The 90,793-nt window shown below is 70.0% G+C and carries 67 protein-coding genes and 3 pseudogenes; 18 read left to right on the forward strand and 52 right to left on the reverse strand.

Annotation, left to right across the window (positions count from 1 at the left end; genetic code table 11):
* The 6 genes from GPY60_RS11640 to GPY60_RS11665 all read right to left on the reverse strand — a co-directional run.
* On the reverse strand, positions 1 to 590 hold a 590-nt coding region (locus GPY60_RS11640), incomplete at its 3' end, for a patatin-like phospholipase family protein (protein WP_197283646.1).
* Complete coding sequence (locus GPY60_RS27710) at positions 578 to 700, reverse strand: DUF2277 family protein (protein ID WP_156687830.1); 123 nt, start codon at positions 698 to 700, stop codon at positions 578 to 580. The genes GPY60_RS27710 and GPY60_RS11640, both read right to left, overlap by 13 nt.
* A 183-nt stretch (positions 701 to 883) precedes the next feature.
* The gene (locus GPY60_RS11650; RefSeq protein WP_156687831.1) at positions 884 to 1,957 is read right to left on the reverse strand and encodes an ABC transporter ATP-binding protein; all 1,074 of its coding nucleotides are present in this window, start codon (positions 1,955 to 1,957) and stop codon (positions 884 to 886) included.
* A 2-nt stretch (positions 1,958 to 1,959) separates the two neighbouring features.
* Positions 1,960 to 2,802: a carbohydrate ABC transporter permease gene (locus GPY60_RS11655; RefSeq protein ID WP_156687832.1), complete on the reverse strand. Its 843-nt coding sequence runs from the start codon at positions 2,800 to 2,802 to the stop codon at positions 1,960 to 1,962.
* Entirely contained in the window at positions 2,789 to 3,742 is a 954-nt protein-coding gene (locus tag GPY60_RS11660; RefSeq protein WP_156687833.1) for a carbohydrate ABC transporter permease, read from the reverse strand. The genes GPY60_RS11655 and GPY60_RS11660 overlap by 14 nt, the downstream gene beginning before the upstream one ends.
* Positions 3,739 to 5,061, reverse strand: a complete 1,323-nt coding sequence (locus tag GPY60_RS11665; RefSeq protein WP_156687834.1) for an ABC transporter substrate-binding protein — start codon at positions 5,059 to 5,061, stop codon at positions 3,739 to 3,741. The genes GPY60_RS11660 and GPY60_RS11665 overlap by 4 nt, the downstream gene beginning before the upstream one ends.
* Positions 5,062 to 5,341: 280 nt before the next feature.
* Here GPY60_RS11665 and GPY60_RS11670 point away from each other — a divergent pair, with 280 nt between their 5' ends.
* Complete coding sequence (locus GPY60_RS11670; RefSeq protein WP_156687835.1) at positions 5,342 to 5,692, forward strand: DoxX family protein; 351 nt, start codon at positions 5,342 to 5,344, stop codon at positions 5,690 to 5,692.
* 10 nt (positions 5,693 to 5,702) lie between these two features.
* On the opposite strand, the gene GPY60_RS11675 is transcribed toward GPY60_RS11670, so the two are convergent.
* Positions 5,703 to 6,512, reverse strand: coding sequence for a nuclear transport factor 2 family protein (locus GPY60_RS11675; RefSeq protein WP_156687836.1), 810 nt, complete (start codon positions 6,510 to 6,512; stop codon positions 5,703 to 5,705).
* A 1-nt stretch (position 6,513) separates the two neighbouring features.
* Entirely contained in the window at positions 6,514 to 7,074 is a 561-nt protein-coding gene (gene pncA / locus GPY60_RS11680; protein ID WP_156687837.1) for a pyrazinamidase PncA, read from the reverse strand.
* A gap of 98 nt (positions 7,075 to 7,172) precedes the next feature.
* Between pncA and GPY60_RS11685 the strand changes: the two genes are divergently transcribed.
* Complete coding sequence (locus GPY60_RS11685) at positions 7,173 to 8,204, forward strand: DoxX family protein (RefSeq protein ID WP_156687838.1); 1,032 nt, start codon at positions 7,173 to 7,175, stop codon at positions 8,202 to 8,204.
* A gap of 60 nt (positions 8,205 to 8,264) precedes the next feature.
* Here the strand turns inward: GPY60_RS11685 and GPY60_RS11690 are convergent.
* The 3 genes and pseudogenes from GPY60_RS11690 to GPY60_RS11700 all read right to left on the reverse strand — a co-directional run.
* A pseudogene (locus tag GPY60_RS11690) lies at positions 8,265 to 8,729 on the reverse strand (gluconokinase); the annotation flags it as partial.
* Positions 8,730 to 8,752: 23 nt separating this feature from the next.
* Positions 8,753 to 10,756, reverse strand: a complete 2,004-nt coding sequence (locus GPY60_RS11695) for a DUF7064 domain-containing protein (protein ID WP_156687839.1) — start codon at positions 10,754 to 10,756, stop codon at positions 8,753 to 8,755.
* Between the two features lie 18 nt (positions 10,757 to 10,774).
* Positions 10,775 to 12,280: a carboxylesterase/lipase family protein gene (locus GPY60_RS11700; RefSeq protein WP_156687840.1), complete on the reverse strand. Its 1,506-nt coding sequence runs from the start codon at positions 12,278 to 12,280 to the stop codon at positions 10,775 to 10,777.
* Between the two features lie 88 nt (positions 12,281 to 12,368).
* On the opposite strand from GPY60_RS11700, the gene GPY60_RS11705 reads away from it, so the two are divergent.
* Positions 12,369 to 13,043: a hypothetical protein gene (locus GPY60_RS11705; protein WP_156687841.1), complete on the forward strand. Its 675-nt coding sequence runs from the start codon at positions 12,369 to 12,371 to the stop codon at positions 13,041 to 13,043.
* A 54-nt stretch (positions 13,044 to 13,097) separates the two neighbouring features.
* Positions 13,098 to 13,856, forward strand: coding sequence for a hypothetical protein (locus GPY60_RS11710; RefSeq protein WP_156687842.1), 759 nt, complete (start codon positions 13,098 to 13,100; stop codon positions 13,854 to 13,856).
* Here the strand turns inward: GPY60_RS11710 and GPY60_RS11715 are convergent.
* Positions 13,853 to 14,818 (reverse strand): SDR family NAD(P)-dependent oxidoreductase, encoded by a 966-nt coding sequence (locus GPY60_RS11715; protein ID WP_231639591.1) that lies wholly within the window; start codon positions 14,816 to 14,818, stop codon positions 13,853 to 13,855. The two genes, GPY60_RS11710 and GPY60_RS11715, sit on opposite strands and share 4 nt — an antisense overlap.
* Positions 14,815 to 16,080: a cytochrome P450 gene (locus GPY60_RS27045; RefSeq protein WP_156687844.1), complete on the reverse strand. Its 1,266-nt coding sequence runs from the start codon at positions 16,078 to 16,080 to the stop codon at positions 14,815 to 14,817. Before GPY60_RS27045 ends, GPY60_RS11715 begins: the two co-directional genes overlap by 4 nt.
* An 88-nt stretch (positions 16,081 to 16,168) precedes the next feature.
* Between GPY60_RS27045 and GPY60_RS11725 the strand changes: the two genes are divergently transcribed.
* The gene (locus tag GPY60_RS11725) at positions 16,169 to 16,795 is read left to right on the forward strand and encodes a TetR/AcrR family transcriptional regulator (protein ID WP_156687845.1); all 627 of its coding nucleotides are present in this window, start codon (positions 16,169 to 16,171) and stop codon (positions 16,793 to 16,795) included.
* 5 nt (positions 16,796 to 16,800) lie between these two features.
* On the opposite strand, the gene GPY60_RS11730 is transcribed toward GPY60_RS11725, so the two are convergent.
* The 5 genes from GPY60_RS11730 to GPY60_RS11755 all read right to left on the reverse strand — a co-directional run bounded on the left by GPY60_RS11730 (position 16,801) and on the right by GPY60_RS11755 (position 35,642).
* The gene (locus GPY60_RS11730; RefSeq protein ID WP_370462696.1) at positions 16,801 to 17,622 is read right to left on the reverse strand and encodes a mycofactocin-coupled SDR family oxidoreductase; all 822 of its coding nucleotides are present in this window, start codon (positions 17,620 to 17,622) and stop codon (positions 16,801 to 16,803) included.
* 638 nt (positions 17,623 to 18,260) lie between these two features.
* Positions 18,261 to 19,568 (reverse strand): cytochrome P450, encoded by a 1,308-nt coding sequence (locus GPY60_RS11740; RefSeq protein ID WP_156687847.1) that lies wholly within the window; start codon positions 19,566 to 19,568, stop codon positions 18,261 to 18,263.
* Positions 19,569 to 19,856: 288 nt separating this feature from the next.
* The gene (locus tag GPY60_RS11745) at positions 19,857 to 22,430 is read right to left on the reverse strand and encodes a sugar epimerase family protein (RefSeq protein ID WP_156687848.1); all 2,574 of its coding nucleotides are present in this window, start codon (positions 22,428 to 22,430) and stop codon (positions 19,857 to 19,859) included.
* Positions 22,431 to 22,433: 3 nt separating this feature from the next.
* On the reverse strand, positions 22,434 to 34,910 hold the full coding sequence (locus GPY60_RS11750; protein WP_156687849.1) for a type I polyketide synthase: 12,477 nt from the start codon (positions 34,908 to 34,910) through the stop codon (positions 22,434 to 22,436).
* 369 nt (positions 34,911 to 35,279) lie between these two features.
* Positions 35,280 to 35,642 carry a hypothetical protein gene (locus GPY60_RS11755; protein ID WP_156687850.1) on the reverse strand — a complete coding sequence of 121 codons (363 nt, stop codon included), beginning with the start codon at positions 35,640 to 35,642 and terminating at the stop codon, positions 35,280 to 35,282.
* A 170-nt stretch (positions 35,643 to 35,812) separates the two neighbouring features.
* Between GPY60_RS11755 and rbpA the strand changes: the two genes are divergently transcribed.
* Positions 35,813 to 36,148 carry an RNA polymerase-binding protein RbpA gene (rbpA, locus tag GPY60_RS11760; protein ID WP_023364597.1) on the forward strand — a complete coding sequence of 112 codons (336 nt, stop codon included), beginning with the start codon at positions 35,813 to 35,815 and terminating at the stop codon, positions 36,146 to 36,148.
* Between the two features lie 28 nt (positions 36,149 to 36,176).
* Here rbpA and lnt read toward each other — a convergent pair.
* From lnt to GPY60_RS11780, 3 genes and pseudogenes are all read right to left on the reverse strand, one after another.
* Positions 36,177 to 38,977, reverse strand: a pseudogene (gene lnt / locus GPY60_RS11770) (apolipoprotein N-acyltransferase).
* Entirely contained in the window at positions 38,970 to 40,517 is a 1,548-nt protein-coding gene (locus GPY60_RS11775) for an amidohydrolase (RefSeq protein WP_156687893.1), read from the reverse strand. The pseudogene lnt and the gene GPY60_RS11775 overlap by 8 nt, the downstream one beginning before the upstream one ends.
* A 94-nt stretch (positions 40,518 to 40,611) precedes the next feature.
* Complete coding sequence (locus GPY60_RS11780) at positions 40,612 to 41,109, reverse strand: FxsA family protein (protein ID WP_156687853.1); 498 nt, start codon at positions 41,107 to 41,109, stop codon at positions 40,612 to 40,614.
* 73 nt (positions 41,110 to 41,182) lie between these two features.
* On the opposite strand from GPY60_RS11780, the gene GPY60_RS11785 reads away from it, so the two are divergent.
* Positions 41,183 to 41,887, forward strand: coding sequence for a dienelactone hydrolase family protein (locus GPY60_RS11785; RefSeq protein ID WP_156687854.1), 705 nt, complete (start codon positions 41,183 to 41,185; stop codon positions 41,885 to 41,887).
* A 7-nt stretch (positions 41,888 to 41,894) separates the two neighbouring features.
* Here the strand turns inward: GPY60_RS11785 and GPY60_RS11790 are convergent, their stop codons facing one another.
* The 4 genes from GPY60_RS11790 to GPY60_RS11805 form a co-directional block, all read right to left on the reverse strand.
* Positions 41,895 to 42,743: a type 1 glutamine amidotransferase domain-containing protein gene (locus tag GPY60_RS11790; RefSeq protein ID WP_156687855.1), complete on the reverse strand. Its 849-nt coding sequence runs from the start codon at positions 42,741 to 42,743 to the stop codon at positions 41,895 to 41,897.
* Positions 42,744 to 42,746: 3 nt separating this feature from the next.
* The gene (locus tag GPY60_RS11795; protein WP_156687856.1) at positions 42,747 to 43,136 is read right to left on the reverse strand and encodes a PPOX class F420-dependent oxidoreductase; all 390 of its coding nucleotides are present in this window, start codon (positions 43,134 to 43,136) and stop codon (positions 42,747 to 42,749) included.
* Between the two features lie 102 nt (positions 43,137 to 43,238).
* Positions 43,239 to 46,814: a cobaltochelatase subunit CobN gene (cobN, locus tag GPY60_RS11800; protein ID WP_156687857.1), complete on the reverse strand. Its 3,576-nt coding sequence runs from the start codon at positions 46,812 to 46,814 to the stop codon at positions 43,239 to 43,241.
* 3 nt (positions 46,815 to 46,817) lie between these two features.
* The gene (locus GPY60_RS11805) at positions 46,818 to 47,486 is read right to left on the reverse strand and encodes an alpha/beta hydrolase family protein (protein ID WP_197283648.1); all 669 of its coding nucleotides are present in this window, start codon (positions 47,484 to 47,486) and stop codon (positions 46,818 to 46,820) included.
* A 105-nt stretch (positions 47,487 to 47,591) separates the two neighbouring features.
* Here GPY60_RS11805 and GPY60_RS11810 point away from each other — a divergent pair, with 105 nt between their 5' ends.
* Complete coding sequence (locus GPY60_RS11810) at positions 47,592 to 48,416, forward strand: SDR family oxidoreductase (protein ID WP_156687859.1); 825 nt, start codon at positions 47,592 to 47,594, stop codon at positions 48,414 to 48,416.
* Positions 48,417 to 48,419: 3 nt separating this feature from the next.
* Here GPY60_RS11810 and GPY60_RS11815 read toward each other — a convergent pair whose 3' ends face one another.
* A complete protein-coding gene (locus GPY60_RS11815) occupies positions 48,420 to 49,877 on the reverse strand; it encodes a flavin-containing monooxygenase (RefSeq protein WP_156687860.1) in 1,458 nt (485 codons plus the stop codon).
* A 72-nt stretch (positions 49,878 to 49,949) separates the two neighbouring features.
* On the reverse strand, positions 49,950 to 51,713 hold the full coding sequence (locus GPY60_RS11820) for a nuclear transport factor 2 family protein (RefSeq protein WP_156687861.1): 1,764 nt from the start codon (positions 51,711 to 51,713) through the stop codon (positions 49,950 to 49,952).
* Positions 51,714 to 51,828: 115 nt separating this feature from the next.
* Between GPY60_RS11820 and cobG the strand changes: the two genes are divergently transcribed.
* From cobG to GPY60_RS11835, 3 genes are read left to right on the forward strand one after another with little or no spacing between them, the layout of a single operon-like run.
* Positions 51,829 to 52,965, forward strand: a complete 1,137-nt coding sequence (gene cobG, locus GPY60_RS11825) for a precorrin-3B synthase (protein ID WP_156687862.1) — start codon at positions 51,829 to 51,831, stop codon at positions 52,963 to 52,965.
* Between the two features lie 9 nt (positions 52,966 to 52,974).
* Positions 52,975 to 53,601 carry a precorrin-8X methylmutase gene (locus GPY60_RS11830; RefSeq protein WP_156687863.1) on the forward strand — a complete coding sequence of 209 codons (627 nt, stop codon included), beginning with the start codon at positions 52,975 to 52,977 and terminating at the stop codon, positions 53,599 to 53,601.
* Positions 53,598 to 55,076 carry a precorrin-2 C(20)-methyltransferase gene (locus tag GPY60_RS11835; protein WP_156687864.1) on the forward strand — a complete coding sequence of 493 codons (1,479 nt, stop codon included), beginning with the start codon at positions 53,598 to 53,600 and terminating at the stop codon, positions 55,074 to 55,076. Before GPY60_RS11830 ends, GPY60_RS11835 begins: the two co-directional genes overlap by 4 nt.
* A gap of 4 nt (positions 55,077 to 55,080) precedes the next feature.
* On the opposite strand, the gene GPY60_RS11840 is transcribed toward GPY60_RS11835, so the two are convergent.
* From GPY60_RS11840 to GPY60_RS26610, 4 genes are all read right to left on the reverse strand, one after another.
* Complete coding sequence (locus GPY60_RS11840) at positions 55,081 to 55,701, reverse strand: flavodoxin family protein (protein WP_156687865.1); 621 nt, start codon at positions 55,699 to 55,701, stop codon at positions 55,081 to 55,083.
* A gap of 46 nt (positions 55,702 to 55,747) precedes the next feature.
* Positions 55,748 to 58,693, reverse strand: a complete 2,946-nt coding sequence (locus tag GPY60_RS11845) for an MMPL/RND family transporter (RefSeq protein WP_197283650.1) — start codon at positions 58,691 to 58,693, stop codon at positions 55,748 to 55,750.
* On the reverse strand, positions 58,690 to 59,121 hold the full coding sequence (locus GPY60_RS11850; protein ID WP_156687866.1) for an MmpS family transport accessory protein: 432 nt from the start codon (positions 59,119 to 59,121) through the stop codon (positions 58,690 to 58,692). The genes GPY60_RS11845 and GPY60_RS11850 overlap by 4 nt, the downstream gene beginning before the upstream one ends.
* A 258-nt stretch (positions 59,122 to 59,379) precedes the next feature.
* Positions 59,380 to 59,682 (reverse strand): PPW family C-terminal domain-containing PPE protein, encoded by a 303-nt coding sequence (locus GPY60_RS26610; protein WP_197283652.1) that lies wholly within the window; start codon positions 59,680 to 59,682, stop codon positions 59,380 to 59,382.
* Between GPY60_RS26610 and GPY60_RS27050 the strand changes: the two are divergent.
* A pseudogene (locus tag GPY60_RS27050) lies at positions 59,596 to 60,216 on the forward strand (DUF2275 domain-containing protein); the annotation flags it as partial. The gene GPY60_RS26610 and the pseudogene GPY60_RS27050 sit on opposite strands and share 87 nt — an antisense overlap.
* A gap of 168 nt (positions 60,217 to 60,384) precedes the next feature.
* A complete protein-coding gene (sigC, locus tag GPY60_RS27055; RefSeq protein ID WP_231639593.1) occupies positions 60,385 to 60,939 on the forward strand; it encodes an RNA polymerase sigma factor SigC in 555 nt (184 codons plus the stop codon).
* Here sigC and GPY60_RS11860 read toward each other — a convergent pair.
* Genes GPY60_RS11860 through GPY60_RS11875 form a run of 4 tightly spaced genes read right to left on the reverse strand, consistent with a single transcriptional unit; the run spans position 60,936 to position 64,379 of the window.
* A complete protein-coding gene (locus GPY60_RS11860; protein ID WP_156687868.1) occupies positions 60,936 to 61,661 on the reverse strand; it encodes a cobalt-precorrin-6A reductase in 726 nt (241 codons plus the stop codon). The two genes, sigC and GPY60_RS11860, sit on opposite strands and share 4 nt — an antisense overlap.
* Complete coding sequence (gene cobM / locus GPY60_RS11865; protein ID WP_156687895.1) at positions 61,661 to 62,416, reverse strand: precorrin-4 C(11)-methyltransferase; 756 nt, start codon at positions 62,414 to 62,416, stop codon at positions 61,661 to 61,663. The genes GPY60_RS11860 and cobM overlap by 1 nt, the downstream gene beginning before the upstream one ends.
* Complete coding sequence (gene cbiE, locus GPY60_RS11870; RefSeq protein WP_156687869.1) at positions 62,413 to 63,582, reverse strand: precorrin-6y C5,15-methyltransferase (decarboxylating) subunit CbiE; 1,170 nt, start codon at positions 63,580 to 63,582, stop codon at positions 62,413 to 62,415. Before cbiE ends, cobM begins: the two co-directional genes overlap by 4 nt.
* A gap of 50 nt (positions 63,583 to 63,632) precedes the next feature.
* Positions 63,633 to 64,379, reverse strand: coding sequence for an SDR family NAD(P)-dependent oxidoreductase (locus GPY60_RS11875; protein WP_156687870.1), 747 nt, complete (start codon positions 64,377 to 64,379; stop codon positions 63,633 to 63,635).
* A gap of 35 nt (positions 64,380 to 64,414) precedes the next feature.
* On the opposite strand from GPY60_RS11875, the gene GPY60_RS11880 reads away from it, so the two are divergent.
* Complete coding sequence (locus tag GPY60_RS11880) at positions 64,415 to 64,828, forward strand: F420-dependent biliverdin reductase (protein ID WP_156687871.1); 414 nt, start codon at positions 64,415 to 64,417, stop codon at positions 64,826 to 64,828.
* Positions 64,829 to 64,890: 62 nt separating this feature from the next.
* Here GPY60_RS11880 and GPY60_RS11885 read toward each other — a convergent pair whose 3' ends face one another.
* The 4 genes from GPY60_RS11885 to GPY60_RS11900 form a co-directional block, all read right to left on the reverse strand.
* Positions 64,891 to 65,106, reverse strand: a complete 216-nt coding sequence (locus tag GPY60_RS11885; protein ID WP_156687872.1) for a hypothetical protein — start codon at positions 65,104 to 65,106, stop codon at positions 64,891 to 64,893.
* A gap of 25 nt (positions 65,107 to 65,131) precedes the next feature.
* Entirely contained in the window at positions 65,132 to 67,621 is a 2,490-nt protein-coding gene (locus tag GPY60_RS11890; protein WP_156687873.1) for a WXG100-like domain-containing protein, read from the reverse strand.
* A 107-nt stretch (positions 67,622 to 67,728) separates the two neighbouring features.
* On the reverse strand, positions 67,729 to 69,999 hold the full coding sequence (locus tag GPY60_RS11895; RefSeq protein WP_370462698.1) for an alpha/beta hydrolase-fold protein: 2,271 nt from the start codon (positions 69,997 to 69,999) through the stop codon (positions 67,729 to 67,731).
* 5 nt (positions 70,000 to 70,004) lie between these two features.
* A complete protein-coding gene (locus GPY60_RS11900) occupies positions 70,005 to 71,126 on the reverse strand; it encodes a M24 family metallopeptidase (protein WP_156687875.1) in 1,122 nt (373 codons plus the stop codon).
* Positions 71,127 to 71,239: 113 nt separating this feature from the next.
* Here GPY60_RS11900 and GPY60_RS11905 point away from each other — a divergent pair, with 113 nt between their 5' ends.
* On the forward strand, positions 71,240 to 72,196 hold the full coding sequence (locus tag GPY60_RS11905) for a 5'-3' exonuclease (protein ID WP_156687876.1): 957 nt from the start codon (positions 71,240 to 71,242) through the stop codon (positions 72,194 to 72,196).
* Between the two features lie 13 nt (positions 72,197 to 72,209).
* Here the strand turns inward: GPY60_RS11905 and GPY60_RS11910 are convergent, their stop codons facing one another.
* The 11 genes from GPY60_RS11910 to dop all read right to left on the reverse strand — a co-directional run bounded on the left by GPY60_RS11910 (position 72,210) and on the right by dop (position 84,288).
* On the reverse strand, positions 72,210 to 72,956 hold the full coding sequence (locus tag GPY60_RS11910; protein ID WP_156687877.1) for a DUF4333 domain-containing protein: 747 nt from the start codon (positions 72,954 to 72,956) through the stop codon (positions 72,210 to 72,212).
* A 65-nt stretch (positions 72,957 to 73,021) separates the two neighbouring features.
* On the reverse strand, positions 73,022 to 75,802 hold the full coding sequence (locus GPY60_RS11915; RefSeq protein ID WP_156687878.1) for a DEAD/DEAH box helicase: 2,781 nt from the start codon (positions 75,800 to 75,802) through the stop codon (positions 73,022 to 73,024).
* 90 nt (positions 75,803 to 75,892) lie between these two features.
* Complete coding sequence (gene tatC / locus GPY60_RS11920; protein WP_370462700.1) at positions 75,893 to 76,756, reverse strand: twin-arginine translocase subunit TatC; 864 nt, start codon at positions 76,754 to 76,756, stop codon at positions 75,893 to 75,895.
* Positions 76,757 to 76,895: 139 nt separating this feature from the next.
* On the reverse strand, positions 76,896 to 77,150 hold the full coding sequence (tatA, locus tag GPY60_RS11925; protein ID WP_156687880.1) for a Sec-independent protein translocase subunit TatA: 255 nt from the start codon (positions 77,148 to 77,150) through the stop codon (positions 76,896 to 76,898).
* A gap of 72 nt (positions 77,151 to 77,222) precedes the next feature.
* Positions 77,223 to 78,197, reverse strand: a complete 975-nt coding sequence (locus GPY60_RS11930) for a helix-turn-helix transcriptional regulator (protein WP_156687881.1) — start codon at positions 78,195 to 78,197, stop codon at positions 77,223 to 77,225.
* Positions 78,194 to 79,204 (reverse strand): helix-turn-helix transcriptional regulator, encoded by a 1,011-nt coding sequence (locus GPY60_RS11935; protein ID WP_156687882.1) that lies wholly within the window; start codon positions 79,202 to 79,204, stop codon positions 78,194 to 78,196. The genes GPY60_RS11930 and GPY60_RS11935 overlap by 4 nt, the downstream gene beginning before the upstream one ends.
* Before the next feature lie 201 nt (positions 79,205 to 79,405).
* A complete protein-coding gene (gene pafA / locus GPY60_RS11940) occupies positions 79,406 to 80,764 on the reverse strand; it encodes a Pup--protein ligase (RefSeq protein WP_156687883.1) in 1,359 nt (452 codons plus the stop codon).
* 91 nt (positions 80,765 to 80,855) lie between these two features.
* The gene (prcA, locus tag GPY60_RS11945) at positions 80,856 to 81,602 is read right to left on the reverse strand and encodes a proteasome subunit alpha (RefSeq protein WP_156687884.1); all 747 of its coding nucleotides are present in this window, start codon (positions 81,600 to 81,602) and stop codon (positions 80,856 to 80,858) included.
* On the reverse strand, positions 81,599 to 82,483 hold the full coding sequence (prcB, locus tag GPY60_RS11950) for a proteasome subunit beta (protein ID WP_156687885.1): 885 nt from the start codon (positions 82,481 to 82,483) through the stop codon (positions 81,599 to 81,601). The genes prcA and prcB overlap by 4 nt, the downstream gene beginning before the upstream one ends.
* Positions 82,480 to 82,674 carry a ubiquitin-like protein Pup gene (locus GPY60_RS11955; RefSeq protein WP_156687886.1) on the reverse strand — a complete coding sequence of 65 codons (195 nt, stop codon included), beginning with the start codon at positions 82,672 to 82,674 and terminating at the stop codon, positions 82,480 to 82,482. Before GPY60_RS11955 ends, prcB begins: the two co-directional genes overlap by 4 nt.
* A gap of 105 nt (positions 82,675 to 82,779) precedes the next feature.
* Positions 82,780 to 84,288 carry a pup deamidase/depupylase gene (dop, locus tag GPY60_RS11960; protein ID WP_197283651.1) on the reverse strand — a complete coding sequence of 503 codons (1,509 nt, stop codon included), beginning with the start codon at positions 84,286 to 84,288 and terminating at the stop codon, positions 82,780 to 82,782.
* Between the two features lie 164 nt (positions 84,289 to 84,452).
* Here dop and GPY60_RS11965 point away from each other — a divergent pair, with 164 nt between their 5' ends.
* Together GPY60_RS11965 and GPY60_RS11970 are read left to right on the forward strand one after the other, a co-directional pair.
* A complete protein-coding gene (locus GPY60_RS11965) occupies positions 84,453 to 85,664 on the forward strand; it encodes a hypothetical protein (RefSeq protein ID WP_156687887.1) in 1,212 nt (403 codons plus the stop codon).
* Positions 85,665 to 85,674: 10 nt separating this feature from the next.
* Entirely contained in the window at positions 85,675 to 86,307 is a 633-nt protein-coding gene (locus GPY60_RS11970; RefSeq protein WP_156687888.1) for a hypothetical protein, read from the forward strand.
* On the opposite strand, the gene GPY60_RS11975 is transcribed toward GPY60_RS11970, so the two are convergent.
* Both GPY60_RS11975 and arc read right to left on the reverse strand, forming a co-directional pair.
* Positions 86,304 to 88,079 carry a hypothetical protein gene (locus GPY60_RS11975; protein ID WP_156687889.1) on the reverse strand — a complete coding sequence of 592 codons (1,776 nt, stop codon included), beginning with the start codon at positions 88,077 to 88,079 and terminating at the stop codon, positions 86,304 to 86,306. The two genes, GPY60_RS11970 and GPY60_RS11975, sit on opposite strands and share 4 nt — an antisense overlap.
* Before the next feature lie 34 nt (positions 88,080 to 88,113).
* Positions 88,114 to 89,943: a proteasome ATPase gene (arc, locus tag GPY60_RS11980; protein ID WP_156687890.1), complete on the reverse strand. Its 1,830-nt coding sequence runs from the start codon at positions 89,941 to 89,943 to the stop codon at positions 88,114 to 88,116.
* Positions 89,944 to 90,239: 296 nt separating this feature from the next.
* Between arc and GPY60_RS11985 the strand changes: the two genes are divergently transcribed.
* Positions 90,240 to 90,793, forward strand: a 554-nt coding sequence (locus GPY60_RS11985; protein ID WP_156687891.1) for a hypothetical protein, incomplete at its 3' end; no start/stop codon positions are given.

The raw sequence follows: 90,793 nt of genomic DNA on the forward strand, positions 1-90,793 counted from the left end.
GCTCTCGCGGTGGCGGGGCCCACCCGAATGGGTTCGAACACATAGGGAATCGCCGCCGAGGCGTGGACCGCGCGCGCCACCGGGAAGTCGTCCGGGGTGATGCCGTAGTCGTGGAGGTCCCACGGAATGCGAACCAGCCGGCGCCGGGACAGGTCGCTCGCCGTCACCACCAGCGACCAGGCGAACTGTTCCGGTTCTTCCCCGGTGCGCAGGTCGCCGAAGGTGTGCACGCCAAGATCGGCGAGCAGGCCGGCGAGGAGCCGTTCGAGATAGTCGCCGCGGTAGACACCGTCGGACATCAGTAAGGACAGTCCCCCACCGATCAGCGGTACCCGCCCGATCATGCTGCGGTCCAAGAACTTCCGATAGTCGATCGTGCGCATCACCTCGGCGAGCCGCGTCATCGGCTCGCCCGCCGCCTGCAGCGCCGCCACCAGCGACGCGACGATCGCGCCCGCGCTGGTCCCGGCGACGCGGGGAAACCGGTAGCCGGCCGCGGTGAGGGCGTCCACCGCCCCGACCAGACCGATCCCCCGCACGCCACCGCCCTCACACACCAGGTCGACTGAGGACGCGCTCACGGACGGCATGACGACCTCGTCCGGAGGGCCTGGCGCGGGTGCCGGCCTGCCACGCCCGCAATCTCGGTCAGAGTCGCGGGTGGCTCCAGCTTGCGAAGCTCGGTGATGCGTCGGCACATGTCTACAACGATAAGCGCGTGTGCTCGTCGGCGGTGGTGCCGATCGAGCCCGCGCTCAGCGCACCGAACCTGCGCTCAGAGCGAAGATCCGCCCGCGCCGACGCGCTGGGTGCAGTTTCGGCGCGCTGACCGCAGTCTCGATGCGGGGGCCTTGCGAATGAAGGAGCGGGCCTCGGCGAATGCTCACCAAGAAATGCGACGGCCGTCGGCGCCGAAGAAATGCAGGTGCCCGGGTTCCGGATGGAGCCGCACGCGGCTGCCCTTCTCGGGCGGGTGACGCCCGTCGGCGCGCGCGACCACGGGCCGGTCGATGACTTTCCCGGAACCCGTGATGCGGCCGTAGATGTAGGCGTCGGCGCCGAGTTCCTCGACGACGTCGACCTCCATTTCGACGCCCATGCCCCCCAGTTCGAAATGCTCCGGCCGGACCCCGACGACCACCTCGCTCGCCGTCCCGGCGATCTCCCGGGGCACCGGGATCGGCCAGTCCCCCAGCCACACCGACGAATCCATGATCGGGAGGGTGAATAGGTTCATCGCCGGCGACCCGATGAAGCCCGCGACGAACACGTTGTCGGGATTGCGGTACAGCTCACGGGGCGGGGCGAACTGCTGCAGCACGCCGTCCGACAGCACCGCGACGCGGTCCCCCATCGTCATGGCCTCGACCTGGTCGTGGGTGACGTAGACCGTGGTCGTCTCGAGCCGCCGCTGCAGCGCGGCGATCTGGTTGCGGGTCTGCACCCGCAGTTTGGCGTCGAGGTTCGACAGCGGCTCATCCATGAGGAAGACCTGCGGGCGGCGCACGATCGCGCGGCCCATCGCCACCCGCTGGCGCTGCCCCCCGGACAGGTCTTTCGGCTTGCGGTCCAGATACGGTTGCAGGTCAAGGAGTTTCGCGGCGTCGAGGACGCGCTCGGAGATCTCGGCCTTCGGCGTCTTGGCGATCTTCAGCGCGAACCCCATGTTCTGCGCCACCGTCATGTGGGGGTACAGGGCGTAGTTCTGGAAGACCATCGCGACGTCGCGGTCTTTCGGGTCGACGTCGGTGACGTCGCGCTCGCCGATCCGAATTCGCCCCGAGTCCAGCGTCTCCAGGCCCGCGACCATCCGCAGCGAGGTGGTCTTGCCGCAGCCGGACGGCCCCACCAGCACCACGAATTCGCCGTCCCCGACGTCCAGGTCGAGGCCGTCGAGGGCGGGCCGATCCGTCCCCGGGTAATGGCGCGTCGCCCGCTCGAAAACCACCGAAGCCATGACTACCCGTTCATTCCGGTGACGGCGATGCCGCGGACGAAGGACCGCTGGGCGAAAGCGTAGATGACGACCAGCGGCACCATGATCACCATCGACGCCGCCATGATCACCGGCCACCGCGCGACGTACTCGCCCCGCAATCGCACCAGCCCGAGCGTAAGGGTTGCCAGGCTGTTGCGCTGCAGCATCAGCAGCGGCCACAGGAAGTCGTTCCACACGTTGACCCAGGTGAGCACCGCGAGCACCATGACGGCCGGCCGCGCGTGGGGCAGCAGGATCCGCCAGTAGATCTGCCAGGGCGAGCAGCCGTCCAGGATCGCGGCCTCCTCGAGATCCGTGGGCAGTGTGCGGAAGAACTGGCGCATGAGGTAGGTGCCGAACGCGCTTCCGAACAGGCCCGGAACGATCATCGCCCACGGCGTGTCGACCCAGCCCAGGGTGCGCATGAGGATGAACTGCGGAATCACCGTGACGGTGAGCGGCACCATCAGCGTGCCCAGGTACAGCACGAAGAGCGTGTCGCGGCCGCGAAACTGCAACCGCGCGAAGGCGTATCCGGCGAGGGAGCAGAAGAACACCTGCCCGGCCGTGACGCAGGCGGCGTAGACGACGGTGTTGACGAACATGCGCCAGAAGGGCATCAGCGTGAAGACCTCGGTGTAGTTCGACCACCGCGGGTGAGCCGGCAGCAGCCTCGGCTCGGTCACTTCCCCCTCGTTCTTCAGCGATCCCGACACCGCCCAGGCGATGGGAAACAGCCAGCACCAGGCGATGGCGATCAGGGCGGTGTAGAGCAGGAGCCCCCGAAAGACGTTGTGCCTGAACACGCGCTCACCGGAGACCACGGGAGGCCTCCAGGGAGCGCTGCCGGGTGAGGCGCAGTTGGAGCACGGTGAGCACCAGCAGGATGCCGAACATCACCCACGCCAGCGCCGACGCGTAGCCGAACTCCAGGAAGGAGAAGGCGTGCTGGAACAGCATGATGCCCAGGACGTAGGTGGCGCTCTCGGGCCCGCCATTGGGGCCGTTGAGCACGTAGACCATGTCAAAGGCCTGGAACGCGTGGATGATCGAGATCACCACCACGAACGACATCGCCGCGCGAATCAGCGGCATCGTGATGAACACGAACTGACGCACCTCCCCCGCGCCGTCGATCCGCGCGGCCTCGTAGAGGGTTTCGGGCACGCCCTGCATGGCGGCCAGCAGGATGACTGTGGCGAACGGGACGCTCCGCCACACGCTGACCGTGCACAGCGACACCATGGCCCACTTCGGGTCCACCAGCCAGGGGACCGGCCCGATGCCGACCCACCCGAGCATGATGTTGAGCAACCCGTTGTCGGTGTTGAACACGAACTGCCACACCACCGCCATCACCACCGACGAAATGGCCAGTGGCAGAAATACAATCGTCCTCACCACCCCGATCCCCCGGGCCTTGCGGTTGAGCACGCCGGCGACGACGAGGCTGATGAGCAGCGTGGGGACGACGGTTCCCACGGTGAAGACGGCGGTGTTGCGAATCGCGATCAGGAACAGCGGATCGGAGGTGAAGAGCTCGCCGAAGTTCTTCAGCCCCACATACTTCGGCGGCCGGAAGATGTCCCACCGCTGGAAGCTCATGTACAGCGAGAAGCCGAGGGGAAACAGCATGAACACCGCGACCGCGGCCAGGTTGGGGGCGACGAAGAGCCGGCCCGCGCGGCCGCGCCGGCGCGCGGGACCCGTTGCGCGCGTGCGGGTCACTGGCCCGGGTGTGGCGGGAGCGTCGACCGATGTCATGGGGTGCGCAGCACCTCGTCCACGGCGGGCGACAGCGCGGCGAGCGACGTGGCCGGGCGGGAACCGCGCAGGACGGGGCCGAACCCGCGGTCCATGAGCGCGACGACCTTCTCCCACGCGGGGGTGACCGGGAGCCCGTCGGAATGCTGCGGTCCCTGCGTGAGCACGGCGACGTTGTGTAATCGCTGGTGCGCCTTGGCGAATCCGGCCGAATCGAGCGCCGAGCGGAGCACCGGTACGAAGAGGCTGGATTCGCCGATCAGGGCCTGCCCCTCCGGTCCGGTCGCGAACTTCACGAACTCCCATGCCTGCTCCTTGCGCTGACTGCTCGCGGAGATCGCCAGGCCGGTGCAACCGATGTTGGAGCGGGCGGGCTGCCCCGCACAGCGCGGCCCCACGGGAAGCACCGTCACGTCGAAATCCAGGCCCGGCGCCCGGATCAGGGTCTGATAGCGCCAGTGGCCGCCCATCGCCATCGCCGCCCTGCCCGACGCGAACAGGTCCGGAGTGGACATCGACTGCACCTCGGACGCGTCGGGCGCCACCTTCTGCCTGTTGGCCAGGTCGGCGTAGAACTGCACGGCCTCGATGAAGGCGGCGTCGTCGAAATTGAAGTGCGCCGGGTTCTTCAGCGGGGTGGACCACGGCACGCCGTTGTTCATGGCGAACAGGCCGGCCGAATAATACGAGAACCACATGTTGACAAAGCCCCACTGCGAAACCCGCCCGGCCCCGTCGCGCTTGGTCGAGGCCCTCGCCGTTTCGAGGAATTCGGCCCAGCTCCACGGGTGTTCCCAGGCGGTCGGGGGCGCGGGCACCCCGGCCTCGGCGAAATGGCGTCTGTTGAAGAAGAGGAAGTTGCCCGACCACTGCTCGGGCAGCGCGTACTGGCCCCCGTTGAAGGTGAAGCTGTCGTAGAGCGGCCCGATGCCGTCCGACCTGAGTTGGGCAGCGAAGGCCGGGTCGTGGGCCAGCAGCGTGTTCAAGTCCAAGAGCACTCCGCGTTCGGCCAGTTCGGCGTAGGTGAGGTCCCAGGCCATGAGCACGTCCGGGCATTTGCCGCCGGCGCAGAACGTCGACAGCTGCTGCATCACACCGGGCGCCGACAGCACCGGCCGGACCTTGATGTCCGGATGGCGGCGCTGGAATTCGTCGATGATGCGGACCCTGGCGTCGCGCTCGTCTGGGTTGGCCGCGAAGAAGAAGGTCAACGCGTCGTCGCCTGGGGCGCAGCCGCCGGCCCAGGGCGCGAGCGAAGCCGCGGTGAGCGCCCCCGCACCCCGCAGCAGGGTGCGCCGCCCGAATGGCCTATCGAGCATGGCACTCCCCGTGGACGGCGACCGGTGTAGGCGACCGGCTTTCGCCATCCTTGGTACCCGATCGGCCTGAGATCTTCCTGGGTTTCGCTCGGAACACCGCGATGCGATCAAGAGGTCACCTTTTCCGCGTCCACGACGTCAACAAGGTGACCGCCTTCGTCGAGCTCTCTATCGCAAAGGGGACCGTGACCATGACGTCATCGATTGTGCGCCGCCACGCGCCGCGTGGCCATTCTGCTTACCGGCCCGGAAACGGCCGCCCAGCAACGGGTTGCCGGCGATGACCGCCGGGTACGCCGCGATCACGCTGGCGACCGCGGTCATCACCGCCGGGATCGCCGTCGCCGACCTCGTTCCCGCCGGTTTCGTGCTGGCCAACTCGGCCGAGGTGGGGGTGTCGCGGTCCTGGCTCCCGGCATTGGCGGCACTCAAGCTGGCCGGGGCCGTCGGTCTGGTCGCGGGGCTTGCCGGACTGCACGCCCTGGGCATCGCGGCCGCCGCGGGGCTGGTCCTGTTCTTTGTCGGCGCGGTCGTCACACATGTGCGGGCGCGGGTTTTCCACAACATCGCATTCCCCGGCGCCTACCTGGGCATGTCGGTCGCGACGCTGGCCCTGACGCTCGCGCACTGACCGGCGGCGCTCAGGCGGGAAAGTAACGCACCCGGTCGATCGTCGCGCACTGCCATCCCACGTCGGCGAACAAAATCGCGCGCCGCCGACCCGAGTCCAGGGCGACGACCACCGTGCGCCCCGCTCCGATCGTCTTGGTGTGGCGGGCCCCGTGGAGCCGGTCGACGAGGTCGGCCGTCTCGAGTGGGTCGTCATCGCCCAAAGTGATTGACGCCGTTGGCGACAACGCGCGACCGGCGACGCGGCCGTCGCCCCGGGCGGCTGCGTCGAGGAACGTTCGCACCAGCTTCTGGTGCCGCGCGCCCACCCGCCGGAAGCCGGTTATGAAACCCGCCGCTCCCCCCGGGCCCTGGTTGCGCAACAACCCTCGCGACAGCTGCAGGGCGGGCGTTACGGCCCGCGACCCGGTCCGCAGGAACTGCAGCATCATCGCGGGCAGTTCCCAGTACGCCCGCAACTCGCCAATAAGCAAGCGACCGTTGGACTCTCGCAGGTCGTAGCGGAGGAACGCAGGTATGCGCATGGTCACCGCGGCACTCATCGCCACCTCGAGCTCGAGGTCGCGCAGCACGACGTGGCCGGCCAGGGTGTCCGCCACGATGTCGAGATCGCGATGGAAGGTGATGTGACGCGGACCGATGAAGGTGTCGTAGAAGCGGCCGATCTCCGCGTGCCCCACATGCGGCCGCGAACCCACCGGGTCTTCGACCCTGCCGTCGGGCGCGAACAGCCCCACCCACGCCGCGCGGTCGTGCGCCGCGGCCGCCTGCGGGGACCGCTCGACCGCGGCCAGCAGTTCGTCCCGGCTCACCGCCGGCACCCTAGAAGCCCCCGACGAGCTGCACGCCGGCGTCCCGCATCCCCTCGGCGGCCGCGGCGGCGGAGTCGGGCGCGACGGCCGCGGTCAGGTCCAGCAACACCCTGGTCTTCAGGCCCGCCCGGGCGGCGTCCTCGGCGGTGCGCCGGACGCAGTAGTCGGCGGCGATGCCGACGACGTCGACCTCGTCGACGCCCCGCCGGCGCAGCCACTCGAGCAGCGGCGTCCCGTGCTCGTCGACGCCTTCGAAGCCGCTGTAGGCCGCGCCGTGTTGGCCCTTGCGGAAGACCGCCTCGATGCGGCTGGTGTCGAGGCGCGGATGGAACTCGGCGCCCACGCTGCCGGCGACGCAGTGCGCGGGCCAGGACGACCGGTAATCCGGCCGGTCCGAGAAGTGGGCGCCCGGGTCGACGTGGAAGTCCTGGGTCGCGACGACGTGCCGGTAGCCCGGTTCGGTGGACAGGTAGTCGTTGATGGCCGACACCACGGCCCCGGCTCCCGTCACCGCCAGCGAGCCCCCCTGGCAGAAATCGTTCTGCACGTCGACGATGATCAGCGCCCGCACGCACTCCACCCTATCGTCGTCCGCGCTACAGAGTGCCCCCTAGCTGGGGCGATAGGTCAGGCGGTTTGCTCACCGGCCTGCCGGGTAATTTGACTGCCATGTTGATCCGCAGAATCGCGCGACCCCTTTTGTCAGCGGTATTCATCGGCCAGGGAATCGACTCGCTCCGCAATCCCAAACCGGCGGCGGAGGCCGCGGCGGCCGCCGTGGACGGGCTTCGGGCGTTGCCCGACCCGCTGGGCAGCAGCATCCCCAGCGACCCGCAGACGTTCGCCCAGATCACCGCCGCCGTGCAGATCGGTGGCGGCCTCCTGCTGGCCACCGGCAAGGCGCCGCGCGTGGCCTCGGCGGCGCTCGCCTTCACCGTGTTGCCGGCCAATCTCGGCGCACACATGTTCTGGAGCGAGAGCGACCCGCAGCGTAAGGCCGAGAAGCGTCAGGCCTTCCTCGCCGACCTGAGCCTGCTGGGCGGGCTGATGATCGCGTCGGCGGACACGGCCGGCAAGCCGTCGCTGGGCTGGCGTGGCCGCCGGGCGGCCGAGCGGCTGTCCGAGCGGGTCTCTTCCGCGCTGCCCGGGTCGCATGACGGGCCCGACGCCGACTTCGGCGAACTCGGGGAGAAGATCGTGCACGGCCTGCAGGTCGGTGCCGAGCGCGGACGCGAGCTGGCCAGCACCGCCGCCGAACGCGGCGCGCCCTACGCCGAGGCCGCGCTCGAACGCGGACGCGAGCTGGCGAGCACCGCCGCCGAACGCGGCGCGCCCTACGCCGAGGCCGCACTCGAACGCGGACGGGAACTGGCCAGCACGGCGGCCGAACGCGGCGCGCCGCTGGCCAAGAAAGCGCGTAAGCGCGGTGAAGAGCTCGCCGACACGGCCGCCGACCGGGCCGCCTATCTGGCGCTCAAGGCGCGCGCACGCGGCGAGGAGCTCGCCGACGAGGCTGCCGACCGGGCCGCGCCGCTCGCAAAGAAGGCCCGCAAGCGCAGCGAGAAGCTGGCCAAGCAGGCCCGCAAGCGCAGCGAGAAGCTGGCCGAGGAGGCCCGCAAGCGTGGCGAGGACTTCGCCGACACCGCCCGCGCGCGCGTCGAGGACCAGGTCAGCACGGGCCGCCGGAAGCTCGGCGTCTAATTCGGACGGCCTTCCAAGGTCCGAACCACGAAGGCGCGAGGGCTCACCACGACCCTCAAAGCCCTCGCGCGCGAGGAAGTCGTCGACGATGGCACCGACGTCCTGGTTGACGTCGACGGCCGCGCCCGCCTCGTCGGTGCCCAGCGGCTCGAGGGCGGCCAGCTGCGATTGCAACAAGGTGGCCGGCATGAAGTGGCCGGTCCTGGCGGCCAGCCTTCGCCCGATGACCTCGGCCGAACCACGCAGGTGCAGGAACTCGACGCTCGGACAGTGGCGCCGCAACTGGTCGCGGTACGCGCGTTTGAGCGCGGAACAGCTCACCACCCCGCCGCCGCGGTGGTCGGCCAGCCACTGGCCGACCCTTTCCAGCCAGGGGTAGCGGTCGCCGTCATCGAGCGGTTGGCCGGCCGCCATCTTCGCGATGTTGGCCGGCGGGTGCAGGCTGTCGGCATCCACGAAGGGCACCCCGAGCCGCCGGGCGAGCTCGGCGCCCACGGTCGACTTGCCCGACCCGGAAACGCCCATCACGACGATCGGTGGACGCGCCCTCACCGGTTGTCGGTCAGGTTGCGGTTCCACTCCAGCCACCCGACACCGCTGCGGCCGTCCGCCGTGCGGAAGGTCGCCCACACCCGGGGAAACTGGCTCACCCTCCCGTCATCGGCCGTCAGCAATACCGGCGCGTGACCCCGCACCGCCACGTCCGCGACGATCTCGCCCGGCCGGAGCGTCAACGTCGCCGCCTCCGGTAACCCGTTGGCGCCGAACGACTCCCGCGAGTCGACGGTCTGCACTTCGGTGACCTCGCCGTCGGCGCCCTGGATATAGCCGATGCTGAAGGCCGGCGCGCCGGGGATCCGGATGTTCACGCCGTGCAGGTGCGTCCCGTCGTCGAGATGCAGCGCGCTCCAGATCCAGTCCATGCTCCACCAGTCGCGCACGCCCCACGAGTGGTCGCGCTGTCCGGGAACCGACTCGACGGCATAGCGGGTGCCGTCCACGGTGACGCTGCCCGACACCGTGCACGGGATCTCGTAACGCGTCGTGACCCGGTAGGTGTACGGGGTGCCGTCGGTCGCCCAGACCAGGTTCATCTCGAGCTCGACGGGAGTGCCGGGCTCACCGCGCAGCAGCGCCGCCGGATCGGCGTAGGCCTGTGCTTGGGCGCGCACGTCGACGCGATAGGTGCGCAGGGGGTCGGGGGCGGCGTGGCCGATCTCGAAGGTGTCGGCGCAGACGGCCCACGGGTCGGCCGGGAGCGGGACCTGCGCGTCGACGGCCACGGTCGGCAAGTCGGGCCCGCACAGCAGGGCGTGCACCCACGCCTGCCGCTGGTTGGCGACCAGGCCCAGGCGGAACCAGCCGCCCAATCCCTGTGCGGCGTCGACGAAGTCGGCGTACCAGCTCTCGCTCCACAGCGGCTCGTCGGTCGGGGTGTGGGCCAGCTCGTCGTCCTCCGACGGGCTCAGCGGCTCGGGCGCCACCGCCGCCGGCAGCGTGGCCAGCGCGTCGGTGTCCAGCACGTGATCGCAGTGCCGCTGCAGCATCGTCATGAACATCCGGTCGCCGCGCTCGGTGCGTTCGACCAGCATGGACGAGACGATGGCCATCATCACGCCGAAGAAGCTCTGCCGGCGGACGCCCTCGGCGACGTCGGCGCGGGCGAGGGGCGCGTCGGGCCCGAGCGCCTCGTGGTACGCGCTGAGCAGGGCGTCGTAGTGCGCGCGACGATCGGGGGTCGCGAGCGCGCAGCCCAGGAAGTAGGAGAGGTCGGTCAGCGCCGGGCCCCACGACACGGTCTGCCAGTCCACCACGGTCAGCGGGCGGTCGGCGCCCTCGGTGCCGAACAACATGTTGTCGAGCCGGTAGTCGCCGTGCACCAAACCCTGAATCCGGCCCGGTTCCGACTCCTGCGCCACATAACCGTCGAACGCGGCCACGAGCCGCTCGCACACCACGCGGTGTTCCGGTGCGATCTGGTCGCCGTAGCGCTCGACGAAGCCGGCATACAGCGGCGCGACGATCGCCTGGCTCAGCGGCGACTCGCGGTTGAGCCACGGCGCCTCGGCCAGCGCGGAGTCGCCGAGCAACGGCCCGTGCAGCCGGCCCAGTTCGACGACACCGAGGCGGGCCTGTTCGATGGTGGCGCCGGCGATTTCGTCGCCGACGACCGCGGGCCCGGCGTCGCCGAGCAGGAGGTCGAACGCGCCCGTCGCCGTGTCCACCGCCGCGTGATAGCACGGCGCGACGGGACCGCCCAGGCGCGGCGCGATGTCGCCGTAGAAGCGGACCTCGCGCTCGTAGAGTCCGAGTGCGGCGCCGGTCTGGCGGCTCACCGGATCGGTGGCCGCCACCTTCAGGACGACGGATGCCGGACCGGACGGCTCGGCGTCGGCGTAGGTGAGCCGGATGCGGTAGCACTCGCTCATCTGGCCCGTACCGATCCGCTCGACCTCGAAACCCGCGACGGGTCCCGCGCCCAGCGCCGCCGTCAGCCAGGCAGCCGTGAGGTCGCCGGGGCGTTCGATGATTTGCTCGGTCTCGGCGTGCATGACGGTCAGCGTGCCAGGTCAGCGCGCCAGTGAGAAGCCGTCCCAGGCCATTCGGCGATGCGGATGCGGATCGAATTCGATGCGGCTCTTGCGGTCGAACACCATGACGGCGCGGTCCTCGACCGTGTAGGCGGGCCAGTCGTCGCCCGGCACCCCTGAGTGGCTGAAGGACCGCCACCGCCGTTGCACCTGGTTGCTGACCTTCAACGCGGCCCGCCGATCGGCCGCCGCGGTCAGCAACGCCCCGAACCTCGTGCGGTAAACGTCGAACACGGCCAGCAGCTCGGTCGCGTGGGTGGCGCCCAGACCCGACCAGCGCAGTGTGCGCGGCGCGTAGTCGTACCGGTAGAGGTAGGTGGGCGCGTGGGTGCCGTGCGCCTCGGCGATCTGCCACGCCGCCGAGCTGAACGCGAAGTCGCCGCCCAGCTGAATGCACGCCGACGGCGCGGGATAGTTCGGGTAGGCGGCCGTGATGCGTTCGCGCGCAGCCGGTTCCGCGTCGGCGAGCAGCTCCTCGATCATGGCCTGGTTCGTCGGCAGCATCCGCAGGAAGCGGGTGAACAGGCGTCCCTCCTCGGCGTTGGTCCCGACGATGAGCGGCACCCGATGCGCCCGTCCCGCGCGCATGGCCTCCACGGGGTCGACGGGCACGCAGTCGTCCCCGAATACCGGTCCGATCGGGAAGGCACCCAGCCGGTCCTCCATGCCCTGGTCGATGAGCCGGTGCTGGGCGTCCACCAGCTGCGCGGCCGACACCTGCATGAGCGTCTCGGCGGCATTTTGGGGGCGAGCGCCGAGCAGCTCGGCGAACCGCGCCGCGAAGGCGGCGGCGGTCTCCCGCGAGCGCACCATCCCCGACGCCGGGCTCTCGGAGATCGCCCGGGCGAAAAGCCCTTCGGCGGCGGGCACCGCCAGCAGCGTGGCGGTGATGTGCGCGCCCGCGCTTTCGCCGAAGATGGTGACCCTTTCCGGGTCGCCGCCGAATTCGGCGATGTTGTCGCGAACCCACCGCAACGCCATCACCAAATCGCGCAGGTACAGGTTGCTGTCGATGGGCGTGTCGGGTGTCGAGAGCGAGGACAGGTCCAGGCAGCCCAGCGAGCCCAGCCGGTAGTTCACCGACACGTACACGCAGCCGCGGGGGGCAAGCGCGGCGCCGTCATACAGGGGCGTCGCCGAGCTGCCGAGGATGTAGCCGCCGCCGTGGATGAAGACCATGACCGGCAGCGGTTGGTCCGCGGGGGCCTCCGGGGTCACGACGTTGAGGGTGAGGCAGTCCTCGCTCATCGGCTGGTAGCGCCCGACCCCGAGCATCGTGTATTTGCGCTGCTGCGGTGCGCAATTGGCGAAGCCGTGACAGTGCCGGACGCCAGACCATGGCGCGGCGGGCTCTGGCGCCCGGAACCTCAGCCGCCCCACCGGCGGCCGCGCGTACGGGATCGATCGCCACCGGTTGACACCGCCGCGGGTGAATCCTTCGACGGTTCCGGCGGTCGTGCGGGCGCGGACGGTGCGCTCATGCATATTCCGACGGTAACCGACAGGGTCGCCGCGACGCGCGCGCAAGCCCCTGTGCGGGCCGTTTTCGGAAAGTGGCGGCTAGCCTTGCGGAATGCGGATCGCCGGGCTGATGGCAGCGTCGTTGCTGGTTGCCGGCTGCTCGCACGCGGTGGACGGCCACGCCGGGCAAACGCCGTCGACACCAGGGAGCGCCGCCCCGTCCACGGCGGCGCCGAGCGGGGCGCCCCCGCCGTCGAAGGCACCCGCCGCGGGCGCCGCGATGTCCGACGTCGTCGCCTGGATCGGCGCGGCCCATCCGGCGGACCCGGCTCGCTATCACAGCGTGGTGCGCGAGGGGGTGACCACGCCAATCGGCGACGACGTCGCCTTCACGGTGAAGGCCGCCCAGGCCTCGTGCACGACGGATGCCAAACACACCGGCGCGGCATTGGTCTGCCTGGTGAGCCTGACCAGTCCCCCGCCGCGACCGGAAACCGCCTACGGCGACTGGAAGGGCGGTTGGGTCCAATTCGACGGAACGGGCCTGCAGGTCGGCGCGGCGCGCGGCGACCCGGGCCCCTTCGTCAACGGTGACGGGCCCGAATTGGCCAACGGGGACAGCCTGTCCTTCGGCGATTACCGCTGCCGCGCCGACCAGGCCGGGCTGTTCTGCGTGAACTACGCCCACCAGTCGGCCGTACGGTTGGCCCCCGACGGCGTACAACCCTTCGGTTGCCTGCGGTCGGCGCCGCCGCCGGACGGCATCGGCATCGCATTCAGTTGCTGACCCGACCCGCGCAAGGAGCTACGCAGGGGCGTCTGGGCGTGCGACGATTTGCCAATGGACGCCGACGATCCCGAGCAACACATTGCCGAGCTGGAACATGAGCTGGCCCAACGGAGGCGCATCGCCGACTTGGAGCGTCAGATAGCCGAGGCGAAGGCGGCCGCCGGGCCGCCGGAGGCGGAAGACGGTGGCGACGCCCACGCGCGCCGGTACGCGGAGGCGCTGTGGGCGGGCTTGGCGTCGGGGCGGCCCGCGGGGCCCGACGGGCCCTCCGAACCGGAGCTGGCTCAGCACCGGGAGGCGTTCATGCGTGCCGCGGCGCAGGCGGGTCTGTCGCAGGAGCAGCTCGACGACATCTTCAAGCGCGGCAAGGCGACGATCAAGGTGAACCACTCGGTGGTCTACTCCGGCCCGCAGGCCACACCCTGGTACGGCGCCACTACCGCCGCGCGGCCCGGGATCCGGGACGGCATGCAGCGCGGCGCCAACCTCGTCGGGGGGATACTCGGGTTCCTCGGCATCTGCGTCGGAGGTGCTGCGGCACTGATTGCGGCGATGCCGTCGAGCGCGTTGTGGATGAGCTCCATCGTGTGCAGCAGCGGCTACCACCTGACGTACGGGACCTCTGACTACAGCTACAAGCCCGGCCAGTCCGGGACCAGTGTCAGCTTCGAATGCGTCGGCGGCGCCGACTCCTACAGCCCGGCCTGGTTCGTGATCGACTTATTCCAGTCGTTGTTGGTGATTTTGGTGGTTGGTGCCGCGGTGATCATCGGCCGGATCATCTGGAAACGGTTGCGGCCGAGCGGCTAGTCACCCTGTTGCCCGATGACGGCGAAGAGCTCGCTCATCTCGTCGCCCGGACCGCTCGGCACGGTGTAGCCCACTTCGTCGCGGATCTCGTGCAGGTGGTCGCGGACGTCCTCCACGGACAGCCGGGAATGGTAGTAACCCTTCGTCCTGGCGATGAAGAACCGCGCGACATGCCCGGCGCCGACGGTGTAGATCTCTCCCGAGACCGGGCAATCCCGGTGGGTCAAGAACGCGGCCACCGGCGCGACCAGCGCCGGGTCGAGTTTCCGAAGATACTGCGCCACAAGGTCTTCCAGCACCGCTTGCGACGCCGTGTCGTGCGGCTGACCGGCCCCGGCGACGGAGTGCGCCAGCATCCGGGTGTACGCGATCGGCGCGATGGCGTTGACCTTGATGCCATGGGCGGCCCCCTCGGCGGCGAGCACCCGGGTGAAGCCGATCAGGCTCGTCTTGGCGGCGCCGTAGTTGCTCATGCGTTCGGCGCCGAGGATTCCGGCTGCCGAGCAGGTGTTCAGTATCCGGCCGTAACCCTTCTCGCGCATGCGTGTCCACGCGGGCCGCGTCACATAGACCGCGCCCTTGAGGTGTACGTCGATGAGGGGTTCCAGCCGTTCGGCGGTCATGTCCTCGAAAGGTGCGTCTCCGACGATGCCCGCGTTGTTGATCACGATGTCGACGCGCCCCCAGGCCTGCAGCGCGGTGTCGATGATCGCTTGTCCGCCTTCGGGAGTCGTCACGCTATGGGTGTCGCCGACCGCGTCGCCGCCGCGCTCGCGTATCTCGTCGGCGACGGCGTGAGCCGCCGCGACGTCGCCGCCATCCCCGGTCACCGACCCACCCGTGTCGTTGACCACGACGCGGGCCCCGCGGGCGGCGAGCAGCAACGCGTATTCCCTGCCGAGGCCACCACCGGCGCCGGTGACGACGGCGACCCGGTCGTCGAAGCGCAGCTCGTCGCTCACCAGGTGACCGGCAGTTCTTTCATGCCGTAAATGTCCGCTTCTTTGAATGTGAGCCGATCCGGGGACACGGCGAGCTTCAGTGACGGCAGCCGCCGCGCCAGCGTCGCGAAGGCGACCTGCATTTCGACGCGGGCCAGGTTCTGCCCGATGCATTGGTGCGCGCCATACCCGAAAGCCAAGTGGCCGCGCGTGTTCCGTTCCGCGTCGAGCTCGTCGGGATTGTCGACGAACTCGCCGTCCCAGTTGCCCGCCGGCAGGTTCATCACGACCATGTCCCCCGCGCTGATCGGCTGGCCACCGAGCACGAAGTCTTCCGTCGCCACCCGGTCCACCTGGGCGTGCACGATGCTCAGATAGCGCAACAATTCCTCGACGGTATTGGCGACGAAGTCGTGATTGTCGGCTTGTCCGAGTCGTTCGAAAACATCGGGATGCTCGAGCAGCGCCACGGTTCCCAGCGAGATCATGTTCGCGGTGGTTTCGTGGCCGGCCAGCATCATGATCGCACCGTTGAGCGCTGCCGTCCCCCGGTCGAGCTGGCCGGTCAGCACGTGATCGGTGACGAGGCGGCTGAGCAAGTCGTCTTGCGGCGATCGCGAGTCCGGCGCAGCCGGGCGACGCGGGTCGCCGCCATCGGGGATAGCGTCGTGCTCCCTGCGCGCGACCAACTCCTCGATGTAGGAAAACATCGCCCCGAGGGATTCCGCCCTCTGCGCGTCGGACGTCTTCGTCTCCAGACCGAGGGTGCTGTGGTGCTGAAAGAAGTCGAGGTCTTCCGGCGGCACCCCCAACAGGAGAGCGATCACCAGAGACGGAATCGGCAGGGCGAAGTCGCGTACCAGCTCGGCGGGCGGGCCCTTGCGGATCATCTCGTCGAGATGCTGGTCGACCAATTCCTGAATTCGCGGCCGCATCGATTCACAGCGTCTGAAGGTGAAGTCCCGAGTCAACATGCGCCGCAGTCGATGATGCTCGGGATCGTCGATCCGGGGAAACATCACCGGGGCGGCTTCCTCGGAGCCGGCCGGCTTCAATAACGCAGGAATGGTGTCGGCGGAGAGACGCGGATCAAGCAGCGCCGCTCTGATGTCCCGATAGCGGCTCACGATCCATGCGGGCCGGCCGTGGTACATCGCGCGTCGGAGCCCGGGTTGCGACCTCCAATCGGCGAATTCGGGCGGCGGCGCGAGCGGACACCGCGCGGCACGTGAGGCCGGGATGACTGGAAGGTCGGTAGCGGAGCACTCGGAAGTTGTTGACATTCACCACGTTCCCGTTAACTGTCAGTGTTCTGCCAATTGAGCGTAGAGGCACGTTTATTGGCAGTCAACTGTCAGTTATGCTGACCGGGTGACCGCCGTCGAGGACCGGCCGTTGCGCGCGGACGCCGCCCGCAACGCGGAGCGCATCCTGCGCGCCGCGCGGGCCGTCTACGGCGAACTGGGTCCGGACGCGCCCATGGAGGCCGTCGCGCGCCGCGCGGGAGTCGGCGAGCGGACGCTCTACCGCCGGTTCCCCACCAAGGCCGACCTGGTTCGCGCAGCCCTGGATCAAGTCGTCGCCGAGGATCTCACCCCGGTGATCGAGGCCGCGCAGTTGATGAACGACCCGCTGCGGGGCCTACACGAATTGATCGAGGCGGCAATAGGACTCGGCGCCGGCGAGCGCCACCTGCTGACCGCGGCGCACCGGGCCGGGTCGCTCACCGCCGACATCTCCGACTCACTGAATCAGGCGCTCGGCGAGCTCGCACGTCGCTGCCAGCAGGCCGGGCTCGTTCGCGCCGACCTGGTCGCGGACGACCTCCCGCGCCTGATCGCGATGCTCTACGCGGCGCTCCCCACGATGGACCCCGACAGCGATGGCTGGCGGCGCTACGTGGCCCTCGTCATCGACGGGATATCCGTCTCCGGAGCTGGCCCACTCCCCCCGGCCCCTCCCCTGCGGATCTCCGAACCCAGCAGCTGGCGGGTGTAGGCGCCCTAGCTGATCGTGACCCCCGCGTCGACCTTGAACTGCAGTCCTGTCACCCATCTGGACTCGTCGGAGAGAAGAAAGAGGACTGCGTTGCTGACATCCACCGGCTCCACGGCCGGCGTGGGCATCGCGTTGACGAAAAGCGGGATCAGGTCGGACCGTTCCTCGCCGAGGAGAGGTCCAAACGATGGCGGGATCATCCCGGTGGGCACACCGGTCGGAAGAACGGTGTTGACGCGCACGTTCTGAGCGGCCAGCTCGTTGGCGAGCGCCAAGGTCAGTCCGATCACCCCGTATTTCGATGCGGTGTAAGGAGTCTGCAGCGGAAAGCCCTTGATGGCCCCGGCGGAGCTGATGTTGACCAAGCTGCCGCCTCCCTGGGCGAGCAGGTGCGGTATGGCGGCGGCACACGTATTCCACACCCCGATGAGGTTCACATCGACCACCGCGCGCCACTGGGCGGCAGTGGTCTTGTCCCACGCCGCCACCGTGAGCACCCCGGCGTTGGCGACCGCGCCGTCCAGGCCCCCCAACTCGGCGACGCCGTCGTCGACCGCGGAGCGCATCTGTTGCTCGTCGCGAACGTCCGCGACGCGGGTCACGCAGTGGCGGCCCAATTCCCGCACCAGGCGCGCTGTTTCGTGGAGATCCTGTTCTGTGGCCAAGGCATACTCGAGCTCGGGAAGAGATTGGCAGATGTCGACCAGGATCAGATCCGCTCCCTCTTCCGCGAGTCGCACCGCATGGCTGCGTCCCAAGCCGCGGGCCGCGCCGGTGATGAGAATGTGTTTGCCGGCAACACGTCCCCCCGTGGATGACGCCGTCACCAGAACAGGCCCCGCATGGTCGCGGACTGGAAAATCTCCTCCGCAGCGATCAGTCCCTGCGGCGCGCGGGCTACCCAATCGATCGCAGTAGCTGCCGATCTTCCCGGCACTGCCCGCGTGCATCCAACCAACTCGAGATCGGGTCCACCGATGATTGCGGGCAGCGAACGCCGCCCCGCGTTGCCGATGGATGATTGAATGGCTCTGCGCACTAACGGTTCTCCTTCGCCACTTCGATCGGTAGTCAGGTACCGGCAGACGGTACGCCGTTTCGAGGTCCTCAACGTCGCGGCTACCGGTCGGGTTCGTGAATCGCTCGCCTCGAAACTACAGTGATGCACGGTTTGATCCGCGGCTCCGCAGGACACGCTGCCGGTACAACACGCTCGCGTTGAAATAGGTCAGGTAAACCACTGTGGCGGCCACGGCGGCTCGACGAGTGCGAGAATTGAGAAGCGCCAAGCCCAGGCCCGCTTCGATGCTGCCGTTGATAAGCACGTGGGCGCGAATGCGGTCCGCGAAGGCCATTCGATTCACCGATTCGAATGCACTCGGGCGCAGCAGGTGCGCGATACCGGACGCCGTGAGTCCCAGTCCCCCTAGCAATGCCCAACTCTCGGATCGGGTACGTCCGGGCTTCATGGGGTCGACCTCTCGTGGAGAACGACGGGAAGGCGGGTGGGGCCACGCAGAGAGCTGTTGGTGGACCACGTTGTCGGTCCGGTGAGCGAGACGCTGGACACGCGGTTGACCAGTTCACGGAGAACGGCTTGCGCCTCCATCCGTGCCAGCGGCGCTCCCAGACACAGGTGTGGACCATAGCCAAAGCCGACGTGGTTCCGTGGATTTCGGTCCGCGCGGAAGGTGTTCGGGTCGTCGAAGACGAGTGGATCGCGGTTCGCCGCTCCAAATGACAAGAGCACGCGTGAACCCCATGGGATGGTGACATCGCCTACGTGGTAGTCGGCACGGGTGTATCGGTAGAGGTTTTGAATGGGGCTGGTGTAGCGGACGTGTTCTTCGATGGCCTGAGGGATGAGGTCGGGGTTGGCGCGGATCATGTCGTATTGATCCGGGTGGTGGGCGTAGGTGTGGAGCATCCCTCCGAGAAGGTTGGTCGTGGTCTCGTTGCCGGCGATCAACAGCAAGATGGCGATGTAGAACAACTGGTTGTCCGTCATTGCACCATCGGCGCTGTGCGCCAACAGGCGCCCGAGGACGGTGTCCGATCCCTTGAGGTGTCCCTTCGCGAATTGTTTCAAGAAGTAGCGGCGCAACGCTACTGCGGCCCGCATCGACCGGGCCGTACTCGCAACGCCTTTCACCGAAGGGGTGAAGTTGATGATTTGGGTGGCTTCGTCTGACCAGCGGCGGAAGTCGGCGATGTCGCTCTCGGGGACGCCGAGGATGGCGGCGATGACGCGAAGAGGCATCGGGATTGTCAGCCGCTGCACGGCATCGCAGTCGCCGGCGGCGATCATGTCATCGACGAGTTCGGCGGCAAGATCATCGATGATGCTGCGCCAACTCTCCAGTGCACCTTTGGTAAATGCCGGCTGGACTTGTTTGCGCAGGCGGCTGTGCTGTTCACCGTCGGTGACCACGACAAGATCGGCGACCATCCGTACTCGGGTCACTCCATGGCTGCTGGTCACCTGATCTGTGTCGCGTAACGCTGCGCGGACGTCGTCGAGTCTGTGCAGAATCCATGTGGCACGCCGGGGGTTGTAATGGACACGTCCGCTGCGGTGCAGGGCGTCGTAGGCGGCGTGGGGCTGCGCCGCGACGGCCGGGTCCAACGGGTCATAGTCGGTGTTGATCGCACCCGTCCACCCCGGGTAGCCACGACTGCGTGTGCGGATCGCCGCCGCGACGTTCAATCGCCCCGCTGAAATGAACGGCGACAACAATGCGCCAGAACTCTCAGCGGCCTTCCCGAGCTTCACGATGAGCGCACCTTTCGCGGCAGCAGTGGTCTTAGCGTCAGTTCCGGCCGCTGGGCGGTCAATAGCCGGCAGCGAAGTTGAGAACGCCGCGCACCGGGTTGAAAGGCACTTCTGGCCGCAAAATCGGCAGTACCTGCGCACACCTATGAGACATTGAGCGCAATGTGTCTCGCGGTGAGAGAACGGATTTGTTGTTTCTCGGTGCCACACCTCGCTACGCAGACCGACCCGCCTCACTCGAGCCTGACCTAGACGACCATTGCTGGTGCGCCAAGGAGACCGAGCCAGCTAAGTGGCCACGTCGAGCACTCGTATCTCGCCCGTCGTGCCGTCGACCTCGACGAGGGCCCCCGACGGCAACGCCTTGGTCGCCCCCTGGACGTCCACCACACAGGGAAATCCGAACTCGCGGGCTACCACGGCGGCATGCGACATCGGGCCACCGAGTTCGGTGACGACGGCCGCGGCGTAGCAGAAGGCGGCGGTGTATCCGACGTCGGTGACCTCCGCGACGAGGATCTCGCCGGGTTGGAGGTCGTCGATGGTCTCGGGCCGAACGATCCGCACCCTTCCACGCACGCGTCCACCGCAGACGCCGACCCCGTGCAGGGTCTCTCCGCCGGACAGCGCGGGACGCGACGCCACGGTGGGCTGCCATCGCCCGCTGAACACCGTCGGCGGGGAGACGGCCGCGAGCCGGCGCCGGTCGGCCCGGCGCCGCGCCACCAGGGCTGCGGCATCCGCGGGGAGCGCGTCGAGCTCGTCGATCAGCAGATAGAACACGTCATCGGCGGTGCCGACCTCGCCCGCCGCGACCAACCTGCGCCCGTACTCGCGCAGCAGGCCCCGCAGCACCCAGTTGGCGCGCACCACCTTGTCGCGCCGGACTTCGCGGTCACGGAGCTGGAAGGCCGCCAGCCGCCCAAGGGGTCTGGCGCGCAGCGGGATTCGGGGATGCCGGGGCTGCGGCGCGGGCGGCGCGCTCATCGCCCGGGACACCATCCGAATCAGAAGCTCGGGATCGTCGGCATAGCTGGGCGACAGCATCTCCAGCTCCGCGGGGCCGCGGTGACCGATCAGCGCCAACTCGCGTAGGACGGCGGCATGGAATTCGGGGGCGTCGACGGCCAGCTTGTCGAGGCGCTCCCCCGGTTCGGCCAGCAGCCGAACGACATTCGGGTCGCGTTCCGCGGCGCGCACCAGCCGGTGCATCGCCTCGACCGAGCGGGCGCTGGCCAGTTCGGGCCCCGCCGGTGGTGCGGTGCTTCTCCCGCAGAGGGCACGCAGCAACACGTTGAACGCGGCGCACAGCATGAACGACGCCGAGGCCAGCACCCAGCCGTGCACCACATGGTCGCGGGCGAGGACGATCAGGCTCAACAGGCGGCGGTCGTCGAGTTGGGCGAGGTCGTCACCGGCCAACTCCTCCAGTCGATCGACGTCGGCCACGAAGTCGCGAGTGTCGGCCGACGAGCCGGAACTCAGGCCCACCAGGTTCACCCCGAAGACCCCGATGTTGCGCACGGTACGCAATTGCCTTCGCAGAGGGCCCGTTTCGGATTCCAGGCGCTGTTCGCCGAAGACCGGCAGCGACGCCATGCTGGGACCGAAGAACCCGCTGTTGCTGACGATCATCGACGGCTTGGCGAACGGCACGGTCTCGGCCATGAAGTGCGCCGACGTGATCGCCCCGTAGAGCCGGTGGGCGAAGACGGCGACGGTGCGCATGGCGATTTCGCGCTGGATCATGCCGCCGGGCCGCAGCCGTTCCGCAATGGTGACTCCGCCGGCGCGCAGCCCGCGCACGGTCGCCGACGCCGACGACGGCGAGAACGGGCCGGGCAGCGCCTCGGAGAGGTTGGTGGCCAGGAAGGTCGGGAAGCGCGGGTCGATCGGGGTGTCGAACTCCCCGTTGTCCGCCTCGGGCCCGGCCAGTTCGGGCACCACGCCGTCGGGGGCCGGCGCGTCGACGGCGGGTAGGTCGGGAACGTTGGCGAGCCGCCAGGGCAGCGACAACGTGCGCCCGCCCATGGTCACTCGACCCCGCACGGCCAGCGCGAAATCCTCGACGCATTCGTTCGCGTCCCATGCCGGCCGGAATCCCCACCGCTCGCGCATCTTCGAGGTGTCCATCAGCGGGGCGCCCTGCACATACCGCAGCGCCGCGGGCGCGGAGCCCGCACGGACGACGCGGCGCCCGAGCGACGCCGCGATCTGCCCGAAGGTGAGCTCGCCGGGGGCGGCGAGATTCACGGGGCCGCTGGCGATCTCGCGGTCGACGACCGCGCGGTTGATCAGCCGCAGGGCGTCGTCGAGGTGGACGACCTGCAGGCGGCGGTCGGCCGACCCGCCGGGAAACGCCGGCATCGCGAAGGCCCGGCGCACCCAGTTGTCGACGCCGCGGCCGAGGATCAGCGCGGAGCGGATCGCGATCCATTCCACGCCCGACTCCGCGAGCATGCGTTCCACGTCTGCCGTCGATCGGCCGTCGGGGTCGGCCGGGGCGAGGGCGTCCCGCTCGGTGTGGAGCGTGCCTCCCCCGCCGTAGACGTGTGGCGACGACACGAAAACGATTCGCCGGACACCGGTCTCGGCCATCGCAGCCAGGACGTTGCGGGTGCCCCCGACGTTGACCTCGTCGGCGCCTCGCGCCCACGCGCAGTGGGCGACGACGTCGGCGCCGGCGACCGCGCGGTTGACCGCATCACCGTCCCGGATGTCGGCCGCGACGAATTCGGCCCCGCTCGACCAGCTTTCGGGTCGATGACGGGCCAGGCCGACCACCTCGTGGCCTTGATTGAGCAACCGGGCGGCGAGCCCGCGGCCGAGCACACCGCCGGCCCCGGTAATCGCGATCTTCACCGGCTACTCGTCGTCATCGTCGCGCAGCGCCGCGTTGACCAGGGCGTCGAGGTCCATGCCCGCGATGTCGGTTTCGGTGGTCGCCGCGGTGGACGCGGGACCGCCGCTGTCGGACTCATCGGCCAACGCGAGCAACAGGTCCAGCACGCCGGCCTGGCGCAGGCGCTTGACCGGGATGGACCCCACCACCCGCTGGATCTCGGCCTCCCCCGGCGCGGCCGCCGCGACGCGCTCCTGCGACGAGCCGATGAGTTCGGAATACATGTAGCCGGCCAGGGCCGCCGAGTTCGGGTAGTCGAAGATGAGCGTCGGCGACAGCGGCAGTCCGGTTGCGGACTTGAGCCGGTTACGCATCTCGACGGCGGTCAGCGAGTCGAAGCCCAACTCCTGGAACGCCCGGTCCGGGTGAATCGCCTCCGGGCTCGAGTTGCCCAGCACCGTCGCGATGTTGGAGCGCACCAGGTCCAGCAGCACCGCCTGCTGCTCGTCCTCGGGCAGCCCTTCGAGGCGCTGCAGCAGAGCCGATTTCGACTTCGCGGCGGCGAGCGAGTCGTCCACCTGGCGCCGGGTCGGCGCGTTGATCAAATCGACGAACATCGGCGGCAGCGTTCCGCTGTCGAACTTGACCCGCAGGGCGGCAAGGTCGATGTGGGCGGGCAGCATGAACGGCTCGTCGACGATCAGGGCGGTGTCCATCAACGACAGCGCCTCGTCGGAGGACATCGCGACGATGCCGTCGCGGCCGAACCGGGCGCGGTCCGCCGCACCGAGCGCGCCCGTCATCGCACTGGCCGCATCCCACAGGCCCCAGCCCAGCGAGATCGCGGGCAGCCCCTGCCGGCGCCGGCGCACCGCCAGCCCGTCGAGGAACGAGTTGGCCGCCGCGTAGTTGGCCTGCCCCGACGCGCCGGCCAGGCCGGCCATCGACGAAAACAACACGAACGCCGCCACATCGGTGTCCCGGGTGAGCTCGTGCAGGTTCCACGCCGCGTCCACCTTGGCCCGCAGCACCGCATCGATCCGTTCCGGTGTCAGCGAGGAGATCACCGCGTCGTCGAGCACCCCGGCGGCGTGGATCACCCCGGACAGCGGCCGCTGCACGGGAATGTCGGCGAGCACCTTCGCCAGCGCCTCCCGGTCGGCCGCGTCGCAGGCCACCACCTTGACGCGCGCGCCGCTTGCGGACAGCTCGCTGACCAACTCGGCGGCCCCGGGCGCGTCCAGACCGCGGCGGCTCACCAGCACCAGATCGCGTGCGCCGTGCCGCGACACCACGTGCCGCGCCAACGCCGACCCCGCCATTCCGGTCGCCCCGGTGATCAGCACAGTCCCCGCCACCCACGCGTCCGGCAGGGTCATCACGACCTTGCCCACGTGGCGGGCCTGGCTCAAATAGCGCAACGCCGCCGGCGCGCGCCGGATGTCGAACCGGGTCACCGGCAACGGCCGCAGCACGTCGTCGGCGAACAGAGCCGCGAGCTCGTCGAGCATCTCGGCGATCCGGTCCGGCCCGGCCTCGAACAGGTCGAACGCGCGGTAGCGCACGCCGGCGTGGTCCCGCGCGACGGTCTCCGGGTCGCGGATGTCGGTCTTGCCCATCTCCAGGAACATCCCGCCGGGGGCGACCAGGCGCAGGGAGGCGTCGACGAAGTCACCCGAGAGCGAATCGAGCACCAGGTCCACGCCTCGCCCCCCGGTGACGGCACGGAACTTGTCCTCGAATTCGAGGCTGCGCGAGTCGGCGATGTGATCGTCGTCAAAGCCCATGGCCCGCAACGTGTCCCATTTCCCGCGGCTCGCCGTGGCGAACACTTCCAGACCCAGGTGGCGGGCCAGCTGCACCGCGGCCATTCCCACCCCGCCGGCAGCGGCGTGCACCAGGACCCGCTGGCCGGCCGTGACACCCGCCAGATCGACCAGGGCGTAGCGCGCGGTGGCGAACACCACCGAGGCCGTTGCGGCCGCGGTGTGCGACCACCCGGCCGGCACTTTGACGAGCAGCCGATGATCGGTGACGGCGACCGTTCCCGTCCCGTCCGGGAACAGCCCCATGACGCGGTCGCCGACCGCGAAACGCCCGTCGGCGGAGACCGTTTCGACAACGACGCCCGACGCCTCGATGCCCATGACCGCGTCCGGGTCGGGATAGAGGCCGAGCGCGATCATGACGTCGCGGAAGTTGGCGGCGATGGCCGAGAGGGCGACGCGCACCTGACCGGGGCCCAGCGGCGCGTCGGCGTCGGGGATCCGCTCGATCCGGAGGTTCTCGATCGTGCCGTGACTGCTCATGCCCAGCCGCCAGGCGCCGCCATCTGGCGGCACCAGCAGAGTGCCGACGGCGCGGCTGCCGAGCACCCGCGCGGTGTAAACGGTTCCGTTGCGCAGCAGCACCTGTGGTTCACCGACCGCCAACACCGACGCGACCGCGTCGGCATCCAGCGGGGCATCGGTGTCGACGAGCACGATGCGGCCCGGATGCTCGGTCTGGGCCGACCGCACCAGCCCCCACACCGCGGCGCCCGCGAGGTCGGTGACATCCTCCCCCGGCAACGCCATCGCGCCGCGGGTCGACACCACCAACGTCCCCGCGCCGTCGCGGGCCAGCCACGACTGCAGCACCGGCAGCACCGCCCGAGTCGCCGCGTGCACCTCCGTCACGACGTCACCGGCCACCGGCTCGCATTCGAACAAGACCGCCGACCGGTCTCCCTCGGCGCCGTCGGGTTCCGTTGCGCCCCAAGCACTTAGGGACACGGACTCCACCGCGGTCACCGGCTGAGCCGACCAGACGACCTCGAAGAGCCGGTCGGGACCCGAATTCGACACGGCGGCAAGCAGTTGCCGATCGGTGACCGGCCGGGCCACCATCGACGCCACCGACAGGACCGGCAGCCCCAACCCGTCGGCGAGTTCGATGGACACGGCCGACTCGCCCACCGGCAGAATCCGCGCACGCACCCCCGTCGCGCCAGCGGCGTGCAGGGACACCTGCTGCCACGAGAACGGCACCAGCATGGACCCTTCGGCGATTTCGTCGCCTTCGGACGCCAGGATCACCGCGTGCAACGCGGCATCGAGCATCGCCGGGTGGACGCCGAACCCGGACACCGACACACCCGCGTCGGCGGGCAGACTCACCTCGGCGAACACCTCGTCGCCGCGACGCCACATCGACGTCAGGCCCCGGAACGCGGGCCCGTAGCCGTACCCGCGCTCGGCCAACCGCTCGTACCCGTCGCCCACGTCCACCGGAGTCGCACCGGCGGGCGGCCACGCCGACAGGTCCGCACCGGGCTGCACGGAGCCGGCGCGCAGGACGCCCTCGGCGTGCAGCAGCCACGCGGCGCCCGCCTCGGCACGCGAAAACACCGACACCGAGCGGGCACCCGAATCGTCGGCGCCGCCGACCATCACCTGAACCGCGACCGATCCGCCCTCCGGCAGCACCAGCGGGGCGGCCAGATTCAGCTCGTCGACGATCCCGCAGCCCACCTCGTCCCCGGCGCGGACCGCCAGCTCGACGAAGCCGGCGCCGGGGAACAGCACCACGCCACCGACGGCGTGGTCGGTCAGCCACCCTTGCGCCGACGGCGACAACCGCCCGGTGAGCACGACCCCGCCCGACGCCGGCAGCTCCACGACGGCGCCCAGCAGGGCGTGTTCGCCGGCGGCCAGCCCCAGACCCTCGGCGTCGGCGGGGGCGCCGTCGCCCGAGAGCCAAAAGCGCCGCCGCTCAAAGGCGTACGTGGGCAGCTCGACGAAATTCGCCGCGCCGAGCGGTCCGCGCCAGTCCACGTTCATTCCGGCGACGAACCCCTGCGCCACGGCGTTGACCAGCGTCGCCGGCTCCTCGCGGTCCTTGCGCAGGGCCGACATCGTCACGACGGGGGCGTCGGCCAGCAGTTCTTCGATCGATGCCGTCAGCCCGCTGCCCGGCCCCACCTCGAGGAAGCGGTTCCCGCCGGCCGAATGCACGAACCGCACGCTGTCGGCGAATCGCACGGCTTCGCGCACGTGCCGCTTCCAGTACCCCACCGAGGCGAAGTCGTCGCCGGCCGGCTGGCCGGTCACGTTCGAGACGATCGGGATGGTCGGCTTGCCGACGGCGAGTCCGGCCGCGACCGTGCCGAATTCGTCGAGCATCGGGTCCATTAGCGGCGAGTGGAAGGCGTGGGAGACCGACAGCCGGTGGACGCGGCGGCCGTCCGCGCGGAATCTGTCCGCCACCGCGGCCACCGCATCCTCGGCTCCCGAGATCACCACCGACGCGGGCCCGTTGATGGCAGCGACGCCCACTGCGGCTTGTTCAGCGGGGCCGAGCAGCGGCCGCACCTCGTCCTCGGTCGCCTCCACGGCGACCATCACGCCACCCGCGGGCAGTGACTGCATGAATCGGCCCCGGGCGGCGACGAGCACCGCGGCGTGCTCGAGCGACAGCACGCCGGCGACGTGCGCGGCCGACAGCTCACCGATCGAGTGCCCCATGACGAAGTCCGGCCGCACGCCCCACGATTCGAGGAGCCGGAACAGCGCGACCTCGACCGCGAACAACGCGGGCTGCGCGAATTCGGTTGTGTGCAAGAGGCTTTCGTCGTCGCCCCACATGACGTCGCGCAGCGGCCGCAACAGGTGTTGGTCCAGCTCCCCCACGACCGTGTCGAAGGCCTCGGCGAACACCGGGTATGCGGCGTGCAGCTGCGATCCCATGCCCAGGGTTTGAGATCCCTGGCCGGGGAAGACGAACACGGTCTTGCCCCCGGGCGCGGCCGTGCCCGCGACGACGGAGACCGGCTCGCCGACGGCCACCTCGTCGAGGCCGGTCAGCAACCGTTCGCGGTCACCGCCGACCACCACCGCCCGATGCTCGAAGTTCGACCGGCCCGCCAGCGACCACGCGACGTCGGCGATGTCGAGCTCGTCGTGCCGGCGGAGGTGCCCGGCCAACCGAGCGGCATGAGCGCTCAACGCCGGCAACGACTTCGCCGACACCACCCACGGCACCACCGGCGGCGTGGGACGGTCACCGGCGGCCGGCGCCTCGACCGGCGCGGCTTCGATGATCACGTGCGCGTTGGTGCCGCTGATGCCGAAGGACGACACTCCGGCCCTTCGGGGCCGGTCGCCGGGCCATGCCCGCGGCTCGGTGAGCAGCGACACCGCCCCCGCCGACCAATCCACGTGCGGGCTGGGCTCGTCGACGTGCAGGGTCGCGGGCAACAGCCCGTGGCGCATCGCGAGCACCATCTTGATCACCCCGGCCACCCCGGCCGCGGCCTGCGTGTGACCCATGTTCGACTTGATCGAGCCCAACCACAGCGGCTCGGCCCGGCCCTGACCGTAGGTAGCCAGAAGTGCCTGCGCCTCAATAGGATCGCCCAGCATCGTCCCGGTGCCGTGGCCCTCGACCGCGTCCACCTCGGCCGGCGAGAGCCCCGCGCTGGCCAGGGCGGCGCGCACCACCCGCTGCTGCGACGGGCCGTTCGGCGCGGTCAACCCGTTCGACGCCCCATCCTGATTCACCGCCGAACCGCGCACCACCGCCAACACGGGGTGGCCCAGCCGCTGCGCGTCCGACAACCGCTCCACCACCAGCATGCCGCCGCCCTCGGAGAATCCCGTGCCGTCGGCCGCGCCGGCGAACGCCTTGCACCGGCCGTCGGCGGACAGACCGCGCATGCGGCTGAACTCCACGAAGATGTCGGGCGTGGCATTGACCGTGACGCCGCCGGCCAGCGCGAGGTCGCACTCCCCCGACCGCAGCGATTGCACCGCCATGTGCAGCGCCACCAACGACGACGAGCACGCGGTGTCCACCGACACCGCCGGGCCCTCCAGCCCCAGCGCATACGACACCCGGCCCGACGCGACGCTCGACGACTGCCCGGTGAGGCGGAAGCCCTCCGCGGCCGGCGCGGCGCCCATGCCGTAGCCCTGCGTGTAGACGCCGGCGAACACGCCGGTGGCGCTGCCCCGCAACGCGCCCGGTTCGATTCCGGCCCGCTCCAAGGCTTCCCACGACAGCTCGAGGAACATGCGCTGCTGCGGGTCCATGGACAGCGCCTCGCTGGGCGCGATGCCGAAGAAGGCGGGGTCGAAGTCGGCGACGCCGTCCACGAATCCGCCGGTGCGCGTGTAGCACGTGCCCGCCACATCGGGGTCCGGGTTGTACAGCCCGGCCAGGTCCCAACCCCGATCGGTGGGGAAGTCGGACAGGACATCGCGACCGGCGGTCAGCATGTCCCACAGGTCGTCCGGGCACGCCACCCCGCCCGGGTAGCGGCACGACATGCCGACGATCACGATCGGATCGTCCTGCGTGGACCGCACGACCGGGGCCTGCTTGATCTCCTGCGGCACCCCGGCAAGTTCCGTGCGCATGTAGCCGGCGAGGGCGTTGGCTGTGGGGTAGTCGAAGATCAGCGTGGGCGAAAGCGCAAGGCCGGTAGCGGTTTTCAGCCGGTTGCGCATCTCGACCGCGGTCAGCGAGTCGAATCCCAACTCCTGGAACGCCTTGTCGGGGTCGATCGTCTCGACATTGCTGTTGCCCAACACGGTGGCGATGTGCGAGCGGACCAGATCGAGGAGCACGGCATGCTGCTCCGCCTCGGGCAGCCCGTGCAGGCGGTGCGCGAGCGCCGACTTCGACTTCGCCGCGGCCAGCGAGTCGTCGACGCGGCGCCTGGCCGGCGCGGTGACCAGGTCGGCGAACATCGGCGGTATCGCCGCGGCGTGGGCGCGCAGCGCGCCGAGGTCGATGCGGGCCGGTGCGATCACCGGTTCGTCGACGATCAGCGCGGTGTCGAACAATTCCATCGCCTCGGCCGACGACAGCGCCAGGATTCCGTCGCGGCCCAGCCGCGCGAGGTCGGCGGCGTCCAGGCCGCCGGTCATGGCGCTGGCCTGGTCCCACAGCCCCCATGCCAGCGAGACCGCCGGCAACCCGTGCGCCCGACGGTGCGCGGCCAGCGCGTCGAGGAAGGTGTTGGCCGCGCCGTAGTTGCCCTGGCCCGCCGAGCCGACGAGTCCGGCCATCGACGAGAACATCACGAACGCGGACAGTTTGAGGTCGCGGGTCAGCTCGTGCAGGTTCCATGCCACGTCCACCTTGGCGCGCAACGCCTGATCGACGCGCTCGGGCGTGAGCGAGGTGACAACGGCGTCGTCGAGCACGCCGGCCGCGTGGACGACGGCGGACAGGGCGCCCCGCTCGGCGATGCCGGACAGCACCGCCGCCAGCGCCGCGCGGTCGGCCGCGTCGCACGCGACCGCTCGCACCCGCGCGCCGGACGCCTCCAGCTCCGCGACCAGCTCGTCGGCCCCCGCCGCGTGCGGACCGCGGCGGCTCAGCAGCACCAGGTCCCGGACGCCGTGGTGGGCCACCAGGTGGCGGGCCAGCGTGGCCCCCGCCATGCCGGTCCCGCCGGTGATCAGCACCGTCCCGGACGCCAGCGCTGAGGGAAGGGTCATGACGACCTTCCCGATGTGGCGGGCCTGGCTCAGGTAGCGCAGCGCGCTGCGCGCGCGGCGGATGTCGAACGTGGTCACCGGCAACGGGTTCAGCACCCCGGCGTCGAACAGCCCGGCCAGGTCGAGCATCCACTGATGCATGCGGGGACGGCCCGGTTCGAACAGGTCGAAGGCGCGGTAGCGCACACCCGGGTGCTCCCTGGCGACCGCGCCGGGGTCGCGGATGTCGGTCTTGCCCATCTCCAGGAAGATGCCGCCGGGGGCCACCAGCCGCAGTGAGGCGTCGACGAAATCTCCCGCCAGCGAGTCGAGCACGACGTCAAAGCCACCGCCCCCGGTGACCGCCCGGAACTTGTCCTCGAAGTCCAGGCTGCGCGAGTCCGCGATGTGGTCGTCGTCCAACCCCATGGCCCGCAGGGTGTCCCACTTGCCGCGGCTGGCGGTGCCGAACACCTCGAGGCCCAGGTGCCTCGCCAACTGGACCGCCGCCATCCCGACCCCGCCGGCGGCGGCGTGGATCAGCACCCGCTGGCCGGGCCTGACTTCGGCCAGGTGGACGAACGCCATGTACGCCGTGGTGAAGACGGCCGAGATGGCCGCCGCTTCGGGATAGGACCAGCCGGCGGGCATCGGAACCAGGAGCCGCACGTCGCCGGCGACCAGGGTGCCGCTGCCGTCGGGGAAGAATCCGTAAACCGAATCACCAACCGCGAATTCGGTGACACCGGGCCCGACCTCCACCACCACGCCGGCGCCTTCGCCGCCGAGCAGGGCGTCGTGGGTGAACATGCCCAGGGTGATCATCACGTCGCGGAAGTTGGCGGCGATCGCGCGGAGCTCCACCCGAACCTGGCCCGGCTCCAGCGGCGCGCCGGCGTTGGGAACCGGCTCCAATTGCAGGTTTTCGAAGGTTCCGGCGCTGCTGATGCCGAGCCGCCAAGGCCCCTCCGCGGGAGGCGACATGATGCCGTCGACCGCGCGGCTGCCGCGCACCCGGGCGGTATGGATCTCCCCGCCGCGCAGCAGGACCTGCGGCTCGCCGGTGGCGAGCACGGCCGCCACCGCTGAATCGTCAAACGGCGCATCGGAATCCAGCAGGACGATGCGGCCCGGATGCTCGGTCTGCGCCGATCTCACCAGACCCCACACCGCCGCGCCCGCCAGATCGGTGACGTCCTCTCCCGCCAACGCCATCGCGCCCCGGGTGGCCACGATCAACACCGACGGGTCATCCGCGGTGAGCCACGACTGCACGGCGGCCAGCGCCTCGTGCGTGCGCTGGTACGTCTCAGTGACGGGATCCTGTCCGGTGTCATGGGATTCGAGCAGGCGGTACGAGGGAGGCGGGCCCGCAGGCTTTGGTGTGGGTGTCGCCTTGGACCAAACCACCTCGAACAGCCGGTCCGCGCCCGCGCCCGACACGGCGGCGCGCAGCTGCTGCTCGCTCACCGGGCGGGCGACCATCGCGGCCACCGACAGCACGGGCAGGCCCAGCCCGTCGGCCAGTTCGATCGACACCGCCCTCGAAGAGCCGCCCGCGGGCGCGATACGCGCACGCACGGCCGTCGCCCCCGCGGCATGCAACGACACCCCCTGCCACGCGAACGGCAACACGACTTCGGTTGCGTCGGTTGACGTTCCGTTCGCCACGATCATGGCGTGCATCGCCGCGTCGAGCAGGGCCGGGTGGATGCCGAACCCGCCGACCCCGCCGGCCGACTCGGGCAGGCGCACCTCGGCGAACACCTCGTCACCGCGCGCCCACACCGAGGTCAGTCCCCGGAAAGCCGGGCCGTAGCCATAGCCGCGCGCGGCCAACCGCTCGTAGCCGTCGGCCGCGTCGACCGCGACCGCACCCGTGGGCGGCCAGGCCGACAGGTCGGCGGCCGGCTCGACCGAGCCGGTACTCAGGATTCCCTCGGCGTGACACACCCACCCTGCGTCGGCGCGGGAGAACACGGAGACGGAGCGCGAGCCCGATTCTTCGCTCGCACCGACAACCACTTGCACGGCAACCGAATCGGCGGCCGTCAGCATCAGCGGCGCTTGCAAGGTCAGTTCGTCGACCGTCGAGCAGCCGACCTCGTCGCCGGCGCGGATGGCCAGTTCGACGAACCCGGTGCCCGGAAAGACCACCGCACCGGAGACGGCATGGTCGGCCAGCCACCCCTGCAGGCGGGTCGACAACCGGCCCGTCAGCACCACCCCGCCCGATGCGGGCAACTCCACGACCGCGTTCAGCAGCGGGTGCTCGCTGATCCCCAGCCCCAGGCCCGCGGCGTCGGCCGCGACGCCCTCGCCGGACAGCCAGAACCGTCTGCGGTCGAACGCGTACGTCGGCAACTCCACGAAGGCGCCGCCCTCCAGCACGCCGCGCCAATCCACGCTCACACCGGCGACATACGCCTCGGCGGCCGACGTCAGAAACCTCTCGAGCCCGCCGTCGTTGCGGCCCAGCGTGGGAACGACGATGGCCGCGGGGTCGTGGGCCGCGCAATCGCCGGCGGTCGCCTCGATCCCCGCGATCAGCGCCGGGTGCGGGCTGGACTCGACGAAGGTGCGGTAACCGTGCTCGCATGCGGTGCGCACGGCCTGGTCGAACTGCACGGTCTGCCGGATGTTGCGGTACCAGTATTCGGCGTCCAATCCGCTTGTGTCCAGGCGGTTTCCGGTGACCGTGGAGAAGAAGGCGGTGCGGGTGGAGCGCGGCTCGATGCCGTCGAGGACGTCGGTGAGCTCGCCGCGGATGGCTTCGACCTCGACCGAGTGCGAGGCGTAGTCGACGTCGATCCGCCGCGTCCGCAGGTCCAGGTCGGCGCAGAAGCCGACGAGTTCGTCGAGGGCGTCGACCTCGCCCGACACCACGACGGCGGACGGACCGTTGACCGCGGCGATGCTGACCCGGTTGCCGTAGGGCGCCAACAGTTCCCGGGCCCGCTCCGTGCTGCACGCGATCGACAGCATGCCCCCGGGACCGGCCAGCGACCGCAGCAACGCACTGCGCAGGGTGACCACCTTCGCCGCGTCGCGCAACGACAGCGCGCCGGCGACATACGCCGCCGCGATCTCACCCTGCGAGTGCCCGATCACGGCGTCGGGACGGACTCCCACCGACTTCCACAGTTCGGCCAGCGACACCATCACGGCAAACAACACCGGCTGGACCACGTCGACGCGGTCGAGGCCCGGGGCGCCGGGCGCACCGCGCAGCACGTCGGTGAGCGACCAGTCCACGAATTCGGCGAACGCCTCTTCACACGCGCCGATCTGTTGTGCGAATGCCGGTACGGATTCGAGCAATTCGACACCCATGCCGAGCCATTGCGAGCCCTGGCCGGGGAAGACGAAGACGGTCTTGCCGGCGGGCGCGGCGACGCCCTGAACGACGGACACGGGCTCGCCCGACGCCAACTCGTCCAGCCCGGCCAGCAACCGATCACGGTCGCCGGCGACCACCACGGCCCGGTGCTCGAAGGCCGACCGGCCGGCCAGCGTCCAGCCCACATCGGCGGCCGTCAACTCGTCATGGGCACGCAGGTGCGCGGCCAGCCGCGCGGCCTGAGACCCCAACGCCGACGCCGACTTCGCCGACACCACCCACGGCACCACCGGCGGCGCCGAATGTGGCTCGCGCGGCGGCGATTCCGGCGCGTCCTCGACGATCACGTGCGCGTTGGTTCCGCTGATCCCGAACGACGACACGCCGGCCCGGCGCACATGACCGTCGGCCTTCCAGGCCCGCGGCTCGGTGAGCGGCGACACCGATCCCGCCGACCAGTCCACATGAGGGCTGGGCTGGTCGACATGCAGGGTCGCCGGCAACGTGTCGTGGCGCATCGCCTGCACCATCTTGATCACGCCCGCGACACCCGCCGCGGCCTGCGTGTGACCCATGTTCGACTTGACGGAACCCAACCAGAGCGGCTCGGCCCGGTCCTGTCCGTAGGTGGCCAGCAACGCCTGCGCCTCGATCGGGTCGCCCAGCGTCGTGCCGGTCCCGTGGCCCTCGACCACGTCCACCTCGGCCGGCGAAAGCCCCGCATTGTCCAACGCGGCCCGCACCACCCGCTGCTGCGACGGACCGTTCGGCGCGGTCAACCCGTTCGACGCCCCATCCTGGTTCACCGCCGAGCCGCGCACCACCGCCAGCACCGGGTGCCCCAGCCGCCGCGCATCCGAGAGCCGCTCCACCACGAGCATCGCGCCGCCCTCGGACCAGCCGACGCCGTCGGCCGCCCCCGCGTACGCCTTGCAGCGGCCGTCCGGCGCCAGGCCACGGTGGCGGCTGAATTCCACGAAAACCGTTGGGGTGGCGTTGACGGTCGCGCCCCCGGCCAGCGCCAGGTCGCACTCCCCGGACCGCAGCGACTGCACCGCCATGTGCAACGCCACCAACGACGACGAACACGCGGTGTCCACCGACACCGCCGGGCCCTCGAGTCCCAGCACGTACGACACCCGGCCCGACGCCACGCTGGACGTCATGCCGGTGAGCCGGTAGCCCTCGATCTCCTCGGCCAGCATGCCGTAGCCCTGGACGATGAGGCCCGCGAATACGCCGGTCGCGCTGCCGCGCAGCCCGGTCGGGTCAATTCCCGCCCGCTCCAACGCCTCCCATGACAGCTCGAGCAGCATGCGGTGCTGCGGGTCCATCGCCAGCGCCTCGGTGGGCGCGATGCCGAAGAAGGCCGGGTCGAAGTCGGCCACCCCGTCGACGAAGCCGCCGGTGTTGACGTAGCACTTGTGCCGCGCGTCGGGGTCGGGGTCGAAGAGGCCGGCGAGGTCCCAGCCGCGGTCCGTGGGAAAGTCCGAGATCACGTCGCGCCCGTCGGCGACCATCTCCCACAGGCCTTCCGGAGAGTCGATCCCGCCCGGGAAGCGGCAGGACATACCGACGATGGCGATCGGCTCGCTGGCCCGCTCCAGCAGCGCGCGATTGGTGCGCTTCAGGCGTTCCACCTGGACCAGCGCCTTTCGCAGCGCTTCGGTCGCATGCTGGAGTTGATCAACCATTCCCTCGCCTAACCCTTGCCTAACGTTGGCCGTCCGCTACCGCCGGGGTGCAACCACGGCGGCGCCCTGCCGAATCACGGAATGCGCTGCACGAAACGGTGTCGTCGCCTGGTCAACGAGCGTCGTGCTGCTTTCCGACACAAGTTCGCTGGTGAGTATGTCCAAACACGGCACGATTTCACAACGTACGACCCGTCCGCTAGCCGAGGACCGGCGTCGAGGGGAGGAACGCCGTGCCCGCGAAGATGTGGCGCTGCGCTCCCGACGCGCCCGCTACACACGGGTTTCCCGTACGCGTGCGGGCTCCCCGGTCCATGGCGCGACTGTACCCGGCGTGCCTGAGGCGCGGTCCGAGGCGGCGACGCCGCGTCACACACCGGCCCGGCGCCAGCCGTCGGCGGCCCGGGCGGCGTTCATCAGCACGTCGCAGAGTTCGCGCAGTTCGGCCGGCGGGGCGCCCTCGTCCAGCGCGGTTGCGACGTCCTCGGCGGCGCATCGGACCTGGTAGATGCGGTCGGCAAGGTCGGCGGCGTCGTCGGCCGACAGCACCACCGCGTCGTCGGGCACGGCGGTCGAGCCCGCCCGGTGCGCGCCCTGGCTGAGCGAGGCCCGCTGTTCGTATGCCCGCTGGCGGCAGGACTGCCGGCAGTACTGGCGGCGCCGGCCCAGCCCGGCGTCGGCCACGTCGCGGCCGCACCAGCGACACGGCTGGGGGTGGGCGCGGCGGTTCACGCCGCCGACTTTAGCGGGCCTGCTTGGCGATCACCGGTATCATTGAGGGTCGCGTCGCGCATCCTGGAAAGTCGCCCGGGAACTACCTGGGGCGTCTTGACGTTTGCTTACACGGAGATTGACTCATTTCGGAGCCGCGAAGGCTCGAGGGACCAGAGGAGTAGCACGCCATGGCTGATCGCGTCTTGAGAGGCAGTCGCCTTGGAGCCGTGAGCTACGAGACCGACCGCAACCACGACCTCGCGCCGCGCCAGATCGCGCGGTACCGCACCGAGAACGGCGAGGAGTTCGAGGTCCCCTTCGCCGACGACGCCGAGATCCCCGGCACCTGGCTGTGCCGCAACGGCATGGAAGGCACCCTGATCGAGGGCGACCTGCCGGAGCCGAAGAAGGTGAAGCCGCCGCGCACGCACTGGGACATGCTGCTGGAGCGCCGCTCGGTCGAGGAGCTCGAAGAGCTGCTCAAGGAGCGCCTGGAGATCATCCGCTCACGCCGTCGCGGCTGACCGCGCCCCGCGTTTCAGGGGCGACGCGTCACGCGTGGTCGTGGGCGCGGGCGTCCTTACCGCGATTGAGCCGCCCCTCGACGCCCCACCGGGTGACCTTGCCGAGCGCCTCACGGATGTTCGATCCGCTCATCTTGGAGACGCCCAGCTCGCGCTCGGTGAACGTGATCGGCACCTCGACGATGGTGAACCCGTTGCAGACGGTGCGCCAGGTCAGGTCGATCTGGAAGCAGTACCCCTTCGAGTCGACGGCGTCGAGGCCGATCGTCTCGAGGACCTCGCGCCGGTAGGCGCGGTAGCCGGCGGTGATGTCGTGGACGCCGATGCCCAGCGCCATGCGCGCGTAGGTGTTGGCCGTCCAGGACAGCGCCCAGCGTCGCCACGGCCAGTTGCGGACCGAACCCCCGTCGACGTAGCGCGAGCCGATGGCCAGATCGGCTCCCGCATCGACGGCGTCGAGCAGGCGGTGCAGCTGTTCGGGGGCATGGCTGCCGTCGGCGTCCATCTCGACGAGCACCGCGTAGTCGCGGCTCAAACCCCACGCGAAACCGGCGAGATACGCCGCTCCCAGGCCGTCCTTGGCGGTGCGGTGCATGACGTGCGTGCGACCGGCGTCGGCCGCGGCCAGCTCGTCGGCGAGCTGTCCGGTGCCGTCCGGGCTGCTGTCGTCGACGATGAGCAGGTGCACGTCCGGGCAGGCGTCCTTGAGCCGTCGGTGGATGACCGGCAGGTTCTCCCGCTCGTTGTATGTCGGGATGATCACCAGTACGCGCTGGCTCGGAAGGTCGCCGGGGACCCTGGGTGCCGGCTTTCCGGTGGTCATGTAGCTCCTCTGTCTCGCCCGGATTCTGTGTGGCCGCCCTCGCCGGCCGGTGCCTCGTGCGTCGTCTCCGCGTCGTCGTCCGGTGGACGTGCGTCGCCGCCCCCGTCGGGCGCAATCTCGTGCGAAGCCTCGTCGGCGTCCTCGCCGGCGGGCGGATCGGCTCCGCCCTTCGGCCCGGGTCCGGAAGGCCCGGACCTGAGACGGAGCGGACGCGGGAACCATTCATTCTGCCGTATCCCGGCCAGAATGACCGCCCCGGCCGCCGCGACCAGAACCCACTGCACGATGGGCGCCCAGCGCGTCGCCGGCGTCAGCTTCGTCTTGAGCCGCACCTGGATGTCCAGGTAGGCCGGCTGGAAGAAGTCGGTGCGCACCAGCTCGGCGCCGTCCGGGGCGATCACCGCGCTGATCCCCGTCGTGCCGGCGACGACGACGTACCGGTCGTGCTCGACGGCCCGCACCTTGGCGAAGGCGAGCTGCTGTTCGCTCATCGTCTGGTTGAAGGTGGCGTTGTTGCTCGGCACGGCCAGCAGCTGGGCGCCGTTGAGCACGGCCTTGCGGGGGGCGCGGTCGAAGATCACCTCCCAGCAGGTGGACACCCCGACCGGAACCCCGGCGATGTGCACCACCCCGCTGCCGGTCCCGGGAACCATGTGTCCGGCCCGGTCGGCATAGCCGGAGAGGTGCTTGAACAGCCAGGGCATCGGTAGGTACTCGCCGAACGGTTGCACGATCTCCTTGTCGTGCCGGTCGGCGGGACCGGTGCCCGGGTTCCACACGATGACGGTGTTGGTGTACTCGGGGTTCTGCGCCGGGCGCCCGGGCACGTCGAGCACGGTCCCGATGAGGATCGGCGCGCCGACCGCGGCGGCGGCTTGCGCAATCTCCTGCGCGGCGTCGGGGTTGGCGAAGGGGTCGATGTCGGACGAGTCCTCGGGCCAGATGACGAACTGGGGTTGTGGGGCGACGCCCGAGCGGACGTCCTCGGCCAGGCGCAGCGTCTCGCGGACGTGGTTGTCGAGTACCGCCCTGCGCTGCGCGTTGAAGTCGAGGCCGAGGCGCGGGACATTGCCCTGCACGGCGGCGATCGTGACCGAGGGGTCGCCGCCGGAGCCCGCCCCGGAGTGCCGGACCTGCGGCCAGACGGTGATCGCGGCGAGCAGGACGAGGCAGATGCACACGGCGGGCAGCAGCACCGCGGGCGCCTGCCCGGGATGCGTCGCGTCGTGGGCGCGGCCGTGGCGCAGCCACGCCGCGACCTCGCGGCCGAGCGCGGTCACGCTGAAGCCCACCAGCATGGTCGCGGTGGACAGCAGCGCGACGCCGCCGAGTTGCACCAACGGCAGCAGCGGGCCCTGCGCCTGACCGAACGCCACCGAGCCCCAGGGGAAGCCACCGAACGGGACGGCCGACTTCAGCCACTCCTGGGCGCCCCACAGCACCGCGAACCAGACCGGCCAGCCCGGCAGCCCCCGCGCCACGACGGCGAGCAGGCCGAACAGCGCCGGGAACAGCGCGCACGTCGTCGACAACGCCAGCCACGGCACGGAGCCGACGAGGCCGCTGATCCACGGCAGCAGCGGCACATACAACGCCAGGCCGAACACCAATCCGTAGCCGAAGCCGCCCGCCAGCGTCGTCGCGCGGTTCGTGAGCACCCACCCGAACAGCGCGGCGGCGACGACGGCCGCCCACCACCAGTTCAGCGGGGGAAAACTCGCGCACAGCAGCAGTCCGCCCGCCACGGCCGCCGCCAACCGCGTCAGGCGGGGCAGCAGCCAGGCCCTGACGGCGGGCAGCCGGGCGGCCGCGCCCGCGCCCAGCCTCGCCGCGACCCGGCGCGGCGCCGGCTGCTCCGGCGGGGGGGCGACCTCGGTGGGCTCCTCGTCGCGGTCGGACTCGGCTTCGTCGCTGATCGGGTCGGTGTCCGGCGGGGCTGCGACGCCCTCGTCCCCCGGATCGGCATCGGCGGGGCCGGTCCTCCGCGGGAGCCACCCCCTAGCCATGGATCACCGCGCCCCGGTGCACCGTGCGCAGGCAGCGCGGCAGGGGGTCGGTCGGGCCCAGCCGCGGCAGCGCCGGCACCCGGGAGCGCGGATCGGTGGACCATCGCTGGACCCCGTCGGGGGGAGCGCTGACCTCCAGCTCGCCGACGTCCCAGACGGCGTAGGAGGCGACCGCTCCGGGCACCAGGGTGCCGGCCGTCTCGTCGCGGATACCGGCGGCGCGCCAGCCGCCGCGCGTCGCGGCCGCGAAGGCGGCCCGCGGCGAGATGCCGCTGCCGGGAGTGCGGTGGTGCACGGCCGCTCGCACGCTCGCCCACGGCTCGAGGCCGGTCACGGGGGTGTCGGAGCCTAGCGCGAGGGGCACGCCTTGGGATGCTAACAGCGCCAGCGGGTTGAGCCGGCTGCCTCGCTCGGCGCCGAGCCGCCGCGCGTACATGCCCTCGGCGCCACCCCACAGCGCGTCGAAGTTGGGCTGCACGCTCGCGATGACGCCCCAGGCGCCCAGCTTGGCGGCCTGCCCGGGGGTGACCATCTCGGCGTGCTCGAGGCGGTGTCCGCAGCGCGCCACGGCCGGCACCCCGGCGTCGGCGACGACGCGTTCGAAGGCGTCCACCGCCGCCGCGACCGCCGCGTCGCCGATGACGTGGAACCCCGCCGTCACCTGCGCCTCGGTGCACGCCCGCACGTGCGCCTCGACGGCATCGGGGTCCAGGTAGCAGGCGCCGACGCGGTCCGGCGCGTCGGCGTACGGCTCGTGCAGCCACGCGGTCCGGGAACCCAGCGCGCCGTCGACGAACAGGTCCCCGGCCAGCCCGCGGGCGCCCGTCTCGGCGATGAGCGCCCGGGCCTGCGCCGCGCTGCTCACCGCCTCGCCCCAATAGCCGATGACCTCCACGCCCTCATCGGTGGCATCTTGATCAATGGCACAGAGCCGGCGCCAGTCGTCAAGCCCGCCGATCTGGGGCCCGGCGCACTCGTGCACCGCGACGATCCCGCAAGCGGCCGCCGCCCGCAGCGCCGCGGCGCGGGCGTCGGCCAACTGCGCGGGGGTCAGCAGGTCCCGTGCGACGGCCCGGACCAGGTGGTGCGCGTCGCCCGCCAGCGGCCGCTCGGGGTCGAAACCGGCGGCCGAAGGCAGGTCGGGCACCAGCCGCCGCAGGGCCGTCGAGGCCAGCGCGGAGTGGACGTCGACGCGGGTCAGGTAGGCGGGACGGTCACCGAGCACGGCGTCCAGGTCGGTGGTCCCGGGCGCGGCGCCCTCCGGCCACGACGATTCGTCCCAGCCGTGCCCCCACACCGGGAGGCCGGGATGGGCCGCCGCGTAGTCGGCGACCATCCGCAGGCAGTCCGCGCGGGACGCCGCCGGGCGCAGATCCAGCCCGATAATCGTCAGGCCGGTCGCGCTCAGGTGAACGTGGCTGTCCACGAAGCCCGGGGCCACGAAGTCGCCGTCCAGGTCCTCGACGTCGGCGTCCGGGAACTGGCCGCGGCCGACGTCGTCGGCGCCCAGCCACACGACCACGCCGCCGCGGACCGCCATTGCGGTCGCGTCGGGGTGCGTAGGGCTGTGCACCCTCCCGTTGACGAGCAGGGTCGTGGCGGGGCGATCGGTCACAGGCCCAAGCTACGGGGGATCAGACGCCGCCGGCGCGGCCGTTCGGCAGGGCCGGCGCGTCGACGTCGTGAACGTCGATGACCTCTCCGTCGATGTAGTCGCCGCCGCCCTGGTAGGCGCGAACGCGCGGCGCCCGGTAAGCCGTCGCGTACCCGAGCAGCGGAATCCGCCGGCGCAGGCCCCGCGCGGCAACCGGAGCCGCGATCACCCGAAGGGGCGGCCACAGCAGCAACAGCCCTAACACGGTGGTCACCAGTCCCGGAACCATCACGAGCCCCATGGCCAGCGTCACCATCGCGCCGTCGCTCACCAGCGCGCGCCGCTCGTTCAGGCCGGAACGCAGTTGCCCGATCCGGTGCACGAGGTGCGAACCGGCCATCGGGGCCAGGACGCCCCAGCCAAGCAGCGAGGTGGCCAACAGCACCAGCAGGGTCCAGCCCCAGCCGACCGTCGACACCAGCGCGATCACCGCCGCCAGCTCGACGACGGCGTAGACGAGAAACAGCCGCCACATCATGTGACGCCAACGTCCCCGGACCGCACCGAAGTTCCCCTGTCGGCACCTGCGGCGGCTGCGATTAGATGACGGTATGACAACGATTGAGCTCGACACCCCGGACGGACCGATCGACGCGCTCCTCGACGTGCCGGAGGGGCAGGGCCCGTGGCCGGGAGTGGTGGTGGTGCACGACGCGTTCGGCTACGGGCGCGACAAGCAGGCGCACAACGAGCGCATCGCGCGCGCCGGCTACGTGGCGATCACCCCGAACATGTACGCACGCGGCGGGCGCATGCGCTGCATCACCCGGGTCATGAAGGAACAGCAGATGCAGCGTGGCCGGGCTTTCTCCGACATTGAGGCCGCCCGCGATTACCTGAAGGCGCTGCCCGAATGCACCGGCCGGGTCGCCATCGCCGGTTTCTGCATGGGGGGCCACTTCGCGCTGCTGATGTCGCCGAAGGGTTTCGGTGCTTCCGCGCCCTTCTATGGCGCTCCCCTGCCGCGCCATCTCGACAAAGCGCTCGACGGGGCGTGCCCGATCGTGGCCAGCTTCGGCGCGCGCGACCCGCTCGGCCGGGGAGCGCCCGAGAAGCTGCGGGCGACCATCGATCGCAAGAACATCACCGCCGACGTGAAGGTCTACCCCGACGTCGGGCACAGCTTCGCCAACGACCTGCCCGCCCAGCCCCTGCTTCGCGTCGCGGGTTTCGGCTACGACGAGGCCGCCACCGAGGACGCGTGGCGCCGCGTCTTCGCGTTCTTCGGCGAGCATCTGGCGGGCACAACGCCGTAGCGGCCCGTCACTTCAGCTTCCGTGACACGACCGCCGCGAAGGTGTGCGTGTCGCCGGGCCAGCGCGCCGATACGTAGTCGCCGTCGTCGACGACGAACGCCGCACGGTCGTCGGTCGCCGTGTCGCGGACCATTCCCGAGGACCTGAGCCACCGGTGCGGTGTGCCGTGGTCCACGTCGCGGAAATCCGCCGGATCCCGCAGCGCGCGAGTGACTTCCGCCTGCACCGACATGTATCCGTCGGGCTGGCCCGCCTCTTCGGTGTAAGTCCGGTAGTAGTCGCGGTCCCAGTACCGGGTGACCCGGGTGAGCCGCCACGCCAGGCCCTCCATCGCCCACGTCAGCGCCGTGGTCCTGCGGCCGTAGAGCACCGATCGGCCGGTGCGCGGGTCGATGCTGCGCGCGGCGAGCAGCACGCCGTGGCAGATGGCCGCGACGATCAGCCCGCGGGCGAAGGCGTCCACGACGAGCCGGTGCAATATCTCGCTGTCGATGTAGCTGCGCATGCCGCGGGCGCGGTGGCCGCCGGGCAAAACCAGGGCATCGATGCCGTCGAGCGTGGCGTCCCGCCAGGCGATCGGCTGCCGAAACTCGTTTGACGCCAACATCTCTCGGTAGGCGCTGCGGCCCGCCTTGTTCGCGCGCAGCGCCAGCCCGACGATCGGGAGCCCGCCGGGCAGCTTCGACCAGATGTCCAGGCCGCGGCCGGTCAGCATGATGTCGTCCGCCGCCCCGGGCCGGCCGCTTTCGGTTGCGAAGACCACGCGGTGATCGTCGCGGGTCAGCACCCGCCAGCTGACCGCGACCTCGGTCGGGTCGAAGTCACGGTCCGGGATCGGGATCAAGACCGTGCCCATGGGTCAGCCGGCGTTCAGCCTCAGCTCGAGCCCGATGTTGTTGTTCGCACCGCCGCGCAGCTTGCTGACGAAGTTGAAGACCTTGCCGACGATGCCGTACCGCCTGCCGATCGCGTCGTACACGGCGGGCGTCTGCGACTTGTCGAGGACGGTCGCGGTGGCCTCGACGGCCTCGCTGGTCGACTGCCCGCGCATGGTGCAGGTCGCCAGCGTCACCCGGGGCGTGTTGCGAATTCGCTTGACCTTCCACGACTCTGCACCGGTGATGACCAGGAGCCGGTCACCGTCGCCCGCCGCCCAGATCGGGGTCGGCTTGGGCCGGCCGTCCTTGGTGAAGGTGGTCAGCAAAAGGTATTGCGACTTGGCCAGGTCGGCGAAGGTCGGGGTGGTCACGGGAGTCAACTTACTGGCAGCCGGCCTGCCGCGCGAGCAGACGCAAAGGCACGCGAATCCCCGGCGTGTCGCGTGCTTTTGCGTCTGTTCGCGGGAAGGAACTCAGCCCTCCAGGTCGCCCTCGGTTTCCAGCAGCGCCTGGCGCAGGCCGTCGAGGGTCTCGGGCTTGGGCTGCGCCCACATGCCGCGGCCGGCCGCCTCCAGCAGCCGTTCGGCCATGCCGTGCAGCGCCCACGGGTTGGACTCGGCCATGAACTTGCGGTTCTCGGGGTCGAGCACGTAGCTCTCGGTGAGCTGCTCGTACATCCAGTCGGCCATCACCTGAGCGGTCGCGTCGTAGCCGAACAGGTAGTCGACCGTCGCGGCCATCTCGAACGCGCCCTTGTAGCCGTGCCGGCGCATGGCCGCCATCCACCGCGGGTTGACGACGCGAGCGCGAAACACCCGCGTCGTCTCCTCGGACAGCGTGCGGGTGCGGATCGCGTCGGGCCGGGTGTTGTCGCCGATGTAGGCGGCCGGCGCCTGCCCGGTCAGCGCCCGCACGGTGGCCACCATGCCGCCGTGGTACTGGAAGTAGTCGTCGGAGTCGGCGATGTCGTGCTCGCGGGTGTCGGTGTTCTTGGCGGCGACGGCGATGCGCCGGTATTGGCGGTTCATGTCGTCGACCGCCTCGCGGCCGTCGAGGTCGCGGCCGTAGGCGAAACCGCCCCAGGCGGTGTACACCTGCGCCAGGTCGGCGTCGTCGCGCCAGTTGCGGCTGTCGATCAGCTGCAGCAGCCCGGCGCCATAGGTGCCCGGCTTGGACCCGAATATCCTTGTGGTGGAACGTCGTTCGTCACCGTGCTGGGCCAGGTCGGCCTGGGCGTGCGCGCGCACGTAGTTGTCGGCGGCGGGCTCGTCGAGGCCGGCGACCAGCCGCACCGCGTCGTCGAGCATGGTGACGACGTGCGGGAAGGCGTCCCGGAAGAAGCCCGAGATCCGCACCGTCACGTCGATGCGCGGGCGGCCCAACTCGGACAGCGAGATCGGCGTGAGGCCGACGACCCGGCGCGAGGCGTCGTCCCAGACCGGCCGAACGCCCAGCAGCGCAAGCACTTCGGCGATGTCGTCACCGGACGTGCGCATCGCCGACGTGCCCCATACCGACAGGCCGACCGACTCCGGCCAGCGGCCGTGCTCGTCGCGGTAGCGCGTGAGCAGCGAATCCGCCAGCGCCACACCGGCTTCCCAGGCCAGCCGCGACGGCACGGCCTTCGGGTCGACGGAGTAGAAGTTGCGGCCGGTGGGCAGCACGTTGACCAGCCCCCGCAGCGGCGACCCCGAGGGGCCGGCGGGGACGAAGTGGCCGTCCAATGCCCTGAGCACCTGCTCGATCTCACCCGCGGTGCCGGCGAGCCGCGGCACCACCTCGGTGGCCGCGAACCGCAACACGCGCGCCACCTCGGGATTGTCGGTGATCCGTTCGGCCGCTTGCGGATCCCAGCCGGTGGCCTGCAGCGCTGCGACGAGTCCGCGGGCCGCGCCCTCGGCGGCGTCCACCGAGGACCGTTCGTCGGTGCCGTCCTCGGCGAGCCCGAGCGCCTGGCGCAGGCCCGGCAGGACGTGTTCGCCGCCGAACAGCTGCCGGGCCCGCAGGATGGCCAGGACGAGATCGAGTTCGGCTTCGTCCGTGGGCCGTTGGCCGAGGATGTGCAGCCCGTCGCGGATCTGGACGTCCTTGATTTCGCACAGCCAGCCGTCGACGTGCAGCAGCATGTCGTCGAAGGAGTCCTCTTCCGGCCGTTCGGTGAGCCCCAGATCGTGGTCCATCTTGGCGGCGCGGATCAGCGTCCAGATCTGCTGGCGGATCGCGGGCAACTTGGCGGGATCCAGCGCCGCGACATTGGCGTGCTCGTCGAGCAGTTGCTCCAGCCGCGCGATGTCGCCGTAGGTTTCCGCGCGCGCCATCGGGGGGATGAGGTGGTCGACGAGCACCGCGTGCGCGCGCCTCTTGGCCTGCGTGCCCTCGCCGGGGTCGTTGACGAGGAACGGGTAGATCAAGGGCAGGTCGCCCAGGGCGGCGTCGGGCCCGCAGGCGGCCGACATGCCCAGCGTCTTGCCCGGCAGCCATTCCAGGTTGCCGTGCTTGCCCAGGTGCACCACCGCGTGCGCTCCGAAGCCCGAGTCGAGCCAGTGATAGGCCGCCAGGTAGTGGTGGCTGGGCGGCAGGTCCGGGTCGTGGTAGATCGCAACCGGGTTCTCGCCGAACCCGCGGGGTGGCTGCACCATGAGGATCAGGTTGTCGGCTTGCATTGCGGCGATGACGATCTCGCCCTCGGGATCGCTGGTCCGGTCGACGAACAACTCCCCCGGCGGCGGCCCCCAGTGCTTCGTGACCGCGTCGGTCAGTTCTTCCGGCAGAGTCGCGAACCAGTCCCGATAATCCTTGGCGGACAGGCGGATCGGGTTTCCGGCGAGCTGCCCCTCGGTGAGCCAGTCGGGATCCTGGCCGCCCCGCTCGATCAGCGCATGGATCAGCGCGTCGCCGTCACCCGCCTCGACGCCGGGCACGTCTCCGACGCGATAGCCGTGTTCTCGCATCGCCCGCAGCAGAGCGACCGCGCTGGCGGGCGTGTCGAGCCCGACGGCGTTGCCGATGCGGGCGTGCTTGGTGGGATACGCCGAGAACACCAGGGCCACCCGCTTGTCGGGCGGCGCGACGCGCCGCAGCCGGGCGTGCCGCACCGCCAGGCCCGCGACCCGCGCGCAGCGCTCGGGGTCGGCCACATAGGAGATCAGCCCGTCGTCGTCGATCTCCTTGAACGAGAACGGAACCGTGATGATGCGGCCGTCGAACTCGGGCACCGCCACCTGGGTGGCGACGTCGAGCGGGCTCAGGCCGTCGTCGTTGTCGGCCCATTGCGCGCGCGGGCTGGTGAGGCACAACCCCTGCAGGATGGGGACGTCCAGGGCCGCGAGGTGTTCGACGTTCCAGCTGTCATCGGAGCCGCCGGCCCCCGCGTCCGCCGGTTTGAGGCCGCCGGCGGCCAGCACGGTGACGACCATGGCGTCGGCGTCGCCGAGCCGTTGCAGCAGTTCGGGTTCCGCGGTGCGCAGCGACGCGCAGTACACGGGCAGCGCTCGCGCGCCCTGATCCTCGATCGCGCGGCAGAGCGCGTCGATGTAGGCGGTGTTGCCCGCCAGATGCTGCGCGCGGTAGTAGAGCACCGCGATGGTTGGGTCACCGTCGGGACGCGCATGGCGCCGCTCGAGTTCGCCCCACGTCGGCGTTGCGACCGGCGGCGCGAACCCGAACCCCGTCATCAGCACGGTGTCCGACAGGAAGGCGTGCAGTTGCCGCAGGTTGTCCACGCCGCCGTGCGCCAGGTAGATGTGCGCCTGGACGGCGATGCCGGCCGCGGTCGTGGACAGGCCCGTCAGCTCGGCGTCGGCGGCCTGCTCGCCGCTGACGAGCACGGTCGGGATGCCGGCCGCGAGCACCGTGTCGATGCCGCTCTGCCAGGCGCGGTAGCCGCCGAGGATGCGGACCACCACGATGTCGGCGTCGGCCAGCAGGTCGGGTAGTTCCACGTCGGCGATCCGCGACGGGTTGGCCCACCGATAGTTCTTGCCGCTGGATCGGGCGCCGATCAGGTCCGTGTCGGACGTGGACAGCAGCAGGATGGTCGGGTCAGCCACCCATCATTCGTACCGCAGGGTGCCCGCGATGCGGGCGGCGACCTCGGCGGCCACCCGCCGCGCCTCTTCGCTCGTCCCGGGCACGTAGCGGTCGGCGGCGGCGTCGTAGTCGGCGCCGGCGATCGACCCATGGTCGGCCGCCAGCTCGATCAGCTCGACGGGCCAGCCGACCCGCTTCAGGTCGGCGGCGAAATCCCGGCTCGCGCTGACGGGCACGGCGTCGTCCGCCACACCGTGCAGCAGCGTGAACGGCGACCCGACGCGCGCGCAGGCCAGCATGTCGGTCAGCGGTCGGCCGGAGCAGGGGTCGGGGATCATGAACGCGCCGGCCAGGCACACGGTGTGCACGAGGTCGACGCCGTAGTGGCCCGCGTCCAGCGCGACGCCCGCCGCGGCGGCCCCGCCCATGGACCACCCGACGAGCACCAGGCGGTCGGCCCGTTCGCGGGTGAATTCGAGGGACGCCAACAGGTCGGCGCGCCCGCCGTCGTCGGCGTGCGAGTTCCAATCCGGCGCCACGACGGCGGCGCCCCGGTCCGCGACCAGGCGCGCCAGGGGCCCGACGGCGGCGCGGGCGTCGGTCTGCATGCCATGCCAGAGCAGGACGGTGGGTTGACCCGCCTCGCCGAAGACATCGGCCAACCGCCCCGGCGCGTACTCGACCGTCTCCACGGGCACTCGTGTGCCCGCCGGGGCACGCATTCAATCTCGAGCGTGCACTCACGGCATTTGCGCCGATTCTCGCCGTGACTGCACGTTCGGCGCGAGACTGTGCCGATGAACACCGTCTCCGGAACAACCGTGGCCGTCACCGGCGGTGCGCGCGGAATCGGCCTCGCGATCGCCACCGAGCTGCACCGCCTGGGCGCCCGGGTCGCCATCGGGGACGTCGACGAAGCCGCCGTCACCGAGGCGGGCCGCCGGCTGGGGCTCGAGGTGCACCGCAAGCTGGACGTGACGGATCGCGGTTCCTTCACCGATTTCCTCGACGCCGTCGAGCACGGGCTGGGGCCGTTGGCGGTGCTGGTGAACAACGCCGGCGTCATCGCCGTGGGCATGGCGGTCGACGAAACCGACGCGGCGACCCGGCGGGTGCTCGACGTCAACATCGGCGGCGTCATCCTCGGCACCAAGCTGGGGCTGCAACGCATGCTCCCCCACGGTCGCGGGCACATCATCAACGTCGGGTCGATGGGCAGTGTGCTGCCGGTCGCCGGCATCGCCACCTATTGCGCGACGAAGCACGCGGTGCTGGGCTACACCGATTCCGTGCGGGTGGAGAACCGCGGGCGCGGGCTGCACTTTTCGACGATCATGCCCGCGCTGACCAACACCGAGATGATCGCCGGGATCGGAAGCGCGCGGGGCATCAAGAACGTCGAGCCCGAGGACGTCGCGCGTGCGGTCGCCGACGCGATCGCCAAGCCGAAGCGGCGGGTGATCGTTCCCCGGTCGATGGGGACCGCGGCGGCGGTGCAACGCATGTTGCCGCAACCCGTCGCAGAGGCGCTCGGCCGCGCGCTCGGCACGGACCGCGGTTTCACCACCGACGTGCAACCCGAGAAGCGCGAGGCCTACGCGCGACGGACCGGGACGTCGTAGACCTCAGGCGGTGCGCACGTCGAAGTCGGCGAGCACCGGTTCGCGCAACAGCTCGTGGTGAGCCTCGGGCGTCCAGGGGAAAAGCTCGGGCAGCCCGTCTTTGCCGAGGTACCAGCTGTTGCAGCCGCTCACCCAAATGGTCTGCGGCATAGCGGCTTTCATGTCCTCGTTGTACTGCTTGGTGGCCGCCTCGGTGGGCGCCGCGGCGCGCACGGTGCCGTCGCGCAGCCGCTCGATCCACCACATCACGTAGTTGGCCTGGTCCTCGGCGATCGGGATCAGCGACTGGTTGCCGATCGGTGAGTGCGGTCCCATCATCATGAACATGTTGGGGAATCCCGGCACCGCGACCGACCGGTAGGCCTTGGGTCCGTCGGCCCAGGCGTCGTCCAGGGCGATCCCGCCCTCCCCGATCACCTGCATCGGGCGCACGTAGGCGCGCGCATCGAAGCCGGTGGCGAACACGAGCAGGTCGAGTTCGTGCAGGGCGCCGTCGGCGGTGACGACGCCGCGCGGCTCGATGTGGTCGATCGCGTCCGTGATCACCTCGACGCCGGGCTGCTGCACGGACCGGTAGAAGTGCCCGGCCATCACCTGCCGCTTGCACATTGGCTGGTATGTCGGCGTCAGCTTGGCGCGCAACTCGGGGTCGCGCACCGATAGCCGCAGGTTCCACCGGCACTCGGCCTGGGCCAGCCGGCGCTGCCACCCGGGGCGGATCGGCGCCCGGCCGAGCAGGTGCCGGAAGAGCCAGCCCCAGAACAGGTACGGCAGCGAGTTCAGCACCGGCCACCGCGACAGCGCCGCGCGGGTCAAGCCCGAGTAACGCGGGTTGGGCATCGGGTAGACCCACTGCGCGGTGCGCTGGAATATCTTCAGCCCACGCACCTTGCCACCGAGCTCCGCGGTGATCTGCACGCCGGTCGAGCCGGTGCCGATCAAACCGATCCGCTTGTCGGACAACGAAACCGAGTGATCCCAGCGCGACGAATGGAAGGCGGGTCCGGAGAAGGTGTCGCGCCCGGGGATGTCCGGGTAACGGGGAACCCGGAGCACTCCGGTCGCGGTGACCAGGACGTCGAACGTCTCCTCGCCGTCGGGGGTGGTGAGCCGCCACGTGCCGTCGTCGTACCGGGCCGCGGTCACGTCGGTGCCGAACCGGATGTGCGGGCGGATGCCGCGCTCGTCGGCCACCTGCCGGAAGTACGCCTGGATCTCCCCGCCGGGCGGAAGCCAGTGCGACCAGTTCGGGTTGGGCCGAAACGAATACGAGTAGTACCGCGAGGGCACGTCGCACGTGAGCCCGGGATAGGTGTTGTCGCGCCAGGTTCCGCCGACGTCGTCCGCCTTCTCGAAGATGGTGAACGAGTCGATGCCGGCGTCCTGCAGCTTGGCCGCCATGCACAGGCCCGACATCCCCGCGCCGATGATGGCGATTCGCAAACAGCGCTTCTGGGTCATGGGTCACCCGCCTCTCGCGGGCCTGACGCTACGCCGATCGGCTCGGCGTAGCGACAGGTTTGGCCCCAGCGATCATCCGGCCGCCACGCGCTTCGACCCGAAGACGCGTTCCTGCACGGCGGTGTCCCCGTACGAATGCGCCTCGACGATCTTGCCGTTGGCGAAGGTGTACACGTCGGCCTCCTGGGACGTCTCGTCCCCCACCGTCACCTCGCCCAGGACCATCACGACGTCACCGTCGGCCAGGAACCGCTTTGCCTGCACCTTGGCGGACTTCTCCGCCATCCGCATGAGCAGTTCGGTGATCTCGGCCTTGCCGCGGTAGGTGCCGCCGATCGTGCTCTCGCCGTTGACCGTCCATACGGCGCCGTCGTCGAAGACGCTGAGCGCGGTTGCGAGGTCGCCAGCGTCGAAGGACTCGTAGCCCTTACGGGCCTGCTCGATGTTGTTGTTGGACATGGGTTTTTCCTTCCATTCGTGTTTATCTGCCGGGACACCGCCGGGCCGGGGGAGATTGGCGCGGAGAACGCGAAACAGCATGGCCGGCCGCAGCAACCGGGTCGGTGGGTCGACCATCGCGATGACCCGCATGAATTGGCCGGCGACCACCGGATCGGATTCGGTGGCGCTCATCACCGGCTCGAGGAACGCATTGCTGATGCGAATCGACAGGGGGCGTCGACCCGTGACTTCGGGAAGGGCGAGGTCGGAGCCGACGGCGGTCTGCCAGGCCACCCGCACCTCCCGGGCGCAGGCCCGGAAGAAGCGCCGGTTCAGGTTGTGGTCCCCGCGGTGCAGGCAGTCGCGCAGCACCGTCGCCTCGATCGCCGCGACGGTCATGCCCTGCCCGTAGATCGGATTGAAGCTGCACACGGCGTCCCCGACCACCAGCAGACCCTCGGGCGTTCGGCGCATCTTGTCGTACCGCCGCCAGCGGTTCGATGGGACACGATGCTGAACCACCTCGCCCAGGGGTTCGGCCGTGCGGACCGCCTCGAGCACGTGCGCAGGGGCGAGACCGGCCGCGAAGTCGAGCATCTCGGCGAGGTGACGGGGCGGCTCGACCCCCGCCATGCCGCCGACGGCGAACATGGCGGTGCCGTTCTCGTACCGGATGAATCCGAACATCTCGGGGTGGCCCGGTTCCGGGAACAGGGCGATCATGTGCTCGTTCACCACGCCTGGCGCGATGCGCAGCAGCTGGCACGCGTAGGCCAGCCGCACCGTCAGCTCGTCTTCGGGGGGGCGGCCGTAGCCGAGTTCGTCGAGGAAGACCGGGGTCCGGGAGCCGCGGCCCGTCGCGTCCACGACGAGGTCGGCGGAAAGCGTGAGCGGACGGTCCAGTGCGCGGTCCACGAGGCGCACCCCGGTGACGCGCCGGCGGTCCGGCGTCGCGGTCAGGCCGATGACGTCGTGGGCTTCGAGCAGCCGGACGTTGGCGATGCCACGCACCCGCCGGCGCACGTTCCATTCGAGGACGGGCCGGCTCGGGAAGAACACCACCGCAGGGTTGGGCGCAGTGCCGGAACGCACCATCTGGTGTCCGGCGAAGGCGAGACGCAACTTCGACAGGTCACCGCGCCAGCTCTCGACCCCCTGGGCGGTGAGGTCGTCGGCGAATCCCGGAAACAGCTCATCGAGGATCTGGGTGCCCCGGGCCTGGATGGCGTGGATGAGCCTGCCCTGCGGCACGCCCCTTCGGTTGACCGGGTCCGTGGGCAACAGGTCACGTTCGACGACCGTCACCCGGTCGTAGCGGTCGGCCAACACCCGGGCCGCCAGCAGGCCCGCCATGCTCGCGCCGAGTACTACCGCATGATCACCGCTCTTTGACATCGGGCATCCCCTTCGACGAGACGAACTGCCCGAAGTGTCCGGCGGCCGGTGGCGGCGCCCTAGAGTAGTCGGCTACTCAATTCTGGGCGGTCGGGACGAGCCGTACCGTGGGCTCATGCCGAGGAGCCGTGACACCGACGCCTGCCCGGGCGCGCTGCAGGTGCATCAGGCCGCCGACGGCGAGCTGGCGAGGGTGCGTCTGCCCGGCGGCATGATCACCGCCGCCCAGCTGGCGACGCTGGCCCGCGTTTCGGCCGAGTCGGGTTCCGGGACGCTCGAACTGACCGCGCGCGGCAACGTGCAGGTGCGCGGCCTCACCGACGTGACGGCGGCCGGCGAGGCGATGGCCGGCGCGGGCCTGCTGCCCTCCGTGACGCACGAAAAGGTGCGCAACGTCGTCGCGTCGCCGCTGTCCGGCCGGGCCGGCGGCACCCGCGACGTGCGGGGGTGGGTCGAAGAGTTGGACGCGGCGATCTGCGCCGAGCCCACGCTCGCCGGGCTGGGCGGCCGGTTCTGGTTCAGCCTGGACGACGGGCGCGCCGACGTGTCCGGACTGCGCGCCGACGTGGGTGTCCACGTGCTCGACGACGCCTGTGCGCTGCTGCTGGCCGGGCGCGACACCGGCATACGGTTGGCGTTCGACGAGGCGGTCGAGGCGCTGGTCGCCTTGGCGCGACGTTTCGTCGAAATCCGCGGAAAAGCCTGGCGCGTCGGCGAATTGGGCGACCTGCGGGTGATGCTGCCCGGTGCCGAGCCGGCCGGGCCGTTATTCCCCGTTGTTACCAAGGGGCCGGTCGGGTGGGTCGGCCAGGACGACGGCCGCGTCACTCTGGCCGCCGGGGTGCCGCTGGGGATGCTGTCCGCCCGGGTCGCCGAGTTTCTGGCGGCGATCGAGGCGCCCATCGTGGTGACGCCGTGGCGCTCGGTGCTGGTGTGCGACCTCGAGGAAGCCGTCGCTGACACCGCTTTGCGTGTGCTGGCACCGCTCGGTCTGATCTTCGACGAGAACTCGCCCTGGCTGGGTGTCAGCGCCTGCACGGGCAGCCCTGGCTGCGCGCACTCGGCGGCCGACGTGCGCGCCGATGCCGCGCGATCGCTGGACGCGGACTACCCGGTGCACCGGCATTTCGTCGGCTGCGACCGCGCGTGCGGCAGCCCGCATGCCGGCGAGGTCCTGCTGGCAACGGGCGACGGATACCGCCCGCTATCCCGCGGCGAAGCCGGGCGAAGCGGATCGTCGCCGTCGTCCTAGGGTTATCGAGTGCTCGACTACCTCCGCGACGCCGCCGAGATCTACCGGCAGTCGTTCGCGGCGATCCGCGCCGAAGCGGACCTCGACCGGTTCCCCGGGGACGTCGCCCGGGTGGTGGTCCGGTTGATCCACACGTGCGGGCAGGTCGACGTCGCCGAGCACGTCGCCTACACCGACGACGTGGTCGCGCGCGCGGGCGAAGCCCTGCGCGCCGGCGCGCCGGTGCTGTGCGACTCGTCGATGGTCGCCGCCGGGATCACCGCCGCGCGGCTGCCGGCCCGCAACGAGGTGGTGTCGCTGGTCGCCGACCCGCGCGCTGCCGAGCACGCCGAAAAGGGGCAAACCACCCGCTCGGCGGCGGGCGTGGAACTGTGGGCCGACCGGCTGCCCGGCGCCGTGCTGGCCATCGGCAACGCGCCCACCGCCCTGTTCCGCCTGCTCGAGCTGGTCGACGAGGGGTTGTCCCCGCCGGCCGCCGTGCTGGGCGGCCCCGTCGGCTTCGTCGGTTCCGCCCAGTCCAAGGACGAGCTCATCGCCCGTCCGCGCGGGATGGCCTACCTCGTGGTGCGTGGCCGCCGCGGCGGCAGCGCCATGGCCGCCGCCGCCGTCAACGCGATCGCCAGCGAGCGCGAATGACCGGCCGCGGCACGTTGTACGGGGTCGGACTCGGCCCGGGCGACCCGGAGCTGGTGACCGTCAAGGCCGCCCGGGTGATCGGCGAGGCCGACGTCGTCGCCTATCACAGCGCCCGGCACGGCCGCAGCATCGCCCGCGGCATCGCGGCGCCGTATCTGCGGCCCGGGCAGATCGAAGAGCACCTGGTCTATCCCGTGACCACCGAGACGACCGATCATCCGGGCGGCTACGCGGGCGCGCTCGAGGACTTCTATGCCGAGGCCACGCGGCGCATCGCCGCGCACCTCGACGCCGGCCGCGACGTCGCGTTGCTCGCCGAGGGTGACCCGCTCTTCTACAGCTCCTACATGCACCTGCACACCCGGCTCACCGAGCGGTTCAACGCGGAGATCATCCCGGGCGTGACGTCGGTGAGCGCCGCCTCCGCGGCCATCGCCACACCCTTGGTGGCCGGCGACGAGGTGCTCTCGGTGCTGCCGGGGACCCTGCCCGTCGCCGAGCTGACCCGCCGGCTCGCCGATGCGGACGCGGCCGTGGTGCTCAAGCTTGGTCGTTCCTACGGCGCTGTGCGCGAGGCGCTTTCGGCGTCCGGACAACTTGACGGGGCGTTCTACGTCGAGCGGGCCAGCACGGCCGGGCAACGGGTCATGCCGGCCGCGGACGTCGACGAGAGCAGCGTGCCCTACTTCTCGCTCGCGATGCTGCCGGGGGGCAGGCGGCGTGCCGGGAATGCGCCGGCCGGAACCGTGACGGTGGTGGGCCTGGGCCCCGGCGACCTGGATTGGATGACGCCGCAGAGCCGGCGCGAGCTCGCGGCCGCGACCGATCTCATCGGCTACCACGGCTACCTCGACCGGGTGCCGGCCCGCGACGGCCAACGCCGCCATCCCAGCGACAACGCCGACGAGCCGGCGCGGGCACGGCTGGCCTGCGCGCTCGCCGAGCAGGGCTGCGCCGTCGCGGTGGTGTCCTCGGGAGATCCTGGCGTGTTCGCGATGGCGACCGCGGTGCTCGAGGAGGCCAAGCAGTGGCCGGGCGTGCGGGTGCGCGTGATCCCCGCGATGACGGCCGCGCAGGCCGTCGCCAGCCGGGTCGGGGCGCCGCTGGGCCACGACTACGCGGTGATTTCGTTGTCCGACCGGCTCAAGCCCTGGGAGGTGATCTCGGCGCGGCTCGGCGCGGCGGCCGCCGCCGACCTCGTCCTGGCCATCTACAACCCGGCGTCGAAGACGCGCACCTGGCAGGTGGGCGCGATGCGCGACATCCTGCTTGACCACCGCGAGCCGGGGACGCCGGTGGTGATCGGTCGCGACGTGTCGGGACCCGGTGAGGACGTCCGCGTCGTGCGCCTGGCCGACCTCGACCCCGCCGACGTCGACATGCGCTGCCTGCTCATCGTCGGGTCTTCTCAAACCCAGTGGTACGCGGACGATTCCGGCGACCGGGTGTTCACTCCGCGCCGCTACCCGGGGTGACGGCTCACTCGTAGGGCGGATACGGATGCTCGCGCAGCGCGCCCGCCAGGTGCACCGCGTTGCGGGCCGCCGACTCGGTGGTGGTGGCGATGACTTCGGGCACCTCGTCGAGGTCGGTGAAGTCGCCGCCCTGCATTGCCTCGCCGTTCCAGTACGTGCAGCCCTGGGCGGGAATCGAGAAGCCGATGTCGTTGAGCCCCTGGAAGAGGTCGGCGACGATCTTATGGGCGCCGTCCTCGTTGCCAACCACGGCGGCCAGCGCCACCTTGCCGAGCATCTTGGGCCGTCCTGCCTCGTCCTTGTCGGAGATTTCGGCGTCGAGCCGCTCCAGTACGCGCTGAGCGACGCTGGACATGTGCCCGACCCACGTGGGGGTCGAAATCACGACGATGTCCGAGGCCACGATCTTCTCGAGGAGTTGCGGCCACTCGTCCCCCGGCCCCATGTCGGCGTCCGTGCCGGGCAGCAGGTTCATGCCGACGCAGCGGACCTTCTCGCCGTCGGCGCCGTACTTGCGCAACTGTTCGAGCACCTGATCGGCCATCAGCTCGCTGCTCGAGGTGGCGGGGCTCTTCTTCAAGGTGCAGATCAACGCGATGGCGCGCAGTGGTGTGGCCGAGGACATGGTGGGCGCATACCCGCGTACGGACACCGCAAACGAGGGGCCGCCGTCACTGCGACGGGTGACCGACAGGCTCCGGCCGCGCGACGACCGCACCGTTGTGTTCAGGTGCGGGATTGGCCTTGTCACCCAGCATGAGGGCGCGGACCAGGGGACGCGGCCCGAACGGCCGCAGCATGTAACTTGCCGGGCGCGGACGGACTTTCAGCGGCCACCAGAACCAGCGGCCGAGCAGAGCGGCGATCGACGGTGTCATGAACGAGCGCACGATCAGGGTGTCGAACAGCAGGCCGAGCCCGATCGTGGTGCCGGCCTGACCGATCGAGCGCAGGTCGCTGGCGGCCATCGACATCATGGTGAAGGCGAACACCAATCCCGCCGAGGTGACGACGCCGCCGGTCTCGCCCATCGAGCGGATGATGCCGGTCCGCAAGCCCGCGCCGAGCTCCTCCTGGAACCGCGACACCAGCAGCAGGTTGTAGTCCGAGCCCACGGCGAGAAGGATGATCAGCCCGAACACCGGCGCGATCCAGTTCAAATCCAGACCCAGAATGTGTTGCCAGACAAGCACAGACAGCCCGAATGCCGCGCCCAGCGAGAGCAACACCGTGCCGACGATCACCAGCGAGGCGACCAGCGCGCGGGTGATGATGACCATCACCGCGAAGATGAGTGTCAGCGCCGCGATCCCGACGATCAACAGGTCGTAGCGCGAACCCGCCTGGATGTCGCGGTAGATGGCCGCCGTCCCCGCGAGGTAGAACGTCGCATCGGTGAGCGTGGTTCCCTTCACCGCCTGATGCGCGGCGGCCAGTTCGGGCTCGACCGCCGCGATGCCCTTCGGGGTCGCCGGGTCCGCGTCATGGGTGATGATGAAGCGCGCGGCCTTGCCGTCCGGTGACAGGAAGAGCCGCAGACCGCGCTGAAAGTCCGGATTCTGGAAGGCTTCCGGGGGCAGGTAGAAGTAATCGCCACTCTTGGAGGCGTCGAAGGCCTGGCCCATCGCGCTGGCCGTGTCGGTCATCTGGGTCATCTGTGTGACGAGGCCCGAGAAGCTGCTGTGCATCGTGAGCAGGGTGCCCTGCATGGATTTCGCGACGGCGATGATCGGCGGGAACTCGGCGACCATCTGCGGCATGATCGCGTCGACGTCGTTCATGTCCTTGATCAGCGTGGTCATGTTCTCGCTGAATTTGTCCACGCCGTCCATCGCCTCGAACACCGACCGCGTCGCCTGGCAGACCGGGATGTTGAAACAGTGTTGCTCCCAGTACAAGTAACTGCGCAACGGCCGGGCGAAATCGTCGAAGTCGGCCAGGTGGTCCCGCATCTCGTCCAGGGTGGCCTGCATGTCGTGCATGGCGCCGACCATGTGGTGGGTCCGGTCGCTCAGCTGCCCCACCAGGGCCTGCATCCGCTCCATCGAGGCGATCATGGCGCCGAGGTCGTCGCTCATCTTCAGCATGTCGTCCGTCCGGTCCCGCATGAACCGAAGGTTCTGCTGGATCGGGATCGATTGGGCGCTGATCTGAAACGGAATCGATGTGTGCTCGATCGGACCACCCAGCGGCCGCGTAATGCTCTGCACCATCGCGATTCCCGGTGACCGGAAGACGTCTTTGGCCACCCTGTCCAGAATGATCATGTCGCCGGTGTTCCGCATGTCGTGATCGCTCTCGACCATGAGGATGTCCGGATTCATTGTCGCGGCGCTGAAATGGCGCTCGGCGGCCTCGTATCCGACGTTCGAGGGCAGATCGGCGGGTATGTAGAAGCGGTCGTTGAAGCTGAGCTTCATGCTCGGCATGATGGCGATCCCGACGAGGGCGATCAGCAGCGAGGCCACGAAGATCGGTCCGGGCCAACGGACGGTGGCGGTCCCCATCCGTCGCCAACCCCGTGTCTTGATCTTCCGTTTCGGGTCGAGCAGACCGAAGCGGCTCGCGACAGCGACCACGGCGGGGGCCGCGGTGAGCGCACCGGCGACGACGACGATCAGGCCCAACGCGGACGGGATACCCAGCGCCTTGAAGTACGAGAGCCGCGCCAAGTGCAGGCACAAGGTGGCGCCCGCGATGGTCAGCCCCGAACCCAGAATGATGTGAAACGTCCCGCGAAACATGCTGTAGTAGGCCGCTTCTCGATCCAGGCCGGCCTGACGGGCCTCCTGGTAGCGACCGATGAGGAAGATCGCGTAGTCGGTTCCCGCGGCGATGGCCAGCGACGACAACATGGCGACCACGAACGTCGAGAATCCCAGCAGATCCTTGCTGCCCAGGAGGGCGACCAACCCTCTGGCCGTGCCCATCTCGAACCCCACCATGACCAGGACGAGCAGCACCGTGCTGACCGAGCGATAGGCGAGGAAGAGCATGATCATGATGACCAGGCCGGTCACGCCCATCATCACGAACATGCTTTTGTCGGCGGCCTCGTTCATGTCGGTGGTCAGCGGCCCCGGTCCGGTGACGTACACCTTGAGCCCCTTAGGCGGCGCCGACCGGTCGACGATTTCGCGCACCGCTTTGACGGACTCGTTTCCCAACGTGCTGCCCTGGTTGCCGGCCAGGTTCAATTCGACGTAGGCGGCCTTGCCGTCTCGGCTCTGGACGCCCGCCGCGGTGAGTGGATCCCCCCAGACGTTTTGAACGTGCTGCACGTGCTTGGGGTCGGCCCCGAGTTTCTGCACGAGGGCGTCGTAGTAGCGGTGCGCCTCACCCCCGAGGTCACCGAGGTCTTTGTCGCTCTCGAGCACGATCATCGCGATGCTGTCGGAGTCCGACTCGTGGTACTTCGCACCGATGCGCTTGGCCGCGATCATCGCCGGCGCGTCTTGCGGCGACATCGTCACCGCGTGGCTCCGCGCCACCGATTCGATGGGCGGCACCAGCACGTTGAGCGCGACGGTCAGCAGCAGCCAGGCGATGATGATCGGCCATGCGAAGCGGTGCACGAACCGCATGAATGCTGGACGAGCATCGCTGCCGGCGCTCATGCGGCCTTCACCAAACAGAACGTCTGGGCGTCGCGTCCGGCCGAGGAGTGCTCGGCCTTGACCTCTCCGTTGACGGTGATGCGACATCCGATGGTGTCGCTGTTGCCCTGCGCCACCAGGTTGGCCATGACGGCCGGCACCGTCGTCTCGATGGTGTAGCTCCACGGGAGGTTGGTGAAGTCGGCCTGCTGGGGCTGGGCGTTCTTGTCCAGGTAGCTCACGCTGCCTGACGTCTCGCCGGGTCCGTAGACCTCGTAGGTCACCTGCTTGACATGTGACGGTTCGAGCGGCCTGGCGCTGCTGCCGGTGGCGGTGAAGATGGCGTCCGAGCCGAACACTCCGCGAAGCCGGTCGACGGCGACCCCACCGACGGTGACTGCCACGACGACCACGAGCGGGACCCACGCGCGCTTGACCAGGGTCAACATCGTTGCCTCCTCTCCGTCACGGCCGGATCCCTCGCTGCGTAGTGTCGGCCCGCCGCCGAGGCGACCAATAGGGCCGATAGGCCCTGCACCGAGGGCCACGGGGAACGAAAACCCGATTGGTCACCGGCCCGGCATGGCATCACGCTCGAGGCGACACACTCAGATATACCATACCCCCTAGGGTATAGCAACGGGCGCAGAAGACCGTCCGCCGTTACCCGGGTAGTTCGCTTCGCCGCCCCGCCAGAGGCGCCTCGCTCACGCTCGCGGAGGACCCTCCGCCCAACCGCTCGGCAGCATCGGCAGGACGGGCCCGCCGCCACCCAGCGTCCTGAGGCCGACCGCCGGTGCGCCACCGGATTCGCCCGTCACACCGGCGAATCCGATGCGTCCGGCCCCGCGTTCGTTGCGCGGCACCTTTGGTTCCCGCGCGACTTCTTTGCGCCCGGACCGGCGATGCGCAACGATGCAGGGATGCGGTGTGACGTTGCGCGCGAGGCGCTTTCTGCGCGGTTGGACGGCGAGCGCCCGCAGGTGCTCGCGCAGCAGGTCGACGCCCACCTCGAAACCTGCCGCGGTTGTCGATCCTGGCTGATCGGCGCGGCAGTGCAGACCCGTCGACTGGCCTCCGCCGGGCCCGGCCAGGCGCCGGACCTGGTGAACACGATCCTGGCGCGCGTCGGGGTTGCGTCGCCCGGCGGGGATGGTCGCTGGATGCGCGCGGTGCGATCACGTTACCGGCGCTTCGGACTGGTCGCGGTCGGGCTGTTCCAGGTGGCCATCGCGGCCGCCCAGATCGGCGGCATCGACTTCGGCATGATCTCGTCCCACATGCATGGGGCGATGTCCGGTGAGCACCTGATGCACGAGTCCACCGCGTGGCTGCTGGCGCTCGGGATGGCCATGATCGCGGCCGGCATCTGGCCCGTCACCGCGATCGGCGTCGCGGCGATCACCGGGGTGTACTCCGTGGCGCTCCTGGGTTACGTGATCGTCGACGCCTTCGACGGCGAGGTGACCGCGGCGCGCATCGCCAGCCACATGCCCCTGCTCCTCGGCCTGGCGTTCGCGGTGCTGGTCGCCCGGGAACGCGTCGGCGCGCACGGCGACCGCCCCGCCGACGCCTCCCCCGTCGACCGCAACCCGCCACGCGCCGCATCGCCCGCCGGGCGCCGGCGCGCCCACCTGTGGCCCATCAACCGGGCCGTCGCTACGACGACCCGTCGTAGGCTGGTCCGCCCGGCGACACTAAGGTTGTTCGGCATGACCGCGTCCAGCGACGACGAGGCCGTCACCGCGCTGGCCCTCGCGGCCGCCGGCGGGGATGCCGGGGCGCTCGAGGCGTTCATCAGGGCCACCCAGCAGGACGTGTGGCGGTTCGTCGCCTACCTGTCGGACGCGGGCAACGCCGATGACCTGACCCAGGAGACCTTCCTGCGCGCGATCGGTGCCATCGAACGCTTCTCGGCACGTTCCAGCGCGCGGACGTGGCTGCTGTCCATCGCCCGTCGGGTCGTCGCCGATCACATCCGCTACGCGCAGTCGCGGCCGCGCGCGGCGGTCGGCGCCGATCCCGAGCATTTCCCGCGCGGGGACGGCCACGCGCGCGGGTTCGAGGACCTCGTCGAGGTGACCGCGATGATCGCCAACCTCAGCACCGAACAGCGCGAGGCATTGCTGCTCACCCAGCTGCTCGGCCTGCCCTATGCCGACGCCGCGGCGGTGTGCGGCTGTCCCGTGGGCACGATCCGGTCCCGCGTCGCGCGCGCCCGCGACGCCCTGCTGGCCGACGCCGAACGCGAAGACCTCACCGGCTAGCCCAACCCCGCGACCCAGTCGGCCGCGTCCTGCACGGCGCCGACGGTCCGCACCCCCGGCGGCAGCGGCGGGCGCGCCACCATCACCACCGGAATATTAAGCGCCGCAGCCGCATCCAGCTTGGCCCGGGTCATGTCACCGCCGCTGTTCTTGGTCACCAGGGCCTTGATGTCGTGCTCGCGCAGCAGCCCCAGTTCGTCGTCGTAGCGGTACGGGCCGCGCGAGAGCACCAGCCGGGTACGTCGCGGCAGTACGGCGGCGTCGGGCTCCGTGACCGCCCGGATCAGGAACCATGCGTCGCTGCCGGCGAAGGCCTCGACGCCCGAGCGGCCCGTGGTCAGGAACACCCGCGGGTACCCTTGCAACGCAACGACCTTGGCGGCCTCGACGTCCGAGGCGACGACGATCGCGCCACCGGGGTCCCATGCGGGACGGGCGAGCACCAGTAGCGGTATCCGCATCTCGTCGCACGCGAGCGCGGCGTGGGCGGTCATGGTCGCCGCGAACGGGTGGGTGGCGTCGACGACGGCGTCGATGTGGTTGTCCGCCAGGTATTGCCGCAGCCCGGGCACACCGCCGAAACCGCCGATCCGCACCGGACCGACCGGCAACGCGGGATCGGGCACCCGGCCGGCCAGCGAACTGACGATGTCGACCTGCGGGTGCAGCGCCTTCGCCAGCGCGCGGGCCTCGGCGGTGCCCCCGAGCAGCAGCACGCGCATCAGTGCCGGCTCCCCCGGGTTCGCCCGGTGGAGTACAGGTAGCTGTCGGTGAATCCCTCGGCGGCCAGCGCGTCGCCCACGACGATGACGGCGGTCTTGGTGATGCCGGCGTCGTGCACCTGAGCGGCGATGCAGGCGAGCGTGCCGCGCAGAACGGTCTCTTGCGGCCAACTCACGAAAGCAACGACGGCCGTGGGTGTTTCGGGTCGGTACCCGCCTTCGAGGAGTTCGGGGACGATGGCGTCGATCTGGGCGGCGGCCAGGTGCAGGACCAGGGTGCCGCCGGACGCGGCAAGGGTGCGCAGTTCTTCCCCGGGCGGCATGGGTGTCGACAGGGTGGCCACCCGGGTCAGCGTCACGGTCTGGGCCACGCCGGGCACGGTGAGCTCGCGCTTCAGGGCGGCGGCCGCCGCCGCGAATGCCGGCACGCCCGGCACGATCTCGTAGTCGATGCCCCGCTCGTCCAGACGCCGGCACTGCTCGGCCAGCGCGCTGTACAGCGACGGGTCACCGGAGTGCAGCCGCGCGACATCGTCACCGGCGGCGTGGGCGTGTGCGAGTTCGTCGACGATCTGATCGAGCGTCAGCGGGCCGGTGTCAACGATTTTCGCGCCGGGGGGGCACAGCGCCAGCAGGTCGTCGGGCATGATCGACCCCGCGTAGAGGCAGGTGGTGCATCGTTGCAGCAGGCGCTGGCCGCGGACGGTGATGAGGTCGGCCGCGCCGGGGCCCGCACCGATGAAGTACACCGTCATCGCGTCAGCACCCATTGGGTGACCGGATACTGCGGGCGCCAACCGGTGAAGCCGCCCAGCGGCTCGCCCTGATAGTGCTGGAACCGGTGCAGCTGGCCGCCGTGCTTCGAATGATACTGTGCCAGAACCGCTTCCGATTCGGCGGTGACGACGTTGGCGACCAGCCTCGAGCCTTTCGGCAGGTGTTCCAGACACGCGTCGAGCAGGCCCAGCTGGGTCAGACCGCCGCCGATGAAGATGGCCGACGGTGCGTCCGCCCCGTCGAACGCGTCGGGCGCGGCGCCGCGCACGTCGATGCCGACTCCGAAGGCCGCCGCGTTGGTGGTGATGTTGGCGCGGCGCCGCTCGTCGCGCTCGAACGCCACCGCGGTGCATCCGGGCCAGCGCAGGCACCATTCCACGCTGATGCTGCCGGAGCCCGCGCCGACGTCCCACAACCGCTCCCCCGGCCGCGGTGCCAGGGCCGCCAGGGTGGCCGCGCGGATTGCGAGTTTGGTGATCTGGCCGTCGCTGGCGAACGCGGCGTCGGGAAGTGGCGAGACGCGCTCGTCGGGCAGGTAGCGCACGGCGGTGACGTTGAGGTCGTCGACGTCGGGTGGGTCGGCTGCCCACTGACGGGCCGTCCCATCGCGGCGCCGCTCGGTTGGGCCGCCGAGGTGTTCGAGCACGGTGAACTCGGAGTCGCCGCGTCCGTGAGCGGCGAGCAACGACGCCAATTCCGTTGGGGTGGAGCGGTCGCGGGCCAGCACGACCGCCTGCCCACCCCGGCGCACCGCCGTGTGGGGCGGCGCGGTGACCAGGCTGATCACCTCGGTCTCCTGGACGGTCCAGCCCATCCGCGCGCACGCCAGCGTCACCGAGGACACGTGCGGCAGCACGGTGACCCTCTCCGCGCCGTGCAGCCGGATCAAAGTGCCGCCGACGCCGTGCAGCAGTGGGTCGCCGCTGGCCACCACGTGGACGTCCTCCGTGTGGCGATCGGGCAGGCTTCGCAGGGCGGGCAGCATCGGCGACGGCCATTCGTGGCGCGGGGCGGACACGGTGTCGTCGAGCAGGTCGAGCTGCCGCTTCGACCCGTAAATGACTGTGGCTCTGCGTAATTGGTGGCGTGAGCTTTCGGCCAGGCCCGCCATGCCGTCGGCGCCGATTCCCACGACGATGATCATTGCGCGCCGCTCCTCCCCATCGCTTCGCTCTGCATCGTCGCCGGCGCGGATCATCGCGGCATCCTGCGCCACACGGCCTGCGGCAGCAGCCGCATGACGAAGAAGGTCGGCTGCAGCGCCCACGGGATCCACACGGTGCGGCGGCCTTTCGCGAGAGCGCGCGCGGTCGCCGCGGCGACCTGCTCTGGCGTGCTGGACAGCGGAGCGGGCGTCATGCCCTGCGTCATGCGGCCGATGACGAATCCGGGGCGGGCGATCAGGAGCTTGACGCCCGTGCCGTGCAGCGCGTCGGCGAGCCCGCAGGCGAAGCCGTCCAGGCCGGCCTTCGCCGAGCCGTACACATAGTTGGCGCGGCGGACCCGGACGCCGGCCACCGAGGAGAACACTACGAGGGTGCCGCGCCCCGCCGCCCGCATCGCGCTCGCCAGGTGCGTGAGCATGCTGACCTGGGCGACGTAGTCGGTGTGGACGATGGCCACGGCGTGGGCGGCGTCGGTCTCGGCGCGGGCCTGGTCGCCGAGGATTCCGAAGGCCAACACGGCGGTGCCCAAGGGTCCGTGCTCGGCGACGATCGAGTCGACCAGCGGGCCGTGTGAGACCAGGTCGTCGGCATCGAACTCTCGGGTGTGCACGTCGGCCGCCCCCGCGGCCTTCAGCGCGGCGACCTCGTCGCCGAGCCGATCGGCATTGCGGGCCGCGAGGATCAGCGTCGCGCCGGGAGCCAGGCGCCGCGCGAGCTCGATGCCGATCTCGCTTCGGCCGCCCAGGATGAGAACCGGCGCACCCGTGTCGTCCACGGCTGCGATTATCGCCTGCGCTAGCGTGGGCGGTGATGGCGAATACCACTACACGGCTCACCGACGACGCGCTGGCATTCCTGTCCGAACGTCACCTGGCGATGCTGACCACGTTGCGCGCCGACGGTTCACCGCATGTGGTGGCTGTCGGCTTCACCTTTGACCCCAAGACCCACATCGCCCGCGTGATCACCACCGGCGGTTCGCAGAAGGCCGTCAATGCCGAGCGTGGTGGGGTGGCCGTGCTCAGCCAGGTCGACGGCGCGCGGTGGCTGTCACTGGAGGGTCGGTCGACGGTGAACACCGACGCCGACGCCGTGCGTGACGCCGAACTGCGCTACGCCCAGCGCTACCGCACGCCGCGGGTCAATCCGAAGAGGGTCGTCATCGAGGTGCAGATCGAGCGGGTGCTGGGGTCGTCGGATTTGTTGGACCGGGTTGGGAAGTAACTGGCGCCACCTTTATCGATGCCGCCGTCTAGTTCAGGCAGTCAACGTATTGCCAGCTAGGCCTAACGTTGCTTTCGTTCGTCGTATTCGGTGCCCGAGGTGTCATCCCAGAACTTGGGTGAGATCTCTTTCGGCCGATCCTCGTCGCGCACAGCATCTACTTTCTTCTGAAACTCGTCGAACATCTTGCGCGCACGCTCGATCTTCTCTTTGCTTGGCGGCGCGACCCCCGCCTCTTCGGGCGTCATAAATATCTTTCCGGCAATCTCCCTGCTCATCATTCCTCCCTTCAGCCCAACGCCGCTACTCTTCGACCATCTCAATTATTGTGCGGCGCGTTGCGGGATCTACTGTCTTACTTAGGACAAAGAATCTTGTATGGGCTGCAAACAATACCTCTTGCTCTTCGGGTAGGACGGAAAAAGCGGCCACCTCCCGTCCAGTAAAAGAGGTAATTCTGAACTCGACGTTACCCGCAAATGCATCAGATTGCGCCACACTCGGATCGGTAGTGGTGCTCAGGAAACCTTTTTCTATGACAAATTCACCCGGACGATATTGGGCAAGCACCTCAGGCGGCAAGTTCGTCCCGCGAACCACCGGACCCTCGTAAGGGGGAAGCTTATTAAGCGCCTGGCCCAGCGCCTCAGCCCGCGCATGCTGAGACGCGTCCAACTTGTTGCTCCTTAACGCGTCGTTTAGGTCTTCGTAGCCAGTGCCAGTGTAGTCGGCAAGCGCGGAAAGATCCTTCGCCGTCAGGTCCGGCGAGATTTCGGAGTGGCTGTTGCTCTCGTCAGGCGATCCGTCATGAGGATCGCCACTCTCGTGCTTACCGCCCGTTGAATTACCGTCGCCCGGTTCATGTGGCGCCCCATCATGCGGCGGGCTGCCATGTGGGGTCTCGGGGATTCCGCCCTCGTGGGAACTCAGCGACAGATGCTCTTGTGACGGTGGTGTTCCAGCGGGCGCACGTTTGAGCGCTGGGTCCGTAGGTGGAGGCGTGTGCGGGCCATCCGCCGACGCGGATCCCGGCTCGGTCGAAGCGCCCGCCGGTGCGGGTTCGTGGACGCGGGGTGCGGGGAGCGCGCTTCGCGGATTGTCCGTCGGGACGGGCCCGTATTCGTGAGGCCGGTCGCGCGGACCGCCCTGTCCCGGCGGCGGCGAGTCGTGAGTGGCGACAGCCGAATTCGGCCCTCCGGGCTCCCCAGGACCGCGGGGCCCGGGTTCCGGCGATCGCGGCGGCGTCGGCCCGACCGGTCCCTCCGGCGGCTTGCCCGGCCCGACCGGCCCCTCCGGCGGCTTGCCGGGCGGAAGACCCACCGCCTGACCACCTGGCGGCTCGATCTTCGGCAGCTTCCCGCTCAGGCCGTCGAGGTCTTCGGTCAGCCCCCTGGCCGACTTGGCGATGTCGGCCAGCGGCCCCCGAGCGGCCAGACCCGGCACCCCGCTGGCGGCCCTCCCACCGGCGCGTTCCGCGTCCGCCGCGGCCTCCGCGCCGCGCGCGGCAGCGGAGGCACCATCCGACGCCGCACCCGCTTCCTCTCCCCCGGGTATAAAGAACGACGCGATGTCGAAAGCATTCTCGCCGAGACCCAGACCCGGCCGCGCGGTGCTCCAATCATCAAGGTGCAGAAGGGATCTCCAGTTCTGCCGACCCGCTTCCAATCCCTCCTCGGGATGCAGGGCAATATCGACCAGGCTGCCCCGGAACATGCCCTTCCACGTCGCGGCGGCGCCCTCCGGATCGATCAGGAACCGGCGCGGGTCCATCTCAGCGATGCCTTGCAGGCTTCCGAGAGCGCCCTTGAGCATTCCCTCGTTGGCGTTGACCACGGTGTCGAAAACCGTCGCAACGGGATTGCCGACCTCGTCGCCCAGGAACTGGGTGAGTTCGCGGCGCGCGTGTTTCTCGAGGTCGACCACCAAGTTGTCGCCGAGTTGCGTCACGATTTTGATCGCCTGCTCGTAGGCCTGCGCCTGCCGCCCCAGGTTGTGCTGCACGCCCGCGATGTCGGTGGCGATCCTCTTGATCTCCTCGATCGCTTTGCCCTCGATGACCAGCACCACGTCGTGCACCACGTCGGTCAGCGACCCCAGCTGGTTCAGCAGGTCCCGGATCGCGTCCTGCGCGTGCTCGACCTCGCGGGCGAAGCCGTCGAGACGCCTGGCGAGCTCGCCGGCACCCTCGCCGATCTTCCCCATCGACGCACCGATTTTTGTCAAGGCGGCGTCTATCAGACCGCCCTCGGGAAGGTGCTGAGTATCGAACAGCGACTTCGACGCATTGAGCGCGCCCTGCATCCCGCCGGCCGCCGCGCCGAAGCCGCGCCAACGCCCCGCCGCCGCGTGCAGCGCCGCCACGTCGCCGTCGGGCCAGACGTCGTCGAGGAACGACTGCACCAGCGCCCACAGTGGCGGCGGCGGTTGGCCGGGGCCCAGGGTGCCGGGCGGCCCGGGGGGCGTGATCTTCGCCGGCTCGGCCGGCGGTTGCAGCCCACCGCTTCCACCGCCGAGCGTCGAAGCCGCTTCGGCGTTTGAATAATTAACTGCCCCTTGCTGAATCGCCACCCCGGACGACCGGCAGGCGTTGACTGCGGCGGCCGCCGCTTTCAGCAACGACGCGGCCGCCTCCTGATATCCCAGCCCGAACACCATGCCGGCCACGTCCAAGCCGGTGTGGGCGGACATCCCGGCGGCGAGGATGGTCAGGTTTGCCGCCAGCCCCCCGCCGGCCGCATCGACGGAGCCGCCCGCGGCGAACAACGCCTCCGGATCGACCACCAGGGGAACCACGCGCGAAATTCTGACTCGGAGCGCGTCGCGCCGCTATTCACCCTCTGGTCGCGCCGACAACCTAACGGCAGGCCGTCAACACCACGATTCGGACGTAAACAAGCGCCTCACGCCGTCAGCGTGATCTGGTGCCGTCCCGCGGGCACCGCGACCGGTGAGCCGGTCGGCTGGCCGTCGAGTTGGATCTTCGCCCCCGTCGGCAACGAGCCCAGCGACACCCGCGCGGGCCCATCCGTGGCGACGGCGATCGTCGCGGTTGGCAAGCCGGCGAGCCCGGCGCGGTCGACGTCGACGGTCAGGCTGGCGACACCGGTGAGCTCCAGCGTCAGGTATGGCAGCGGCGAGACGGGTGGCCCCACCTGCCAGTCGAGTTCGCTGTAGAACGCGGGGGTCGGCTCGAAGTTCCCGATGACTCCGCGATGGTGCCGGACCGTGTGCGTGGGGTCCGGGCGGGCATGCGACCGCGCGTCGACTCGGGCCATGGCCCCGCGGCGGGCCGTCACCGCGGGATCGGCGACAAGCTCCGACAGCCACCACACCTGGTGCGGCCCGATCCCGAGGTCGTCGCGGACTAGCTGCGGATGCCACGCGAACGTGATGTGTCCCGGATCGGCTTGGCGCAGGCCGGTTCCCATGTGCGAGATCGGATCCTCGAACCGGTCCTGGAGCACCCAGGCGAGATGATCCTCGAACGGATAGGCGGTGAACCGGTGGCGGTAGCCCAACCGGTCGAGTTCGAGCACCTGCTCGGCCACCGAGGCGAACGGCACCAGTTCGTCCTGCAGCCCGTGGGCGATGACGTAGGGCAGCCAGCGGGCATTCACCAGCAGCTTCCACGTATCCCCCTCCCGGGCACACGACGAATGGGGGTCGAGGTCGGCGGGGATGTCGACGTCGGGGATCAGCCGCACGCCGCAGGTGGGGGGACCCGCCAGCACGACCGCCTGCGCGAACACCTGTGGGTAGCTCAGGCCCAGCTTGTACGCGGCGTAACCACCCATCGAATAGCCGGAGATGACGGTGCGGTTCGGGTCGGTGCCCAGCTGCTCGGCCACCCGCGCCCACACTTCCCACACGTCGAGCTCGCCGGCGTCGAAGTACCACATCGACGGGCCGCGGGCGAGCGGCGTGATCACCACCGAGTCGCGCCCCTCGCACACCTCGTGCAGGAGCCGCGGGTCGATCGACGCGAATTGGCTCTGGCCGAGCGCCAGGGAATGCAGAAGCAGCGTCAACGGCAGCGCGCGGCCCGGGGCGTACGTCGAGGGCAGGCATATCGAGTACGGCTGTACGCGACCGAGGAACACCGGCTTGGTGCTCAGGATGTTGTCGGTGGCGATCCCCTGGCCCAACTCGACCGACGACACGTACCAGCGAGTCGTCGGGCCCGTGATCACCGGCTCGGGATCGGTTTCCCGGGCCGCCAACCGGCCCCACGGCACCGTCAGCGCGAACGGCGACACGTCGCCGCGGGTCAGCGCCGCGGCCTGGGCGGCGTCCGACCAGAAGTTCAGGTGCGGCGGCTCCTGGTCAGTGGTGCGGAACGCGACGTTGTAGACGTTCGGCTGACCGGGCAGCGCGCCGTGGTCGGCAGGGACGTCGGCGAACCCGTCGCCCGCCGCGTTGGCCAAACCCGCCGCCAGGCGGACGGTCCAGCTGCCCACGGGTTCCACCAACGATCGCGGCAGTTGCGCCAGGAAAGACCGCGACTGCATGTCCACGCTGTGCTCGACGGGCGTCCTGACACCGGTGATCAGGTCGATCAGCGCGGCGCCACTGCCCGACACGAGCAGGGCCAGGTCGATGCCGGCCGAGCGTATCCCCGCACCGGCCGGCCAGTGATCGGTACCGGTGCGGCCCGGGTCGGTGTCGAACGTGAACAGAGCGATCGGCACCGACGCCTCAACCAGCGTGTTCCAGTCGACGCGCCACCACGTGTGGGTGTCGGTCAATCCGATTGCGACGCGAAAGATGTCGGCGCCGTTGCGGGCCGCGGGGCCGTCGGGATAGATGTAGGTGCCGCGCGGCGGGGCCTGGATCTTGAGGTCGCCGACCGGGAGGCCCGTCGCGCCGTGGTCGTCGTAGAGGAAGTCGGTCCAGAAGATCGCGCCCCCGGCGATGCGTCCGGCGCCGCAGGTGCGGGGGAACTCCTCGCCGAACGGCCAGCCCGCCGGCACGGGCAGCGCCGGCTCGGGGCGTCGCGCCGCCGGAGGCACGCCCTCGGGCATGCCGTCCACCACCACGAGTTCGCCCGGCGGCGCCGGCGGCGGTGGGCTGGGGTGCAGCACCGCGTCGGCGATGTGCCGCGCGACGCGGATCGGAAGCAGCGGAAGGCTCAGGATCGACACGCCGCCCAACGTACGCGGCACCGGTGACATGCCTGCTAGGGCGCGGGAACCACGATCAGTTCGTGCGGCCGGTTGTTCACGGGCTGCGCGCCGTCCTCGGTGACGACGACGATGTCCTCGATCCGGGCGCCCCACCGGCCCGGAAAGTAGATGCCCGGTTCGACGGAGAAGGCCATTCCCGGGGCCAGGGGCAGGTCGTTGCCGGCGACGATGTAGGGCTCCTCGTGCACCGCCAGGCCGATGCCGTGCCCGGTGCGGTGCACGAAGAAGTCGTCGAGCCCTTCGCGGGCCAGCACGTCGCGGGCGGCGGCGTCGACCTGCTCTGCGGTCACGCCGGGGCGAACGGCCTCCAAGGCGGCACGCTGCGCGCGTTGCAGCACCGAATACTGTTGCGCGACGGCAGGTTCGGGCTCGCCGATGCTGTAGGTGCGGGTGGAATCGGAATGGTATCCGGGCTCGTACGCCCCGCCAATGTCCACGACGACGACGTCGCCGGCCCGCAATTCTCGATCCGAATACCCGTGGTGCGGGTCTGCGCTGTGCGGACCCGAACCGACGATGATGAACGCCACATCCGAATGCCCTTCGGCCACAATGGCTTCCGCGATGTCGGCGGCCACGTCGGCCTCCGTCCGGCCCGGCGCCAGGAATTCCGGCACCCGGGCGTGCACGCGGTCGATGGCGGCGCCGGCCTTGCGCAACGCGTCGATCTCGCACTCCTCCTTGACCATTCGCAGCTGGCGCATGATGCCGGTGGCCAGGATCGGCACCGCGCCGAGCACGCCGGCGAGCGGGAGCAGGTGCAGCGCCGGCATGGAGTCGGTGACCGCGGCCGCGGCCCCGTCCAATGCGGCGCGCACCAGCCGGTAGGGGTCATCGCCGTCGACCCAGTCGCGGACCGTCAGCCCGAGTTCCGCGATGGCCGACTCCTTGAGCGACGCCAGCTCCAGCCGGGGCACCACGACCGTCGGGTCACCGGAGGCCGGCAACACCAGGGCGGTCAACCGCTCGTGCGTCTGCGCGCGCGACCCCACCAGGTAGCGCAGGTCGTCGCCGGGCGTGATCACCAGTCCCGTGAGGCCCGCGGCGGCGGTCGCGGCGGCCGCCGCGCTGAGTCGGCGGGCATACACCGAGGCGTCGAAGCGGTGAGAGTCCATGGCTGCCAGGCTAATGGCGCCGGCCAGTGCGCGCCGAACGTCGACTTGTTGAGCGGATTTCAGCGAACGACCGACAACAAGTCGACGTTCGGGGCCGTGAGAACATGGCCGGGATGAAATCACCACTGTTGCTCCTCGACGGGCCCAGCATGTGGTTCCGCTCCTACTTCGGGGTGCCCTCGTCGATCACCGCGCCGGACGGCCGGCCGGTCAACGCGCTGCGCGGGTTCATCGACTCGCTTGCCGTGGTGATCACCCAACACCGACCCGGTCGGCTGGTGGTGTGCCTGGATTTGGACTGGCGGCCGCAGTTCCGGGTGGACCTGATTCCGTCGTACAAGGCGCATCGGGTGGCGGAGGCTGAGCCGGCGGGCGAACCCGATGTCGAGGAGGTGCCCGACGAGCTCACCCCGCAGGTCGACATGATCATGGACCTGCTGGACGCCTTCGGGATCGCGACGGCGGGCGCCGAGGGCTTCGAGGCCGACGACGTGCTGGGCACCCTGGCGGCGCGCGAACGCAGCGATCCGGTGGTGGTCGTCAGCGGCGATCGCGACCTGATGCAGGTGGTGTCCGACGACCCCGTCCGCGTCCGGCTGCTCTACCTCGGCCGCGGACTCGCGAAGGCGACGCTCTTCGGGCCCGCGGAAGTGGCCGAGCACTACGGCGTGCCGCCGCATCGGGCCGGCGAGGCGTACGCCGAGCTCGCCCTGTTGCGGGGTGACCCATCGGACGGTCTTCCCGGCGTGCCAGGCATCGGTGAGAAGACGGCGGCGGCGCTGCTGGCCCAGCATGGGTCGCTCGAGGGCATCCTGGCCGCTGCCAACGAGCCGAAGTCGAAGATGGCCAAGGGAATTCGCACGAAACTACTGGGGGCGACCGACTACATCGATGCGGCCGGCCGCGTGGTCCGGGTGGCCACCGACGCCCCGGTCACCCTCTCGACGGGGACCGACGCGCTACCGTTGGCGGCCGCCGACCCGCAGCGCACGGCCGAACTCGCGACCCAGCTGGGTGTGGGGTCCTCGATCGGGCGCCTGCAGAAGGCGCTCGACAGGCTGCCCGGGTGAGTCCTACCGGGTCCTACTGGGGCCGGCCGACCTCGTAGGTGCCCTTGTTGTCCTGGAAGGTCACGGTCACCTTCTTGGGCGCGCCGTCGATGCTGACGTCGCAGTCGAAGGTGGCGCCCTTCTTGACGACGGGGTCGTTGCCGCGATTGCACTTGACGTCCTTGACGTTCTTGGCGCCATAACCGTTGGTCTCGTCGGTGAGGACCTGCTGGACGCCGGCGTTGGCCTTATTGACGTCGAGCTTGGTGGTGACGAACCATCCCGGCCACAGGAAACCGAGCACCAGGATCGCGGCGATGACGACGACCCCGACGGCCGCGGCGATGCCGCCGATCAGGGCGCCGGAGCGCTTCTTGCCACCGGGTTGCTCATAGGGCGGGTACTGCTGGGGGTATTGGCCCGGCTGCCCGTATTGCCCGGGCTGGCCCGGCTGGCCGTATTGCCCGGGCTGGCCGTACTGACCGGGCTGGCCGTACTGCCCCGGCTGACCGTACTGGCCCGGCTGGGCGTACTGCCCGGGCTGGCCGTACTGGCCCGGCTGCCCGTAGCCCGGATATTGCTGGTACGGCTGCTCGGTGGGCTGCTGGTACTGGGGATACTCGGCCGGCTGCTGCGGGTATGCCGGCGCCTGCCAAGTGGCGTCCTGTTGCTGCTGCCACGGCTGGTTCTGCACCGACCCGACCTGAGTCGGCTCCGAGGATCGGTCACCGCCATGTCCGGGCGGTTGCCACTGCTGCTCGGATCCGTGCGGTCCGCTCATCGTTACTCCTCAGCCCCTTAGTCCTTGGCGTGTTTTCACGGTTCCCACCGTAGCTCCGGCTCAGCCTACCCGGCGTCAACTGCAACGACGCCGCGCCGGATGTCGTTGATGGCTTGCCTGGCGGTGGTCCGCAGCTCGGTCTCCGGCGCGGCGTTGCGCACCTGGTCGAGCAGGTCGAGCACCTGGCGGCACCAGCGGACGAAGTCGCCCGCCAGCAGTGGCGAGCCGGTGCCGCCCGGGTCGGCCGCGGCCAGCGCGGCGGCCAGATCGCCCGTGCGGGCCCAGCGGTAGATGACGTTGACGAATCCGTCGTCGGGCTCCCGGCTCGGGGCGATCCGATGCGCCTGCTCGTCCGCACGCAACTGGGCGGACAGGCGCGACGTCTGCTGCAGCGCCTGGCGGAGCCGCTGCGTCGGCACCTCCGCCGCGAGGGCGGAACCCTGCCCGTCACCTCGGGTCTCGTACAGGACGGCCGACACCACGGACGCCAGTTCCGCCGGCTTGAGGCCGGACCACGCGCCGGTGCGCAAGCATTCGGCGACCAGCAGGTCGCTCTCGCTGTAGATGCGGGCCAGGAGCCGGCCGTCGTCGGTGACGTGGGGGTCGTCGGCGGGCCCCTGGATGAAGCCGCGCTCGGTGAGCAGCCCGACGATGCGGTCGAAGGTGCGGGCCAGCGAGTTCGTGGCGGCGGCGACCTTCTTCTCCAGTTGCGCGTTGTCGCGTTCGATCCGCAGGAACCGCTCGGCCTGGCGGACCCGCTCCTCGAGTCCGGGCGTGTTGTGCTCCGGGTGCCGGCGCAGCTCCGCCCGCAACGACGTCAGCTCGGGGTCGTGGAAGCCGTCGTCGATGTCGCCGGTCCGCAACTTCCGGCCGCCGCGCTGTCCCGCCGCGAGGGGCAGCTCGGCCACCGCCGACCGCAGCGCCGAGGCCAGGTCGCGCCGCACGCGCGGCTGGCGGTGTTCGACCCGCTTGGGCAACGACATCGAACCGACCGGTTCCGACGCGCCGGAGTAGTCCGCCGAGGAAATCCGCCCCGCCCAACGGTTCTCGGTGAGCACCAACGGCCGCGGATCCGAGCCGTCGCGGGCCGACTCGAGCACCACGGCGAGTCCGCCGCGCCGCCCGTGGGTGATGTTGATGATGTCGCCGCGGCGCAGCGCGGCCAGCGCGTCGCTGGCCGCCTGCCGCCGCTGCAGTCGCGACGCGCGGGACTGCGCCCGCTCCATCTCCGAGATCTGCGCGCGAAGCCGGGCGTAGTCGAGCACCGGGGTGTCGCGGCCGCCCAGCTCGGCGGCGATCTCGTCGGCCATTTTCTTGCCGCGGTCTATACCGCGCACCAGCCCGACGACGGAGCGGTCGGCCTGGTACTGGGCGAACGACTGCTCGAGGAGGAGCCGGGCCTGATCGGGCCCCATGCGGTGCACCAGGTTGATGGTCATGTTGTACGACGGGGCGAACGAGCTGCGCAGCGGGAAGGTGCGCGTCGAGGCCAGACCGGCCACCGCGGCGGGGTCGGTGGTGTCCTCGCCCGGGTTCCACAGCACGACGGCGTGGCCCTCGACGTCGATGCCGCGCCGGCCGGCCCGGCCGGTGAGCTGCGTGTACTCCCCCGGCGTCAGCGGCACGTGCTGCTCGCCGTTGAACTTCACCAGGCGTTCGAGCACCACCGTGCGCGCCGGCATGTTGATGCCCAGCGCCAGTGTCTCGGTGGCGAACACGGCCTTGACCAGGCCGGCGGTGAACAGCTCCTCGACCGTGTGCCGGAATGCCGGCAGCATCCCGGCGTGGTGGGCGGCGAGGCCGCGCAGCAAGCCTTCGCGCCATTCGTAGTAGCCGAGGACGGCGAGGTCGGAGTCGGCGAGGTCGCCGCAGCGGTGGTCGATCACCTCGGCGATCTGCGCGCGTTCCTCCTGGCTGGTGAGCCGCAGCGGCGAGCGCAGGCACTGCGCGACGGCCGCGTCGCACCCGGCCCGGGAGAAGACGAACGTGATCGCCGGCAGCAGCCCGTGGGAATCCAATGTGGCGATGACGTCCGGCCGGGCGGGCGGGCGGTAGAACCGGGGGCGCGACGGCCCGCCGCGCCCGCCGCGCCCGCGGCGTGGCTGCCAATCGGCCAGGCGGTCGGCCTCGCGGCGATGCGCGATGGAGCGCAGCAATTCCGGGTCCACGCGCGGCTTTTCGCCGGCGTCTTGAGCGTGGGCCCGAGCGCTGCCGTAGTCGAACAGGTCGTAGAGCCGCCTGCCCACCATGACGTGCTGCCACAGCGGCACCGGCCGGTGCTCGTCGACGACCACGGTGGTGTCGCCCCGCACGGTCTGGATCCAGCCGCCGAACTCCTCGGCGTTGCTCACGGTCGCGGACAGGCTGACCAGCCGCACCTCGTCGGGCAGGTGCAGGATCACCTCCTCCCACACCGGGCCGCGCATCCGGTCGGCGAGGAAGTGCACCTCGTCCATCACGACGTACGAAAGCCCTTGCAGCGCAGGCGAATCGGCGTACAACATGTTCCGCAACACCTCGGTGGTCATGACGACCACGGGCGCGTCGGCGTTCACCGACAGGTCACCGGTCAACAGGCCGATCTTCTCGCGGCCGTAGCGCACCGTCAGGTCGGTGTGCTTCTGGTTGCTGAGCGCCTTGAGCGGCGTGGTGTAGAAGCATTTGCCGCCCGCCGCGAGCGCGAGGTGCACCGCGAACTCGCCGACCACCGTCTTCCCGGCCCCGGTGGGCGCGCACACCAGCACGCCGTGGCCCCGTTCCAGCGCCGCGCAGGCCCGCTGCTGGAAATCGTCGAGCGCGAAGGGCAGTTCGGCGGTGAACCGGGGCAGCTCGACGAGCTCACTCACGCAGACCCCTCTGTGCGCGAGTGTGCGCATATGTACGCGAGACGCGGCGTGTCGCCGTGCAAACACGCGCGCTCGCGCATCCGGGCGGGGCTAGGTGACATCGTCGTGCTGGCCGGCGGTATACGACGGCTCGGGAATCGGGGCGGGCGCCTCGATCACCGACGCCTCGTCGTCGGGAATCTCGGCCTGGGCCTCGCGCTTGGCCTTGCGCCGGTCGTGCAGGCGGGCGATCTGGATGGCGAACTCGAGGAGCACCGACAGCGCCACACCGAGGGCCAGCATCGAGAACGGGTCGGATCCGGGGGTGAAGATCGCCGCGAAGACGAACATCCCGAAGATCAGGCCGCGCCGCCACGCCTTGAGCCGTTCGTAGGGCAGCACGCCGACCACGTTGAGCATCACGATGAGCAGCGGGAACTCGAAACTGACCCCGAACACCACAAGCAGGTTGATCAGGAAGCCGAAATACCGGTCGCCCGACAACGCCGTCACCTGCACATCGCTACCCACAGTCAGCAGGAAGCCCAGCGCCTTCGAGAGCACGAAATACGCCATGACCGCGCCGGCGACGAAGAGCATCGCGGCCGGGACGACGAACGCCACCGCGAAGCGGCGCTCCTTCTGGTACAGGCCCGGCGTGATGAACGCCCACAGCTGGTAGAACCAGACCGGGCAGGCCAGCACGATGCCTGCCGACATCCCGACCTTGAGTCGCAGCATGAACTGGTCGAAGGGCGCGGTGGCCAGCAGCCGGCACTGCCCGTTGGGGCTGATGTCGGCCCGCGCCGACTGGGGCAGGGAACAGTAGGGCTGCCGCAGCCAGTCTCCGAGGCTTTCGAGGCCGAAGATCGAGTGCGAGTACCAGAAGAAGCCCAGGATCGTGGTGAGCAGGATCGCGCCGAGGGCGATGAGCAGCCGGGTGCGCAGCTCGGTGAGGTGATCGACGAGCGACATCGTCGCATCGGGATTGGTGCGGCTGCGCCGCTGGCGGGGATTGAGCCGTTTGAACAGGCCCGCCGTGCGCGCGGAAAGGCTGGGGTTCTTCACGACGCTGGATCAGTGGCGCCCGGCCACCGCGACGAAGGTCGCCGCGCTATGCCGGGCGTGCTTCGGTGTGACCCTGCTCGCTGGCAGCCGGGGGGTCGACCCGCTGCGACTGCACGGGCGCGGGGTGTTCCAGGGCGGACGGTTCGGCTTTGCCCTCGCTCTGCATCTCGCGCATCTCGGACTTGAAGATGCGCATCGACTTACCCAGCGAGCGCGCCGCATCGGGGAGCTTCTTGGCACCGAAGAGAAGGATGACCACGACCGCGAGGATCGCCCAGTGCCACGGACTAAGACTGCCCACTTTGTTTACCTCCAGACGTCCACCCGATGCTACCGCAGCGGGGCGAAGTGCCGGTGTCCCCGCGCCGCGCCGTCACCCGGGGCCGGCGGCCCCGTAGGCCGCCAGTGCGGCCTGCGCCGCACCGCGTACACGATGCGCCAGGCCGTCGGGTTCAAGCACCTGCACGGCCGGGCCGAAGCCGAGGACGAGGCGCGTCATCCAGTCGTCGGAGGCGTAGGTCATCACCGCCTCGCACGACCCGTCCGGCAGCTCGCGGACGTCACGCATCGGGTAGTACTCGAGCATCCACAGCGCCGGCGGCGCCACCCGCAGCCTGGCCGACGGCAGGGCGGGGTCGCCGTCGAACAGCGACGTGTCCGGCGGTGACTGCACCGCCGGCTGGGGCGGCGCGGCCGGCTCGCCCAGCTCCGTGGCGTCGACGATCCGGTCGAAGCGGAACAGCCGCACCCCCTCGGATTCCCGCGACCAGGCCTCCAGGTAACTGTGGCCGCCGATGAGCAGGACGCGGATGGGGTCGACGACCCTGCTGGTCAGGGTGTCCCGCGACGCCGAGTAGTAGTCGATGGCCAGGGCGTGGCCGGACTGCACCGCCGCCCGCACCGCGCCCGCGACCCGATCCTCGACGGGCGCCGGCTCGTCGGAAGCCGACACCGACGCTGTCGCATCCTGGCCGACCGCGCCCGCGGCCGCCTCGATCTTGGCGATCGCGCTGCGCGCGGCCTCGGGATCGACCACACCGGGGATGTCGGCCAGCGCCCGCAGCGCCACGAGCAGTCCCGTGGCCTCCGGCGACGTGAGCTTGAGCGGTCGGTCGATGCCCGCCGAGAACGTCACCTGGATGGTGTCGCCGGAGAATTCGAAGTCGATGAGGTCGCCCGGGTAATAGCCGGGGAGACCGCACATCCACAGCTGGTTGAGGTCCGCCTCGAGCTGCTTGGCGGACACCCCGAGCTCGGCGGCGGCCTCCGCGCGGGTGATCCGCGGATTGGCCTGGAAGTACGGGACCATGTTGAGCAGCCGGACGAGCCGGGTCGAGACCGGAGTCATTGGCGCCGCTCCCCCGCGTGGCCGCGCAGCCGCGCGACGACGTCGTCGCGCAGGCTTTGCGGCTCGAGGACGACGGCGTCGGCCCCGTAACCGGCGATGTCGCGCGCCAGCTGGTCGGCCGAGCCGACGTCGAGTTCGATCACCTGCCCGTCACGGTCGCCCAGCCGTTGCGCCGCGACCGGGCGTCCGGCGCGGCGCAGCGCGGTGGCACGCCCGTCGGCGATCCACACCCGGGCCTGTCCGCTGGTTGGAAAGGCGGTGAGCTCGGTGACCTTCTGCGCGACGATCGCGCTCAGGTCGGCGTCGTGAGGAACGGTGACCGCGCCGGGTGGGCCGATCGGTGTCACCCCGACGCCGATCCGCGAGAGCCGGAACACGCGGGTGTCGTCGCGGTCGCGGTCGTGGCCGACCAGGTACCAGCGACCCCGCTGGGTCACGACACCCCACGGCTCGACGGTCCGGGTGCTGTACGGCTCGGCACGTGACGGCCGGTGTGGGAACTGGACGGCCTGCCGGGAATCGATGGCGGACAAGAGGATTCCCAGCACCTCTTCCGAACCCCGCAGGCCGGGCACGCCGGGAGGCGACGCGATCGCCACCGGGGCCCCGGTCTCGAGCGGGTCGACGTCGACGCCGGCGGCCCGCAGCTTGAGCAACGCGCCCTGGGTGGCGGTGATGAGCTCCGGTGACTCCCAGAGCTGGGTCGCGACGGCCACCGCGGCGGCCTCGTCGGGCGTCAGCTCGACGGGCGGCAGCGAGTAGGCGTCGCGGTTGATCCGGTAGCCCTCGGTGGGGTCGAGGGCCGACACCCTGCCGACCTCCAGCGGGATGCCGAGGTCGCGCAGTTCGTTCTTGTCGCGCTCGAATATCCGTGAAAACGCCTCGGCGCTGGGGCTGTCCGAGTAACCGGCCACGGTGGACCTGATCTTGTCGGCCGTGATGTAGCCGCGGGTGGACAGCAGGGCGATGACGAGATTCACCAGCCGCTCGACTTTCGAGGTCGCCATTCGCACCAGGCTATTCGATGCGTGTCCTCCGCCGCCTTCACCGGTGCGCCGCGTCGCAACATTCACAGCGGTCACACCAGTCGCAGTCTCAGGGAAGGAGGGTGACGCTGGAAAGCGCTAGCACGGGTGATATCGACTTCGAGACTCGACCATAGGTATCCAGACGGTGCCCGTGTGACGGATGTGACGCGCCGACGACCCCTACATGCTGGCGATGAGGCGCTTGACCCGTTCGTCGACCGCGCGGAACGGGTCCTTGCACAGCACCGTGCGCTGGGCCTGGTCGTTGAGCTTGAGGTGCACCCAGTCGACGGTGAAGTCGCGTCCCGCGGCCTGCGCCGCGCTGATGAACTCGCCGCGCAGCCGGGCCCGGGTGGTCTGCGGCGGCGTGTCGACCGCCTCCGCGATGTCCTCGTCGGTGGTCACCCTCGCCGCAAGGCCCTTGCGCTGCAACAGGTCGAACACGCCGCGGCCCCGCTTGATGTCGTGGTAGGCCAGGTCGAGCTGGGCGATCTTCGGATGCGACAACTCCATGTTGTAGCGGTCCTGGTAGCGCTGGAACAGCTTGCGCTTGATCACCCAGTCGATCTCGGTGTCGACCTTGGCGAAGTCCTGGCTCTCGACGGCGTCGAGCTGGCGGCCCCACAGGTCGACGACCTGCTCGATCTGGGCGTTGGGCTCGCGGGTCTGCAGGTGCTCGACGGCGCGGCTGTAGTACTCGCGCTGGATGTCCAGGGCGCTGGCCTGCCGCCCGCCCGCCAGCCGCACCGGCCGCCGGCCGGTGACGTCGTGGCTGACCTCCCTGATGGCGCGGATCGGGTTGTCCAGCGAGAAGTCGCGGAACGGGACACCGGCCTCGATCATCTCCAGCACCAGCGCCGCCGTGCCGACCTTGAGCATCGTGGTCGTCTCGCACATGTTGGAGTCGCCGACGATGACGTGCAGCCGCCGGTACTTCTCGGCGTCGGCGTGCGGCTCGTCGCGGGTGTTGATGATCGGGCGGCTGCGGGTGGTCGCCGACGACACACCTTCCCAGATGTGCTCGGCGCGCTGCGAGAGACAGAACGTCGCGGCCTTGGGCGTCTGCAGCACCTTGCCCGCGCCGCAGATCAGCTGGCGCGTCACGAGGAACGGCAGCAGCACGTCGGAGATCCGGGAGAACTCGCCGGCCCGCACGATCAGGTAGTTCTCGTGGCAGCCATACGAGTTGCCCGCCGAGTCGGTGTTGTTCTTGAACAGGTAGATGTCCCCGCCGATGCCCTCGTCGGCGAGCCGCTGCTCGGCGTCGATCAGGAGGTCTTCGAGCACCCATTCGCCGGCGCGGTCGTGCGTGACCAACTGGACGAGGTTGTCGCACTCGGCGGTCGCGTACTCGGGGTGGCTGCCCACGTCGAGGTAGAGGCGCGCGCCGTTACGCAGGAAAACGTTGGAACTGCGCCCCCACGACACCACCCGGCGAAACAGGTAGCGGGCGACTTCATCAGGACTGAGTCGACGATGGCCGTGAAAGGTGCAGGTGACACCGAACTCGGTCTCGATGCCCATTATTCGTCGCTGCACGTAATCGAGGGTACTGGTTGTCCAAGCGGGACGGAGCGGAAGCCGCGCCCACGAATCCGAATCGCCTTTCGGCCGCCCTGCGGTAAAGCTCCTACTCTGACGCCTGACCGTCGGCTTCCGGCTCGGTGGCGCCGTCGGATTCCAGCAGCGATTCGAGGGTGCCGCGATTGATCCGCCGGAACGCGCGCCGCGGCCGATTGGCGTCGAGGATCGCCACCTCGAGCACGTCGAGGGCGGGCTGGTCGCCGTTGGAGGTGTCCGAGCTGCCGGCGCGCAGGGCAGCCACCGCGATCCGGAGCGCGTCCCGAAGGTCGGCGTTCTCGGCGTAGGACTCCTTGAGAGCCGTCGTGATCGGTTCGGTGGTGCCGCCCATCACGACGAAGTGTGGCTCGTCGGCGATCGAGCCGTCGTAGGTGATGCGGTACAACTCAGGCGGTTTGGTCTCGCCGTAGTGCGCGACCTCGGCGACGCACAACTCCACCTCGTAGGGCTTGGCCTGCTCGGTGAAGATGGTGCCCAGGGTCTGCGCGTAGACGTTGGCCAGCTGCCTGCCGGTGACGTCGCGGCGGTCGTAGGCGTAGCCGCGTGTGTCGGCGAACTGGATGCCGCCGCGGCGCAGGTTGTCGAACTCGTTGAACTTGCCCGCGGCCGCGAATCCCACCCGGTCGTACAGCTCGCTGATCTTCTGCAGTGACCGCGACGGGTTCTCGGCGACGAACAGCACGCCGCCCGCGTACGCCAGCGCCACCACGCTGCGTCCCCGCGCGATGCCCTTGCGCGCGAGTTCGCTGCGCTCGCGCATCGCCTGCTCGGGCGAGATGAAATACGGAAAGCTCACCTATCCCCCCGCGGCTCGCCGTCGGGACCGAATGTGTCTGCACGCGAACGGCTTTCGATGACCTCACGTGCGAGCTCGGCGATGCGCGATTCCGGGACCTCGGTCGCGCCCTCTGCGCCGATGGTGACCGCCGTGGGGTAGATGCCGCGGACCAGATCCGGTCCGCCCGTGGCGGAGTCGTCGTCGGCGGCGTCGTAGAGGGCCTCCACGGCCACCCGCACCGCCGAGTCGGCGTCGGTCACCCGGGAGTACAGCTTCTTGATCGACGACTTGGCGAAGATCGATCCCGAGCCCACCGACTGGTAGCCCTCTTCCTCGAGGTTCCAGCCGCCGGCGGCGTCGAACGACACGATGCGGCCGGCGCTCTGCGGGTCGGCGGCGTGGATGTCGTATCCGGCGAGCAGCGGGAGCGCGACGAGCCCCTGCATCGCGGCAGCGAGGTTTCCGCGCACCATGATCGCCAGCCGGTTCACCTTGCCGGCGAACGTCAGCGGAACACCCTCGAGCTTCTCGTAGTGCTCGAGTTCGACCGCGTACAGCCGGGCGAACTCGACGGCGATCGCGGCGGTGCCGGCGATGCCCGTGGCCGTGTAGTCGTCGGTGATGTACACCTTCTTGACGTCCCGCCCGGCGATCATGTTGCCCTGCGTGGATCGCCGGTCGCCGGCGATGACGACGCCGCCGGGATATTTCAGCGCCACAATCGTCGTGCCATGGGGCAGCTGCGCGCCCACACCCTGCTGGGCTCCGCTCGTCAGGCTCGCGGGCAGCAGTTCGGGCGCCTCACGGCGCAGGTAGTCGGCGAACGACGACAGATTTACCGATGGGTTTCCCGGAAGTGCGAAATTGGTGGACAGGCGATCAGAGAACGACCAGGTCACTGTCCGCCCTTCTGGACGTACGCGCGGACGAAGTCCTCGGCGTTCTCCTCGAGGACGTCGTCAATCTCGTCAAGCAGATCGTCGGTCTCCTCGGCCAGCTTCTCGCGGCGCTCCTGACCCGCGGCCGTGCTGCCGGCGAGGTCTTCCTCGTCGCCGCCGCCACCGCCCCGCTTGGTCTGCTCTTGAGCCATCGCCGCCTCCTGCGTTTGTCATCGGCTCGTGTAAACCCACGTCACACGCCCGCTTGGTCTTTCTACCCTACCGGTCGACACTGACGTTTCCCTGGTTAACGAGGTTCAGCTGGTCAGTTGTTCCACCAGCTCCACCGCGCTGTCCACCGAGTCAAGCAGCGCCCCGACGTGCGCCTTGCTGCCGCGCAGCGGCTCCAGCGTCGGGATGCGGACCAGCGAGTCGCCACCGAGGTCGAAGATCACCGAGTCCCAGCTGGCCGCGGCGATGTCGGCGCCGAACCGGCGCAGGCATTCGCCGCGGAAGTAGGCCCGCGTGTCGGTCGGCGGATTGTCGACGGCCTCGAGCACCTGGTGCTCGGTCACCAGACGTTTCATCGAGCCGCGGGCGACGAGCCGGTTGTACAGGCCCTTGTCCAGCCGGACGTCCGAGTACTGGAGGTCGACCAGGTGCAGCCGGGGCGCCGACCAGTTCAGGTTCTCGCGTTGTCGGAAGCCTTCCAGCAACCGCAACTTGGCGGGCCAGTCCAGCAGCTCGGCGCATTCCAGCGGGTCGCGTTCGAGCAGGTCGAGCACGTGCGCCCAGGTCTCCACGATGTCGGCCGCGCGCGGATCGGGATCGCGACCGTCGACCAGCTTGGCCACCCGGTCGAGGTAGATCCTTTGCAGCGCAAGGGCGGTCATCTCCCGACCGTCCGCCAGCGCCACCGCGACCCGCAGCGACGGGTCGCGGCTGATCGCGTGCACCGCGTGCACCGGCCGGGCCAGCGTCAGGTCGCTGAGGTCGATGCCGTGGGCGGGGCCCTCCTCGATCAGGTCCAGGACCAGCGCCGTCGTCCCCAGCTTGAGGTAGGTCGACGTCTCGGCGAGGTTGGCGTCGCCGATGATGACGTGCAGCCGCCGGTAGCGGTCGGCGTCGGCGTGGGGCTCGTCGCGGGTGTTGATGATGCCGCGCTTGAGCGTGGTCTCCAGCCCGACCTCGACCTCGATGTAGTCGGAGCGCTGGGACAGCTGGAAGCCCGGCTCGTCACCGGAAGGGCCGATGCCGACCCGGCCGGAACCCGTGACGACCTGGCGCGACACCAGAAACGGGGTCAGGCCGGCGATGATGGCCGAGAACGGCGTCTGGCGCGACATCAGGTAGTTCTCGTGGGAGCCGTAGGAGGCGCCCTTGCCGTCGACGTTGTTCTTGTAGAGCTGCAGCTTCGCGGCGCCCGGGACGCTGGCGACGTGCCGGGCGGCGGCCTCCATCACCCGCTCGCCCGCCTTGTCCCAGATGACGGCGTCGAGGGGGTCGGTGCACTCGGGCGCGGAGTATTCGGGGTGCGCGTGGTCGACGTAGAGGCGCGCGCCGTTGGTCAGGATCATGTTCGCCGCGCCAACCTCGTCAGCGTCGACCACCGGCGGCGGCCCGGCCGAGCGGCTCAGGTCGAAGCCGCGGGCGTCGCGCAGCGGCGATTCCACCTCGTAGTCCCAGCGGGTGCGCTTGGCGCGCTGGATGCCGGCGGCCGCCGCGTATGCCAGCACCGCCTGCGTCGAGGTGAGGATCGGGTTGGCGGTCGGGTCCGACGGCGACGAGATGCCGTACTCGACCTCCGTCCCGATAATCCGTTGCATACCAGTAAGCCTAGGCGCGCCGACGAAGCGCCCCGCGATGGGGGAACCGCCCAGCCGCGAAGCGGCGAGGGGGACGGGGCAGGCAGGGCCTCCTTCGCGACGCGCGCGGACCAAGTGCGACAACCGCCGCCGCGGGTGTCCGCGCCGCCGTAGGGTGACGCGGCATGGACCTGTCGCTTCGCCGCACGCCGGGCGGCCGGGCTTCGCCAAGCGCCTCGAATGATGCCGCGGCCGAAAGCTGGTTCCTGGAACGCGGTTTGCCCGCGGTGCTGACCCGACGGTCACGGTGGCGGCGGCTGTGGCCGCGGTCTGCCCCGATGCTTGGGGCCTACGCGACGCTGCAGGCCAGCATCCTGCCGATTCACCTGATCACCGGCGGTCACGACGTCGAGATCACCGGCAAACCCACGACCTCGCAGGTGGTGGTGCTGACGATCATCGGCTCCGCTCTGCCGTTGATGGCCCTCGTCGGCTGGCTCGTGTCCCGGTCGCGAAGCGGGCGCACCCGAACCGCGATAGCCGCCGTCTCCGTGGGCGTCGTCGCCTGCGTCGAGACGATCGTCGCGGGACCCGGCCAACTGCTGCAGGAGGCGGTGGTCATCGCCGCCGTGTTGCTGTTGACCGGCTCGGGCGTCGGTTCGGTCGTCGGCTGGGCCTGGCGAATGATGCTGTCGCACTTCGCATCCATCGGCGCGCTGGCGGTTCGCGCTCTGCCCGTCGTCCTGCTCACCGCGTTGGTGTTCTTCAACACCTACGTATGGCTCATGGCGGCCACGATCAGCGGTGAACGCCTCACGCTCGCCGTGGCCTTTCTCGTCTCGATCGCCGCGGCATTCGTCGTCTCCGCCACCCACGAGCGCGTCCGGCCGATGCTGCGGTCGACAACAGCAATGCCCGGCGACCCGTCGCGGCTGACCGGGACCCCGTTCGCGACCATGCCGGATGCGCCCCGCGCCGCCCCGCTGAAACGGACGGAACGCCTCAACGTGGTGTTCGTGCTGGCCGCCTCGCAGTTTGCGCAGATCTTGGTGCTGGCCGTGGTCACCGCCCTGATCTACCTGATCTTCGGCATGATCCTGCTCGACCCCCCGCTGCTCAACGAGTGGACCCACAGCTACCGGAGCACCGCGACCGTCCTGGGATTCACGCTGCCGGTGCCGCATTCGCTCATCCACATGTGCCTGTTCCTCGGCGCGTTGACGTTCATGTACATCAGCGCGCGGGCGGCCGGGGACGCCGAATATCGCTCCACGTTCCTCGACCCGCTGATCGACGATCTGAGCACGGCCCTGGTCGCGCGCGACCGCTACCGGGGCTCCATCGGCCGCGCTCCGGCCGCCGCGCGCCGTGTTGACGCGACCCACCCGAGTGATTAACTTCACCCTGGTGTCCGCCCCCCAGCACGGCAAACACTCGGCCGATCTGTCCGGAAAGCGTTACGGCGAGGTGCTTCTGGTAACGCCCGGCGAGGCGGGCCCGCAGGCAACGGTCTACAACAGCTTCCCGCTCAACGACTGCCCCGACGAACTGTGGTCGAAGCTCGACGCCCAGGAAATCGCCAAGGAGCACGGCGCCGCCACGGTGCTGCTCAACGGTCCGCGCTACTGGTTGATGAACGCCATCGAGAAGCAGCAGCAGGGGCCGCAGATCATCAAGAACTTCGGGGGCATCGAGATGATCCAGCAGGCGACGGTCCTGCTGTCGTCGATGAACCCCGCGCCGTACGTCCCGAACAAGGTCAGCCGCCACACCGTCTTCGTCTTCAACGCCGGCGAGGAGGTCTATGAGCTCCAGGACCCCCACGGGCACCGCTGGGTCATGCAGACGCTGAGCCAGGTCGCGGACCCCAAACTGTCCAGGGCTGACCTGCGCAGGCTGGACGAGCGGCTCAAGCTGCCCGATGGGTGGTCCTACCAACCTAGGGTCCTGGACAGTGAGCTGCGCATCGACACGACGTCCCGCGCCGCCCAGGTGCTGCAGGACGACCTGACGAACAGCTATTCGCTGATAGAGGCTTAGCCCCGGTTCGCTATCCAGCTGCGGTGCCGCACGGCGGCCTTCCGCGCGGCTTTGGCCAGGGCGCGGTCCGGCATATGACGACCCAGGACATCGAGCACCTCGGCCGTCTCGCGTGCGGGATGCCGCCACATGCTCTCCAGCAGTTCCGACGGCTCGGACATGCTGGTGAAAAGCGCGCACAAGTCATCGGGATCGTCCACTTTCTCGGCAAGCATGTCGACAAGTACCCCGACGTCGACGAAGCTGCCCAGCGTCGACGCGTCGGCCCGCTCATGCGCGATCAACCACAGCGCCGCATGGCCGGCGACCGGGGTGTCCAGCAACTGGCGGACGAAGGGCTCGGCCGCGTCCAGGTCGAGATAGCCCAGGGCGACGAAGCCCATGATGCGACTCGCCGCGTCCGCGGTACCCGCTATCGCCTCGGTGAGGATCTGGGCTCGGTCTCCCGCTGGCAGCTCGCGCCGCCAAGCGGCAACCACGGCCTCGCGCTGGGTGTCCGGGACCGACAACAAAGCCTCGATCAACGCGGCGCCGTCGGCGTCGGCCACACCGTCGACGCGCCGCAGCTCGTAGCCGGCGTGGTCGACGTAATTTGGCAGGACGTGGCGCCCAAGCGCGGTCAGTGTCACCGAGCCACCGGTCAAATAGCGGCGCCCGAACTGTTGCGGCACTTCCTCGCGGCCGGCCCAACGCACGACACCGGCCGCCTCGAGGACCTCCACGATGCGGCCGATGCCCTCCTCGGCGACCTCGTCGAACGAGTCGATCTCGTCCGGCCAGTACCGCCTCCGCTGACCAGACGTCACCGCCTCGGCGATCGTCAGGAGCGACTCGAACGGCACTGCCGCGTTCTCCTGTGCCAGCAACGGGGCGAGCAAGTGCACGATCGCATCGTCGAGCAGCTGCAGCAGCCCGTCCGGATACAGCATGCCCGAACACAGTGATTCCGCCGGACCCAGTCGGGCGGTGGCAGCGAAAAGCGCCTCTGCGCGCTGGACGGGCGAGCGGAGGGCCCACGCCCGCACGGGCACCATGCGGCATTGCTGCACGACCACGGCACCGCTCTCGATGGCGACGTCCAGGATGAAATTCAGTTCGTGCAACGTCGCCGTCGACGTGGTTCGCCAGATCTCGTCGCCGACGTGCAGGTCCATCTCGTCGCCGGTGTCGAGCAGTTCGATCAGGGCGCGGCCGTCGTCCAATTCGACGTTGCCTTTGTCGGTCAACCGCTTGCCGTCGGGGCCGAGGTAGTCGCGCAGCACATCGATTTTCGTGAGCAACGACGCCCCGGCCGCGGCCTCGGCTACCTCGGCGAGGTCCGGCGGGATGTACACAAACGGCAGCTCGTAGGGCTCGGGCTCGGGCTCGTCGCCGTCGTCCTCGCGCGTTTCCGCGAGCACGGTCGGGGCCAGGTCGTCGGCCAGCCGCCTGAGTCGGACGGCGCGCTCGACCCCGCCGATCAGACGGCCCGTCGCCGCCATGAAGTCGACGTAGACGCCGACCGCAAAGCACAGTGACACCGCGGCGTCGGGCTGCCCGGTCAATCGCGGCGGAACCCACTCCAGGAGAAACTCGGCGACCTCGCCGGGCGTGAATTCGTCGAGAACGCCGGTGGATTCGTGATAGCGCCAGTCCAGGAACAAGCCGACGTCAGCGACCGTCTCGGCCCGTTCTTGGTCGGATCGCTCCAACCATCCGTGGAGCTCGCCGAGCAACGCCTCACGCGCCGCGCCGTAGGCGTCGTCGTCACCGGTGTCGAAGATCAGCCGCACCCGTGCGACGCTAGCCGCACGGGCCGACAATTTCTTACAGGTACTGACCCAGGTTCGACTCGGTGTCGATGGCCCGTGACGCGCTCGACGACTTGCCGGTGACCAGCGTGCGGATGTAGACGATCCGCTCGCCCTTCTTGCCCGAGATCCGCGCCCAGTCGTCGGGGTTGGTGGTGTTGGGCAGGTCCTCGTTCTCGGCGAACTCGTCGACGATCGAATCGAGCAGATGCTGTATCCGCAGACCGGGCTGACCCGTCTCGAGCACCGACTTGATCGCGTTCTTCTTCGCCCGGTCGACCACGTTCTGGATCATCGCCCCGGAGTTGAAGTCCTTGAAGTACATGACTTCCTTGTCACCGTTGGCGTAGGTGACCTCCAGGAACCGGTTGTCGTCGATCTCGGCGTACATCCGCTCGACGACCTTCTCGATCATCCCCTTGATGCAAGCCGACCGGTCGCCGTCGAACTCGGTGAGGTCGTCGGCGTGCAGCGGCAGCGACTCGGTGAGGTACTTCGAGAAGATGTCCTGCGCCGCTTCGGCATCGGGCCGCTCGATCTTGATCTTCACGTCGAGGCGGCCGGGCCGCAGGATCGCCGGGTCGATCATGTCCTCGCGGTTGGAGGCGCCGATCACGATGACGTTCTCCAGCCCCTCGACGCCGTCGATCTCGCTCAGCAGCTGGGGCACGACGGTGGTCTCGACGTCCGACGAGACGCCCGTGCCGCGGGTGCGGAAGATCGAGTCCATCTCGTCGAAGAAGACGATGACGGGCGTTCCCTCCGACGCCTTCTCGCGGGCGCGCTGGAAGATCAGCCGGATGTGGCGCTCGGTCTCGCCGACGAACTTGTTCAGCAGCTCGGGGCCCTTGATGTTGAGGAAGTAGGACTTCGCCTCGCGGGCGTCGTCGCCGCGGACCTCGGCCATCTTCTTGGCCAGCGAGTTGGCCACCGCCTTGGCGATCAGCGTCTTGCCACAGCCGGGCGGACCGTAGAGCAGCACGCCTTTCGGCGGGCGCAGCGCGTACTCGCGGTAGAGCTCCTTGTGCAGGAAGGGCAGCTCCACGGCGTCGCGGATCTGCTCGATCTGCCGCGTCAGCCCGCCGATGTCCTCGTAGCTGACGTCCGGCACCTCCTCGAGCACCAGGTCCTCGACCTCGGCCTTGGGGATGCGCTCGAAGGCGTAACCGGCCTTGGTGTCGACCAGCAGCGAGTCGCCGGGGCGCAGCTTGCGGGGCCGGGTGTCGTCGTTGGCGGCGTCCGGCACGGCCTCGGGCAGGTCGGCGGCGACCAGCGGCTCGGCCAGCCAGACGATGCGCTCCTCGTCGGCGTGCCCGACGACGAGTGCGCGGTGCCCGTCGGCGAGCAGCTCGCGCAGGGTGGAGATCTCGCCGACCGATTCATACGTGCCCGCCTCGACGACCGTCAGGGCCTCGTTGAGGCGGACGGTCTGCCCCTTGCGCAGCGACGAGACGTCGATGTTGGGCGAGCAGGTGAGCCGCATCTTGCGGCCCGAGGTGAAGACGTCGACGGTTTCGTCCTCGTGCGTGGACAGCAGCACCCCGTAGCCGCTGGGCGGCTGCCCGAGCCGGTCGACCTCCTCGCGCAGTGCCAGCAGCTGCTGGCGCGCCTCTTTGAGGGTCTCCATCAACTTCGAGTTGCGGGCCGCCAGCGAGTCGATGCGGGCTTCCAGTTGGTGAACATCGCGTGCGGAGCGAGCGGAGGCGGGCGTGGCGGCCGCGTGCTCGAGTTGCTCGCGCAGCATCGCCGCCTCACGGCGGAGCTCTTCCAATTCGGCAGCATCGCCGCTGGACATGCCAGATTCGCGGGGGGTACCGAATGCTTCAGAACGCTCTGAGCCACCCATGTTGCGCTCCTTTCCCACACCGAAATGGCGTGGCGATACTTCAAAGCTACCGGCGATTGCCGGTTGATGTGCGCAGTCAAATACCCACGAAAAGTTAAGACTTTCGTCACGCTGGTAAATTCCTCGACGAATCCGGCTGATCGAAAGGGCGTGCAACGAACACCGTGACCGCAAAACGCCTCGCCACGGGCTCGGCCGGCTCGGGGGTCGTTACGGGGGCCGTCGCGGCTGTGACTTCGGTTGCACCGGCGGGCCCGACCCGGGCGCCGGACGGCCCGTAACCCCCGACCGACCGGATGCCTCGACACCCGCGCGCAGCGCTCATCGCCGCCACCGCCATGGTGGCGATCGCGGTCGCGGGGTGTGGGGCGAAGCCGCCCAGGATCGCGTCGTCGCCCACCGCACCCGCGCCGCCGCCCACCTCGGTTCCCGTCGCCGCTCCTCCCCCGACCGCGCCGTTGCCCGGCCCCGAAGCCCTCAACGCGGTGCTGACCCGCCTCGCCGACCCCAACGTGCCCGGCGCCGACAAGGTGAACCTGGTCGAAGACGCGACCGCCGAAAGCGCCGGACAGCTCGACAAGTTCGTAAGCGCGCTGCGCGACAACGGCTACCTGCCCATGACGTTCGCCGCCAACAACATCGCCTGGTCGGACAAGAATCCGTCGCACGTGATGGCCACCGTCACCGTCAACACCGCGCAACCGGCCAACCCGAGCTTCACCTTCCCGATGGAGTTCACGCCGTTCCAAGGCGGCTGGCAGCTGTCCAGGCGGACGGCCGAAATGCTGCTCGCGCTGGGTAAGTCGCCGGCTCCGACGACGAGTCCGTCCCCCAGCCCCCCACCTAGCCC

It is taken from the genome of Mycobacterium sp. Marseille-P9652, from assembly GCF_902652685.1.
In the GTDB taxonomy this organism is placed as follows: Bacteria; Actinomycetota; Actinomycetes; order Mycobacteriales; family Mycobacteriaceae; genus Mycobacterium.

Coding starts and splice junctions, on each gene's coding strand:
- GPY60_RS27710 (WP_156687830.1), bottom strand. CDS start 700: ATGTGCCGACGCATCACCGAGCTTCGCAAGCTGGAGCCACCCGCGACT.
- GPY60_RS11650 (WP_156687831.1), bottom strand. CDS start 1,957: ATGGCTTCGGTGGTTTTCGAGCGGGCGACGCGCCATTACCCGGGGACG.
- GPY60_RS11660 (WP_156687833.1), bottom strand. CDS start 3,742: ATGACATCGGTCGACGCTCCCGCCACACCCGGGCCAGTGACCCGCACG.
- GPY60_RS11665 (WP_156687834.1), bottom strand. CDS start 5,061: ATGCTCGATAGGCCATTCGGGCGGCGCACCCTGCTGCGGGGTGCGGGG.
- GPY60_RS11670 (WP_156687835.1), top strand. CDS start 5,342: ATGACCGCCGGGTACGCCGCGATCACGCTGGCGACCGCGGTCATCACC.
- GPY60_RS11685 (WP_156687838.1), top strand. CDS start 7,173: ATGTTGATCCGCAGAATCGCGCGACCCCTTTTGTCAGCGGTATTCATC.
- GPY60_RS11695 (WP_156687839.1), bottom strand. CDS start 10,756: ATGCACGCCGAGACCGAGCAAATCATCGAACGCCCCGGCGACCTCACG.
- GPY60_RS11700 (WP_156687840.1), bottom strand. CDS start 12,280: ATGCATGAGCGCACCGTCCGCGCCCGCACGACCGCCGGAACCGTCGAA.
- GPY60_RS11705 (WP_156687841.1), top strand. CDS start 12,369: ATGCGGATCGCCGGGCTGATGGCAGCGTCGTTGCTGGTTGCCGGCTGC.
- GPY60_RS11710 (WP_156687842.1), top strand. CDS start 13,098: ATGGACGCCGACGATCCCGAGCAACACATTGCCGAGCTGGAACATGAG.
- GPY60_RS27045 (WP_156687844.1), bottom strand. CDS start 16,080: ATGTCAACAACTTCCGAGTGCTCCGCTACCGACCTTCCAGTCATCCCG.
- GPY60_RS11750 (WP_156687849.1), bottom strand. CDS start 34,910: ATGGTTGATCAACTCCAGCATGCGACCGAAGCGCTGCGAAAGGCGCTG.
- rbpA (WP_023364597.1), top strand. CDS start 35,813: ATGGCTGATCGCGTCTTGAGAGGCAGTCGCCTTGGAGCCGTGAGCTAC.
- GPY60_RS11775 (WP_156687893.1), bottom strand. CDS start 40,517: ATGGCGGTCCGCGGCGGCGTGGTCGTGTGGCTGGGCGCCGACGACGTC.
- GPY60_RS11780 (WP_156687853.1), bottom strand. CDS start 41,109: ATGATGTGGCGGCTGTTTCTCGTCTACGCCGTCGTCGAGCTGGCGGCG.
- GPY60_RS11785 (WP_156687854.1), top strand. CDS start 41,183: ATGACAACGATTGAGCTCGACACCCCGGACGGACCGATCGACGCGCTC.
- GPY60_RS11790 (WP_156687855.1), bottom strand. CDS start 42,743: ATGGGCACGGTCTTGATCCCGATCCCGGACCGTGACTTCGACCCGACC.
- GPY60_RS11810 (WP_156687859.1), top strand. CDS start 47,592: ATGAACACCGTCTCCGGAACAACCGTGGCCGTCACCGGCGGTGCGCGC.
- GPY60_RS11815 (WP_156687860.1), bottom strand. CDS start 49,877: ATGACCCAGAAGCGCTGTTTGCGAATCGCCATCATCGGCGCGGGGATG.
- GPY60_RS11820 (WP_156687861.1), bottom strand. CDS start 51,713: ATGTCAAAGAGCGGTGATCATGCGGTAGTACTCGGCGCGAGCATGGCG.
- cobG (WP_156687862.1), top strand. CDS start 51,829: ATGCCGAGGAGCCGTGACACCGACGCCTGCCCGGGCGCGCTGCAGGTG.
- GPY60_RS11835 (WP_156687864.1), top strand. CDS start 53,598: ATGACCGGCCGCGGCACGTTGTACGGGGTCGGACTCGGCCCGGGCGAC.
- GPY60_RS11840 (WP_156687865.1), bottom strand. CDS start 55,701: ATGTCCTCGGCCACACCACTGCGCGCCATCGCGTTGATCTGCACCTTG.
- GPY60_RS11845 (WP_197283650.1), bottom strand. CDS start 58,693: ATGAGCGCCGGCAGCGATGCTCGTCCAGCATTCATGCGGTTCGTGCAC.
- GPY60_RS11850 (WP_156687866.1), bottom strand. CDS start 59,121: ATGTTGACCCTGGTCAAGCGCGCGTGGGTCCCGCTCGTGGTCGTCGTG.
- sigC (WP_231639593.1), top strand. CDS start 60,385: ATGACCGCGTCCAGCGACGACGAGGCCGTCACCGCGCTGGCCCTCGCG.
- GPY60_RS11860 (WP_156687868.1), bottom strand. CDS start 61,661: ATGCGCGTGCTGCTGCTCGGGGGCACCGCCGAGGCCCGCGCGCTGGCG.
- cobM (WP_156687895.1), bottom strand. CDS start 62,416: ATGACGGTGTACTTCATCGGTGCGGGCCCCGGCGCGGCCGACCTCATC.
- cbiE (WP_156687869.1), bottom strand. CDS start 63,582: ATGATCATCGTCGTGGGAATCGGCGCCGACGGCATGGCGGGCCTGGCC.
- GPY60_RS11880 (WP_156687871.1), top strand. CDS start 64,415: ATGGCGAATACCACTACACGGCTCACCGACGACGCGCTGGCATTCCTG.
- GPY60_RS11885 (WP_156687872.1), bottom strand. CDS start 65,106: ATGAGCAGGGAGATTGCCGGAAAGATATTTATGACGCCCGAAGAGGCG.
- GPY60_RS11895 (WP_370462698.1), bottom strand. CDS start 69,999: ATGTCACCGGTGCCGCGTACGTTGGGCGGCGTGTCGATCCTGAGCCTT.
- GPY60_RS11900 (WP_156687875.1), bottom strand. CDS start 71,126: ATGGACTCTCACCGCTTCGACGCCTCGGTGTATGCCCGCCGACTCAGC.
- GPY60_RS11905 (WP_156687876.1), top strand. CDS start 71,240: ATGAAATCACCACTGTTGCTCCTCGACGGGCCCAGCATGTGGTTCCGC.
- GPY60_RS11910 (WP_156687877.1), bottom strand. CDS start 72,956: ATGAGCGGACCGCACGGATCCGAGCAGCAGTGGCAACCGCCCGGACAT.
- tatC (WP_370462700.1), bottom strand. CDS start 76,756: ATGTCGCTCGTCGATCACCTCACCGAGCTGCGCACCCGGCTGCTCATC.
- GPY60_RS11930 (WP_156687881.1), bottom strand. CDS start 78,197: ATGACTCCGGTCTCGACCCGGCTCGTCCGGCTGCTCAACATGGTCCCG.
- GPY60_RS11935 (WP_156687882.1), bottom strand. CDS start 79,204: ATGGCGACCTCGAAAGTCGAGCGGCTGGTGAATCTCGTCATCGCCCTG.
- GPY60_RS11955 (WP_156687886.1), bottom strand. CDS start 82,674: ATGGCTCAAGAGCAGACCAAGCGGGGCGGTGGCGGCGGCGACGAGGAA.
- dop (WP_197283651.1), bottom strand. CDS start 84,288: ATGCAACGGATTATCGGGACGGAGGTCGAGTACGGCATCTCGTCGCCG.
- GPY60_RS11965 (WP_156687887.1), top strand. CDS start 84,453: ATGGACCTGTCGCTTCGCCGCACGCCGGGCGGCCGGGCTTCGCCAAGC.
- arc (WP_156687890.1), bottom strand. CDS start 89,943: ATGGGTGGCTCAGAGCGTTCTGAAGCATTCGGTACCCCCCGCGAATCT.